A 113,776-nucleotide genomic window follows, 5' to 3' on the forward strand; every position below is an offset into this window, starting at 1 on the left:
CGCCGGATCGGTCGAGACAGATGGAATACGGATCAGGTCGAACAGGCGCGCAAGGCTTGCGTCGATATTGGCGTCGACATTGGCGAGCACCTTGTCGAGATGCGTCGAGGCTTCTGATCGGTTCATTGCTTTGTCCTTCCCTCTACGTCCCGGACGCTCGTCCGGACCTCAGCCCGCAGCGTCGATGCGGGCCATCTCGGCTTTGAAGCTCTGCGCCACCTGCAGCGCGTCGCGCAGCACCTTCTTGCGTTCGAGGCTCAGTCCCTCGCGGCCGCGCATCAGCCAGTCGCCGCCCACCATGACGTCGCACACGTCGGTCGGCAGGGTGGCGAAGACCAGCGTGGAATAGATGTCATAGACCGGCTGCTGGCGCGGCGAGGCCAGGCTGACGCGGATGAGATCGGCTTGCTTGCCCGGCTCGAGCGAGCCGACCTTTGCATCCAGGCCCAGCACCTTGGCGCCATCGCGGGTCGCCATGCGCACGACGTCGACCGAGGCCATCGGCTTGCGGCTGTGGCCGAGCAATTTCTGGAACATCGACACCGGCGCGAACTGCGAGAACAGGTCGAGCGTGTTGCCGCTCATCGCGCCATCGGTCGAAATCCCCACCGGAATGCCGGCCTTTCGCATCGCCTCGACGGGTGCGATGCCGCGCCCGGCCTTGCCGTTGGAGCGGGCATTGTGGGCGACGCAGACTTTTGCATGCGCCATGCGCTCGATGTCGGTCTCATCGACATGCAGGCAGTGCGCGCAGATCAGGCCCCGGCGCAGCAGGCCCGCCTTCTCGACGACCTCGATCGGTCGCATGCCGTGGGTTTTTTCAGCCCACGCCATCTCGGCATCGCTCTCGGCCAGATGCATCTGCACAGGCACGTCGGGATGGTCGTCCGCCCAGCGGGCGATGCGCTCCATCGTCGTCATGCCGGTCGAATAGGGCGCATGCGGGGCAATCGACGGGATGACCCTATAATGTCCGGCGAATTCGGCGACGAGTTGTTCGGTGAGAGCAAAACCTTCGTCGACCGACTTGTGGTCGGGCGGATCGAAGTCGGCGATGGTCTGGCCCAGCACGCCGCGGATGCCGGCATTGGCCACAACCCGCGCGACTTCGGTCTCGAAGTAATACATGTCGGCGACTGTGGTGACGCCACCCTCGATCAGCTCGAGCGCGGCAAGTGCCGTTCCCGCACGCACTGCCTCGGGCCGCACGAACTTGCGTTCCAAGGGCAGGATGTAGCGGTAGAGCCGGTCGTCGACGTCCTCGCCGAGGCCGCGGAACAGCGTCATCGCCATGTGGCAATGCGGGTTGACCATGCCGGGCATGACGACATCGCCGCCGGCGTCAACAATTTCCGCGCCGACAATTGCGGGGGCCTCGCCCACGCCGACGGCCTTGATGACCTCGCCCTCGACATGGACCCAGCCCTTGTCGACGACGGGCATGTCCTCCGTGCAGGGGAGGACGGTGGCGTTGGTGATGAGGATGGACATGGTCGCTCCTCGGGTCACTCCGGTTTCAGCACGCAGCACTGGTCGGGCACCGGCACCAGCTTGGCCCGCGTGCCCGGTTCCAGCGGCGCCGACAGCGAGCCGTTGGCGATCAGTTGGCCGGCAGCAGTGTCCGCCTGGTACTGGTAGGCGCGACCAAGATAGGTGCGCAGGCCAAGCGTTGCGGGAATGCCCTCGGCGTTGGCGTCCGTCGAGACGGCCAGGCCATCCGCGCGTGCGGCCAGCACAAACACGTCTGGGATCGCGCCGAAACGGTCCTGCGACAGCTTGAGCTGCGATCCGTCATCGGTCACGGCCGTCACTTCAGCGCCGTCGCGTGCGGAAACCTTCATCGGCACCAGGTTCTCGAAGCCGACGAAGCGGGCGACAAACGTATTGGCCGGGCGCTGGTACAGCGTCTCGGGCGTGTCGAACTGCATGATGCGGCCGGCATTCATGATGGCGACGCGGTCGGAGATCGAGAACGCCTCTTCCTGGTCGTGGGTGACATAGACCGAGGTGGTGCCATTGGCGCGCTGCAGCTGGCGGATCTCGACGCGCATGTCGACACGCAGCTTGGCATCGAGGTTGGACAGCGGCTCGTCGAACATCAAAAGCGGCGGCTCGATGACGAGTGCACGCGCAAGCGCCACGCGCTGCTTCTGGCCGCCGGAGAGCGCGCCCGGCAGGCGATCGGCGAGCTGCGACAGGCCGACGCGTTCGAGCATTGCCCTGGCGCGCTTCTCGCGATCACCAGGAGCCACGCCGCGCTGCTTCAATCCGAAGCCGACATTGTCGAGCACCGAGAGATGCGGGAACAGCGCGTAGTTCTGGAACACCAGGCCGATGTCACGCTTGTAGGCCGGCAGCCGGGTCAGGTCCTTGTCGCCAAGGCGGATCGAGCCGGAGGTCGGCTCGAGGAAGCCGGCGATGAGGCGCAGCGTCGTCGTCTTGCCGCAGCCCGAGGCGCCGAGCAGCGAGACGAGCTCGCCTTTGCCGACCGAGAGCGACAGGTCCTCCAGCACCTTGGTGGCGCCGTAGTGGGCGGTGAGATTCTGGACTGTAAGTGCCTGGGTCATATGGGTCTACTTCGCAAGGAAGGTGAGGCCGAGCGTGCGCTCGACGATGGCCATGACTGCCACGGTCAGCAGCATCAGCAGCACCGACACCGACGCGATCGTCGGATCGAAGAACTGCTCGACATGGGCGAGGATCTGGATCGGCAGCGTCGAGACGCCGGGTCCGGTGAGGAACAGCGACGTCGACACGTCGTTGATCGAGGTGATGAAGGCCAGGATGAAGGCCGCGATCACGCCAGAGCGGACGTTGGGCAAAACGATGGTGAAGAAGGTCTTCACCGGCGGGCTGCCGAGGCTGACGGCGGCTTCCTCGATCGAGAAATCGAACGAGGCGAGGCTCGCCGAAACGACACGCACGCAATAGGGCAGCACCAAGAGCATGTGGCCGACGAGCAGCGTCAGGAAGATCGGCGTCTGCATGCCCACCGCCACCGATTTCAGCAACGAGAAGCCGAGCACGATCTCGGGCACCAGGATCGGCAGCACAAAGACGGTCGACAGCCAGGACGGCAGCTTGATGCGGTAGCGGTTGAGCGCATAGGCCGCCGGAATGCCGATCAACAGCGCCAGTCCCGTCGCCAGGAAAGCGAGCTGGAGGCTGGTGATGATGGTGCGCTTGAAGGCGCTGATCTCGAAGATGTTCTCGAACCAGCGCAAAGTCAGGCCTTGCGGCGGGAAGGTCAGATAGGTGGTGTCGCTGACCGAGGCGCCAAGCACGATGATCAGCGGCCCCATCAGGAAGATGTAGACCAGGACGGTGAACAGGATGAGCAGGGGATTGATACGGCTGGTCATCATGTCGCCATCGGGTTGAGACGCCGCGCAACGCGGCTCATGGCAAGAACGACGGCGACAGTGATCACCACCATGATTGCCGCGATTGTGGAAGCGCCGACCCAGTCGAACGACACCATGGCACGCTGGTACATCAGCGTGCCCATCACCATCTGGCGCTCGCCGCCGAGCAGCTGGGGCGTGGCGTAGGCAGTGAACGAGCCGGTGAAGACGAGAACGGCGCCGACGATCAGACCGGGCACGGCGAGCGGCAGGATGACCTGCCGGAAGGTCGCCGCCGGCGTGGCGCCAAGCGATGACGAGGCCTGGACGATGTCGTCGGGGATGTTCTCCAGCACGCCAACAAGCGTCAGGATCATCAGCGGCACGAAAAGATAGACCATCGCAACGATGACCGACCCTTGCGTGTAGAGCATCGACAGCGGCTCTGAGATCGCGCCGATGCCGACCAGGAAATTGTTCAGGATGCCATTCTTGCCGAGGATGATCAGCCAGGCGAAGGAGCGGACGACGACACCGGTCAACAGCGGGAAGACGGCCGCGATGATCAGAAGGCTCTTCAGCTTGCCCGGCGACTTCGACACGACATAGGCGGTGAGGAAGCCGACGACGAGCGAAATCGCTGTGGTCGCCAGCGAAATCTCGATGGTGCGCCAGAGCACGGTGCGGCGGAAGCCGCTGTTGAAGAAGGCGATGTAGGGCGCAAAGATGCCGCCATCCTCGCCGAAGGTCGTGGCGATGGTCGCGGCCACCGGCAGTATCAGGAACACCAATACGGCCAGCGTAGCCGGCCCTGCGAGCCACCATCCGGCAAAGCGTTTCAGCATGAAATCTCTTCCAGTTTCCACGGACAGATGGCGTCCGGGAGATCTTGTTGCGGCGTGCTACCCCTCATCGGGCGGCCGCGAAAGGCGCAGAATGCCGCAAGGGCTGTGACAGCGGCAAGAAAACGTCCGGGGCGTTGCCCCCGGCACACAGTGGCGGGCGGGAAAGCCATGCCTTCCCGCCCTGAAAGCAATTACATGCCGAACACTTCATTCCAGCGGTCGACCCATTCGGTCTTGGCCGTGTTCATCTTCTCGTAGTCGACCTGCTTCAGCGAGGCGATCATGTCGGCGCCGTAGGTCCACAGCTTGGCCTGCTCGGGCGTCAGCTCGACGGCCTTGACGACGGGCGCATCGACGCCGTTCTCGGCGGTCTTCTGCTGCACTTCCTTCGACAGCACGAAGTTGATGAACTCATGCGCCAGCTCGACATTGGCGGCGCCCTTCGGGATGTTGATGGTGTTCAGCGTTGCGATCGCGCCATCAGAGAGATTGGCCCATGCAGCGGTGGGCACGGCGGCCTGGATCTGGGCCAGCGTGAAGTCCTGCGCGACAGCCGCCGAGATTTCACCGGTTGAGAACAGGTTCACCAGCTCGGAGCCGGTGTTGTAGTTCTTGACGACGTTCGGCTTCAGCGCCTCGACAGCCTTGAAGGCGGCGTCGGCATCGGCAAAGGCGTCGACGCCGGCGTGGGTGCCGGCCACCATGACGGCCATCGGGCCGGCGGTGGTGGTGATACCGGGCAGCGACAGCGAGGCCTTGAAGTCTTCCTTCCAGAGGTCGTTCCACGAGGTGATCGGCGCCTTGACCTTGGCGCTGTCGTAGATCACGCCGACGCGGCCGATGGTGTAGGCCGGGCCGAATTCGCCCTGCGGTGCCTTGGCAAGATCGTAGAGACCTTCAAGGTTCGGCACCTTGGACTTGTCGATCGGCTGGAACAGGCCTTCCTTGATGCCGATCTGCGAGTAGGCATCCGTGAAGTAGGCGACGTCGACGCCCTCGCCATTGCGGATCTTGATCTTGTTGAGACGGTCGGCGTTGTTGCCGGTCTCGAACACGATCTCGCAACCGCATTTCTCCTTGAACGGCTTGACGATGTACTCGTCAAGCTTGTCGCCGTTGAAGCCCCACCAGGAGATGGTCAGGGTCTTGCCCTGGGCGAACGCCGGCGCAGCGACGAGGGTCGTCGCGAGGCCGGCAACTCCAGCCGCGAGGAGGGTGTGAAATCGTGTCATGGAAAGCCTCTGTTGTTTGACGCCCTGGCACCTGGGGGCGCACGGAGGGACAATTGAGCCTATTTTCGTGACAGCTAAGGTGCAACTCCAAATGTTGTGCAACGCACATCAAAATCTGCTGCATCCTGAGGCGGATAGGCGCTTTTCTGGCGTTGCCGACCATGTTCGGTGGTCAAGTCAACGTTGCCGCGGGCGACAGCATCCTCGCCCAGGATTTTCGTGATCTTGAATTCATCGTCGTCGACCTTACTGGCCAGAAGGAGCTGTTCGACAGAGCCGCCCGCCGCGATCCCCGCATCCCTGGCGATCCATCCGACCAACATCAGCACTGCCGCCATGGCCAACCTCGGCATCGAGGCGCCCCCCACCGACATCATCGTAAGACTCGACGCCAACGCCATTTCCGAGCCGGCTCATGTCGGTCGCCTGGTGGCGGCGCTCGATGAAGATCCCGAGCTCAGGCTGGTCGGTAGCGCCGTGATGTTGACCGCCGACTGTGCGTGGACGATCCCGTTCCATTGTCCGTTCCATCATTGGACCACCATCGCCCTTCGCGCGCTAACGACGCCGAAGACCGGCGCCGGCTCCGCAAGAGCATCGTTGCCCGCATGCTCGCCATTCCTCCGGACGGAGCGTCGGACAAGCTCGCGCCTAATGCGCGATGCTTGCCACTCGCCCCGGGCCGAACAGAGGAGGCTGCGATGAAGCGACTGGCGCGCCCGTTCAGGCGCCGCCGGCCATATGCGTTTCCGCTACACGATGAATCGAATGGCGCGCTGGATCTCGAAGAAATCACTGGCGCGGAAGCGCAATGTGCGCGGCGCCGGATGCTCGACGCCGGGATACCAGCTGGCGCGATAGGCTTCGTGCGGGTTGGTGTATTCGACCACCAGCTCGAAACTGTCGGCGAGTTTCGGCAGGCAGGATTTGAGGTCGCGCGACAGCGCTTCCTCGACGCCGGCGCGGATCGCAGCGACCGAGGCTTTTGGGGTCAGCGATCTTGTGGCCGGGCCAAACCCCTCGCTCGTCGCAACCGTGCCGATGCGCGGCACCAGAAGCTTGGCTTCCGCGCACATGCCGGCATCGCCTGACAGGAACACCGACGGCACCCCATAACGCGCCGCACAAAGCGCATTGAGCGTGTATTCGGATGCCACCTCGCCATTGATCAGGAGCCGCGATACGGTGCCGGTCAGCGTATGCGCCAGCGGATTGGTGTCGGTGCCAGCCTTGTTGTGATAGCCGGTGTAAAGCGCCGCCGAAAAGCTGTCGTCGATGCCGAACATCATCATATCCGGGTGACCGCTCCAATCCCTGACGATCGTGACATAGGCCGGCAGCTTCGACAGGATCAGGTTGCGCCCGGTGGAATGCGCGTCCTTGACCAGCACTTCCTTCGCGCCGGCAGCCTTGGCGCCCTCGCAGGCCGCCACCAGCTCGTCGGTCATGTATTCGCGGAATTCTTCGTAGGCGGCATGTCCCTTGCGGGCCTCGTCCCACACGGTAATGCCGGCGGTGCCTTCGATGTCGGCGCTGATGAACACCTTCATGATCGTAATCCTCGGTTCTAGAGAAGCTCAGCCATCGACCGCAGCAGCCGGTCGATCTGGTCGGGAGAATGCTCGGAAAACACCGCCAGCCGCATGCTCGGCACATCTGACGCGTCGGAATAGCCGCCCGGCTGCTGGACCCTGACGATGATGTCGCGCTCGGCAAGACGATCGCGCAGGAGTTCGAGGTCGGTGACGCCCTTGATGGTGACGATCGGCACCGGCGTGTCGGCGACCTCGAAGCCGAGGCCGCGCAGGCCGCTGCGCATCCGGCTGACATTGCGGGACAGCCTGGAACGCCTGTCCGTCGTCTGCAGGATCCGCAACGACGCTGCGGCGGCGGCAGCCAATCCGGGCGGTGCGGGTGAGGCGCCGCGCATGATCATCGCGTTGCGGGTGATCTTTTCGGCCAATATCGCGTCGCCGGGAACGACCCCGCCCAGCGCACCAAACGCCTTGCTCATCGTGCCGGCGAGGAAGTTGCCCTCGCCTTCGAGCCCGGCATGCTGCAGCGACCCGCGCCCGGTCTCGCCGAGCACGCCGACACCGTGGGAATCGTCGATGCACAGCAACGCGCCGTCGTAAGGTGCCATCGCCTGCCTGAAGTCGTTGAGCGGCGCCAACCGGCCGGAGGACGGAAACACCCCGTCAGTCAGCACGGCCGGCCTCTGCCCGACCCCGACATGCAGCGCCAGTTGCTCTGCCAGGTCATTGGCATCGCCATGGCGGAACTCATGCACCGGCTTGCCCAGCGTCGGGATCGCGTCGCGGGTGCTGTAATGCGTCGCGGCATCGATGAAGACGAGGTCGAAATCCTCACGCAGCCCCTGCAGCAGCACCATCGGGCTGGTGTAGCCCGATATCATGTAGACGACCTCCTCGGTGCCGAACCACTGGCGCAGCCGCTCCTGCAAATCGGCATAGACCTGCATGTGAGCCAGCGTGCCCGGCCCCATGCCATACTGCCTGGTGGCAGCGCAGGCCGCCTCGATCACCTCGGGGTGGCCGTGCAGGCAGAAATAGGAGGTGCCGCAGTAATAGTCGACCTCGCGCCCGGCGATGACCATGCGGGAGCCGATCGGCGACTCCATCTTGAAAGGTGCGGTCATGCTGCTGCTCAGGCCGCCTCCGCCCGGGACAAGGGGCGCCGCTCGAGAAACATCGGCCCGACGCGGATGCCGCGCCTGCCGTGATCGTCGACGGCGTCGAGCTCCAGGATTTCGTCCTCATAAAGCTTGCCATGCATGCGGAAGCGCCCTTCGCCCACCGGCTCGCAGCTGTGGGTGCAGAAATACTCGATCAGGCATTTCAGCCCGCCATGGCTGTAGCTGAGATAGGTGATGTTGAAGTCTGGGCCGTACTCGCCGAGATGCGGCTCGATCTCCTCCGGCACCGTCTCGTCGACGGGCGCTTCGATGCGCGTCCAGCTCGCGTCCTTCCATACCAGCTTGCCCGGTTCGGGAAAGGACAGGTTCATGTGCGCATAGCCGGCGCCACGGCCATAGATACGGCCGTCGATGACGAAATCCTTGCCGGCGACGGGTCGGATCTGCAGCGGCACGCCGTCACCCATCAGATAGAGCTTGCCGTCCTTCGCCTTGACCTCGACGACCTCCTGCGTGGCGTCGTCGCTATAGTGGCCGGGCAGGGTCCTGAACTGCTCCTCGGCGATGACGGGCGGACGCTGCAGGCGCTGCAACGGCTTGCCCATCTTGCGCTCTGCAAGGGCTATGCGCAGACCATCGACGCCGAGGCGTGAGGCGATCTGGTTGGCGAAATCGAGCGTCGCGAACATCAGCACGCCGATGCCGGCACCGGGCAGGATCAGCATGTGCGAGGCATAGCCATAGACCGCGCCGCCATGGCCGACCGACTCCCAGCCGTCGACCTCGCCGGCGCCGTAGCACAGGCCATATCCGGCCATCGACTTGTCAAGGCTGTCGGGGCGTTTGCCGAATGGCGCCCACATCTCGCGCAGCGAGGCCGGCGAGATGATCGAGTTGCCCTCGGCGTTGAAGCCGCCGCGCAGCAGGCACTGGACGTAGCGCGCCATGTCGCCGGTCGTGGAGAAGATGTTGCCTGCCGGCGAGCCGCCGAGGCTGAACACCGGCGCCGGCGTGTCGCCGTCCAAAGTCCACATATCGGCCGGCGCCAAGCGTTCGCGGATGCCTGAAGCCATGCCGCAGGACGACTGGTTCATGCCGAGCGGCTTCATGATGTTTTCTGAGACATAGTCGGAATAGCTCTGGCCGGTCACCACCTCGATGACCCGCCCGACCACGGCGATGCCGGCATTGGAGTAGTGCATGATGCCGATGCTCGGATCCTGCTTCAGCGTCGAGCTGGCGAGCTCATTGACCGTATCCGCGAGCGGCGGCCGGGTGGCGTCGAGATAGTGGCCGCTCTTCGGCTCGCGCACCAGACCGGAGGTGTGCGTCATCAGCTTGCGCAGGCTGATCACCGAACCATGCGGACCACCCTCGGCGCCGGCGAACGGGTTGATCGGATGGAAGCCAGGCAGGTAGGTCGAAACGTCCACATCGATGTCGACGAGCCCCTTCTCGACAAGCTGCATCGTCGCCAGCGAGGTGAAGGTCTTGGTGATCGAACCGATGCGGAAGCAGGTGTCTTCGCGCATGTCGAAATGGCGGTCACTCCGCTGGATGTGCCCCTCAGCCAGCACGCCGTCGCGGTCGACGAGTGCATAGGAGATCGACGGGATCGCCTTGTCCTCGACCTCGTAGCGGATCAGGTCCTCGAACAGCTCGATCGATGCGGCGGACAGGGAAGGCATGGCAAATGCTCCTTGAGCTGAAAAGATGGGGGAAATTTCAGTGGGAATGGCGGGGGTCGAGCATGTCGCGCAACGCGTCGCCGACAAGGTTCCACGACAGCACGAACAGGAAGACGGCAGCACCTGGGAAGGCAAGCGTGTACCAGAACTGGAACGGGTTGCCGGGCTGGCCGACGATCCAGTTGCGCGAATAGGCGATGAACTGGCCCCAGTCGGCATAACCTTCCTCGGTGCCGACACCGAGGAAGCTGAGCGCGGACGCCGACAGCACCATCGAGCCGGTGGCCATGGTCGCCAGCACCAGCACCGGGAACATGGCATTGGGCAGGATGTGCAGCACGATCAGCCTGAGGTCGCTGGCGCCATAGGCGCGCGCCGCGTGGATGTAGTCCATCTCGCGGATTCTGAGGATCTCGCTGCGCACGATGCGGGCGTAGCTCATCCAGCCGAAGGTTGTCAGCGCGATGGTGATCGGCCAGATGCCCTTGCCGAGCAGTGCGGTCAGCACCATTGCGGCGATCAGGAACGGTACAGCCATGAACACGTCGACGATGCGCATCAGCACCTCTTCGACCAGCCCACCATAATAGGCGGCGACAGCACCGATCACCGTGCCGATCAGCACCGAGATGGCAACGACGCCGAGGCCGATCTTGAAGGCGGTGCGGGTGCCCCACACGACGCCGTAGAAGATGTCGTACTGGCCTTGCGTGGTGCCGAACAACGCATCACGCGACGGCGGCATCGGCGTCGCCAGAAAGCCGGCGCGCGGCGTGTCGTAGGGCGACAGCTGGAAGCTCTGCGGCGGCGCCAGCATCGGCGCAAAGATGGCAATCAGCACGAAGGCCAGAAGGATCACGACGCCGAGCAGCGACACCGGATTGCGCGCGAGGTAGCGAAGAAACTTCATTGCGTCTTCACCCTCGGATCGAGCAGCGGATAGATCAGGTCGACGATCAGGTTCATCAGCACCAAGACGACCGCGAAATAGAGGCCGAAGCCGAGAACCGCCGGGAAGTCGAGATTGGCCGCGGTCTTGGCGGCGAACTGGCCGAGCCCGGCATAGTCGAAGATGGTCTCGGTGATGACGACGCCGCCCATCATGACGGCAAGCTCCATGCCGGCGATGGTCGCCACCGGCAAAAGCGCGTTGCGCCGGGCGTGCTTGAGTTCGACCACGCGGCGCGGCAGGCCCTTGGCGCGGGCGGTGCGGACATAATCCTGACGCAGCGTCTCCAGCATCGAGGTACGCATCACCCGCGTCATCGAGGCGACGTTGACATAGGTCAGCGTGATGACAGGGGCTGCCAGGTGGCGCAGCGAATCGACGAAGATCGCCCAGTTGCCGTTCAGGATCGAATCGACGGTGTTGGCGCCGGTGTAGCGGACGAAATCGCCGGAGCTGACGGTCGTCTGTGCCCACTGGCTGAGCCGGCCGGGCGGGAACCAGTCGAGCGCCGAGTAGAACACCAGAAGCATCAGCAGGCCGAAGACATAGACCGGAAACGACCAGCCCAGGATGGTGAAGATGCGGATGACGTGGTCGGGCCAGCGGTTGAGGTGGATGCCGGCGCGGGAACCCAGGAATACCGCGAGCAGCAGGCACGGAATGAACGCCAGCACTACCAGTTCCAGCGTTGCCGGAAAGAGCGACATCAGCGCCGTCGACACCGGCTGGCGGGCCGTTTCCGACCAGCCGAGATTGCCGGTCAGCACGCCGCCGATCCAGCGGCCATACTGGATGTAGAAGGGATCGTTCAACCCGTACTGCTCGATCATCCGGCGGATGCTTTCCTGGCCACCCTTGAGGTAGTCGGGCGACGGCGCATAGGCCGCCAGGCGCTGCGTCGGCGATAGCGACATCTGCAGCGCAAAGATCATCAACGACAGCGCGAACAGGACGATGGGCAGCATCATCAGTCGTCTGAGGGCGTAGGTCAGCACGGGTGCACGGGTTCCGGTTTCGGGGAAAACAAGCCATACGCCGGGCGAAGGGGATCGCCCGGCGTATTGGCCGCCAATCAGTTGTTGGCCTTGGTCACCGGGTAGAAGTCCCAGGCACCGTAGAGGATCATGTTGTCGACATAGCCGTCGATGTTGCTGCGGGTGACGACGTAGCCGAAGTCCTCCCACAGGAACTGCGTGGTGGCGTATTCGTAAGACATGTCCTGCAGCTTGGCGTAGATCGGCTCACGCACGGCCGGGTCGTTCGAGGCCCAGGCCTCATCGAGCAGCGGCTTGAACTTCTCCGCCATCAGGTCGCGGTAGCCCTGGCCGACCATGCCGCCGACGAGGCCGGTGGGCGAGAGGTAATAGGATGCCGCACCGAGCGGGCCGCCCGGATCGGAATAGTCGGGACCCCAGCCCATCACCGTCAGCGGCGCCGCCGGCTTTTCGCGGTTGTTGAGCTTGTCAGAGACGGACGCCCAAGGCAGTGCCTGGATCTGCATCTTGAACTTCGGGTTGATGCGCGACAGGCCCATCTGCAGCGCCGACAGGGCTGCCGTCAGCTGCGGATTGCCCTCGGTCACGTAGGCGGTGAAGGTGAAACCGACGTCCCACAGCTTGCCGCCAAAGGCCTTCTTGAAGTGCTCCTCGGCCTTGGCAGGGTCGTAGCTGTAGATGGGTGAATCCGGGCGGTAGCCCATGATGCCGCGCACCGTCGGCCCACGCGACTGCACCGTCTTGCCGAGCAGCACCTGGTTGATCAGCGCGTCGTAGTTCTGGGCGTAATTGAAGCCCTTGCGGACATCGATGTCGGCGAAGAAGTCAGGCGGGATGCCTTGACCGTCCAGCTTGCCGCTGCCGATCGCCGGGTTGTCGTTGTCGTCGAGCGGCCAGGCGAAAAAGATGCCGCGCGAGAACACCTTCTGCAAGCCGTCAATGACCTTGACGCCTTCGGTCTTGCTGAGCTCGTCGATGAACTCGACGGGAGCCGCGACGAAATCAGCATCGCCCGACAAGAGCTGCAGGCGCCGCGTCGTCCATTCCGGCACTGTGCGCATGACCACGCGCTCCAGCTTGGCCGGGCCCTGGAAGTAGTTGTCGAAGCGCTTCAGCGTGATGCGGCGGTCGGTGCGGTCCCATTCCTCGAGCATGAACGGACCGGTGCCGTTTTCCTCGGCGAACAGCGGATTGGCGCCGAGCTCCGGGCGATAGTGCGCCTTCCAGTTGTCGCCCGAACCGTCCCAGCCGCCGACCGAGGCGACCCATTCCTTGTCCAGGATCGAGGTACCAAAGGGCAACGCGATGACGCCGAGCGTCGCCGGGAACGACTTCGGCAGCTTGAGCGTGACGTTGTCGCCGTCGACGACGATCTGCTCCGACAGCTGGTCATAGACCTTGCGCAGCGTCTCGGGGCTGGCCTCGGCGAAGGTCTTGACCTTGCCTTCCGTCTCCACCCACTTGGCGATGTCGGTGTATTTGCCCGCCGTGATCACCTCGGTAATCGCGTTCGACATCCAGGACTGGCCCTGCAGGATGGCGCGCAGCAGCGAATAGCGCACGTCATCGGGCGTGATCTGGCCGTAGCCCGGCTCGATCGCCGCCTTCTGGGCGTCGGTCAGCTGGTCGTAATACTCCCAGGTGATCTTGCCGTCGGCGCCCTTGACGCCGACCTTGTGGGCAAAGACGCCCTTGCGGATCGGGAAGGTGTAGCTCACCGAACCGTCGTCGCCCTGCTTGATCAGGCCGTTTTCCAGCGACGGCACCTCCGTCGACAGCGACGGTACGAACTCGGAAATCTTCGAACCGTTGAAGTTGAGCAGGCGGCTGTAGATGTTCAGCGCGCCATAGGAGCTTGGCGTGTTGGCAATGTAGGCCGGATCGAACGACTGGATGTCGTCGGTCCACATGAAGACGAATGTGCCGGGGTTCTTTGTCTCGGCCATGACAGGCGCAGCCGTGACGGCAAGCCCCATGCCCATAGCCAACGCTAAGGCTAGTTTCATCATCGTTCCCTTCTGATGGCGGAGGAAGTTTTCTTCTTCTCGTTACGGAAAGGCTAGAAGAGCGCTTGCCGGTCTGTCCAATGTGTAGATAGGATGGACTATGCAAAACACGCATGAGGGCCGGCATGGAACTGCAATGGCTTGAAGATTTCCTGGAAATAGCCGCGACACGCAATTTCTCGACCGCCGCCACTGCGCGCAACATTTCGCAGCCGGCCTTCAGCCGTCGCATCAAATCGCTGGAAAGCTGGATCGGCGCCGACCTCATCGACCGCAGCACCTATCCGGTGCAGCTGACCCGGGCGGGCAACATGTTCCTGCCCGGCTGCCAGCGGCTGGTGCGCGAGGCCTACCGGTTGCGCACCGACTGCCGCAATGTCGCCGGTGAAAGCTCGGCAATGCTGACCTTCACCTCGCTGCACACGCTGGCGATGTACTTTTTTCCGAAGTGGATCAGCTCGCCGCTGATTTCGCGCATGCCGCTGCGCACCAGCATGCACGCGGCCGATTTTCTCGAAAGCGTCGACCATCTGTGCTCGGGGCAGTGCGACTTCTGCATCACCTATGTTCATCCCGACGGCCCGCCCGTTCTTGAAGGCGGACCTTTTGAATCGTTGCAGATCGGCAAGGACAGGCTTGTTCTGGTCTCGGGTACCGACGAAAACGGCCGCGCCCTGTTCGACATCGACGTGCCCGAAAGCACCGAGATTCCTTACCTCGCCTACTCCTGGAGCGACGGCTACATCGGCAAGCTGGCGACGCTGGTACAGTCGCGCTGGCGCCGCCCGCTCAATCTCAGCACCGTCTACCAGTCGGCGCTTGCCGACGGCCTGAAGCACATGGCGGTCGCCGGGCGCGGCGTCGCCTGGCTGCCGCAGATCTGCGTCGCCGAAGCGATGAAGCAGGGCCAGCTCGTCCAGATCGGCGGCCAGCAGATGGCGCTGGAAATGGAGATCCGCATTTTCCGGCGCGCCGGCGCGGGCAGCCATGACGGCGACGCCCTATGGCAGCATCTCAAGGAATGCGCCGAACTGCCCCAGTACCGAAGCAGTCTCGATGCCACGCTGGACGCCGCCTGACCGATCGGGATGCCCCGAATGGCTGGTCAGGCTTGCTATGCGAAGACAGGCGATACGATGCGTGATGCGCATAGTTTCGGCCGACCCAATTGCGGCGCCTTGATTTCACTGGCTTTTGCGCCGGCGCGTCACGTCACCAGCCAGACATGACCGCTCCAGGGCGGGCCACTACCCCCTGCCCGCCTATTGACAGGACGCGGCGCCGTTGCGTTCGATGCCCCGACACGACATCTCGTCGTTGAAACCGGGTCCATGCGCCGATGATCCCTGCCAAGTCCGCCCCACCCGAACTGCCCGACGATGTCGTCCTGTCGGTTGAGGATCTCGAAGTCTCCTTCGCTGTCCGCTCCCGCGCACCGTTCCGCGCCGTGCGCGGCATCTCCTTCACCATCTCGCGCGGCGAGACGGTGGCGCTGGTCGGCGAGTCCGGCTCGGGCAAGTCGGTGACGGCAATGACGATCATGCGGCTGACCGAATATGATGGTGCCGCCATCACCGGCGGACGGGTGCTGATGCGCCTCAAGGACGGCAAGGTCGCCGACCTCGCCAAGCTCTCCGAAAAGCGCGTCGAGGCACTCAGGGGCGCCGAAATTTCGATCGTCTTCCAGGATCCGATGTCGAGCCTGAACCCGGTCTTCACCGTCGGCGACCAGATCGCCGAGGCCGTCGTCCACCATCAGGGCAAGACACCGGAGCAGGCGCGCCAGATCGCGCTCAACACGCTCAAGCTGGTGCGCGTACCCGATGCCGAACGCCGCCTCGACCAGTATCCGCACCAGCTCTCCGGCGGCATGCGCCAGCGCGTGATGATCGCCATCGCGCTCGCGTGCCGGCCGTCGCTGATGATCCTCGACGAGCCGACAACGGCGCTCGACGTGACCATCCAGGCGCAGATCCTCGATCTTGTTCGCGCCTTGCAGCAGGAGATCGGCATGTCGGTATTGTTCATCACCCATGACATGGGCGTCGTCGCCGAGGTCGCCGACCGGGTCTGCATCATGCTGAAGGGAGAGATCGTCGAGACGGGAACCGTCTACGACGTCTTCGCCAAGCCCAGGCACGCCTATACGCGCGCGCTGATCTCGGCAGTGCCGCGCCTCGGCAGCATGGCCGACAAGGACGCGCCCGAAAAGTTCCCGCTCTTGGTGTTCGAACCGGAGCGCCAGCTCGCCGAGGCAGGCAAATGAACGCATCCTCCCCAATGAAAGAGGTTGGCCGGCCGCTGGTCGAAGTGCGCAACCTGGTCACCCGCTTCGACCTCAAGACCGGCCTGTTCGGCCATGTCTCCGGCCGCGTCCATGCCGTTGAAAACGTCTCCTTCGACATCTTCCCGGGCGAGACACTGGCGCTGGTCGGCGAGTCGGGCTGCGGCAAGTCCACCGTCGCGCGCTCGATCATGCAGCTCGACAAGCCACGCTCCGGCTCGATCCGCTTCGACGGCGTCGAACTTGTCGGCGCGCCGCGGCAAGTCGTGGCGAAGTTTCGGCGCCAGGCCCAGATGGTCTTCCAGGACCCGTTCTCCTCGCTCAATCCGCGCATGACCATCGAGCAGTCGCTGATCGATCCGATGCGGGTGCACAAGCTCGGCTCGCTCGAGACCATGCGCGCCCGTGCCGCCGAGCTGATGGCCAAGGTCGAGCTCGCGCCGGAGCTGCTGGAACGTTACCCGCACGCCTTCTCCGGCGGCCAGCGCCAGCGCATCTGCATTGCCCGCGCCCTTGCCCTCCGCCCGCGCCTGATCGTCGCCGACGAGGCGGTCGCCTCGCTTGACGTCACCATCCAGGCACAGGTCATCAACCTTTTGATGGACTTGCAGCGCGACATGCAGATCGCGCTTTTGTTCATCAGCCACGACATGGCCGTGGTCGAGCGCATCGCCCACCGGGTCGCAGTGATGTATCTCGGCGAGATCGTCGAGATCGGCGACCGCCGCTCGATCTTCGGCAACCCACAGCACCCCTACACGCGCAAGCTTTTGTCGACGGTGCCGATCGCCGATCCGACGCGCCGTCCGGAAGGACGAGTGCCAATGTCGGACGAAATCCCGAGCGCCATGCGCGCACCCGACTTCGTGCCCGTCGAGCTGCCGATGCACCAGATCTCATCCACCCACTACGTAAGACAGGTGGCCGCGGGCTGACGACTGCCTTATCAAGCATTCCCTATTTCAAATCAGAGCATTCTCAACATGACCCCTTCGAACGTGTCGTTGGCGGCCGCCCCTGCGTCCGCCAACACAAGCCCCGACATTGCCGCATCCCAGGCGCAGCTGAAGATCGACGGCCTTAGGCGCCCGGCAGCGGCGGAACGGCCGACACCCTATGTCGAGGTCGACGAGACGCGCTTGGCCCGCAATATGCAGGCGATGCAGGCCCGCGCCGATGCTGCAGGGCTCGTCATGTTCCCGCACGTCAAGACGCACAAGAGCATCGACCTGGCGAAGCGGCAGCTGGCGCTTGGCGCCCGTGGCATCACCGCCTCCAAGCCAAGCGAGGCACTGGTCTTCGTCGAGGCCGGCATCCCCTCGATCATCGTCGCCTATCCGATCGTCAATGCCGGTTCGCTCGACCGCCTGCTGCCGACGGTGAAGGCGCACGGCACCGAACTGCGCACGATTGCCGCCAGCGAAATGGGCGTCGACGCGCTCTCCACCGCTGCCGTGCGCCACGGCGTCGACATCGGCGTCTTCCTCAAGGTCGATGTCGGTCTCGGTCGCGTCGGCCTCAAGCCGAACGATCCGGCGGCGATCGCTGTCTGCCAAAAGATCGCCGCAGCACCCGGCCTGCATTTCGCCGGCCTGCTGTCGCATGCCGGCCATTCCTATGCCGCTACCGATCCCGAAAACCTCGCCGCGGTTGCCCGCACCGAGGCTGCAGCACTGACCGGCCTCGCCGCCATGCTGAAGGGCCTGAGCATCGATGTACCCTGCCTGTCGGTCGGGGCGACGCCGACCTGTCTCGGCGCGCCGCTGCAGGCAGTCGACTGCATCCGCCCCGGCAACTACGTCTTCCTCGACGGCACCGCCCTCCGCCTCGGCATCTGCAGTGCCGACGATCTGGCACTTTCGGTGGTGGCTCGTGTCGTTGCCGCCAACGACACACATTTCATCATCGATGCCGGCTCCAAGACGATGAGCTCCGACCGTGGCGCCCATGGCATGGGGGGCAACGGCTTCGGCATCGTCATCGGCGCCGAAGCCGGCAGCGGCGCCGGCGTGTGGACGCTCGAACGCATGTCGGAGGAGCACGGCTTCGTACCCGCGGGAGGTCGCACCCTGCCGCTCGACAGCCGCGTCAGGGTGTTCCCCAATCACTCCTGCGCCACCATCGCCAATTTCGACAGTTTTGTCCTCCGCCGCGACGAGGGCGAAGCGCTGACGCTGCCGGTCAACGCCCGCAGCTGCCAGACCTGAGCGGACGCGCGAGCGCTCACCTGGGCACCTGGTTCCAATCTCCGGCCGGGCTTGTTACTCTTGCCCGATGAAGGCAATTGCTCTTGCTTCAGCGAGGACCGCACTGTTCCTCGCCCTGGCCGCCACGGCCGGCTGCGTATCCGGGCCAGGCTCGGTCGGACCAGTCGATCCGCTGAAATACGACGCCATGGCCTGTGCTGAACTCGATGTCGTCATGGGCACCACGGCTGCAAGCATTTCGCGCACCGCGATCGGCCGCGGCACCGTCGGCCAGTGGAACGTTCCGGCATGGGCGCCGGGCGGCACCAAGGCCATCACTGCCATCCAGGACCGGCAGACGACCAGGATCGACGGCCTGCGCCAGGAGCAGATCGCCATCGACTCGGTCAGGAAACGCAAGTGTCGCTAGGCGCATTCCGCACAACAGGCCGGCACTGACCAAAGCCATCGGCTCGACGGCGTCAGGGGTTGCCTTGGGAAGGCGCACCTGCGTCCGCGCATCGTTCGCCATCCCCGGCGCATCACCTGCGGCATCGAAAAAACGGTATCGCCCACGCCTCTCACATCTGGCTAATGTCAGAAAAATAACACTCTTGATTCAATTTCAGAAAACTGTCAGTCTGATTTGCGGGAGGAGACGTGATGAGCGGAACGGTACGCCAGCGATTGACGGACAGCCTGCAGAACGGCGCGGGGGCGAGCCGCGCCATCGCCACCTACATGTTGGCCAATCTCAGCGAACTGCCGTTCGAAACCGCGATGACCGTCGCCGAAAAAGTCGGCGTCAGCGAACTGACGGTCGGGCGTTTCTGCCGCTCGATCGGCTACCAGCACTTCAAGGACCTCAAGGCCGACCTCAAGGTCGATGTCTCGGACAGCCCGTGGCTGATCGGCGACCGGCTGCGCGAGTTCCAAGCGAGCACCCGCGAAGGTGGCGGCGACCTGGCAAGGAGCCTCGAGCTCGAACTCGCCGCCACCGTTCGGGCCTATGAGCTGGTTCGGACGCCGCAATGGTCGGCCGTGGTCAAGCGCCTTGCGACAGTGAACAACGTCTTCATCGCCGGGTTCCAAAGCGAGCGCGGTATCGCCGCGACAATGGCCCACCTGCTTCAGTATGTCAGGGACGGCGTGCATCTCGTCGACCATTCCTCGGGCATTTTTTCCGAGGTGCTGCTCGCCGACCCGAAAGCCTCGGCGCTCGTCATGTTCGACGCGCGCCGCTATTCCCGCCAGGCTGCGCTCCTGGCGCAAAGGTCCCGCGACGCCGGCATGCCGGTGACACTCGTCACCGACCTGTTCTGCGACTGGGCGCATGACTGCACCACAGAGGTCTTTGCAGTACCTTCGGAGATCAACCTGTTCTGGGACACCAACGGGCCGATGCTGACGCTCGTCCACCTGATGGTCAATGGCATCATCGGCGAGCTCGGGCCCGAGGTCGAGCAACGGCTCGACCGGATGTCCGGTCTCTATGGCGATTTCGTCGGACACGCCGGCCGCAAGACGTAGCACCGACACACGATCCACAACGCAACCTTGGGAGGGGTTCATGAACCGTCGCTGGTTCCTATTTTCTGCAACCGCTATTTCGCTTGGCATCGCTGTCGGGCTGCTTTCGCCCGCGCACGCATTGGCGGAAACCGAGGCGGTGATCGTGATCGGGCGTCAGGAGTCGGGCGCCGCCAGCTATGATCCGATCCGCGCCGTCACCCTCAACATGGCCGCCGGGCTGATCTACGACCGCCTCGTCGAGCAGGCTGCCGACCAGTCCTATCATCCGCATCTCGCCAGCTCCTGGGAAGTCAGCCCCGACGGTATGAGCTGGACCTTCGAATTACGCAAAGACGTGACCTTTACCGACGGCGAGCCGTTCAACGCCCAGACCATCGCCTGGTGGATTCCCAAGTTCAAAGGCACCGAAAACGAATACATGGTCGATGCCATCGAGCGCGTCGAGGTCGTCGCCGACCACACAGTACGCTTCGTCCTGAAGCGTCCCGAGCCGAACCTGATCTTTAACCTCGCCATGACGAACATGGGCGTCCCGAGCCCGAAGGCATATGAGGCGGGCGGCCAGGACTACGGCGTGACCGAGGCCGTCGGCACCGGCCCCTACAAGCTCGAGAGCTTCGTCGTCGGCCAGGAAACCGTGCTCGTCGCCAATGAGGACTACAGCTGGGGCAGCGCGCTGACGGAAAACAAAAGCGCACCGTACATCAAGCGCCTGACCGCGCGCGAAATCCCCGACGCTTCGACCGCCTTCCTCGAACTCAAGACCGGCGGCGTCGACATGCTGCTCGACGTGCCGACCGACTTCCTGCCGCAGCTGAAGGGCGAGGCAGACATCGATCTGAGGGAGCTTCCGGGCTATGGCGTGACCCTCGTTACCATCAACACCCAGGCAGCCCCCTTCACCGACATCCGCGTGCGCCAGGCGACAGCACTTGCCATCGACCAGGCCTCGATCCTGAAGAGCGTCTATGGCGGGGTTGGCAAGGAGGCGCACCAGTTCCTGGTCGCCGCACTGGGCGAGGCACATGTCGATCCGGCACTGCAGATCAGGCATGACCCGGCCAAGGCAGCCAGCCTGCTCGACGAGGCCGGCTGGGCCCGCGGCGCCGACGGTGTTCGTGTCAAGGACGGCAAGCCGCTCACGGTCAAGCTGTGGGCCCGGGCCGACACCGAATACAAGCGCATGGCTGAGATCATCCAGGCACAGCTCAAGGCCGTCGGCGTGAAAGCCGAGATCACCGTGTTCGACGCCGGCACTTACCGCAGCCAGTTCCTCAAGCCCGAGCGCGAGCTGGTGCTTGCGCCTTATTCCTGGACCAACGCCGACATCCTCGACTGGTTCTTCAGCGCCAAGCGCCTGGATTCCTGGAACCTGTCGATGTGGAACGACCCGACGTCGGAGAAGCTGCGCGAACTCGCCATGTATGGCTCGAAGTCGTGGGATGAGCGCGTCGTCAACTTCCGGAACTTCCACGGCCAGCTGCTCGCCAATTTCGTCGGTGTACCGGTGCACGAACCGGCCCAGACGATGGTTTTCAACAAGACGAGGCTTTCGGTACCCCAGCCGTTCCGGGCGCCCTACTCGCTCGTCGACGTCAAACCCGCCGACTGACGGCCAGACGTAACCTGAACCGAAAGACGGCATCGGACCATGATGCGGCGCAAAAGTGCCGCATGCCTGCCACCGCACGCAGCAATGAAAGACACCGCAATGCACAGCACGGAAAAATCCGCCACCAACCTCGCAACCACGCTGGAAGACCACCTGAATGCAGAGATGGAGCGCAGCAAGATCCCTGGGCTTGGCGTGGCCATCGTCCGCGACGGGCAGGTCCTGCATATCGGTGGCTACGGCCTGGCCGATGTCGAGCACAACGTGCCCGCATCATCAGACAGCATCTTCCACTCGGGCTCGACCGGCAAGATGTTCACCGCCGCCGCCGTGCTGCTTCTGGTGCAGCAGGGGCGTCTCAAGCTCGACGATCCGGTCAGGCGCTACCTGATCGAGACGCCGGAGAGCTGGGCCGCGATGACGATCCGCCAGTTGCTGACGATGATGAGTGGCCTCGGCAATTTCAGCGATGCCTTCGCCCCGGCGCCGATCGAAAACGACGTCGTGCCGCTCAACCTCTGGCAGGACCACAGCGACGCGCAGCTGCTGGCACTGGCCAGCCTGTCGCCGTTGGCCTTCGCGCCTGGCGAAAGCTACCGCTATTCGAACACCAGCTACATCGTGGCGTCGCTGATCGTCGCCCGCGTCGGCGGCAAGCCCTATTACGCGCTGCTGCGCGAACTGCTGTTTGGACCTGCAGGCATGGCCAGCGCCCGCGACGCCAGCTGGACCGATATCGTACCGAACCGCGCGCAGGGCTACAGCCGCGACAATGGTGAGCTGCGCAACCGCTGCTGGACTGCACCGACATTGCTGCGCACCGGCGATGGTGGGTTGTTTTTCTCGCCGCGCGACATCGCCCATTGGTTCATCGAGCTCGACCGGCCGCAGGTCTTCCGCCCCGACATCGTTGCCGAGATGTTCGAGCCGGCGCAGATGAACGACGGTCGCCCGGCGATCAATGGCTATGCGCTCGGCTGGCAGAACTCCGAGATCCGCGGGCAGCGCAAGATCCGGCATGGCGGCACCTGGTACGGCTTCCGCGCCGAGCTCGCCCGTTTTCCCGCGCAGAAGCTGTCGGTCGCAGTGCTGGCCAACATCGACGACGCCCAGGTCGCGCGCATCGCCCAGCAAATCGCCGGCATTGTCGACCCTAGCGTGGCCTCATACGAACCTATTGCCGATGGCGTGCCCGATCGCACAAAGGCGGATGACTGTCTGATCAGGGCTATCGCCGCACGCACAGCACCACGCGACGCCTTCACCGCCGAAGCCTGGCAGCTCTGGAGCGATCGCTGGCTCGAACAGGTCCTCGTCGAGAGCGAATCCGACCTCGGCCCGGCGCCGCTCGAACTCATCGACGACGACGGCACCGGCCGGCGCCGCTACCGCCTGCCGACCGGGCGCTATCACATGCACTGGAGCGTCGACCGGCAGGCGGACGGCCGCGTCAGCGCGATGCGCTTTCACATGGAATGATCCCGGGGATCAGCCGGCGTCGCCTCGCGTCCAGTAGGCCGAGGCGATCGTCTGGTCTCGGCCCAGCGACAGATCGCTGCGCCAGTGGTCGCGCACCCGTTTTGCCGCTGCGGCTTCCGCCGCAAACCAGCCGAAGCCTGTTACCTGCTCCGGCCAGGCAACCGACATGACCGCATCGGCGAGGGCGGTGCTCTCGCCGCCTGCTACACCGTTGCGGTACAGCCACTTCACCTCGACCGCGGTCAGATTGTCGATCTGCTGGCGTTCGCCCTCGTCAGCGACTTCGATGAAGGCGATGCCGCGCGTCGTTGCCGGCAGGCTCTCCAGCATCCGCCCGACCGCCGGCAGGCCGGTTTCGTCGGCACCCATGACAAACCAGTCGGCCGGCCTGAGCGGACGTCCGACCGGCCCCAAAATGCCGACTTTGTCACCCTCGCGCGCTGCCGATGCCCAGTTGGAACCGACGCTCTCGCCTTCGTGGATCAGGAAATCGACGTCGAAATGCCCGCCGGCCACTTCCAGCCGGCGGATGGTGTAGACTCGCGACGGTGGGCGCCTGTTTTCGTCGGGCCAAGACACAAGGCCGTTGTTGCCGCGCACCGGCCAGACCGGATTCGGCACACTGGCCGTCGGAAACAGCATGCGAATGTGCAGACCGCCAAACGAGGCGAAGCGTTCGAGATTGGGCGCCTTGAGCCGGATGCGCTTCATATGCGGCGTCAGGTCGATCGCGTTGACGACGGTCGCCAGGCGAAACTGCTCCAGCTCGCCTTGGCCCGATAGGTCGCCCTGCCACACGATCTGCGGCTGGCTCTCTCTGGCGTAGAACTCCACCGACGTCGCCATCAAATCCTTGAGCCGGGCCAGGCCGTCGGGATGCGATGACCTGGCCCGCATGATCAGCGCCCCCTTGGGCATGACCAACGAGGCCTCGCCAAAGAGGAAGCGGAAATTGACGGCATCGCCCTCTGCGCTTGCGCTCGCGTCAAAGCTCTCCAGCCGATCGCGGATCTTCTCCAGTTGATCGGGAGAAAGTTGCAGCTGCAGTTCGGCGCGGGATTGAAGGTCAGTCATGTCAGTTCGCTTCCGGTTCGTGTCGCTTCCACCCCCAGGTCGTCCACCTGGCAAATTGCTGGCTGAATGTGCGGAGCCGCACCGAGCTGGCTCGACGGGTACTGTCCGCGTCATGGGCTTGAATATTTAAACTTGAATATGATAGTCAAGTTAAATCGTTGCCGCAGCCTCCGGACAGGACCGATGACATGGACCGTGTAGAGCCCTTCAGCTTCCTGGCAGACGCGCAGACATTGCTCCGGTCGCGCGCCATTGCTCGCGCGGCCCTGCTTTGCCTGCTGCTCGCTGCACTCACCACGCTGGCGCATGCCGGCACGGTCATCGATTCGACTGGACAGATGGTCAGCGTCACCGGCGGCCGAACGCCAGGATCTCTACTCATCCAGTTGATGAGTGACGGTTTTGGCCGACCGACGGCGGAGCAGGTGTTTCCGTCCCGGCGTTGAGCACCGAGCCTAAGGCAGCGAATCGGGCGCCGGTCGCGCTCGACGGCGCCCTGATGACCGGCTGCGGTCCATGCACGGCGGACGCGCTGCCCACTTGGCCGGCACGCTCGATACGGATGAAATGGCTGCGCCGACAATGCGAGCGGATGCGGCCTCACTCGTGATGTGACGAAGGAAAACTGCTTGGTCAGGACAACGTAGCGGCCTGCAGGCCACTGTCTCTAACGTGCTGATTTGGTGAAGAAATTTGGTGGAGCCAAGCGGGATCGAACCGCTGACCTCCTGCATGCCATGCAGGCGCTCTCCCAGCTGAGCTATGGCCCCACACCGGCCTTGGCCGGGCGCCGTTTCCGGCGAAGGTCGGCGCGAATTTGTCGTCCGCGCCGGTGTTGTTGGGCGGCTTCTAGCGCCGCATTCGACCATTGGCAAGCCTTGATCGAAACCTTTTTTCGGTTTCCCGAAAAGCCGTGTCAGATCTCGTCGTCGTCGTCGCCGACGCCGATCATGTCGGAGACGTCGTCGTCTTCCTCTTCCTCGTCGGCGAGGAACGTGTCGTCGTCATCGTCGCCCAGGTCGACATCATCGTCGTCCAGATCCGGCAGGTCGTCGCCGCCCTTGGCCTCGTCGTCGGCGTCCTCCAGGGACACGACCTCTGCGCCTTCATCCTCGGCGTCGAGCTCCTTGGCGTCGGCTTCCTCTTCCTCTTCCATGATGGCGGCGATCTTGCCATCGTCGAAGTAGGAGCGCGGATAGGCCTTGCCGGTGTAGGGCGAGACGATCGGGTCCTTGTTCAGATCATAGAATTTACGTCCCGTTTCCGGGTCGACACGTTTGGTGCCAAGTTCGGGTTTTGCCACGTCAGGCCTCGTCTTGTCGCTTTTTGGACCCCTTAGCCGCAGTTTGGGGCGCTGTCAAAGCCAAATCCCCCGGCAGGGGCGATGGGGGATGACCGTTGCGGCAATCGATGCTACGACACCGCCGCAATCATTGGGAAAGCCCGGTTTCGCGGGGCGTCCCGCACGAGGAACCACCATGTCGCATCAAGCTGTGCCGCAGCCGGCCGTCGCCCGGAAGTCGAAATCCCTGTCTGGAACCGCCCGCGTTCCTGGCGACAAGTCGATTTCGCACCGCTCCTTCATGTTTGGCGGCCTGGCTTCCGGCGAAACCCGCATCACCGGCCTGCTCGAGGGCGAGGACGTGATGCGCACCGGCGACGCGATGAAGGCGATGGGTGCCCATATCGAGAAGCATGGCGACGAATGGGTCATCAAGGGCACCGGCAACGGCGCGCTCTTGCAGGCCGAGGCGCCGCTCGACTTCGGCAATGCCGGCACCGGCTCGCGCCTGACCATGGGCCTCGTCGGCACCTATGACATGGAAACCACCTTCATTGGCGATGCCTCGCTGTCGGGCCGGCCGATGGGCCGCGTACTCGATCCGCTGCGCCAGATGGGCGTCCAGGTGCTGAACGCTTCGCCCGGCGACCGCATGCCGCTGACGCTGCGCGGCCCGCGTCAGGCAGCGCCGATCAGCTATCGGGTGCCGATGGCCTCGGCCCAGGTCAAGTCGGCCGTGCTGCTTGCCGGCCTCAACACGCCAGGAATCACCACCGTCATCGAGCCGGTGATGACCCGCGACCACACCGAAAAGATGCTCAAGGGCTTCGGCGCCAACATCGAAGTCCAGACCGACGAGCAGGGCGTGCGCCACATCTTCATCGAAGGCCAGGGCAAGCTGACCGGCCAGGTCATCGCAGTGCCGGGCGACCCGTCCTCAGCCGGTTTCCCGTTGGTCGCGGCGCTGATCGTGCCGGGCTCCGACATCACCATTGAGAATGTGCTGATGAACCCGACCCGCACCGGCCTGATCACCACGCTGATCGAGATGGGCGGGTCGATCGAGATCCTCAACCGCCGCAATGCCGGCGGCGAAGACGTCGCCGATTTGCGCGTCCGCGGCTCCGAGCTCAAGGGCGTCAAGGTCCCGGCCGAACGCGCACCGTCGATGATCGACGAATACCCGGTCCTCGCCGTCGCCGCCTGCTTCGCCGAGGGCGAAACGCTGATGCAGGGGCTGGAAGAGCTGCGGGTCAAGGAATCCGACCGCCTGGCAGCGGTTGCCCGCGGCCTCGAAGCCAATGGCGCCGACTGCACCGAAGGCGAGACAACGCTGTCCGTCCGCGGCGTGCCCGGCGGCAAGGGCCTCGGCGGCGGCACCGTCAAGACCCATCTCGACCACCGTATCGCCATGAGCTTCCTGGTCATGGGCCTGGCTGCCGAAAAGCCCGTCACCGTCGACGACCAGGCGATGATCGCAACCAGCTTCCCCGAGTTCATGGGCCTGATGGCAAATCTGGGTGCAGAGATCGAATAAGCCCCTTAAGTTCGGCAGGACCAACGAGGAGCGAGCCTATGTCTGACAAAGTAGCAATGATCGTCGGCGGCGGCAGCGGCATGGGTGCCGCGGCGGCGCGCAAGCTGGCAGCCGACGGCTATTCGGTCGCCGTCCTGTCGTCCTCCGGCAAGGGCGAGGCCTTGGCCAAGGAGCTCGGCGGGCTCGGCTTCACCGGGTCCAACCAGTCGAACGACGACCTCAAGCGCTTCGTCGACCTGACGATGGAAAAGTGGGGCCGCATCGACGTGCTGGTCAACGGCGCAGGCCACGGCCCGCGGGCGCCGCTGCTGGAGATCACCGACGAGCAGTGGCACACCGGCATCGACGTCTATTTCATGAATGTCGTGCGCGCGACGCGCCTCGTTGCGCCTGTCATGGTTGCCCAGAAGGGCGGCGCCATCGTCAACATCTCGACCGCCTGGGTCGGCGAACCGGCGGCGATGTTCCCGACGTCGGCCGTGGCACGCGCCGGTCTTGCAGCCTACACCAAGCTCTTCGCTGACCAGTACGCCCCGCACAATGTCCGCATGAACAATGTGCTGCCGGGCTGGATCGACAGCCTGCCGCAGACCGACGAGCGCCGCGACGGCGTGCCGATGCAGCGCTACGGCACCTCCCAGGAGATCGCCGCGACGATTGCCTTCCTTGCCTCGGAGGGCGCCGCCTACATCACCGGGCAGAGCCTGAAGGTCGATGGCGGCCTGATGCGCGGCGTCTGACCAGGGATCTCGCCAGGACATGCCTGCTTCGATCACCATCGCCATCGACGGCCCGGCTGGCGCCGGCAAGGGTACGCTCGCCCGCCGGCTCGCCGACTACTACCACCTGGCGCTGCTCGACACCGGGCTGACCTATCGCGCCGTCGCCCACATGCTGATCGAAAAGGGCTGGCCGCTCGACGACGTGGCGCATGCCATCGAGGCGGCGAAGCTCGTCGATCTCGGCCATCTCGACCGCAAGGTGCTGTCGGCGCATGCGGTCGGCGAGGCGGCATCAAAGGTCGCCGTCATCCCCGAGGTGCGCAAGATCCTGGTCGACAAGCAGCGTGCATTCGCCAAGGCGCCGCAAGGTGCGGTGCTCGACGGCCGCGACATCGGCACGGTCGTCTGCCCGGATGCCGACGTGAAGCTCTATGTCACGGCCAGCGCCGAGGTCCGCGCCCAGCGCCGGCTGGCCGAGATCGAGGCCAATGGCGGCAGCGCCGATTTCACCGGGATTCTCGCTGATATCGTCCGCCGTGACGAGCGCGACACCGGCCGCGCCGACTCCCCGCTCAGGCCCGCCGACGACGCGCACTTGCTCGATACGTCAGAAATGGATATAGAAGCCGCGTTTTCCGCAGCCAGGGATATCGTTGATCGGGCCCTTGGCAGTTGAAGGCACGGCTGAAGCCTCAGGGCTTCGCTACTTAACCGACCTGTCCGCATTCTTCTTGCGCCGATTTGCCGCTTTGGGCGGCCAAGGGCTTATTGCCCGGGATGTTGGCAGGCCAACGCAACGCTAACCCACGGCGCCGCTCCCGCAAGCCGGGACGCACCAGGAGATCCAATGTCACAAGCTAATCCCTCCCGCGACGATTTCGCGAGCCTGCTCGAAGAGTCCTTCTCGGACGGTCATTCGGGCGAAGGCCAGGTCGTCAAGGGCATCGTCACGGCCATCGAAAAAGACATGGCCATCATCGACGTCGGCCTGAAGGTCGAAGGTCGCGTTCCGCTGAAGGAATTCGGCGCCAAGGCCAAGGACGGCTCGCTCAAGGTCGGCGACACCGTCGAGGTTTATGTCGAGCGCATCGAAAACGCGCTTGGCGAAGCCATGCTGTCGCGCGACAAGGCTCGCCGCGAAGAGAGCTGGGTCAAGCTCGAAGAGAAGTTCACCAAGGGTGAGCGCGTCGAAGGCGTCATCTTCAACCAGGTCAAGGGCGGCTTCACCGTCGATCTGGACGGCGCCGTTGCCTTCCTGCCGCGTTCGCAGGTCGACATCCGTCCGATCCGCGACGTCACCCCGCTCATGCACAACCCGCAGCCCTTCGAGATCCTCAAGATGGATCGCCGTCGTGGCAACATCGTCGTGTCGCGCCGCACCGTTCTCGAAGAGAGCCGTGCAGAGCAGCGCTCCGAAATCGTCCAGAACCTCGAAGAGGGTCAGGTTGTCGAGGGCGTGGTCAAGAACATCACCGACTACGGTGCGTTCGTTGACCTCGGCGGCATCGACGGCCTGCTGCACGTCACCGACATGGCCTGGCGCCGCGTCAACCATCCGACCGAAATCCTCAACATCGGTCAGACGGTCAAGGTGCAGATCATCCGCATCAACCAGGAAACCCACCGCATCTCGCTCGGCATGAAGCAGCTCGAGTCGGATCCGTGGTCGGACATCGGCACCAAGTTCCCGATCGGCAAAAAGATCACCGGCACCGTCACGAACATCACCGACTACGGTGCGTTCGTCGAGCTCGAGCCGGGCATCGAAGGCCTCATCCACGTTTCGGAAATGTCGTGGACCAAGAAGAACGTGCACCCCGGCAAGATCCTGTCGACCACCCAGCAGGTCGACGTGGTCGTGCTCGAAGTGGATCCGGCCAAGCGCCGCATCTCGCTCGGCCTCAAGCAGACGCTCGAGAATCCGTGGGAAGCTTTCGCCCGTAACCACCCGGTCGGCACCGAAGTCGAAGGCGAAGTCAAGAACAAGACCGAATTCGGCCTGTTCATCGGTCTCGACGGCGACGTCGACGGCATGGTGCACCTGTCCGACCTCGACTGGAACCGTCCGGGCGAGCAGGTCATCGAAGAGTACAACCGTGGCGACATGGTCAAGGCTCAGGTTCTCGACGTCGACATCGAGAAGGAGCGCATCTCGCTCGGCATCAAGCAGCTCGGCAAGGACGCCGTCGGTGAAGCTTCGACCTCTGGCGAACTGCGCAAGAACGCCGTCGTCACCTGCGAAGTGATCGCGATCAAGGATGGTGGCCTCGAAGTCCGTCTTGTCGAGAGCGGCATCGAGACCTTCATCAAGCGCGCCGACCTGTCGCGCGACCGTGACGAGCAGCGCCCTGAGCGCTTCGTCGTCGGCCAGAAGGTTGACGCCCGCGTCATCGCTTTCGACAAGAAGACCCGCAAGCTGCAGGTCTCGATCAAGGCGCTGGAAATCGCCGAAGAGAAGGAAGCAGTCGCTCAGTACGGCTCGACCGACTCCGGCGCTTCGCTCGGCGACATCCTCGGCGCAGCCCTGAAGAACCGCAACAACTGAGCCAACAGCTCATTGTCGTGAACTGAATGACCCCGCCGGAGCGATCCGGTGGGGTTTTTCTTTGTCTGATTGTCGTCGCCGGCCAGAAGTGATGCCGGAATGCTTCACGGCTCATCCGAATGCTTCCCGGCCGGGCATGATCGGCTTGTCCAAGGTTGCCGCGACAGGGAATTGCTGCGCATAAATCGCAGACTTGCCGCCCGCGTTCAGAGCCTGCCCATGCCCAGTTTGCGTTTTCTGACCGTCTTTTTCGTGTTGCTGGTCCTCTCAGGCTGCGGCGGCCGGGCCGTGCTTGGGCTCAATGACGGCAAGCAGGGCGAATCCGCTTCCGTCGTCCAGATCTATGTCTCGACAATGCGCGCCCGCTCGAATGACCTGTCGTTGCCCTATTCGGCGGAACGCGCCAAGCAGCTCAACTTCGCAAAGTTCGAGATCGGCATCCCAAGGACCCATGTCGCCGGCGAGGTCGAAAGCACGAGCCGCACGCCGAGCCCGGAACGCAATTTCATCGCCCGCACCTTCCAGCCCTATGACGACAAGACGCAGTTCGTCGCCGCCCTCGACGCCGACCTGATGCGACGTCCCGAGGCCGAGCGCGAAATCTTCATCTTCGTGCACGGCTACAACAACAACTTCGCCGACAGCATCTTCCGCAACGCCCAGATCGTCCACGACTACAAGGTCAAGGCGGTGGCGTTGCATTACGCCTGGCCGTCGGCCGGGTCGCTGCCGCTCTATGTCTACGACCGCGACAGCGCCGCATACAGCCGCGACGGCCTTGCCGACACCATCGAGATCGCCGCCCGCACCAAGGCCAAGCGCATCGTGCTCGTCGGCCACTCGATGGGCAGCTATGTGGTAATGGAGGCGCTGCGCAGCCTGTCGCTGAGCGGCCGCGGCAAATACATCAACCGCATCAACGGCCTGGTGCTTGCGGCACCCGATATCGACATCGACGTCTTCCAGAGCCAGCTGCGCGATATTGACGACCTGCCCGACCCGTTCATGATCCTGGTTTCGAAGCGCGACAAGGCGCTCAACCTGTCAGGCGGGCTAACTGGCGGCCATCCACGCGTCGGCAGCGGCGCCGACGTCGCAGCCCTCCAGGCCGAGAACATAACCGTGCTCGACACCTCCAACCTCGACGGCGGCAGCCATGGCGTCTTCGCCAGTTCGCCGACGCTGATGGCGTTGACGACCTCGGGCGGACTGATGAACGACGTCACCGACAGGGGCGAGGGCGCGCCGGCCGAGACGATCCTGGCCGACGGCGGCCAGGTCATCAAGGGCGCTGCCTCGCTTGTCATCTACCTGCCGGCCAAACTGCTTGGCGTACCCAATGGCGGCCTGCTGACACAGTAGGCGCGGCCACCATTCTGCTCGCGGCCTGACTTCGTTGCAGGCGATTGTGCCTACGCGCGGCCGTAGATCTCTGCCACCGTGCCGCTGGTGACCTGATTGGCCGGCGATGCCAGCTGCGCGATCGCAACAGCAGCCGCTTCGAGGCTGACCCATTTGGCGAAATCCGCCTTGGGCATCGCATCGCGATTGGCCTTGGTGTCGAGCGTCGACGGCGCCACGGCGTTGACCAGGATGTCGGCGCCCTTCAACTCCTCGGCCAGCGCCAGGGTCAGCGCCGCAACAGCTGCCTTGCTCACCGCATAAGCGGCCATGCCGCCGCCCTTGCGCGGCTCGATGCCGGCGCGGGCCGAAACGTTGACGATGCGCCCGCCAGCCTGGCCCGCAATCATTGCGCGCGCCGCCGCACGGCAGCACAGGAAGGCGGTCTTGGCGTTGATGTCCATCATCTGGTCGAACTGGGTCGGATCGACCTTGTCGATGGAGGCCATGTCGAAGCCACCCGCGGAATGGAGCGAAGCCCACAGGCCCGGAATGGCGTCGTAGAAAGCATCCACGGCTTTGGCGTCGGTCAAGTCGACGCTGGTGGCGACATGGACGCGATCATGACCGGCAAACTCGAACCCATCAGGCGCCTTGGCCCGGCTGATCGGCAAGTGGCAGATGGCGCCCTCGGCCAGCAGGTGCCTGGCAACCGCTGCCCCCAGCGCACCGGTCGCGCCGGTAACCACCACATGCCGGCCTTCGAAATTCTTGGTCATGATCAACTCCCGTAGTGGGCCGCGACGCAGCCTATTCTACGGTGACTTCTATCAGACAGGGTTTTCCCGTCGAGCGGGCCTTCTTGAGCGCCACACCCAGCAGGTCGACACTCTGCAATCGCTCCGCCTCAAGCCCATAGGCCTGCGCGATCAGCACGAAATCCGGCGGCACCGGCGACACGCCAACGGGTTCGACCCCAGCGTCGAGCATCGAGGTCTCGATCTCGCGATAACCGCGGTTGTTCCAGACGACGAAGATGACGGGTGCTGCCGCATCGAGCGCAGCACCCAGCTCCGGCAGAGTGAACTGGAATCCGCCATCGCCGCTGAGACAGACGACTGGCGCATCGGGGACGGCAAGGGCTGCGCCGATCGCCGCCGGCGGCCCGAAGCCGAGTGCGCCATAGCCCGTCGCGGCGTTGAACCAACCGCCCGGCCGGTCATGGTCGTAGTAGAGATTGGCGGCATAGACCGGCTGGGTGGAATCGCCGACGATCATCGCGCCCGGCAAGGCGTCGCGGATCACTTCAACGGCCTTGACCTGCGCCTGCATCGCCGGACCGATCTCCGTCCAGGCGCTTTCCCGCGCTGCCCGGGCGCGCGCCGCACCATCGGCCTTGCGCGCGTCGCCGATATCGTCCCCTATCCTCGCCAGCGCTGCCGCCGCATCGGCCTGGATCGAAACCGGTGCCGGGCGCCGTCCCAGCTGCATCTCGTCTATGTCGATGCGGATCAGCTTCTCCGGCATCACGAAGCCGCCGTCGCCATACATGTCGTAGTCGGTCGGGCCGAATTCGGTGCCGACGGCGATCACAAGATCGGCGTCGGCCATCAGCGCGCGCACAGCCTTGAGGCTCGGGCTTGCCGGCACGTTGAGCTCGTGCCCGTGCATCAGCCCGCGTCCATTGGCCGTGGTCACAACAGGCGCATCGAGCCTTGCCGCCAGGGCCGCAAGTTCGGCTCCGGCCCGCCGCGCCCCGCCGCCGGCAAGGATCAGCGGCCGTTTCGCGGCACTGATCAGCGGCCTGGCCTCGGCGATGACGCGTTCGCCCGGAACATGCACGGCGCCACGCTTCGGCAACGGCCGCAAACCGTCCGCCGGCAAGGCCATGACATCGAGCGGAATCTCGATATGCACCGGCCCCGGGCGCCGCGTCGCAAAGATCTCGAAGGCCTTGCCAATCGCACCGGGCAGTTCGGCCGCCTCGGTCACCCGCCGCGACGACAGCGCCACCTTCTCCATCATGCCACGCTGGTCGGGCAGCTCATGCAGGAAGCCCAGCCCCTTGCCGAGAGAGCCAAGCGCGTTGACGCCAGAGATGACCAGCATGGGCACAGAATCAGCGCGTGCCTGGGCCATGGCGGTGATGGTGTTGGTCAGGCCGGGGCCGGTGATGACAAAGGCGACGCCCGGGCGGCCCGAAGCACGGGCATAACCGTCGGCCATGAAACCGGCGCCCTGCTCGTGGCGCGGCGTGACGTGGCGAATGCTTGAGCGCGCCAGCCCGCGATAGAGTTCGATCGTGTGCACACCGGGAATGCCGAACACCGTGTCGACGCCATGCGCCTCCAGAAGCCCGATGAGCGCTTCGCCGATCGTCGTCATGCCACGTCTCCCTGTCGCAAGCTCAATCCCAGCATCGCCTCGACCGAGCCGATGCCGATCTCCGCCAGTTCGCCGCTGGCAAACATGTCGCCGGCGAGACAACCCTCCACCCACAAACCATCGATGATCGCATTGATGGCGATGGCGTGACGGCGCAATTCGCCCTCGCTCGCCTTCCGGCCGACATCGGCCAGCACCTTGGCCACCAGCGCCTCGACCTCGTCACGGAAGCCGAGATAACCGGCCCTGTGCGCCACGCCCAATGCCGGGTCGGAGCCGGCCCGGCCGATGAAGCTCGCCCACAAAGAGAATGTCCTGGCGTCGATGACCGGCGGCACCAGGCTGGCACCGACGAAGGCGGCGAGCCTCAGCCTCGGTTCCTCCTCGACGATCGCAAGCGCTGTCTTGGCGAGTTCGGTCATGCGTCCCATGATCGTCGCATAGGCTGCCTGCAGCAGCTCTTCCTTGCCCGGGAAATAGTGCCTGATCAGGCCTGCGGTGACGCCGGCGCGCAGAGCAATCGCCCTGACGGTGGCACCCTGCAGGCCGTTTTCGGCGACGCAATCCAGCGTCGCCTCGATCAGGTCCTGCCGCCGGCGCTCCTCGCCTTCGCGGCGGAATTTTCTCCGCGCAGCGACTGCCATGTCCACCTTCGCGTCTTGAGAAAAATCGCCGAAGCCGGCTTTTCGCAATATTTATACACTTGCATAACAACGTCGCAAGTGCCGTAATGGGCCGCATAAGAAGCGGGAAATGGCGCCGTTGACGCCGCAAGGCAGAAGGGTCCACTCTCCCCGCCCAGGGGAACATCGCGACGCGACCATGAGCAGCCGATTGCCAGCTGACGGGACAACGTTCATACGCCGGGGCCATCGCTGATGGTTGCGGTCGATGCAGCCAAGCACACTGCCCCGACCAGCGGTCTCGCCGCCGAAGCCATCCATGTCGAGAACCTGCACAAGAAGTTCGGCCAGTTGCATGTGCTGAAGGGCGTGTCGCTGTCGGCCCGCGATGGCGAGGTGGTGGCGATCATCGGCGGCTCGGGCTCCGGCAAGTCGACGCTGCTGCGCTGCATCAACTGCCTGGAAAACCCGACCAGCGGCATCATCCGGGTCAATGGCGAGGAGATCCGCCTCAAGCCCAATGGTTTTGGCGACAGCATCCCCGCCGACCGCCGTCAGATCGAGCGCATCCGCTCGCGCCTCGGCATGGTGTTCCAGAGCTTCAATTTGTGGAGCCACATGACGCTCCTGGAAAACGTCATCGAGGTGCCGGTGCATGTGCTGGGCATCAACCGCATGGACGCCATTGCAGAAGCCGAGCGGCTGCTCGCCCGTGTCGGCCTCGCCGAGAAACGCGACGTCTATCCGGCCTATCTCTCCGGCGGCCAGCAACAACGCGCGGCGATTGCGCGCGCGCTCGCTGTGCAGCCGCGCGTCATGCTTTTCGACGAGCCGACCTCGGCGCTCGATCCCGAGCTGGTCGGCGAAGTGCTCAAGGTCATCGGCGACCTCGCCCGCGAGGGCCGCACCATGGTGCTGGTCACCCACGAGATGAAGTTCGCCCGCGAGGTGGCGACGCATGTGATCTATCTCTTCAACGGGCAGGTCGAGGAGGAAGGGCCGCCCGAACAGATTTTCGGCGCGCCGAAGTCGGAACGCCTAAAGCAATTCATCCGCAGCATCGGCTAGCGCAGTCCCCGATGGAACGGACCATGCGCAAAACCCAGACGAGCGGACGAAATCAAGGGAACGTCAAAAACAAACGATAACGGGAGTGACAGCATGAAATCTCTGCTTGCAACTGTGGCCCTGGCCTTGGTTCTCGGCGCCGGAAGCGCCAGCGCCCAGTCGATCAAGGTCGGCATGGCGCCCGAACCCTACCCGCCCTTCGCCTCGCCCGACGCTTCCGGCAAATGGGGCGGCTGGGAAATGGACATGATCGAGGCGCTCTGCGCCGAAGCCAAGCTCCAGTGCGAGGTCACCATGACCGCCTGGGACGGCCTCATCCCGGCGCTCACCTCAAAGAAGATCGACGCCATCATCAACTCGATGTCGATCACCGACGAGCGCAAGAAGTCGATCGACTTCTCCGACAAATACTACAACACCCCGACCGGCATCATCGGCTCCAAGGACGCCAAGTTCGACGCCACGCCGGAAGGGCTGAAAGGCAAGATCATCGGCGTCCAGGTATCGACCGTGCACGAGGCCTACGCCAAGAAGCACTTCGGTTCCACCGCTGCCGAGATCAAGATCTACCAGACCCAGGACGAGGCCCAGGCCGACCTTGCGGCTGGCCGCATCGATGCAGTGCAGGCGGATTCGCTCTCGCTCAACACCTACCTCGCCACCGATGCCGGCAAGGCCTGCTGCGACATGAAGGGCGACGTCGCCGAAGACCTCGAAGTGCTCGGACCGGGCGTCGGCGTCGGCCTGCGCCAGGGCGACACCGAGCTGAAGGACAAGTTCAACGCCGCCATCAAGGGCATCCGCGACAACGGCAAATACGCCGAGATCACCAAGAAGTATTTCGACTTCGACATCTACGGCAAGTGAGCGGGCCGGCGCAGGGTGCCTTGGTCTGCCGCCATGATGTTTGCGATCCAAGCCCCTCTCCGCCTCGCTTCGCTCGGCACCTCTCCCCCACTTGCTGGGGGCGAGGAACCGAGCGTCTGCAAAGTCGCGCCAAACTTCCTGGACAGGCGCCACCTTTCCCTTACGAAGTGGAAAAAGGTGGCGGGGACGGTGAGGGTGACTTTTGACGACCTCGTGTGCGAAGGACCACTGACATCGAGCATCTGCTGAACCCGCTGCTGCAAACGAGCGCCGTCGAGCTGCTTGCGATCTCGCCGCCCGGCTGGGGCGCCAACCTGTTGCGCGGGCTCACCAATTCGATCCAGATCGCGGTTGGCGCCTTCGGGCTTGGCCTCGCCATCGGCATCGCGGGCGCCTGGGGCAAGCTCTATGGCAGTCCTGTCGTGCGCGACCTGATGGAGATCTACACCACCTTCGTGCGTGCCGTGCCGGAGCTGGTGCTGATCCTGCTGCTCTATTATGCCGGCACCGACCTCATCAACCGGGCGCTCGAACAGTTCGGCTACGCCACCGTCGACATCTCCGGTCTCGCCGCCGGCATCGGCGTGCTCGGCATCGTCCAGGGCGCCTACGCCACAGAGGTCATCCGCGGCGCCATTCTGGCCATACCGCAGGGCCAGATCGAGGCGGCGCGCGCTTATGGCATGTCGCCGGGCAAGATGCTGCGCCGCATCACCCTGCCGGCGATGTTGCCCTTCGCCATTCCCGGCCTCGCCAACCTCTGGCTGATCGCCACCAAGGACACAGCCCTGCTCGCCGTCGTCGGCTTCAACGAGCTGACCCAGGAAACACGCCAAGCCGGCGCCACCACCAAGGCCTATTTCACCTTCTTCGTCGCAGCCGGCGTGCTCTACCTGCTGTTGACCCTGTTCTCCAACGTCATCATCGGCCGCATCGAGCGCTGGGCGCGGCGCGGCATGCCGCCGATCGCCGAGACCGGCCGATGAGCGCAACCACGCCCTTTGCAGCAGTGTCTGTTGCCCGCTCCGAGTGGCTGCAGCCGCACCGCATCGTGCTCATCGCCATCGCTGCAGCACTGGTGCTCTCGGCCGCCATCTTCATGCGCTGGGACTGGCTGCCCAAATATTACGACCTGGCGCTGCTCGGCATCTGGCGCACCATCTGGATCCTCGCCGTCACCGTGACGCTCGGCTTCATGCTTGCCGTGCCGCTCGGGCTCGCCCAGGCCGCAGGTCCGTTCTGGCTGGCCTGGCCGGCTAAGGCGTTCTGCACAGTCATCCGCGGCACGCCGCTGCTGCTGCAGCTCTGGCTGCTCTATTACGGCCTCGGCTCGCTGTTCCCGCAATATCCGTGGATCAGGCAATCCGAACTCTGGCCGATCCTGAGGCAGGCCTGGCCCTACGCCGTCGTTGCGCTGACGCTGTCTTATGCCGCCTATGAAGGCGAGGTGATGCGCGGGGCGTTCGCCGGCGTGCCGAGGGGGCAGCTCGAAGCGGCGCGCGCCTTCGGCATGAGCCCGTGGAAGCGCTTCCGCCGCATCTGGCTGCCGCAGGCGATCCATCGCGCCTTGCCGACGTTGGCCGGCGAAACCGTGCTGCAGCTCAAGGCAACGCCGCTCGTCGCCACAATCACCGTCATCGACATCTACGCGGTCGCCTCGCGCGTCCGCCAGGACACCTTCATCGTCTACGAGCCGCTGTTGCTGCTCGCCCTCATCTATCTGATCATCACCGGCATCCTCGTCTTCGGCTTCCGCAAGCTGGAGGCGAAGATTCCGTCCAGACTGGGATGACGCCCATGCCGCAGACAAAGACAGAGACCGTCACGCTCAACCTCGAAGAAGCCCGTAACTTGTGCATCGCCGCAGCCATCGGCGCCGGCGCCTCCGAGGAAACGGCGATCTCGATCGCGCTTGCCGCCGTTGCCGCAGAGGCCGACGGCCAGGCGAGCGTCGGGCTGTCGCATTATGTCGACTATCTCGAGGCGCTCGAGGCCGGGCGCATCGACGGCAAGGCCGAGCCCGTGGTCAGCCGGCCGGCGCTGGCGATCTACCTGTCCGACGGCCAGGGTGGTGCGGCGCATACCGGCTTCGACCGAAACTTCCAAGAGATCGCCAAGGCAGCCCGGCTGTTCGGCGTCACCGTATTCTCGCAGAAGAATGCCTACACCTGCGGCTCGCTCGGCTATTTCACCGGCCGCCTCGCCGAAGCCGGCCTCGTCGCGCTCGCCGCCACCAACGGACCGGCGCTCGTCGCCGGCTCAGGCTCGACCAAGCCGGTCTACTGCACCAACCCGATCTCGCTTGCAGCACCCGCCGCCGACGGCCCACCCCTTGTCATCGACCAGTCGTCCAGCGCCACCGCCTTCGTCAATGTCCGCAAGGCGGCTGAAACAGGCGAGGCGATCCCCGAGGGCTGGGCCCTCGACGCCAAGGGCAAGCCGACGACAGACGCAAAAAAGGCGATGAAAGGCGTGCTGCTCGCCTTCGGCGGCGCGCGCGGCGCCAATGTCGCACTGATGGTCGAGGTGCTTGCGGCCGGCGTCTCGGGCGCCAACTGGTCGATCGACGCGCCGTCCATATCGGAAGGCCACCAGACGCCAGGCACCGGGCTGTTCATCGTGGCGCTCGACCCGAAATTGTTCGATCCCGGCTTCGAAACCCGCATGCGCGAACAGCTCGACCGGCTGTCCAGCCAGTACCACGTCCACATCCCCGGCCCGGCAAAAGCTGTGGCGCGGGCCCGCTCAGAGGCCGGGGGGATCGCAATCCCTGCGGCCCTGCACGCCCGTATCAGCGAGTTTGCCGCGCGGCAGGCAGAGTGAGCCTAGGCGTTTTCGGCCCCACTTCATAACCTGACCGTTGGGAGCGCGAAGCCTGAACCATAGCGGCGGTTTCACCGTCGCGGCAAGGATCCCCGGGTTTCCGCACTCCTTCGCTCCTGCTCCACCCGAGGATGACGAAGACATGGGCCTCGACGCTCGTCGTCGACGTCGGAGGCTCGCGGAGAGCTTCCAGCTCCTGTTCCTGCGTTGCCCTGCATTGAGAACACCCGCCAAAAAGCCAACCTCCAAGCCTGCCAACCACTGACGTCGGCGATTGGCCGCAAGCCTCAATGCCTTCGTCATCCTCGCGGAGCAGGAGCGAAGCGACGTGCGGAAACCCGGGGCTCCATGCCGTGACGCCTCCACTACTGTGGCGGTTCAGAACCCCAACCCGACGGACCAAAAACCACCCACGAAACCCTCGCGAAAATAATTCGAACTCGCTTTGAACCTTTCCCGCTGACGCTGCGACCCAGTCATGTCCAGGGCGAGGTGAGCTCGCCAGATCAACCGGGGGGAACCCAAACCGAAAGATCGTTCCGACGTGGAAACCAGAGCGTTTCCGCGACCCCGAAACGCAACCTCGAAAAGGGAATAAGACAATGAAGACCAAGATCACCATCCTGACCGCCGTCCTGCTGCTTGCCGGCGCCATCGGCAGCGCCAATGCCGCCAGCTTCTCGGCCGGCCCGGGCGGCGGCGACCGTCCGTCGGGTCCGAGCGACATTTCCGACGCCCCCGGCGGCAACGGCCCTTCGGGCCCCGGCGACATCTCCGACGCCCCCGACAATGACAAGCCGTCCGGCCCGAGCGGCAAGGCTTCGTCGGGCAATGGCGGCGCGACCGAAGACAAGTACTGCAAGAACGGCTCCAGCAAGTTCCCGGACTGCAACACCAAGTTTATCCAGGACTGCAAGGCCGCAGGTGGCAACATGTCGGGTCAGCAGGGTTGGGGTGGCAAGACCTGCCGGGAACCCTCCTGATGCCTCGGGCATGATCGAGAAGTCTGGAACCGGCTTTGGGATCATGCCTCGCGAAGGCTGCGGCCTCGCCAGACATCGGCCACCCGATTGCTGCCATCCGGAGAACCCCGCCTCGCGCGGGGTTTTCTGCATCGGCGCTATCTGCAACGAAAGCCTGCAACGAAAAGCCCCGCTCGACGGCGGGGCTCTGCGCGGGAAGATCGCCCGCGGCGCGTTGCGAAAGACGGTTCAGTGGCGGGAGAGCCAGCTGTCGATGTCCTTTTCGGCCTCTTCCTGGGCCTTGCCATAACGGGCCTGCAGCTTGCCGGCGAGTTCTTTGCGCTTGCCCTTGATGACGTCGAGATCATCGTCGGTCAGCTTGCCCCATTGGCTCTGCACCTTGCCCTTGAACTGCTCCCAATTGCCTTCGATCTGGTTCCAATTCATCGCGATTTCTCCTTCGGGGATTGATCTGGATTGGCACGACAGGTCCGCCGCACTGAGTGGTCAACGCCTCGGTCAGCGCGGGGTTCCGACATTATTTGAAGTTGACTTTGTCAATCATCTTTATATCAAACCTTGTTGACTTGACCGTGACCCGGCCATCGCGGCGTTGGTGCATTGCAATATTTTAATCGTGCATAGCCCCGCAATCGGAGACATGTCCTTGACCCTGACGACCGAAAATTCCGGCCGCCGACTGTTCATCCCCGCGCTCCGCGGCCTTTATTCGAACCTCCACGATTCAGCCGAAACCGTTCTGCGCGTCGTCGCCGGCGCAGCGCTGGTCACCCACGGCCTCGGCAAGATCTCCGATCCGTTCGGCGCTGCCGGCATGGTCGAAGGCCTCGGCTTCTACCCCGGCGCCTTCTGGTCGCTGCTTCTGTCCTGCACCGAGTTCTTCGGCGGCATCCTGATCGCCATCGGCCTGTTCACGCGCCCGGCCTCCTTCGCCGCCATGTTCGTGCTCCTGGTCACCGTCTGGTTCCACTGGGTGACGATGAGCCAGGGCTACCAGGGCGCCGAGAAGTCGATCATCTGGGCGGCGATCTTCCTGTTCTTCGTCATTCGCGGCGGCAACCGCCACTCGGTCGACGCACGCCTCGGCCGCGAGTTCTAGTTTGTGACCCGCATGGTCGTTTCCGGAAAACCGGATTTCGATCCTGCCTCGAAACCCTGCCTCCCAAGGCAAGCCGCATGCCCGCGCCAGATCGGCGCGGGCCGCTCCGTGCAGTCGCTCGATGATTGCCTTTTTCGCGAAACGGGCTAAGAAACGCTACATCTTCTGCCCCTTTTGGCGACCGGAGCCAACGATGACTGAAATTCTGCAGACCCCGCAACTCGTGACCGTTTTCGGCGGGTCCGGCTTCCTCGGCCGCCATGTCGTGCGGGCGCTGGCCAAGCGCGGGTATCTCGTGCGCGTCGCCTGCCGTCGGCCCGACCTCGCCTTCCACCTGCAGCCGCTCGGCAATGTCGGCCAGATCCAGCCGGTGCAGGCCAATCTGCGCGTGCGCTGGTCGGTCGACCGCGCCGTCCAGGGCGCCTCGCACGTCGTCAACCTCGTCGGCATCCTGCATGAAGGCGGACGCCAGCGTTTCTCGACGGTGCAGGAATTCGGCGCCCGCGCCGTCGCCGAGGCGGCGCGCGCCGTCGGCGCCACGCTAACCCATGTCTCGGCCCTTGGCGCCGACGCCAATTCGCCCTCGCTCTACGCCCAGACCAAGGCGCGCGGCGAAAAGGCCGTCCAGGACACGCTGCCAAACGCGGTGATCTACCGCCCGTCGATCGTCTTCGGCCCCGAGGACCAGTTCTTCAACCGTTTCGCCAATATGGCGCGTTTCTCGCCGGTGCTACCGCTTATCGGTGGAGGCGAAACCCGCTTCCAGCCGATCTATGTCGGCGACGTTGCCGAAGCGGTCGCGCGCGCCGTCGACGGCAAGGTCAAGGGCGGCTCGATCTATGAGATCGGCGGCCCGCAGGTGCTAAGCTTCAAGCAGTGCATGGAAGAGATGCTCGAGGTCATCGACCGCAAGCGCACGCTGGTGCCGGTGCCGTGGTCGATCGCCAACCTGCAGGCCTCGATCCTCGGCATGCTGCCCAATCCGCTGCTGACCAAGGATCAAGTCCTTTTGCTGCGCTCCGACAATGTCGTGTCGAAGGCAGCCCTCGACGAAGGCCGCACCATCGCAGCCACGGGCATCGCCCCCAAGTCGACAGCATCGATCCTGCCCAGCTACCTCTGGCGCTACCGCGCCGCCGGCCAGTTCACGCGCCGGACAGAAGCCTGACCGGCTGAGGGCGCATGGACGCCCTCGCCTTGCTCCTGCCTGAGGGACTCGAACCGCTCATCGGGATTGTTCTCATCGTCGCCAGCGCCTTCACCTCGGCGCTGACCGCCGCTTTCGGTGTCGGCGGCGGCATCGCCATGCTGACGCTGATGGGCCTGTTCGTGCCGGTGGCCGCGCTTATCCCCGTCCATGGCGCGGTGCAGCTCGGCTCCAACAGCGGCCGCGCCTGGCACCAACGCGCCAATGTGCGCATGGACGTCGCCGCCCCCTTCATTGCCGGCTCGATCGTCGGTGCCGTCATCGGCGCCTTCGTCGTCATCCAGCTGCCCGACGCCTGGCTCAAGCTGGTGCTCGGCGCCTTCGTCATCGCCATCACCTGGACCAAGGTTCCCGGCATCGACAAACTGACTCGCACCGGGCTTGCGATCGGCAGCGTCATCGTCGCTTTGATCGGCATGCTCGTCGGCGCCACCGGGCCGCTGGTCTCGGTGCTGTTCGCGCAGTTCTTCGCCAATGACCGCAAGGCGCTCGTCGCCACCCATGCCGCCGGCATGGTTGCCCAGCATGGGCTCAAGATCATCGTTTTCGGCCTCGCCGGCTTTGCCTTCGGGGACTGGCTGCCGCTGATCGGCGCAATGATCGTCTCGGGCTATCTCGGTACCGTCTACGGCACCAAGCTGCTCGAACGCATGCCGGAAGAGAGCTTCCGCAAATGGTTCAAGATCGCCATCACCGTGCTGGCGCTGGACCTGCTCAGGCGTGGACTGATGACCCTCGCCTGAGGCCCAACCCGTCCAATCACAGGTTGCAACCTTTTCGAAGCCGCACCGTTATCATTGCAGGCTACCTGAATTTGCCTGGACGCAAGAGCCTGCAGTGGTGTGCGGAGGGTGCCATGGAAGAGGACAATTTCGGCAGGGGTATAGCCTTCGGCGCGGTTGTGAGCGGTGCCGTGTGGGTTGTGGTGATCGTCGTCGTCTTTGCAATTTTCTAACGGCGCAATTTTCTAACGGCGCGATTTCCTGACGGACGGCTCACCCTGAACAGACCGCCTCGGGGCGATCAGCCCCACACCATCAGTGCGATCAGCCCGGCGCCGCCGACCAGCAGGCGCCACCAGCCAAACAGCGCGTAACCGTTGCGGGAGACATAGTCGAGCAGGTGCCGCACCACGATCAGCGCGGTGATGAAGGCGGCAAGAAAGCCGACCGAAATCACCGGCAAGTCAGCTACCGACAGGATGTCCCGGTTCTTGTAGAGGTCGTAGGCAAAGGCGCCGGCCATTGTCGGCATCGCCAGAAAGAACGAGGACTCGGCCGCCGCGCGCTTCTCCACGCCCATCAGCAACGAGCCGACGATGGTGGCGCCAGAGCGCGAGGTGCCGGGGATCATCGCCAGGCACTGGAACAGGCCGATCTTGAGATAGACCGACAGCGGGAAATTGGTGACGTCGCCATAGCGCGGCTTGAGGTCGAGCCTGTCGAGGAACAACAGCACCAGGCCGCCGAGGATCAGCATGACACAGATCAGCTGCGGCGATTCGAACAGCACCGTCTTGACGAAATCATGCGCCAGGGCACCGATCACGGCCGCCGGCAGGAAGGCGATCAGGATGCCTGCGACGAAACGCTGCGTCTTCGGGTCCGACGGCAAGGTGACCAGCATCTGCCACAGCTTGGTAGCGTAAACCGACAGGATCGCCAGGATAGCACCGAGCTGGATCAGGATCTCGAAAGTCTTGCCGGTCGAGTTGAAACCGAGGAAATGGCCGGCAAGCAGGATATGGCCGGTCGAGGACACGGGGATGAATTCCGTCAGGCCCTCGAGCAGCCCGAGCAGCAAAGCATTGATGATTGTTTGGCTATCCATTCCCATCCCCGCGAGGCGTTCATGCGCGATTGCTTGTCATGCGGCGGAACTCACCCTATAGGTCGGGTCGCCCGAGAGCCCGGCGAGCCGGGCCGCAGAAGCTCTAACGACGCCTCAGGCGATTCGCCAGAGCGCCATCGATCACGAATTTCGCAGGACCATGCTGACGCTTTTCCACCACCCGATGTTTGCCACATGCCGTTTCGTCCGTTTGGCGTTCGGCGAGTATGGCGAGGAGCTGGCGCTGATCGAGGAGAAGCCGTGGACGCGGCGCAAGGAGTTCCTGTCGCTCAACCCGGCCGGAACGCTGCCGGTGCTCCTGGCCGAGGGCGACGTGCCGATCGTCGGCGCGATGATCATTTCCGAATATGTCGACGAGACCCGCGGCGTGCTCAAGCGGGAGCGTCGTCTGTTCGCCGAAGACCCGATGGAACGCGCCGAAATCCGCCGCCTGACCGACTGGTACCTGACCAAGACCGAAAGCGAAGTGACCCGGCATCTGGTGCGCGAGCGCGTGCTGAAGCCGCTGATGCCGGAAGCGGCCGGCGGCGGTTCGCCCGATTCGGCGGCCATTCGTGCTGCCCGCGCCAACATTCGCCAGCATATGAAATACACCAACTGGCTCGCCGGCACGCGCCACTGGCTCGCCGGGTCGCGCATCACCTATGCCGACCTTGCCGCCGCCGCATCGCTTTCGGTGCTCGACTATCTCGGCGAGATCGATTGGCGCGAATATTCCTCGGCGCGCGAATGGTACACACGCGTCAAGTCGCGCCCGTCCTTCCGGCCCCTGCTCGCCGACCGGGTGCGCGGGCTGACCCCGGCATCGCATTATGCGGACCTCGATTTCTGAGAGCGCGCTGCGCCAGCTGATCGAGCGCGAAGCCAGCCGCGCCGGCTTCGCTGCCATCGCCGTCACACGCCCCGACGCCATCCCGCTCGCGCCTGCCCGCCTCGCCCAGTTCGTCGGCGAAGGCCTGCACGGCTCGATGGCCTGGATGGCGGAGACGCTGGAACGGCGCAGCGAACCTTCCGTGCTGTGGCCCGAGGTGCGTTCGATCGTCGTGCTCGCCATGAATTATGGGCCGGACAGCGACCCGCGCGCGCTGCAGGCCATGTCCGACCGGGCGGCGATCTCGGTCTACGCTCGCAACCGCGACTATCACGACGTCATGAAGGGCCGGCTGAAGGAGATCGCCGGCAAGATCGTGTCCCGTGCCGGCGGCGACGTGAAGGTGTTCGTCGACACGGCGCCGGTGATGGAAAAGCCGCTCGCCGAAGCCGCCGGCCTCGGCTGGCAAGGCAAGCACACCAATCTGGTCAGCCGCGAATTCGGCTCGTGGCTGTTCCTCGGCACCATCTTCACGACAGCAGAGCTAGCACCTGACGAGGCCGAAATCGACCGCTGCGGCTCCTGCCGCGCTTGCCTCGACGCCTGCCCAACAGAAGCGTTCCCGGCGCCCTACCGCATCGACGCGCGGCGCTGCATCTCCTATCTCACCATCGAGAACAAGGGTCCGATCCCGCTCGAATTCCGCCCAAAGATCGGTAACCGCATCTATGGCTGCGACGACTGCCTTGCGGCCTGCCCGTGGAACAAGTTCGCCCAGGCCGCATCGGAGCAGAAACTCGCCGCCCGCGACGATCTGCGCGAGCCGCGCCTTGCCGAATTGCTTTCCCTCGACGACGCGACGTTCCGGACCTTCTTCTCCGGTTCGCCGGTCAAGCGCATCGGCCGCGACCGCTTCGTCCGCAACGTGTTGATCGCATCAGGAAATTCCGCCGACGCCACGCTGATCGCACCATGCCGGACGTTGCTCTCCGACACCTCGTCTCTGGTGCGCGGTGCCGCCGTCTGGGCATTGTCGCGGCTGCTGCCCGACGCGACGTTTTCGGCTCTTGCAGAACAGATGCTGAAGGTCGAAACCGATAACGACGTGATCGCGGAATGGCAGGCCGGGCTCACCCAAGTCGAACAGTCGCGGACTCAGTCATGACCGAGCAGACCTTTTTCATCTTCGGCGCCGGCTATTCCGGCAAGGCATTTGCGCAGATGCGCCCGCAAGGCCTTAGCGTTGCCGGAACGACGCGTTCTCAGGACAAGTTTCCGGCGCTCGAAGCCGCTGGTATCGAGCCCTTCGTCTTCGACGGCCACCTCACCCCCGAAATCAGGGCGCAACTGGCCAGGACCACGCATCTCGTCGTCTCCGCCGCCCCCGGCGATGATGGCGATCCCGTGCTCAACGCCGCCCGCGAGGCGATCACGCACGACATGCCGCTGCTGCGCTGGATCGGCTATCTCTCGACCGTCGGCGTCTATGGCGACCATGGCGGTGCCTGGATCGACGAAACCGCCACGTGCCGGCCCAAACCGGGGCGATCGACCATGCGCCTTGAGGCCGAACAAGCGTGGCATGCACTTGGCGAACAGATCGCGCGCCCAGTCGCCATCCTGCGCCTGTCCGGCATTTACGGCCCCGGCCGCAATGCCTTCGTCAATCTCGAAAACGGCACCGCCAAGCGGCTGGTCAAGAAGGACCAGGTCTTCAACCGCATCCATGTGCAGGACATTGCCAGTGCGCTGTGGTTCCTCGCCGAGGGCGACTATGGCGGGGTCTTCAACGTCACCGACGACGAGCCGGCGCCGCCGCAGGACGTCGTCGCCTATGCGGCCGAAAAGATGGGCGTTGCACCGCCGCCCGAAATTCCGTTCGAGACCGCCCAACTTTCGCCCATGGCGCGGTCCTTCTATGGCGAAAACAAACGTGTCGCCAACACCGCCATCAAGGCGCTCGGCTTCGCCTTCGGCATGTCCAACTATCGCAAGGCGCTGGACAGCATGTGGGCCGACGGCAGCTGGCGCGGCGAAGGCGAAAGCGATAGGCGCAGCCCGATCAAGCAGGGCTGAGCGGAAGTCGCGCAAAGAATGACCGGGGTGCGGGTGCCGAAATTTACCTCTAGGTAACCGTGGCAGCCCAAGCTGGCTGAGAGGATCGGGTTCCATGACGACAATTTTCAGCGGACTTCTTGGCAAGGCGGGGCGGCTCCTGATGGCGGCGGCAACGCTTGGCCTTGTCGGTACCGACATCCAGGCGGCCAGCGCTGCGGAGCTCGCCAAGGACCTGTTCGGCAACAAGAAGCTGCCGGCAGCGATCGCGCCCGCGTCCTACGGCTTCTACTCCAAGGGTTGTTTCTCCGGCGGCGTGGCGATCGCCACCGACGGCCCGACCTGGCAGGCGATGCGGCTGTCGCGCAACCGGCGTTGGGGCCATCCCAAGATGATCGCGCTGATCGAGAAGCTGTCGCGGGAAGCCACCCAGGACGGCTGGCCCGGCCTTCTGGTCGGCGATATCTCGCAGCCGCGCGGTGGCCCGATGCTATCAGGCCACGCCTCGCACCAGATCGGCCTCGACGCCGACATCTGGCTGACGCCGATGCCCGACCACCGGCTGTCGCCGACCGAGCGCGAGAACATGAGCGCGGTGTCGATGGTCAACGAAAAGACCCATCGTGTCATCGAGAAGCGCTGGACGCCGGCGCATACGCGCCTGCTCGAGCGCGCGGCGAGCTACCCGGAGGTCGAGCGCATCCTGGTCAATCCGGGCATCAAGAAGAAACTCTGCGACACCGTCACCGGCGACCGCTCGTGGCTGCGCAAGGTGCGCCCGTTCTGGGGCCACGACTATCATTTCCACGTCCGCATCGGCTGCCAGCCGGGTTCGCAGGGCTGCAAGGAGCAGGATGCGACGCCGCGCGGCGACGGCTGCGACAAGTCGCTGGCCTGGTGGTTCACCGAAGAGCCGTGGCGTCCGGCCACCGGCCCGGCCAAGCCTCGGGCGCGTGACATCATGACCATGGCGAGCCTGCCCAAGGCATGCCGCGCCGTGCTCGACGCACCCTCGCCGGTCAACGAGGCGGCCGTCACCTATCACGGGCCCGGCGGCAGCGCATATGCGGCAACGCCCGCCCCTGCGGCTCCGGCAGTGGCAGAGACACCAATCATCGCCGAACCCGGCGTGCCGGCCACGGCAAACGCCTTTGCGCCCCGACCTTCAGTCGACATTCCGGTGCCGCGCCCCCGGCCTGCCGGCAAATAGGCCCCGCCAACAAGCAGGTTGGGCGCGTTGGCCGCGCCGGCTGCATTCACGCACCCGGCGCTTCCAAAGCGATCGAAATCGGTCTATGGAATTTCAACCGATTTAGCTTGCCTGGATGAACCCCGAGTGACACCAGCTTTGCGTCTCGCATTGATCGCCCATGACGAAAAGAAGGACGACCTCGTCGCCTTCGCCAGCGATCATGTCGACTTCCTCATGACCTGCCATATCGTCGCCACCGGAACCACCGGTCAGCGCATCCTGGCGGCCTGCCCGAACCTCAACCTGACGCCGCTGAAAAGCGGTCCGCTCGGCGGCGACCAGCAGATCGGCGCGCTGATCAGCGAAGCCAAGATCGACCTTTTGATTTTCTTCGTTGATCCGCTGACGCCGATGCCGCATGACGTCGATGTGAAGGCATTGATGCGGCTTGCCATCGTCTACGACATTCCCATGGCGTTGAACCGGGCGACGGCCGAGATCATGCTGGAAAACCAGGAGAACGGCTGAACGCCGGCACGGGGACGAAACAGGGCATGTCACATCAGAGCGACCAGTCGCAGGCTCTCCCCTTTCCGATCCTGATCGGCGACATCGGCGGCACCAATGCGCGCTTCGCCATCGTCGAGAGCGCCGACAAGGACGCCGGCGAGCCGCGCATCGTCCAGACTGCCAGCTACGCCACCATCGACGACGCCATCTTGGCCGTGCTCGACGGCTCGCCCATCCGCCCACGCTCGGCGGTGCTGGCAGTTGCCGGCCCGGTCGAGGGCGAAGAGATCGCGCTTACCAATTGCCCGTGGGTGGTGCGCCCCCGGCAGATGTTTTCGACGCTCGGCCTCGTCGACATCCTCGTGCTCAACGACTTCGAAGCCCAGGCATTGGCCGTCGTGGCGCTCGGCGACGAACATATGGAAAGGATCGGCGGCGGTGAGCCTGAACCAGGCGCCGGCCGCGTCGTGCTCGGACCCGGCACCGGCCTCGGCGTCGCTGGTCTTGTCCACGCGCTCGGGCGCTGGATTCCCATTCCCGGCGAAGGCGGCCACATGGACATTGGTCCGCGCTCCAAGCGCGACTTCGAGGTGTTCCCACATATCGAAAAGCTGGACGGCCGCATCTCGGGCGAGCAGATCCTGTGCGGCCGCGGTCTGGTCAACACCTACCGCGCCGTCGCCAGGACCGACGGCAAGGCACCTGTGCTGACCCAGCCGGCACAGGTCACCGCGGCAGCGCTCGACGGCAGCGACCCGGTGGCGGTCGAGGCGCTCGAGCTGTTCGTGACCTGCCTTGGCCGCACCGCCGGCGACCTCGCTCTGGTGTTCAAGAGCAAGGGCGGCGTCTTCCTCACCGGCGGCATCGCCCAGAAAATTTTGCCGGCGCTGAAACGGGGCAATTTCCGCGAGGCCTTCGAGGACAAGGCACCACATCGCGAGCTGATGGCCTCGATGCCGGTCTATGTCATCACCCACCCGCTGGCGGCCCTTGCCGGGCTTGCCGCCTATGCCCGCAATCCCGATCTCTTCGGCATCGAGACAGGCGATCGGCGCTGGCGGACCTAGCCATCGCCGCACTGCGGCAAATGGCGGTTTCCCCTCGCGGCATCATGCTTTAAGAGGGGCGCAGTTTTCGCAAGAGCGACAGGACTGCCTGTTTGACCATCGACCCCAACCAGACGCCGAGCTCCAAGCGCAGCGAGATCGTCGGCGTCATCAAGCGCATCGTCGCCGAAAACGGCCGCGACTACGTCTGGCACTACACCTTCGCGGCGATCTTCCTGCTCACCATTTCGGCCACGACAGGCTTCCTTGCCTGGATAATGCGCGACATCATCAACCTGATCTTTTATGAGCGGCGCGCCGACCTGATCCTGTTGATCACCCTGTCGACCTTCGCCGCCTTCGTCATTCGCGGCCTGTCCACCTATGGCCAGGCGGTCGTCCTAGCCAAGGTCGGCAACAACCTCATCGCCCGCTATCAGCGTCGCATCTTCGACCACCTGATGAGCCTCGGCATGGACTTCTTCTCGTCGCAGCGCTCGGCTCAGCTGATTGCCCAGGTCAACCAGAATGTCGCCGGCGTGCGCGACCTGCTCAACATCCTGATCACCTCGATTGCCCGCGATGCGGTGACACTCATCGTGCTCATCGGCGTGATGGTCTACCAGGATCCGGTTCTATCGCTGCTGGCCTTGCTGATCGGGCCCCCGCTGGTCTTTGCCGTCAACTACCTGATGCGCCGGCTGCGTCGCCTCAACCGCGATGCCATCCTCGTCGGGGCCCGTCTGTTCGGCTCGATGCAGGAAACCGTCCAGGGCATGGCCATCGTCAAGGCCTTCACCATGGAGGATCAGCTCGCCAGGCGCATGGACGGGCTGATCGGCGACGTCGAGGCACGCTCGAACAAGATCGCCCGGGTGTCGGAGCGTCTTTCGCCGATCACCGAAATTCTCGGCGGCGCGATCTTTGCCGGCATCATCGGCTACGCCGGCTACCGCTCGGCAGTCGACATGCAACCGCCTGGCAACATCATCTCGTTCATTTTTGCGTTCATCTTCGCTTATGATCCGGCACGCAAGCTCGCGCGCACCCAGGTAGGCCTCGAGAGTGCGTTGGTAAACGCCCGCATGCTCTATGAGATTCTTGACACCCAGCCGCGGCAGGAAGACGCCCCGGACGCCAAGGCGATCGCTGTCGGCAAGGGCGAAATCCGCTTCGACAACGTCTCCTTCGGCTATGGCGACGACCTCCCCGTCCTGCGCGAGCTGAGCTTCACCGCCGTCGGCGGCAAGACCACGGCGATCGTCGGCGCCTCGGGCGCCGGCAAGTCGACGCTGATCGCGCTTTTGCAGCGCTTCTACGATCTCGACGGCGGCCGCATCGTCATCGACGGCCAGGACATATCAGGCGTCACCAAGCGCTCGCTGCGCCAATCCATCGCCTATGTCTCGCAGCATCCCTACCTGTTCGAAGGCACCATCGCCGACAACATCCGCTACGGCCGCCCCGATGCCACCGACGCGGATATCCGCGACGCCGCCAGGCAGGCCTTCGCCGACGACTTCATCCTCGACCAACCTGAGGGCTACGACACGCCGGTCGGCGAAAGCGGCTCGACATTATCCGGCGGCCAGCGCCAGCGTGTCTCCATTGCGCGCGCCCTGGTACGCAATGCGCCTATCCTTTTGCTCGACGAGGCGACCTCGGCGCTCGACAACGAGTCCGAGGCGCGTGTCCAGCAAGCGCTTGCCACCGCCACGCAAGGGCGCACCACCATCGTGATTGCCCATCGCCTCTCGACGGTCATCAATGCCGATCATATCGTCGTGCTGGACGCAGGCCGGCTGATCGAGCAAGGCACCCATGCCGCGCTGATGGCCGACCCCAACGGTGTCTATGCGCGCTTCCACAATCTGCATGACGAAGCCGCACTTGGACTCGTGGACGATACCACCGAGACTGCAATGGTAGAGCGGCAGCACGCGCTGCCTCAGGGAGCCTGATATGAGCGAGATGGGTCTTGTCGTCGTCGGTGCCGCCGGGCGGATGGGTCAGGTGCTGTTGCGTACCGTGCACAGCATGGCAGGCGTGCGTGTCGTCGGTGCCATCGAACGGGCAGGCTCGCCGCATCTCGGCAAGGATGCTGGCGAACTCGCCGGCATCGGCATCATCAACGTGCCGATCTCTGACGATCCACTGTCCGCCTTCGCCAAGGCCGACGGCGTGCTCGACTTCACCGCGCCGGCAGCGACGATCGAATTCGCCGGCTATGCCGCGCAGGCCCGCATCGCCCATGTCATTGGCACGACCGGCTGCTCGCCGGACGACGACGCCAAGATTGCCGCCGCCGCGCGCCATGCCACCATCGTCAAGTCGGGCAATATGAGCCTCGGGGTCAATCTGCTGTCGGTGCTCGTCGAGAAGGCCGCGCAGGCTCTCGGACCCGATGATTTCGACATCGAGATCGTCGAGATGCACCACCGCCACAAGGTCGACGCGCCATCGGGCACGGCACTTCTGCTCGGCGAAGCCGCCGCAGAAGGCCGCAAGATCGCACTTGCCGAGAAGAGCGTACGCGCTCGCGACGGCCACACCGGCGTGCGCGAAACCGGTACGATCGGCTTTGCTGCGTTGCGCGGCGGCTCGGTCGTCGGCGAACATTCGGTTATCCTCGCCGGCACGGGCGAGCGCATCGTCATGTCGCATCTCGCCGAGGATCGCACCATCTTTGCCCGCGGCGCCGTCAAGGCGGCGCTGTGGGCGCATGGACGCAAGCCCGGCCTCTATTCGATGCGCGACGTGCTCGGCCTCTAATCAAACTCCGCCACTACAGTCCTCACCCAAGGGAGCAAAAATGTCCGGTACTCTCGTGCTCGTCCGCCATGGCCAGAGCGAATGGAACCTCAAGAACCTGTTCACCGGCTGGCGCGATCCCGGCCTGACCGAGCAAGGCCACGCCGAGGCCAAGTCGGCCGGCGAGAAGCTCAAGGCGCGCGGGCTCAAATTCGACATCGCCTTCACCTCGGCGCTGTCGCGCGCCCAGACCACCTGCCAGCATATCCTCGACGTTCTCGGCCAGGGCGACCTCAAGACGATCCGCAACGCCGCGCTCAACGAGCGCGACTACGGCGACCTCAACGGTCTCAACAAGGACGACGCCCGCGCCAAGTGGGGCGAGGAGCAGGTCCATATCTGGCGCCGCTCCTACGACACCCCGCCGCCCGGCGGCGAGAGCCTGAAGGACACCGGTGCGCGCGTATGGCCCTACTATTTGCACGACATGCAGAAGCATGTGCTCTCCGGCGGCACCGTGCTGGTCGCAGCCCACGGCAACTCGCTGCGCGCGCTGATCATGGCGCTCGACGGTATTTCGGGGCCTGACATCGTCAAGCTCGAACTCGGAACCGGCGTGCCGATCGTCTACAAGCTCAACGCCGATTCGACCGTCGCTTCCAAAGACGTGCTGGCCTGAGTCGCGATGGCGTCGGCCGTCCAACGGGACGCGCAAAGGACGGCGTAGATTTTTGAACGTATTCGGGAGCCGTGCATACGCGGCTCCCGACCCTTCGCCGGCTTCGAAAGCCAGTCGGCCCCTGCGTCAGCCTCATCACCCGAATGCGACATTTGCGGCCTGCCGCAGCATTCCTCGGCAAAAGCAGAAAAAGCGCGTTGACACAGTCGCTTCGCCCGCTTACATCACCGCCACCAGCCCAGATGGCGGAATTGGTAGACGCGCACGGTTCAGGTCCGTGTGCCGCGAGGCGTGGAGGTTCGAGTCCTCTTCTGGGCACCAGTTTCCTGCTTCAGACAGCTCCAACTGTCTGAAGACACTCAAAAAGCCCGGTTCGCCGGGCTTTTTTGTTGTCCGCATTTTCCAGCCTTTTCTCCCGTTCTCCCCGACAATCTCCATGCATTGCCGAAGCCGGCTCCATCGCCCGAATGGTCAGCTTCCGACTGACCCATCGCAGGTGATAATATCAGGTTGAGCTAATTATTGAGCACAACCCGTCGAGGAGTCCGCCGATGCTGCGTCTGGTCCTTGCTGCTGCACTGGCTCTTGCTGCCGGCACGGCAGCCAGGGCCGAAGACAAACCACAGGCCGCCCCAACGGTTATGGAAGGCATAACCGTCGCGGAGTTCGGGGACATCATGACCAAGGCCGGCTATCAGGCCAAGGTCGGCGTCGACAGCGACAACCTGCCGGTCATCGATTCCAAAGCCTCCGGCATGAATTTCTGGGTCTATTTCTACAATTGCGAGGGCGGCGAACCGCAAAAGTGCCGGCGCGTCCAGTTCCAGAGCAGCTTCAAGACCGACAAGGCGATGCAGGACAAGGCACTCGAATGGAACAACAAGAAGGTCGCCGGCCGCGCCTCGAACGACAAGGACAACACCTATTTCGACTACCTGATCGACTGCGGCGGCGGCGTCTCGTCGACCAACCTGTCACAGAATCTCGAGCGCTTCGACACGCTGATGGCCGAGTTCACGACGTACATAGGCTGGCGCTGAACGACGCGCACAGGACTGCCAGGCAGCATGCACTGGATGCATGCATGTTGCATACTTGCGTGCACGATAAGAAAACTGAGGCAAATATACCACGCGGCATTATTACTTCTCATATCTTGATAAAGTTGTCGTCTGTGCCATTGCTATCGCCCCACCAATACTCATTCAGTCAACGAATATTTGAACCATAAAATTTTCAAGCGAAAATCCGGGGTGGCACAGGGAAATCTAGAAATTATCTTGGCGCAGCCAGCGTCATGGCTCTCCTATGCGTGTCATCGGCTGTGGTCGCGGGCGAACAGGTTTCCGACCAGCAGTCCATCGGCTACCGCATCGGCCTTGCCTTCGCCGGTGTCCACAACACTCTTGGCGGGATGGGGATAGAATCATCAGGCGGCGTCAGAGTTGCCGACACACGTCCAACCGTGATGTTTGATGGAACACTGGGCTACGACTTCGCGCCCAACTGGGGCATCCAGGGCGACCTGCAGGCGGCAGCGCTAGGCAAGCCCGACGTCGCCGATGGCGACAGGACCAACGCCTATGGCCATGGTGCCGTCCGCCTCTACCATCGTACGGACAGCTTTCTCGTCGGCGCCCTGGGCGGCCTTGGCATTCACGACGATGGCGGCGATTCCAACCGGGAGATGAACTATTGGTTCGCCGGCGCCGAAGGCAAGCTGTTGACCGGCTGGGGCTCGGTCTTCGCGCAGGCAGGCTATCTCGATTCTTACGACAGGTACGACGAAGGCACGCGGGAGGCGCCGTTCGCCCGGCTTGGCATCAACTACTTCCTCGACGACAACTGGTCGGTGAAGCTCGACGGCGCTTATGCCGGCGGCAAGAAGTGGACCGACAACCTGCCCAACCGGATCTTCGACTTCAACGTGGAGAGTGAAATCCGCCCGGAAACCTGGCCGGTCTCGTTGTTCACCCGCTACGAATTCACCCAGATTTCCTATCATGCGCTCGATAGCGACCAGTACCGCTATGGCGAGAACTTCCATACCGTCATGGTCGGGCTCAAGTTCCGCTCCGGTACGACCCTGCACGAGGCCGACCGTGCACCCGGCTCGCTCGACTTGCCATCCCTTGGAAAATGGGTCGCCTTCAACGCCAATGAGGTCGAGTAAGCCGGCACGTTTCCTCTGAACTCAAGGAGGGCGCCGCGCGGCGCCCTTTTTCCACCTGCCGATGACCTGTCAAACCAACCGACCGCGCACTGCACCTCAACCTTGCGAGTCGGCCGAACTGAATTCAGACTGCAATGCGACCATCCGGCGCGTCGAATTATATGGCGGGCCGTGAGGTTTGGAGTGGCCGCATGGCCTCCCTGAGACCTTGAGGCGTCCGGAATGAAATGCTGCGTCTGCACAGTGCTTGTCGGTGGCTATGAGCACCTCAACGAGCAGCCGGTCGCTTCGCGCTCCCAGCTACCCTTCATCTGCCTGACCGACGATCCCGCGCTGCGCAGCGAAAGCTGGGACTGCCGCGTTGTCGAACCGCTGTTTCCGCAGGATCCGATACTAGCCAGCGCAACCTGAAAATCCGCCCGCATGTCCATTTGCCTGACTACGACTGCTCCATCTACATCGACAACTCCGTGATCCTGAAACGGCCCCCCCGAACGAATGCTGGAGCTGATCCGGTAATCGGCTTCCTCGTCGCACCGCATTCCTACCGGGAAACGGTACTGGATGAGTTCCTGGAGATGGCGAGAAAAGGTTCTGACGACGCCTCCCGCATTTTCGAGCAGCTCAACCACTGCACGCTGAGCTGCCCCGAAATACTGGAGGAGCGCCCATGATGGACAGGCATGATGATCCGCGACCATCGTTCGGCGCGCGTCACTTCCATGCTTGAAGCCTGGGCCTTCCACGTGATGCGCTACTCGCGCCGGGATCAGCTCTCGATGAACGTGGCGTTTCGGTCGGCCAGCTTCAGCCCAATGGCATGGGCCGTGGACAACAGGGAATCCGACCTGCATCTCTGGCCACATACGGTGGGACGGAATCGCGACCTGGGTTCCCGCAATCCGGCGATCAGCCTGATGCCCGCAGCCGCCCGCGTGCGGCGCATGGAGCTGAAAGAGGCCGCATGGACCGCGCAGGAGCATGCCTATCGCGCCGAGATCGAACGGCTTAACGCGAAAGCCGAGGCGCGCAAACCGCCCAACCGATTGCGCAGGCTGGGCGAAAAGCTCCTTCGGCTGCCCGACAGGCGCACTGGCAGCCGAACGCCAGAAGAAGCCGTCGCGCTGCCGGTCCGTGTCCGCGCGCCTGGCAGCGCGTGGATTCATGTCGACCCGCTGGACCGTCGCGCCCAGAAACTGATCCAGTCCGACGGCAATCTCAATCCGCCCGCCCTGTCTGCCTGGCATCTGCTGCTGCAGCAGCATGCCTGGACGCATGTCATCGATGTCGGCGCCAACTATGGCGAGATGCTCGTCAATGGCGGCCTGCCTTCCGGGGCAAGCATTATCGCGGTCGAACCCAATCCGGCGATCCGCCCCTATCTCGAACGAGGCAGGGCTGCCGGCGATCATCCTGGACGCTGCGTTGTCCGACAAGGAAGGCCAGGCCGCGCTTCACGTCGACCCAAACTGGTCAGGAACGGCTCGTCTCGCCAAGCCCGGCGACAACGGCGCCTTGCCGGTGCGGACGACCACGCTCGACCGGGTCCTTCGCAGCTTCGATGCAGGTCCTTCGATGATGCGCGTGCTGGTCAAGCTGGATGTCGAAGGAGACGAGGCAAACATCCTGCGCGGTGCGCTGGCCATACTGCCAAGCCTCGGCGAATTCGCGGCGCTGGTCGAGATCCTGCACGTTGCGCCGGCCGATCTCGTCTGGCTGGTCGAGCATTTCGAGATCTCGCTGCTCGACATGCAGCCGGGCGGCGGGCTGGTGAGGCCCCCGCCACGGCAGCTCGGTGATATGCTGCGTCCGGGCGCTACCACACGCAGGATGCCGTGTTGCGACGGCGCAGGTGAAGCGCACCAGACAATTCTGTCTGGCAATTCCCCGGTCCGGAATCCCGTACCGTTCCGGCTTCGCAGACCGCCCCCCGAAAAAGGTCCCCTCTCCTGTCTCCCGCTGCTGCTATGCCTCGAGGTTGCGGTTGCGATCCTGCCAGAGTTCAAGGGTCGCCAGCACCGCCACCGCGATGCCGAGGCCGATGTGCCAGCTGCGCAGAGCGCCGCCATATTCGAAGACGAACGGCTGCACCACCATCCAGACGCCGCAGAACAGCGACAGGATTTCTTCCCAGCGCCGCAGGAAGATCTGCTCCAGTCCGGACAGAACGACGATCGCAGCACCGACGAGCGCGGTGACCGCCATCATTGTCGGCATCTCGGTCACGCCGAGCCACATCGGCGAGACGATGATCGCGGCGCCGAGGATCATCGACACGATGTCCTCCCAGCGCCGATGCCGGGTGAGCCCAAGGGGCTCCATTACGTTTAGCGTTGCCATGATGAAAAATCCTCTTTGGCTACGTTCGAGTTAAGCTCGAGCGCCCGTGAGGACTATGTGCGTGCCAGTCGAACTCCTCAGCGGGCGTTCTCGCACTGGGAATATTATCTCAGATATCGGTAAGAAATTCAATGAAGCGCCGGTGTCGCAGGCTACCGCGTCCTATCCGGCCATTGTCGACCTTGGCTGGCTCAGCAATACTGGTCGTGGGGAACTCAGGCTGGAGGGAAAATGCCGCGCGTCATTGCAATCGGGCTAGACGGGATGGACCACGACCTCGTCGAGCGGATGATCGGCGAAGGACGCCTACCCAACCTCGATCGGTTGCGGCGCAACGGCATTGGCCTCAAGCTCGATCATGGCCGCGACAAGCTTTCGGGTCTCGCCTGGGAACACGTCGCCACCGGGCTCGCGCCATCCGATGGCGGCCGCTGGTCGGCGGTCCGTTACGATCCGGCCACCTATGACGTCCTGCAGGAAGAAGTCACTGCCGCTTCCTATCTGCCGGGCATCGGCCGCAAGGTGGTGGCCTTCGACTTGCCCTATTGCCGCCTGGGCGACAGTGGCGATGTCCTCGGCCTCGCCGCCTGGGGTGCGCATGATCCCGGCGTCGAGGCCCATTCCAATCCACCTGGTCTCGCTGCCGAAATTGCCGGCAGGTTCGGCCCATACCCCGCCCCGGAATGGATCTACGGCTTCTGCTGGCCTTCCGCCGCGAAAACCGAAGCGGCCGCCGCCGCCCTGATCGCTGCAGTCGAAAAGCGCCGCGAGATCGCGCAGTGGCTGCTGCGCGAGAGGCTTCCCGACTGGGATCTGGCGATCGTCGTTCCCTCCGAGGCACACTCCGGAAGCGAGCCGTTCTGGCACGGCATCGATACCGAACACCCCCTCCATCATCACGCCTCCGCAGTCCCGGCAAGGCGAGGGATGATCGGCATCTACGAAGCGCTCGACCACCTGGTCGGCGACCTCGCCGACACCTTCCCCGACGCGACGGTGCTGGCCTTTTCCATGCATGGCATGGGCATGAACGAGGGCGACGTGCCCGCGATGGCGCTGCTGCCGGAGCTGCTCTACCGACGCAGCTTCGGCAAAGCCTATATGCGCGACCTCAAGCCTGCGGCGCGCCTTGCCGACGGCACGCCGCTGCTCGGTGAGCATGAGGGTTGGGAGCCGACGCTGCGCAAGCTCGCTCCATGGCCGGACAAGCCTGGCCCCATTGCCCGCGCGCTGGTCAAGGCAGGCATAGGCAGGCGGCGCGACGCCGAATCGCTTCGCCGCCAGCGGGAGCCTCGCGGCATCGGCTGGATGCCCGCGACGCGCTATCGCGGCTTCTGGCCTGATATGGACGCCTTTGCCATTCCAGCCTTTTACGACGGACAGATTCGGCTGAACCTGCGCGGCCGGGAAGCATCGGGAAAGGTGGCGCCCGAACGCTATGATGCACTCCTCGACGAACTTGAATTGCTGCTGTCGCAGTGCCGCGATCCGCTGAGCGGCGACCCGGCGGTGCGCGAAACCTTCCGGGCTGGCAAGCCACCGTTCGAAATCGGGCCACATGAGGCCGATCTCTACGTCCTTTTCCGCAAGGGCCTTCTTGGCATGACGCATGAGCGACTCGGCACCGTCGGTCCGCTGCCCTGGCGCCGCACGGGTGGCCATACCGGCGACTGGGGGTTCATCTTCGGTGCCGGCCCGGGCCTCGAAGCCGGCCGCTCGGGCACCAGCAGTTCCTTTGACGTCGTGCCGACGATCCTGGACCTGTTGGGCGTATCCCCGGATCTGGCCCCCAGCGGAAAGACACTGCTCAGAGATCCGGTCTGACACCGGCCTTTCCTGCCAGCTGCGCCGCCTTGACGAACAGCTTTAGCCATTCCCGGGGCTCCATCCTTGTCCGCGCCCGCCGATAACGGCGAAAGGCCCTACCGGCCTTGAGCCGACCCAGAAGCGACGCCGGGTGCGCGGACATTCGCTGCTGTGCGTCGGCGTGAAAATACCCCCACAGCCAGACCTCGCTCTGCCGCTCCGGTCCGATGAGATGGTCGACGATCGCTTCGGGAACCCAGCACCCGTGGTGACCGGCGGCAATTGCGGCGCGCATCACAGCGATCTCCTCGCCGCCGGCGAACGGGCTGCCTGGCCGCCGGCCAAGCTCGGGATCGAAGCGAAAGCGGCGCTGGGCATCGGTCACCATGCCGTAGTTGGCGCCGAACGGAAGATCGGCGTCGACGTCGGCAAAGACATCGGCTGTGGCTCGCCGCCGGGCCGCATAAGCGCCCTCCACCACATCTAGCCCGGCCAGCAGCCAGGCGGGCGGCTCTCCGTCCAGGCGCGGAACGATCACGCCGCCAAAGATGCTGCATCGTGGCGATGCGGCCATGGCGGCTGCATAGGCACGCAGGAAGCCGGGCCGCACCAGGGCGTCGTCGTCGAGCCAGACGATCAGCCGTCCGCGCGCCTCATCAATGGCCCGGTTGCGGGCGTGGGACAGCCCGCCCCGCGGCTCCGCGACGACGACCATCGGCAGTCGGTCGGCGAAACGCTCCGCCACCGGCACTGTGTCGTCGCTGCAGTCATTGGCCACAACCACGATTTCGAAGCTGGAGCTCGGCTTTTCGGCCGCGGCGAGTGCGGCAAGGCATCGCAAGAGCAGCGGCGCCCGGTTGCGGGTGCATATCGCAATCGTCATGCCGATTTCGGTCAATTGCCCCTCGCACCCAATACCGACCGGACCGGCCACGCCTTAGCGAGCCTATTCTTAGCGGCTCGGCGCCCAGCTGCAATTGTCTGACGTGTTGTCGTCCGGCAGTGCAACCGTTCGTTTCACCTGCCGGGGCGTCTGAGCCACAAAAACGCGACACAACCGGCCAACGCCGTCACGATCCCGATCCAGAACCACTCTGTACGCCCTGTCATGAAGCTGCCGCCGAGCAGGCCGGCGCCTTGCAGAATCCAGACGATGCCTATGACGACCGCGAGTCCCGCCACGATGTTTGGCAATAACTTCATTTCGACACAGCCTCCCTGTTGATTATCTTCACAACGCTCGCTTGATTCTTGATATTTCTTTCCTTCTGAAAGTATCATCAAGAAGTTTTTCGCCAGCGGCGAATCCAGTGATTCAGCGATGAACTCGTCGCCCACTCCGCAATTATGAAGATATTCCTTCCTTGCGTCCCGAACGGGCCTGACAAACTGTTACCTTGAGACTCCAAACGTGTGCGCTCGCCTCGGAACTGCCCGATGCTTGCCGCATTCGCTGCCACATTTCGGGTGAAACCGCTCCGTGTGTTTATCAACAGAGCGTTAACCAGAAGATGAAGAACCGCGCCAAGCCCGCGATCGCGGCGGCCACCCTCGCCGCCGGCATGATGATAGCCCTCACCGGCACCGCTTCCGCCCAGTGCGGCAAGGCGTCCTGGTATGCACTGACCTCGAAGACCGCTTCGGGCGAACGCATGAACCCATCGGCCATGACCGCGGCGCACCGCTCGCTTCCTTTCGGCACCAAAATCCGCGTCACCAACCAGAAGAACGGCAAGAGCGTCGTCGTCCGCATCAACGATCGCGGCCCATTCATCAAGGGCCGCGTGCTCGACCTGTCCAAGGGCGCAGCCCAGCAGATCGGCTTCGTCAGGTCGGGACATACGTCCGTCTGCATGCAGCGCACCTGACGGTTGCGCTGCCAAAGACGCGGCGCGCCTCTAACCGATGCGCCGCGCCGCCGTCTCGGCCATCGCCTCGGCGAGGCTGAGCTGCCACTCCGTCCGGCAATAGGCGCGGAAATCGAAGCAGGGCAGGCCCGGGCAGACCTCGAATTCGATGAGGTGCACGGTGTCGTCGGCCTCGACGCGGAAGTCGAGCGAGAAGACATCGCGCAGGCCGAGGCCCGCCACCAGCCTTGCGGCGATCCGCCGGATGCGCTCGGCCGCGCGCGGCTGCAGCGACGCCACCTGCACCAGTCCCGGCTCGACATACTTCCCCGCTTCCCTGGCTGCCGCGCCGGTGTCGCCATAGAGCGCCATACTGTCGGCCATGGTCTGGAAATCGCCACCTGAATCGACAAAAACGATGCCGAGCGCCTCGGGCCCAACTTCAGGATCGACCGCCAGGAAGCTCGCCCGCACATTGCGGCCCGCGACATAGGGCTGGACGATGACGTCGTCGCGGTAGGCGTCGAACACCCTGCGCCCGAGCGCAAACGCCTCCGTGACGTTGGCGATCCGCGAATCCGCCCAGATGCCGATCTTGGCGCCGAGCCGGTTCGGTTTGACAAAATAGCCCGACGAAGACGCCGGCGGTTCGACCAGCCATTCGCCGCCGCGCACGAGGCCCGCCGCCGGCACCGGCAGGCCGAGAGCCGATAGCACGGAACCGGCACGAAACTTGTCCTGGCACAGCGCAAACAGGCTGTCGTCGGCGCCGATGGTGCGCAAGCCGTTCAGCCGGGCAAGTGCCGGTGCGGCACCGCCACGGAAAAAAGCGATGCCGTCGGTCAGCGTCCACACTAGGCTGGCGCCACGGTCAACTGATGCCAGCACCGCTGCCGCATCGTCCAGTTCGACGGCGCGAAAATCGAGGCCACGCCTGGCGCATGCTTCATCTAGGGCGCTGAACTCCGGCACCATGTCGGTCGACTGCGCCAGATAGGACGAGATCTCCATCGCCGCCTGGGCCGAGAAGCCGTCATCGAGCAATCGCTCCGAACACGCACGCTCCGGCTCATGGACGAGAAAAAGCGTCGGTTTTTGTCCGGCCATCGGCACTGTTCCTGCATACGGGCGGCGCGGAAGCACTTCGCCGGTGCACGACAATGGCATCCCCGTCGTCTCAGGCTTGCCGGAAAACCGACCTGTTGCCATAGTCCGGGCGACAAGGCCCGCCAGTTGAAGGACTGCAGAGCAGGCGCTTGCCGCGCCTCAGATCAGTACGTTCGGCTCATGCCGACCATTGACCTGGATGTCGAGCAGGAAGGTCTTGCCGGCATGCGGATCCGCCCGGCGCGCTTTGGCGCTCATGCCTTCGGCCGCCGAGGTCACCGCCATCCGGTCGGCGGCGTGCCCGACGAAGGCCGGGCACGAGGTCTGCACCGCCGGCACTGGCACGCTGCGCACCAGCTTGCCGTCGGGCGCATAGGCGTCGACGCGGCCGCCGCCCCAGCTGGCGTTCCACAGCACCCCGTCGCGGGCGACGACCGAGCCGTCGATGCCGCCCCTGTCGCCGCGCCGATCAACGAACAGCTTCGGCTCGCCGAGCGGCAGACCGGTGTCGGCATCGCAGTCGAGGCGGTAGAGCAGGTTGACCGCCGTGTCGGTGTAGTAGGCGGTCTTGCCGTCCGGGCTGAAGCAGATCGAATTGGGAATGCTGATCGCCGGAAAAAGCAGCCTGAGCTCGCCACGGAAGAACCAGTAGATGGCGCCGGCACCGGCCTCGGCCTTCTTGCCCATGGTGCCGAACCACAGCGCGCCGCACGGATGCACACGCGCGTCGTTCGAGCGCGTGCCGGCATTGGCGGCTTCGACCGACATATGCAGCTTGAGCTTGCCGGTCGTAGCATCGCGGACATGCAACCCGGTTTCGGTGAGCAGCAGCTGGCGCTCGCCGTCGATCGTGGCGATCGCGCTCGCCATCTCGTCCAGTTGGTGGATGCGCGTCTGCCCGCCGGACAGCTTCTTCTCCAGCATCCGGCTCGCCAGTATGTCGAACCAGTAAAGCGTGTCGGTGGCGGGATCGTAGGTCGGGCCCTCGCCGAGCTCGCAGGCCTCGTCGGACAGGATGCTGGCCGCCATGTCAGGCACCCTTGCCGATGGCGTCCCAGCCGGCCACTGCCGCCCGGGCGCGTTCGCCGACGTCGGCAGCACTCATGCCGGGTTTGTAGAGGCTGGAGCCGAGCCCGAACAATTGCACACCGACCTTGGCGTAAGTGGCGAAATCGACCTCGGACACGCCGCCGACGACACCGACCTGCGTCTCCTTGGGCAGCACGGCACGGATCGCCGAAATGCCGCCTGGCCCGAGCACGCTCGCCGGGAAAAACTTCAGCGCCGAGGCGCCCAGCCGCAGAGCCAGGAACGCGTCGGTCGGCGTCATCACGCCGGGCATCGTCACCATTTTGTGCGCACCCGCGCGGCCCATCACCTCGGCATCGATGTTGGGGCTGACCAGCAGCCGCCCGCCGGCATCGTGAAGCCGATCGACATCCTTGGCCCACACCACGGTGCCGCCGCCAACCAGTGCCGCAGGCAGCGCCCTGGCCAGGATCTCGATCGAGCGGAACGGATCGGGCGAATTGAGCGGCACCTCGATCGCCTCGATACCGGCATCGAACACCGCCTGGCCAACGCCAAGCGCCTCCTCCGGTTTCAGTCCGCGCAGGATGGCAACCAGCCCGCGGCCAAGCTCGGGGAACGGTGCAGTCACGCTCATTCAGCCACTCCTTCAGCCAGCATCCCATTGCGGCGGGCAGCGGCCACCAGGCCGGCCAGCACCGCTTCATCGGCATCGGCGATCGTCACCGCAATGCCGGCGAGGCGCATCGCCTCGGCGTAGAGCCCGCCCAGCGCGCCGGAGACGACAAGCACGACAGGCGTTTCGCGCCGGCCGAAGCGCCTGACCGCCGAGGCAACCTCGGCGCCGATCAGCAGGCCCGAAAGTGCCGCTGCCGCATCCTCCTGGCCGAGTCCGGAGAGCAGGCCGGCGGCGCGGATGCCGAACAATCTCGCGCCGATGTCGCCGTCGGACAGCGCTTCCCCGCACCAGTCGCGGAAGACCTTGCTGTCCGGCGACACCTTTGCCGGCTTGTCGCCGATCGAGTGGCGCAGGATCGAATGCTGAGCCAGCACCGAGAACATCTCGCCGGTCGGCCAGGTGCCGAAACCCTGGATGGCGCCGCCCACGGCGGTCACCCATTTGCAATGCGTGCCGGGCATGCAGACGAGATGGCTGCCCGCTCCGATCAGGGCGGCAATGCCGGCGAGCTGGGTCTCCTCGCCGCGCATGACATCGGGCGCCCGCGGGTCGCGCTGGGCCAGTCCCGGCACGATGCGGACGTCGCGGCCGGCACCCGACACGGGCACGGCGGCGCCCAGAATGTCGCCCAGCGACGACGGCACGTCGACATAAGGCGCCTCGACCCAGCCCTGGCGCGCACCTGCCATGCCGCAGACGATCGCCGGCAGGTCCTTCGCAGCGCCCATGTCCTGCAGCTGCCTGTCGAGAACCGTGGCAAAACCCTTGTGCTGCGCCGTGAGCAAGCCCTCGTCGCTGCGCCGTTCGTCCAGCACCGCGCCCTTGGCGTCGAGCAGCCAGACACGCAGCCTGGTCGTGCCCCAGTCAACGGCCGCTATCGTAGCGGTAGCACTCACAAGATACCTCCATCGACGATCAGCGTCTGTGCCGTCAGCATTTTCGACGCGTCCGAAGCCAGGAAAAGCACCGGCCCGACCATGTCTTCCGGCAGCATCATCCGCTTGATGCACTGGCGCGAGATATGCGCCTTGAGCGACTTCTCGCTGACCCACAATTCGCGCTGCCGCTCGGTGATCACCCAGCCCGGCGCCACCGCATTGACCCTGATGTTGTCGGGGCCGTAGCGCCCGGCAAGCCCCTTGGTCAGGCCAACGATCGCAGCCTTTGCCGCCGTGTAGGCCGGCATGGCGCCGATGTTGAGCATATAGGAGGTCGAGCTGAAATTGATGATCGAGCCGCCGCCGGCCTTGACCATGCCCGGCGCCACCGCCTGGATGGTGAAGAAATGCGGCCTGATGTTCACCGCCTGGTTCTCGTCCCAGCTCTCGGGAGTGACATCTGATACCTCGTGGCGCAGGTCGTTGGCAGCGTTGTTGACCAGAACCGTCACCGGGCCATGCTCTTCCTCGGCCCGGCCGACGGCCCGGCGCAGCTCCGAGATGTCGCGAAGGTCGGCGCGCAGATAGAGCGGCCGGTTGCCGGTCGCCTGCTCGATCTCGTCACACAGCTCCTGGCTCGGCTTCAGCGCGATGTCGATGAAGGCGACCTTCGCGCCCTGCCGGGCAAACGCCTCGGTCAGCGACGCACCGATACCGGTGCCGCCACCAGTGATCAGCACCGACTGGCCCTCGAGATCAGGAAAACGTGCCGATGGCATCATGATCTTTCCCCTCGCCTCGCCCACTTCCCCCAAAGCCGGACATGCCCACCGTCATAGAGCAAGATCGCAAGAAGTGAGAACCGGTTTTCGGAAAAGATCGTGCTCGCTCACGGAAAATTCGGAGCATCCTCCCGGAACCTCGAACGGGAACAGTCTATCACGCCATGCTCCCGGACCGGCGCCCCGACCTTGTGTTCGCGACGGGTGCAGCTCAGCCACCGCGCGACGCGAGAAGTGATGTCAGGACATGGCGGTCAGACCGCCCGGGCGAAGCTCCCGCCGCGATGGGCTTCGCGTAGATAGCCGAGCGTGGCGGCGGCGTCGGCCGGACGGCCGAACAGATAACCCTGCCCGCCGGCACAGCCGAACTGCGTCAGCCGTTCCGCCTGCGCCTCCATCTCGATGCCTTCGGCGACGACATCCATGCCGAGGCCTTCGCACATCGCCAGGATGGCGCGGATGATGTGTTCGGACGGCCGGTCTTCGAGGATCGAGGCAACAAAGGCGCGATCGATCTTGAGCTTGTCGAAGCGGAATTCGCGCAGGCGCCCGAGCGACGATTGGCCGGTGCCGAAATCGTCGAGCGAGACACGGATGCCGACGCGCCTGAGATCCTCGACGATCTTTTCGGCCGAGGCGGGATCGGTCATCAGGCCGGTTTCGGTGATCTCGATCTCGAGGCGGCGCGGGTCGAAGCCGGTGCGCTCGAGGATCGACAGAATGTGCAGGCCGGTGTTCTGGTCGACCAGCTGCGACGGCGACAGATTGAATGACAGGAACATTTCCTTCGGCCAGCTGCGCGCCGCTTCCGCCGCCTTGCGCAGCACCAGCTGCGACAGCGGGCCGATGATGCCGCGCTCCTCGGCGATCGGAATGAAGACTGCCGGCGAAACGAAGCCGAGGTCGCGGTCGGTCCAGCGTGCCAGCGCCTCGAAACCGATGGTGCGGCGGCTGTTGAGATCGACGATCGGCTGGAAATGCGGCGCGACATCGCCGGCGGCAACCGCACGGCGCAGCGCCTGCTCGATGCGGGTGACGCGCTTGGCCGCCTCCTCCATCTCGCGGGTGTAGACGACGACGCGGCCGCGACCCGAGCGCTTGGCGTGGTAAAGTGCTGTCTCGGCCTTGCGCACCAGCGTCTCGGTGGTGTCGTCGCTCGAATGGAACAGCGAGCAGCCGACCGACGCCGACAGGCGCGCCGTGCGCTCGCCGACATCGTAAGGTGCCGACAGGATTTCGATCAGCATGCGCGCTTTCTCGGCCGCCGCATCCTCTGAGAACACCAGCGGGTAGAGGAAGGCGAACTCGTCGGCGCCGATACGCGCCACCGCCGAATAGCCATCGCAGGCGGCGCGCAGCCGCATCGCCACCTGGATCAGGATGTCGTCGCCGGCGCGGTGTCCGAACAGGTCGTTGATCGGCTTGAAGCCGTCGAGATCGAGGATGCCGACGGTGAACGGCGCCGGGTCCTCGGCGCGGTCGCCGATCAGCCTTTCGACCTTGTCGAAGAAACGACGCTGGTTGCCCAGCCCGGTCAAGGCATCGGTGAAGGCCAGATCCGCCGTTTCCCTGTCCGAATGGCTGACGCCGATAGGCATGCTTTGTCTCTGTTCTGCTAATATTTGCAACTGTTGCAGCACAGTGCCAGCAAAGCGTTTAGGAATTGTATTCAATCAGCTTGCCGTCCGGATTTCGACACGGCGTCGAAACCGGTTTCAGCGATGGCAATCCGGCGCTGCCAAAATGCTGGATCCAGGCGCCAGTCAGCCATCAAATTGACGCGCAAGCTAAGCGCCTTGCCCGGCCACGTCGCGCTTGCGGCCACACAATTGGCTCATCAACCGGAGCGCGATCGCGGCAAGGATCAGTGCCATGTAAGGCCAGTACATTCCCGGGTTCAGCACCGCCCGGCGCCCGAAATTGACGACAAAGAAGACAGCCAGGAACCAGGCGCCACCGCCGTGGATGATGCGCCAGGCTTTCGGCCCGATCGCGGCAGCCGTCCGGTCGAACGACGTTGCCGCCATCAGGATGATGGCGAGATAGCCGGCGCCGCCGGCGATGAAGGCGGCGGGCGCCGTGAGCTCGTCGAACAGCACCGGGTCGAGCTGCGACAGGGCGATGATGGCGGCGGCATGGACGCCGTGCGAAAAGGCGAAGGCCAGGCCGAAATGGCGGCGGTTCGCCCTGATCCAGCGCGACATGGCCGATGGCCAGAGCCAAGCCAGGCTCGAGGCGGTGAAGGCGAGCACGAACAGCATGAGTGAGGTGCGTGCGGTGAGCCTGATCACCACGCGCGCGCCGTCGACCGGATCGCCTGCCAGGCCGGCAGCAGCGCCGCACGCCGCCAACACGACCAAGCCAAGCCAGGCTGTCAGCCGCCAGCCGCTGGGCGGCCATCTCGAGGTGCTTTCGGGCCAGACCCGCATGATTTTTCCTCCTATGTAATCACTGCTTACATTCGGTTGCAAAGAACTGTCAAGTCGATGTTTACGCCGCTTACATTTCGGCCCGCCGACCGCTACTAGAAGGCATGACCAACTCTTCCCGCGCGGCGTATCATCACGGCAACCTCGTCGAGGAGCTCATCGCCGCCACCATCGGGATGATCGAGGAGAAGGGCGTCGACGCCGTTTCGGTGCGCGAAGCCGCAAAGCGCGCCGGCGTTTCGCCTGCGGCCCCGTTCCGCCATTTCGCCAACAAGACAGCTTTGATGACGGCGGTGGCCGAGCAGGCGATGGGCCGCTTGACCTTGTCGGTCCAGCATGAGCTGTCGGCGACCGGCGACGCCGACCCGGTCGAGGGCCTGCGCGCCATCGCGCGGGGCTATCTCGCCTGGGCGCTCGCCAATCCGACGCATTTCGACGTTATCGCCTCGCGCACGTTGATCGACTTCCACGGCTCGCCGAAACTGACCGGCGAAACCGAGGCGATCCGCCTGGTCATGCTCGACCTGATCGCCCGCGGACAAGCGTCTGGCCGAATATCTGCAGCCCTTGCCCCCGACGCGTTGATGCTGTCGGCGCGCGCCTTCATCTATGGCCTGTGCCGGATGTGGATCGACGGCCACTTTGCCGAATGGCATGTCGAAAAGCCGGCCGGGCAGGCCATGGCTGAAGCGGTCGAGCTGTTCATCGACATGATCGGCGGGCGCCATGCGACGAACCTCTCCGGGACCTAGCATCGGCCAGCCGATGCATCGGGTGAACTTGTTCGCACCCGCCGCCATTGCATAAGGACGGCAAATTGCTACATCCTCGTCACCGCAGAGCGCGACCGGAGCCCGGCCCGCGCGACAACATTACCGAAAGCCGCGCCGGAGACGTCCATGCCGCTCAAGATCGCCGTCCAGATGGACCACATCTTCACCGTCAACATCGCCGGCGACACGTCGTTCGCGCTGTCGCTGGAAGCCCAGCGACGCGGCCACGAACTCTACCACTACACTCCCGACCGGCTGTCGATGCGCGACGGCAAGGTCTTTGCCCGGATCGAGAAGCTCGGGGTCCGCGACGTCAAGGGTGACCACTTCACCCTCGGCGAGCCCGTCCGCACCGACCTGTCGGAGATGGACGTGATCCTTTTGCGCCAGGATCCGCCCTTCGACATGAACTACATCACCACCACCCACATGCTCGAGCGCATCCACCCCAAGACGCTTGTCGTCAACGACCCGGCATGGGTGCGCAACAGCCCGGAAAAGATCTTCGTCACCGAATTCGCCGACTTGATGCCGGAGACGCTGATCACCAAGGATCCGCAGGAAGTGGCCGCCTTCCGCAAGGAGTTCGGCGACATCATCGTCAAGCCGCTCTACGGCAATGGCGGCGCCGGCATCTTCCACCTGCACGAGGCCGACCGCAATCTGTCGTCTCTGCTCGAGATGTTCGGCCAGCTGTTCCGCGAACCCTACATCGTCCAGCGCTACCTCAAGGACGTGCGCAAGGGTGACAAGCGCATCATCCTGATCGACGGCGAACCCGCCGGCGCCATCAACCGCGTGCCGGCCGAGCACGATGCCCGCTCCAACATGCATGCCGGCGGGCGGGCCGAGAAGACCGAACTCACCGAGCGCGAGCGCGAAATCTGCGCCCGCATCGGCCCGTCGCTGCGGGAACGCGGTTTCATCCTCGTCGGCATCGACGTCATCGGCGACTACATGACCGAGATCAACGTGACCTCGCCGACCGGCATCCGCGAGGTCAAGAAGTTCGGCGGCGCCGACATCGCCGCGCTGTTCTGGGACGCGGTGGAGAAGAAGCGGGCGAAATAGCCCCTTTCGCCTGCGGCGACATCACGACCCACGTCGATGAAGTTGACCAGCATGGAGGCAAGACAATGGAACTGAAGCGCGGTCGTTTGATCGACCATCTGCATTTGCGCACCCGCGACCTCGCGGCAAGCAAGCGGTTCTATACGGCCGTGCTTGGCGTCCTGGGGATTCCGATCATCGATGGCGGCGCGCATTTCTACGCCGACGAGCTGTGGGTCGACGCCGGCGAGCAGTCCAGCCGCGTGCATGTTGCGTTTCAGGCTACCGACCGCAGTGTCGTCGACCGGTTCCACGCCGCAGGTCTTGCTGCGGGCGGCAAAGACAATGGCGCGCCCGGCGAGCGCGCCTATCATCCCGGCTACTACGCAGCCTTCCTGTTCGATCCCGATGGCAACAACATCGAAGCCGTGTTTCACGGCCCCGCCAACCGCTCGGTCGACGCGGTGACGATCACCTGGGCTCCATAACAAGGACAGCGTGATACCGTCGGTGCCTGCCGCCGGCGGAGATGGCTGCAACTCCGCCTTCAAGCGCCGCGCCCCTGACGAGGGGACGCTGCAAAAGGCGGCCTGCAAGGCCCCCTGGAGTCGCAGACTTACCCCACCTGCAACCACCTCAGGCCGCACAGCGTCGCGATTGCCATGACCGCGCAATAGGCGGCGAGCGGCCAGGCTGTGTCGCCGCCGAGCATGACCACCGCCAGCGTGCCCATAAGGCCGACGATCAGGCTCTGAACGCAGAAATAGAGCGCCACCGCGGTGCCTGCGGCATCGCCGAACGCTTCGAGCGCGCCATTCGCCGTCACCGCGCCGGCAAAGACGATACCGATGGCGATCACCCACATCGGCATGATGAAGGTCGCGAAGGAGGGTTGGCCGAAAAGCTGGCCAAGACAGAGCAGCACTGCGCCTGCGAGCAGCATCGCCATGCCGCGCTTCAGGCTGCCGGGTATCCCCCAACGCGCCACGAACAGTTTGGCGAAGCGCGTGGTGACGATCATGGTCACCGCCGCGGTGGCAAAGGCAAGGCTGAAGCCGAGCTGCGAATAGCCGGCGCGATCGATGAGCACGCGTGGCGCCGTCGAAAAGAAGACGAAGAACGCCCCCATCGCGGCGCTGAAGCCGAGCGTATAGACGAGGAAGGCCGGGCTCTTGAGGATCGCCCGGAAGGCGGGGCGCGACTGGGTCGTTTCGGGCCGGGTCTCGTGCCAACGCAGAAGCGCATTGACCATGGCCAACACGGCGAGCAGGCCGAGCGTGGCGAAGATCGCCCGCCAGCCCAGGCCATGAGCAATAAGCGCGCCGGCGATCGGGCCGAACGCCGGTACGCAGGCCAGCATGGCGCTGAACAGGCTGTAGATAACAGCACCTTCCGGCCGCTCGGCATAGGCGTCGCGTACCGTGGCGAAGGTGGCGACGAGTGCCGCGGAGGCGCCCAGAGCCTGGACGACGCGCAGGGCGACGAACAGCGGCGCCGAGCTGGTGACGGCAAGCAGGAACGAGGCGGCAGCAAACAGCAGCACGCCGCCAAGCAGCACCGAGCGGCGGCCGATCCTGTCGGAGATCGGGCCGAAGATCACCTGCCCGAGGCCGAGCACGATCATGTAGAGGCTCAGCGTCAGCTGGACGACGTCGGGCGTGGTGGCGAGGATTGCCGGCATCTCCGGCACCACCGGCAGGTAGATGTCCATGGCCAACGAGGCCAGGATGTCGAAGGGCGCCATCAAAAGCAGCGCCGCGGGCAGGGAATGGCTCCACGTGGGAGAGTTTCGATTGGGCATGACTATTCATCCGCACAAATGAATTTCATCTGGCGGCGATCTGCCACTTCGCTTGTCGATTACATCGGCTGGATGTCAGGAAACGATTTCCAGCAACCGCGCCGGACCGATCAGTGATCAGGAAATGAGGGGGCAGGGCGCCGCAACAACGTCTTGGTGTTGTTGCGGCCTACCTGTCTGCGGACTTGGCTGTACCCATGTTCGTCTCGCGGAGAAGCGCGGTGGCGTCTTGATTGGCTCGCGGCTTCCTAGCAGCCCGCCTGGCCCGGAACAACCCCGGGCCTCGGAAGGACGCGGCTCGGGCGGCCCCGCCGAAAAACCAGCTCGCCAGCAAAGCGCAGTCGCGCCTCAGGCGGCGCGCGGGTTTCTCACCGCGGCGGCCTCGGTCGCCTTGAAGATCCGGAAGGTGTTGCGACCCGCTGATTTGGCGGCATAGAGCGCGGTATCGGCTCGCACCAGCAGATCCGAGGGGCTGCACACTTCATGAATCGCGATGCCGATCGAGGCGCCGAGCTTCAGGGCCCGGCCGCCGTGGTCGACCGGTCTGCCCAGCCTGTCGATGATCTGGCGCGCCAGTTCCGAGATCGCCGCAAGCTCCAACTCCGGCCCCACCAGCACGGCGAACTCGTCGCCGCCGATGCGCGAGACGAGCTCGACGCCGGCGCAGGCGTTTTGCAGACGCCGGGCTACTTCCTTCAGGCACTCGTCGCCGGCGACATGGCCAAAGGTGTCGTTGATCTGCTTGAAGCCGTCGAGGTCGACCAGCAGCAGCGCTCCGAGCGGAGGCCGATCGTCGGCATCGGCCGTCAGCTCCGCCAACTTGGTCTGGAACCGGCTGCGGTTGGCGAGCCCGGTCATGACGTCATATTCGGCGAGATAGCGGGTCTGGTCGGCCAGAATCTTCTCTTCGGTGATGTCCTGCTTCATGCCGAAGATACGCACGGCAACGCCATCCTCGCATTCGACGCTGGCAGTGATGCGGATCCAGCGGCGATTGCCCTTCGCAGTCACGATCTCGGCGTCGAGGCCGAAGCCGGTGCGCTCCGCAATGCCCTTGCTGCGCTTGGCATGCAGATCGATGGCGGAAGCCTCGGTGTAGCATTTGACGATGTCCTCACGGACGAGCGGTGCTCCACGCGGCAGGTCGAACAGATCATAGACCACGTCGGTCCAGTGCAGCGCCTGGTCGGCGAGGTTGCATTGCCAGACGCCGATGCGGGCAGCGGCCGAGGAGCGGTCGAAAATCTTCTGGCTGTGCGCCAGCGAGGCCGCTTGTTCGCGGATCAGCGCCGTCTGCGCCTCAAGCCTTGCCTCGAGCCCCGCGATGATGGCGTCGCTCTGCCTGAGAACGGCCCGCCGCCGTATGTGCCGCGATGACGGACTGCGCATGTGGATAGCCCCTGTTTCGGGCAGAGCTTCGCGCGGCGGCGCTTAATATTCCCTCTCTCTAATGCCGCAATGGCAGATTGCTGCGCACAAGGGTTAACGTATCCCGAACGCACCATGCCGACGTGCATGTTCTTGAATTGTTCTTGCGCACCTTTGCAATCTATGCTTGTCTTTGGCTGAGGCTTACGCAGGCGAGGGGCCGCCTGCCGGAAGCAACGTGCATGAATTCGCCACAGCGCATCCGTGCGGCCCCAAGGAGCGCGGTGCTACAGGGAGGGCAGCATGGTTTCGCGCGTGCGCACTGTCGCGTTCCAGGGCATCGAGGCGGTTCCCGTCGACGTGCAGGTGATGGTCGCGCCCGGCAAGGTCGGCATGCAGATCGTCGGCCTGCCCGACAAGGCGGTGGCCGAAAGCCGCGAGCGGGTGCAGGCGGCGTTGCACGCGTCCGGCCTGTCGATGCCTGCCAAGAAAGTCACCATCAACCTTGCCCCGGCCGACCTGCCCAAGGAAGGCAGCCATTACGACCTGCCGATTGCGCTCGGGCTGATGGCAGCACTCGGCGCCCTGCCGGGCGATGCTCTCGCCGCCTATGTCGTGCTCGGCGAGCTGTCGCTGGACGGCACCATTTCGGCGGTCGCAGGTGCGTTGCCGGCGGCAATCGGCGCCAATGCCGAGGGCAAGGGGCTGATCTGTCCCGCCGCCAGCGGACCGGAAGCCGCCTGGGCCGGCGCCGACATCGACATTCTGGCGCCGCGCAGCCTGATTGCCATCGCCAACCATTTTCGCGGCACCCAGGTACTTTCCCGACCCGAACCCGGCATTCGTGCTGCGGCGCGCGACCTGCCCGACCTCGCCGACATCAAGGGCCAGGAAAGCGCCAAGCGAGCGCTCGAGGTCGCCGCCGCTGGCGGCCACAACCTCTTGATGGTCGGCCCGCCTGGCGCCGGCAAGTCGATGCTGGCGGCGCGGCTACCCTCGATCCTGCCGCCTTTGTCGCCCAAGGAACTTCTCCAAGTGTCGATGATCGCCTCGATCGCCGGCGAACTCGCGGAAGGCAAGCTCACCGACCGGCGCCCGTTCCGGGCACCGCATCATTCCGCCTCGATGGCGGCAATGGTCGGCGGCGGCTTGAAGGCGCGGCCGGGCGAAGTATCGCTCGCCCATCACGGCGTGCTGTTCCTCGACGAGCTCCCCGAATTCACACCACAGGTGCTCGATTCTTTACGCCAACCGCTCGAAACGGGCGAATGCATGATCGCCCGCGCCAATCACCGCATCACCTATCCGGCGCGCATCCAGCTGGTCGCGGCGATGAACCCGTGCCGCTGCGGCATGGCCGGCGAACCCGGCTATCGCTGCCTGCGCGGCACGCGCTGCCAGTCCGACTATCAGGCACGTATCTCCGGGCCGCTGCTCGACCGCATCGACCTGCGCATCGAGGTGCCCGCGGTCTCGGCCTCCGACCTCATCCGCGGCAGCCGCTCGGAAGCCAGCGCCGATGTCGCCTTGCGTGTCGCCCGGGCGCGGACGATCCAGCGCGAGCGCCTCGAACGCCATGGGGTCACAGGTGCCACCACCAATGCGCAGTGCGCCGCAGGCCTGATCGAAGACATCGCCGCGCCCGATGCCGCTGGGCTTTCGCTGTTGCGCGACGCCAGCGAAAAGCTCGGCTTTTCCGCCCGCGCCTATCACCGCGTGCTCAAGGTGGCACGCACGCTGGCGGATCTCGATGGCAGCGAGACTGTCGGCCGCATTCACCTCGCCGAGGCGATTTCATATCGCATGAGCGCCGAGCGCATGGCGCAGGCAGCGTAGGAAGAGGAGGGGCGCCGCAAGCGCAGTTCAGGCTGTCGCAAGGGAGGTGAAGGCGGTAGACGAGCCCAATGAAAGCGAACAGCGGACATGCAGCGTCCGCGGCGCTGGCGGAACTCAACCTCACCGCTCGGTAAGTCTAACGGGACGGTGGCATATGGCCGCCGTTTTGCCTCGCCAGAGGACGCGGCCAGGACCACATGGCCACAAGCCGCCCTGCGAAGCACGAAGGAACAGCGGTTACCGTATCCGCAAGAGACGCTACTTGACCGAGCCGACCAGCATCGGCTGGCCTTCGCGGATCGTCACCCAGCGGCCGGTGTTCTCGCTCGACTGGCGCTTGAGGTAGCTGTAGCCGGTCTCGTCCCACTGGCGCACGGCATCGGTCAGATTGTCGAGGATGAAGTCGCCCTTGGAGGTGCGCACGGTCAGCACCGCATGACCCTCGCCATCGGGCTTGCGCACCACCGTGATCAGCAGGTTGGACAGCTTCAGACCTTCGCGGTTCAAGGTCCGGCGCTTTTCCAGCACATAGTCCTCGCAGTCGCCTTCACTATTGTCGGGGTAGGTCCAGACCTCGTCGCGGCCATAGATGTCGATATCGTTCATTGGTTTGACGGCGGCGTTGACCGACACGTTGACGGCGACGATCTTGCGCCACATCGCGCCTGTCATCTGCTCGGGCCCGGTGTCGCGCGACCGGATCGAGCACTCGGCCGGATTGAGGCGGCAGAAATCGTAATGGCCGATCGGCTGCGACGTCAGCCCACCCGTAATCATCGGCTGGGACGCAGCAAAGGCTGCGCCAGCGGACAAAACCACGCCCGTCATCAGCCCGAAAAACACACCGGCACGCCCCGCCGCGCACCGTACGCCTGCTGCGGAAATCATCTGCCCCGCTCGCCCCATTTACATCGTTAATAAAACGTTAAGAGCGAGGGGCAGGCGGAGTCAATCAAAGCTCGCCGCAGATTGCAGACATGGTTACCGCAGCGGCGGCCAAGCGATAATTGTGCAACAGACGCACGGCACGGCGGCCGGACAACCGGAGCCGGCTTTCGCCAGCCGCGCTGCACGAATTCAACGAGTTAGGGTGCCCTGTACCCGAAAAGGCGCACAGAACGCAGAAAGGCCCGGCGTTTGCACCGGGCCTTGCCTGTGGAAAAGATGAACCTGGCTGGGCGGCGGCCGTCAGGCCTTGCGCACCAGCCGAGGCTTGGCCGCCTTGCGTGCGGATGCGCCATAGCTTGCCATGAAGTCGACGATGCGGGGCACGATCTCGGCGCGGAAGCGTGAGCCGTTGAAGACGCCGTAATGGCCGACAGCCGGCTGCATGTAATGCGCCTTCATGTCCTGGGGAACGTTGACGCACAGATCATGCGCTGCCTGCGTCTGGCCGAGGCCCGAAATGTCGTCGTTCTCGCCTTCGACGGTGAACAGCGCGACGTTGCGGATTGTCGAGGTGTCGACGGGCTGGCCGCGATGGGTCATCTCGCCCTTGGGCAAAGCGTGGCGCACGAACACGGTGTCGACCGTCTGCAGGTAGAATTCGGCGGTCAGGTCCATCACCGCCAGATATTCGTCATAGAAGTCGCGGTGCTTCTCCGCCCCGTCGCCATCGTTCTTCACCAGGTGCATGAAGAAGTCCTTGTGGGCGATGATGTGGCGGTCGAGGTTCATGGTCATGAAACCCGACAACTGCAGGAAGCCCGGATAGACCTCGCGGGCAAAGCCGGGCGCCGGCCACGGCACCTGCATGATGACGTTGTCGCGGAACCAGTCGATGCTCTTCTTCTCGGCCAGTTCGTTGACGGCGGTCGGATTGCGCCGGGTGTCGATCGGGCCGCCCATCAACGTCATCGTCGACGGCGCGAAGCGGTCGCCGCGCGCCTCCATCACGGCGACTGCGGCGAGCACCGGCACCGAAGGCTGGCACACCGCCATCACATGGGTGTCCGGTCCCAGCGCGTGGAACATGTCGATGACATAATCGATGTAGTCGTCGAGATCGAACTTGCCTTCGGTCACCGGCACCATGCGGGCATCGGCCCAATCGGTGATGTAGACGTCGGCATACGGCAGCATTGCCTCGACAGTGCCACGCAGCAGCGTCGCATAGTGGCCCGACATCGGCGCCACGATCAAAAGCTTGGGGTCGGGGCGGCGGCCGGCGGGCAGGTCGCGCTCGAAGCGGATCAGATTGCAGAACGGCCGCGACCACGCGACCTTCTCGGTCACCGCCACCGGCTGGAAGTCGACAACCGTCTTGTCGAGACCGAAGGCGGGCTTGCCGTAGCGGCGCGTCGTGCGCTCGAACAGTTCGGCCATCGCCGCCACCGAGCGGCCGACCGGCATGTGCGAGAACGGGTTGAGCGGGTTGGAGTAGAACAGCTTGACGGCGTCCGCATAGGCGCGGGCCGGCTGCAGCGCAGCATGGGTCGATTCATAAAGCTGGTAAAACATGATGTCCTCATACGGCCATTCGGGGAGGCGAGCCGGCCGGAGGCCCGTCATGCAATGCAGCGAAGTTAACAAACATCTGCTGCGATGCAATATCTCACTTGGTGTGAAACAGGGTCATTCTTTGGTCCAAGCTGTTGAAAATCCGTTTTCAATCGCGCCGCCGGCTCAGCACCTGTCGCCCTTGACGTTGTGCGACGCCGAAAGACCCCGAATCAGCCCGGCGGCCAAACACCATCGCCCCGCCGGGCAAGACTGCACGGCGGAGCAGGACAATTCAGAGTGTTGTGAAGCTGCTAGATGCCTTCGACCAGCATGATTTCGCCATCGGCAAACTGCTGGCGGATCGACTTGGCGTGCTGGTATTCGGGCGAGAAGTAGCAGTTGCGCGCGTCGTCCATCGAGGCGAACTCGATGATCACATTGCGGGCCCGGCCAGGCCCCTCGACCGCCTCATGGGCGCCGCCACGGGCGATGAACTTCGCACCGAAGCGTTCGAAGGCCGGCTTGGCCGCAGCGACATAGCCCTTGTAGCCCTCGGGGTCGCGAACATCGACGCGTGCGATCCAGTAAGCCTTGGTCATTCTTTCCTCCCGGGCTGCCCCATCTTCAAAACGCGCTGTGACGAGCCGACTGGTGTTGTTGTCGAGAACCGGAGCACAGTGGACATTCAGCTCCGTGAGCACCGGAAGCGGAGACAACCGCGGCGGGCGTTCGTCACAGAGGAATCTTAGGCTTTTGCCATTTCCTCAAGGATAGCCTGCGCCGCAGCCTTCCTGTCAACCGCGCCGACGATCGGGCGGGCAACAACGAGGTGGCTCGAGCCGTTGCGCATGGCGTCGGCCGGGGTAACAACCCGCTTCTGGTCGCCATGGTCGCTGCCTGCAGGGCGGATGCCCGGCGTCACCACCGCCATGCCTGGCCCGACGATGCGGCGCACTGCCGAGGCTTCGCTGGCCGAGCAGACGATGCCGCCCATCTTTGCCTGCAGCGCCTGTTCGGCGCGGCGCAGCACCAGCGTGTGCGGGTCGTATTCATAGCCCGCGTCGATCATGTCCTTTTCGTCCATGGAGGTGAGGACCGTTACCGCGAGCAGGCACAGGTCGCTGCCTTTGGCTGCCTCGACCGCCGCCTTCATCGCCTTGGGATAGGCATGCAGCGTCAGCATGGTCATGCCCATCTTGACGATGTTCTCGACGCCCTTGGCCACCGTGTTGTCGATGTCGAGCAGCTTCATGTCGAGGAACACCTTGGTGCCGCCGCTGGCCAGTTCGCGGGCGAAGTCGAGCCCTCCGGCAAAAGCCAGCTGGTAACCGATCTTGTAGAAGCTCGCGGTGCCTTCGAGTTCGCGGACCGCTCTTTCGGCTTCCTTGACGGTGGGCAGGTCAAGGCCGACGATCAGCCGGTCGCGTACAGTGTCTATGCTGCTCATGGTTCTACCCTTCGCGACATCATGGTGGCTCGTTCGACAAGCGTTTGGCACAGCCGCTGCATGCCCTTGCGCAGGCGCTCCTCGCGGAATTCGCCGTTGTCGTCGAAGGCTTCGCTGCCATGCGGCACCGAAACCTGCGGCGAAATCACTTCCATCTGGATGTGCGACAGCACCGCGCGCAGGTGAGTTGCGCTGCGGATGCCGGCGAAATGGCCGTCGGAGGACGAGCAGATCGCCACCAGCTTGCCGGCATAAGGCTGAAGCCGCCTGCCGCCGTCGCTACGCACGCGGCTGACCCAGTCGATGGTGTTCTTGAGCAAGGGCGGCATCGAGCCGTTATATTCGGGCGTCGCGATCAGCACCGCGTCGTGCATGTCGATCAGGCGGGCGAGCCTGACGGCGTTTTCGGGCACGCCGTCGCGTTCCTCGAGGTCTTCGTCCATGATCGGCAGCGGATAGTCGGCGAGCGAGATGCGCGTCACCTCGGCACCCTGCAGCGCCAATTCCTTCTGCGCTATGTCGGCCGTGCGGCCGCTATAGGCGCCGGCCCTGATCGAACCGGCAAAGACGAGAATTCTGGGAACGAGCGGCATCATCCATCCTGTGGCACGCCCGGCAAGACGCACCAAACATCGTGGCGACGGTATAGGGGCGATCAGCCGGCCAAATCAAGGCCGCTGTGCTCAGTGCTTGGCGCGGCGATAGACCCAGAGCTGCGTCGGCGGAATGTTGCGGATGATGAAGTCGAAATGCTCGACGGTGTAGTTGCCGAGGCCCGGAGGAATCGGCGACTTCGGGCCGTAGGTCAGCTGGATCACCGGCCGTCCGGCAGGGATGCGCTTGAGCAGGCCCTCGAGATAGGCAACGCGGCTGGTGACCGGAAAGTTGAGCAGCGGCACGCCCGAGACGACCGAATCGAAGATCAGGTCCTTCTTGTCACCGAGCGTGTTGTCGAGGTCGAAGGCATCGCCCTCGATGACGTTCACGCCTGGGTAGAGGCGGCGCAGGTGCTGGACGAAATCGGCCGAATATTCGACCGTATAGAGATCCTCCGGCTGCACGCCATGGGCGAGGATCGCCTTGGTGATGACGCCGGTGCCGGGCCCGACTTCCAGGACCGGCAGGCCCGAGCGGGTGTTGATGACCGAGGCCATGCGCTTGGCGGTGACCGAGCTGGTCGGCACGATCGAACCGACGGCCTTGGGCTTGTCAATCCAGCCCTTGAAGAACTTCAGTTCGTCGTCGAACCTTGCCGCAAGGGTTTTGCGCAATCCGGAACCGCGTGGCATCGCTTCGATCTCCTCACCGCTGCTGGGGGGAGAAATAACAGCAAAGTGGGCCAGCGCAAGCAGAAAGCTGGCTCAATTTCCGTTACGGCAGAAACATCCTCATTTATCGCCGAAGGACTCGAAAAAGTCCTTCATGCGCGAGAAGAAACCGCTCGACTGCGGCGAGTTCTCGGTCGACGACAGCTTCTCGAATTCCTCGAGCAGCTCACGCTGCCGCCGCGTCAGGTTCTGCGGCGTCTCGACGGCGGTCTGGATGTAGAGATCGCCGACTTGCGGCTGGCGCAGCACCGGCATGCCCTTGCCCTTGAGGCGGAACTGGCGGCCGTTCTGGGTACCTTCGGGCACTTTTACGCGGGTCTGGGTACCGTCGAGCGTCGCCACCTCGAACTGTCCGCCCAGTGCGGCGGTGGTCATCGAGATCGGCACCTTGCAATAGAGATCGGCACCATCACGCTGGAAGAACTCGTGCGGCTTGACCGACAGGAAGATGTAGAGATCGCCTGACGGGCCGCCGCGCAGGCCGGCCTCGCCTTCATTGGCGAGACGGATGCGGGTGCCGTCCTCGATGCCCGAGGGGATGTTGACCGACAGCGAGCGCTCTTCGGTGACGCGGCCCTGGCCGGCGCACTTGCCGCACGGGTCCTTGATCGTCTGGCCGCGGCCCTGGCACTGCGGGCAGGTGCGCTCGATCGAAAAGAAGCCCTGGCTGGCGCGCACCTTGCCGTGGCCCTGGCACATCGAGCAGGTCACCGGCTGGGTACCGGGCTTGGCGCCCGAACCGGCGCATTCGGTGCACAGGATCGAGGTCGGCACGCGGATTTGCGCGGTCTTTCCGGCAAAGGCCTCCTCGAGCGAAATTTCCATGTTGTAGCGCAGGTCGGCACCGCGCTCGCGGCCACCCGAGGAGCGGCGGCGCCCGCCGCCCATCATGTCGCCGAAGATGTCCTCGAAAATGTCGGCGAAGCCGCCGGCACCGAAACCGCCGCCGCTGCCATTGCCCATGCCGCCATTCTCGAAGGCGGCGTGGCCGAAGCGGTCATAGGCGGCGCGCTTCTGCGGGTCCTTCAACGTCTCGTAGGCTTCATTGATTTCCTTGAACTTGTGCTCACACGCGTCGTCGCCCGGATTGCGGTCGGGGTGGAACTGCATGGCAAGCTTGCGGAAGGCCGACTTCAGCTCCTTCTCGTCGGCGCCCTTCTGGACACCCAGCGTTTCGTAGAAATCAGCTTTCATATCTTCCCGTCACTGCCTCGGCGCCAGCCACCGGATTGCGCCATCGGTGGTAATAGGCCCCGATTTAGTAAACCATGCGCCGGTATGCCATAGGCCGGTTGGCCGAAGCGGCAGATTTCGGCAGAAAATCGGCTAAATTTGCAGCCATTGTGGCCTTGGGGCCGCTCAAGCGATACGGCGACGTGCCGCTTTGGGCTTTTCCACCCCCAACCGGGAATTGAGATACTGGCTCACCGGCCCCTCAAAGTAGCGGTCCGAGGCCATCGCAACCACCAGGACGGTCGCCGCCGGCACCAGCCAGAAGGTGTAGAAGCCGATCACCTCGAGCGGTTCGACCAGCTTGCGCCAAACCAGCGCCAAAAGCAGCGTCTCGATGACAGGGTGGATCATGTAGATGCCGAACGAGACGCGGCCGAACGGATGCAACGGCTTGAGATAAAGCGCGCCATCGGGATTGTTGCGCTCGGCAAGGGCGGCGAGGAACATCGCCGCCGCCAGCAAGAGCACGATCACATAGGCGTTCTGCTGGGTCGCCATGGCCGCGATCGCCAGGGCAAAGGTCAGCCAGCCGGGCAGGTGGCTCGACAACTTGAGCCTGGAGTCCCGCATGGCCACCGCCACCATCGCGCCGAGTGCGAAATCGGCAAAGGCGCGATAGGCGCCCCAGGTGTTGGCCTCGAGCCAGCTCGGAAACGGGATCCAGCCCAGCATCACCGCCAACTCCAGCCCAGAGACGGCGGACGCCGCCACCACAGCCAGTCCCAACCTGCCGTGGCGGCGATAAGCCAGGACGATGACGGGCAGGGCGAGATAGCAGAACCACTCTGCCGACAGCGTCCAGCTGACATAGTTGAAGGTCAGATTGTCGGTCAGGCCCCAGGCCTGGACCAGCAGCAGGTTGGCTGGCAGCGCCGCCCAGGCATAACGCTCGGGCTGCTGGGTCTGCACCAGGCCGAAATGCAGGGCCGCGGCAACCACGCAGAAGAACAGCAGCGTCACCAGATAGAGCGGATAGAGCCGGGCCAGACGGCGCACGATGAAGCGGCGGAACGATCCCGGCTCGGCCATAAGCGTGTCGGCATAACGCAGCATGATCAGGAAGCCGGAGATCATGAAGAACATTTCCATCAGCGGCATCAGCCGGTAGAGCGCATTGCTCGCCGCCTCGTGTCCGGGCGGCGCATAGCGCAGGAAATGCCACATCATCACGGTAAGAGCTGCGGCCAGCCGCCAGATTTCGAGCGTCCTGAAGTGCATGCCGCCCTCCACCACCGCACCGCCGAGGTCAATTCTCGGCCGGGTCCAGCCACAGCCTGCCTGTACATTCTTTCCTTAAGCTTAAACGCCGACAGTCTCTGTATTTGACGCAAAAGAAAAGCCCGGCGCAATGGCCGGGCTTTCCGATTAGACTGGATGTCGATCCGATCAGGCCGACTTCTTCTTGTCGTCGTTGTCGTCGATCTCTTCGAAATCGGCGTCGACCACGTCGCTGTCCTTGGCAGCATCGGCGGCGGCGTCGGATTCGGCCGCTTCCTTCTGCGAAGCCTCGTACATGGCCTGGCCGAGCTTCATCGAAGCTTCGGCAAGCGCCTGCGACTTGGCGTTGATCGCTTCGGCGTCGTCGCCTTCGGTCGCGGTCCTCAGGGCTGCGATCGCATCCGAAATCGCAGTGCGGTCTGCTTCGGTGACCTTGTCGCCATATTCCTTGAGCGACTTCTCCGAGGAATTCAGCAGGCTTTCGGCCTGGTTACGTGCCTCGACCAGTGCCTTGCGCTTCTTGTCGGCCTCGGCATTGACCTCGGCGTCCTTGACCATCTTCTCGATGTCGGCGTCGGACAGACCGCCAGATGCCTGGATGCGGATCTGGTGCTCCTTGCCAGTGCCCTTGTCCTTGGCCGAGACGTTGACGATGCCGTTGGCGTCGATGTCGAAGGTCACTTCGATCTGCGGCACGCCGCGCGGTGCGGGCGGAATGCCGACCAGGTCGAACTGGCCGAGCATCTTGTTGTCGGCAGCCATTTCACGCTCACCCTGGAAGACGCGGATGGTCACCGCCGACTGGCTGTCCTCGGCAGTCGAGAAGACCTGGCTCTTCTTGGTCGGGATCGTGGTGTTGCGCTCGATCAGGCGGGTGAACACGCCGCCCAGCGTCTCGATGCCCAGAGACAGCGGGGTCACGTCGAGCAGCAGCACGTCCTTGACGTCGCCCTGCAGCACGCCGGCCTGGATGGCAGCACCGAGAGCAACCACCTCGTCGGGGTTGACGCCCTTGTGCGGCTCCTTGCCGAAGAACTGCTTCACGATCTCCTGGATCTTGGGCATGCGGGTCATGCCGCCGACCAGGACCACTTCGTCGATCTCGCCTGCCTTCAGGCCGGCATCCCTGAGCGCTGCCTTGCACGGCTCGATCGTGCGCTGGACGAGGTCGTCGACCAACTGTTCGAACTTGGCGCGCGACAGCTTCAGCGTCAGGTGCTTCGGGCCGGTCGCGTCAGCGGTGATGAAGGGCAGGTTGATTTCAGTCTGGGTCGTCGACGACAGCTCGATCTTAGCCTTCTCCGCAGCTTCCTTGAGGCGCTGCAGGGCAAGCTTGTCGTTCTTCAGGTCGATGCCCTGTTCCTTCTTGAACTCGGCCGCCAGGTACTCGACCAGGCGCATGTCGAAGTCTTCGCCGCCCAAGAAGGTGTCGCCGTTGGTCGACTTCACCTCGAACACGCCGTCGCCGATCTCAAGAACCGAGATATCGAAGGTGCCGCCGCCAAGGTCATAGACGGCAATCGTCTTGCCTTCGGTCTTGTCGAGGCCATAGGCCAGCGCAGCTGCGGTCGGCTCGTTGATGATGCGCAGCACTTCCAGACCGGCAATCTTGCCGGCGTCCTTGGTGGCCTGGCGCTGGGCGTCGTTGAAATAGGCCGGAACGGTGATGACGGCCTTCTCGACCTTCTCGCCGAGATAGGCTTCCGCCGTTTCCTTCATCTTCTGCAGGATCATCGCCGAGATCTGGCTGGGCGACTGCTTCTTGTCGCCGGCTTCCACCCAGGCGTCTCCATTGTCACCCTTCACGATGTGATAGGGGACCAGCTTCTTGTCCTTTTCGGTGACCGGATCGTCGTAGCGACGGCCGATCAGGCGCTTGACCGCGAAGACGGTGTTTTCAGGGTTGGTGACCGCCTGGCGCTTGGCCGGCTGGCCGACGAGACGCTCGCCGTCGCCGCTGAAGGCGACAATGGAAGGGGTCGTGCGCGCGCCTTCCGCGTTCTCGATGACTTTCGCGTCCTTGCCGTCCATGACGGCGACGCAGGAATTGGTCGTTCCCAGATCGATGCCGATAACTTTTGCCATTTTAGTACTTCTCTCCGCTAAGCAGGCTCTCTGGACCCATGAAGGCGTTCCGACGAAAGCCCCTGTTCACTCGAAATGCCGCTCCAGATACCGGTTTTCCGGGCCGAAGCGGTGTTGCGGCGTATATAAGAACAGGCTCCTGACAGCGCAAGCGTTCTGCAACTTTCCGTGCAGGGGACTCGGCAAAAGCCTGTGACAAGCTCATATTTGGGGCATGAGCGAGCTACAATCCATCAACCTTTTCGAACGCCGACGCAATCGCGCGCTGAACACGGCGCAAACATGGCTGCTCGGCGCCGGCAGCCTGCTCCTGCTCGGGGTCACCGCCTGGGCCTTCGCAGGCAGCACCGGCATCCTCTATGCCCTTGTCTTTGGCGCGCTTTCCATGTGGGCGGTGCGGCGCATCAGCCCGCAGATGGTGCTGTCAATGTACAAGGCGCGGCAGGTCACGCCGGCCGACTTCCCCGCCGGCTTCCGCATCGTCGAAGAGCTCGCCCGCCGCGCCGAGCTGCCTGCGGTGCCAAAACTCTATGTCATCCCGTCGAAGATGATGAACGCGTTTGCCGTCGGCCGTCGCAACGACGCGGCCATCGCCGTGACTGACGCGCTTGCCCGCAACCTGACCCCGCGCGAGTTCGCCGGCGTGATCGCCCATGAGATCAGCCACATCGCCCATGAAGACGTGAAGGTCATGGCCTTCGCCGACATGGTGTCGCGCTTCACCTCGTTCATGTCGACTGTCGGCCTGGTCTCGCTGTTTCTCAATCTGTTCGGTTTTGCCGGCGGTTTCGGCACCCAGGTGCCCTGGCTCGCCGTGCTGGTGCTGCTTGCCGCACCCACCGTCGGCGGCCTGCTGCAGATGGCGCTGTCGCGCACCCGCGAGTTCGACGCCGATCTTGGCGCCGCCATCCTCACCGGCGACCCGGACGGCCTCGCCTCGGCGTTGACCAAGCTCGAACGTGCCCAGGGCAGGGTGTGGGAAAACATCCTCCTGCCCAGCGGCCGCATCCCCGACCCCTCGGTGCTGCGCACCCACCCGCTCACCGCCGACCGCGTCGCCCGGCTCAGGGCGCTGAAAACCACCGGGGCGCCGGAGCCCATCGTTACAGCCGACAGCGCCGCTGTGCCGCATGTTGCCCGACCGTCGATGATCCCCAAGATCCGCGCCCGCCCCGGCACGTATTTGCCGCAAAGCGCGCGCGGCTTCATCAATGCCGCCAACACCGACTTCGCCGACGACAGCCGTCCCGCCTGCGACGCCTCGCTCAACCCACCCGACAAAGGCCGCCCGCGCATCCGGGTGACCCGCGGCGGCGTGTGGTGGTGATTTTTTGCGCCGAAGTGAAGAGATTTTGAACAGGGTGGCTCGTCACCAACGATCCTTCTGACCTGCAGGCGATCTTAGCTGTCATCGGCGCCGCGACCAATCAATAAGGCCGCAAAGCTTATCCCTGCAATACAGCAGGATGAGCACCGCCGGCGACGAGACCAATCTCCCTCCTTGTGTGGGAGATGGCCGGCAGGCCAGAGGGGGGTGCGAAGGATCGCAACTTGGCTTCATGGATGGCCGAACCGATCAATCGCGCCCGGGTGTCGCTTCGCTCACCCGGAGTGAGTGACTTCCCATCAACACTGAAGAAGGGGCGCCGCCCTATCTCCGCCCCTTCACCGCCGTCGCGCCGCGATTGGCCGCCACCCAGACGACATGGCGAGCGCCGCTGCCCTTGGTGCTGGCACGGACCTTGACCTCGTCGGTGACGAAGCCGCTTTCATGCAAGCGCCGCGAAAACGACTTGTCGGGGCCTTGCGACCAGACGATCAGCACGCCGCCCGGCTTCAGCGCGGTCTTCGCCGCATAGAGCCCGGTATAGTTGTAAAGGCTGTCATTGGCGTCGCGCGACAGGCCCTCGGGACCGTTGTCGACGTCGAGCAGAATGGCGTCATAGTCGCCCATGCCATCGCGGATGAGCTTGCCGACATCGCCCTCCACTATTTCGACGCGCGGGTCGTCGAGGCAGCCGGCGAAGAGTTCGGCCATCGGCCCGCGCGCCCAGGCGATGACCTCTGATACCAGTTCGGCGACGACGATGCGGGCATCCTTGCCGAACAGGGCAAGGGCTGCGCGCAAGGTGAAACCCATGCCGAGGCCGCCGATCAGGATGTTGGGCTTGGAACGGCCACCGATGCGCTCATGGGCGAGTTTGGCCAGCGCTTCCTCGGAGCCGCTCAGCCGGCTGTTCATCAGCTCGTTGCTGCCGAGCATGATCGAGAACTCGGTGCCGCGCTGCTTGAGCCGCAGTTCGCCGCCGCCGGGAATCTTCGCCGTGTCGAGCACTACCCAGGGAATCATCGCCGCGCGCCTTCATTGTCCGACTTCATGCGGCGCTCCCTAGCACAGCATGGCGCAAACGACAGCCTTCGCCCGGCCGATGGTGGGCAGGCTCGAAAGCCCGGAGGCCCAATGGCCTAGACCTCCTCCCAGCCGTCACGGTCGCCGGCGCGGAAGATGGCATCGATGACCTTCTGGTTGAGCACCGACTGCTCGAGCGAGAAGACGTGGTCTCCACCCCCTTGCGCTGCACGGACAAAGGTCTCGACCTGCAGCCGGTACTGCTGAGCGCCGGGGAAGCGGAACACCGTCGCCTCGTTGTGGCCGGCATTGTGCAGCTCGACGCGGTGATGGTCGTAGAGCCCGGCATTGAACGGCGCATGGATCTCGATGAAGCCCTTGTCGCCGTGGAAGACCATCAGCTGGCGGTTGGCGAGCTGGGTCGAGAGATAAAAGGAAAGTTCGAAATCGCCGAAATCGGCGCGGACACTGGAGTAGATGTCGGTACCGAATTTCGGGTCGCGTTCGATGCTCGCCTGTACCCGCATCGGCTCCTTGCCGGTCGAAAAGCGCGTCGTGACCGTCGGGTAGACGCCTATATCGGGCAGGGCGCCGCCGCCAAGATCGAGCTGGTTGCGCATGTTGTTGGGGTCGACGTTGAAATAGGAAAACGCGCCCTGGACGTGCTTGAGCTTGCCGATGGCCCCGGCTGCGATCAGGTCGCGCACCTTCAGCCATTGCGGATGATAGGTGACCATGAAGGCTTCGGAGACGATCACCTTGTTGCGGTCGCGGATGGCGATCAGCGGCACGATGTCCTCGGCCTTCAGCGCCAACGGCTTTTCGACCAGCACGTGCTTCCCGGCCTCGGCCGCCTTTGCCGCCCATTCGAGATGTTGCGAGGTCGGCAGCGGAATGTAGACGCCGTCGACGGTGTCGGAGGCAAGCAGCGCGTCATAGGAGCCGAAGGCATGTGCTGCGCCGAAGCGGTCGGCCAGGGCGCGCGCCTTGCCGACGTCGCGGCTGGCGACCGCGGCCAGCACGCCATTGTCGGAATCGGCGATCGCCGGCAACAGCTGGTCACGGCCGATCTTGGCTGTCGAAAGTACGCCCCAACGAAACATCTGGCCTCCGGAAACAAGGAAAAGCTGGCCCACTTGCCCGCTTCGGGAGATTGGCGGAAGCCGCCGCCAAATGCCAGAGCCTATCTGGTTCAGCCGCGGCGGCCACTGAACTCCATGTCGAAAGCAACGATGTTGGAATAGATCGGCGTGCCGACATCCATCTGGTAACGCGAGCGGAACACTTGGCCGCTGACCCGGAAACGGATCTGTCCGCCCTTCAGGCCCTGCAGCTCGGCGGTGAATTTTTCGGTGTTGGTGTGGCCGCGCGCCGTCAGCTGGCCGGTGATGACAGCCGAATTGTCGCCGGTGCGCCGGACACTGGTCGAACGGAAGGTGATCTCACGTGAATTGGCGACGTCGAAGACGGCGTCCGACTTCAGGAAAGCGTCGATACGGCCCTGACCGGTACCGACACTGTCGGGAAAGATGGTGATGTCGACCTTCGAGCGGGCAATGTCGCCGCCGTCGATGCGGATCGTGCCCTTGAACTGGCCGAAAGCGCCGGAGAGCCCGCCGCCGCCGATCTTGCCGATGGCAAAGCGGATGCTCGAACCGTTGTTGGAAACGGCATAGCGCCCGGCCGCATCGGACAGCGCCACCGCCGAGGCAGTGTCGCCGAGCAGACCGACCGCAATGAGGGCTGCAGCGCCCAAAACACGCCCAAAAACATGCACGGACATCTCATCATACTCCCTGATGGCAAGGCCCATCCGGGCCATGCACCGAGACAAACGAACGGATTGCAGCTGCTATTCCGGCTTTCGTGGCGACCTCGCGAAAAATGGCGAGATCATCCGAACCAGCACGACATCACGCAGCCAGAAATGGTGCCGGAGCGCCGCCAGAATGTGCAGCACAACCAGCGCGATGCCGGCATAGGCCAGCCATTTGTGGCCGAAGACCCAGAATGTCTCGGCCGCATCGGAAACCTGCAACGGCAGATGCGGCATGACGAAAAGATTGAACGGCACCGATGGGATTTCGAGTACCGAAACCGACAACAGCGCCCAGCCGGACAGCGGCACGACGAGCTGAGCGGCATAGAGCAGGAGATGCACGATGGGTGCTGCCTTGCGCTCCAGCGGGTCGACTTCGTCGGGCAGCTCGGGGCTCAGGTTGCCGAGCCGCCAGCCGATGCGGAGCAGCACCAGCCCGAGCAGCAGGAAGCCGAAGGATTTGTGCAGCTGGATCAGCTCGAAGGAGGTGCGCTGGCTGGCAATGCGGACCATGACGAGCCCAAGCGCGAACTGGCCGATGAACAGAGCCGCGATCAGCCAGTGCAGGACGATCGCCGCCCAGCCGTAGCGGGTAGTGGTGTTGCGCAGCATCGACGGCACCTCGGTCGCACAACGAATCTGGAGCGGAATTCGTCCCGGAACAGAGGCCTACCAGTCGAACACTGTGACCTCCGGCCACATCTCCCTGGCGCGCCGGCCCTTGGCCTCGTGGGTGGCGCGATTCGAGGCCGAACGGCGCCCAGACCCGCGCAGCGCCGTCGACAAGGGCGAGGCCGACTGCATGGGTGCGCGAAGCGAAATGCTCGAGCGACTCGGCGCTCGACCCGAGCGGAGCGCGCGGCGAGCCGAAATGATCCTCGAACCAGAGATGCACGCGGGCCTGGTTTCGGATCTCGACCGGCAGCGGCAGATGCGCAAAGGCCTCGTTGCCCCGGCGGATATGCACGTCTTCGGCCTCCCAGGAGAGGTCGGCGCCGTCGAAATAGAACAGGTCGAGATCCTTGATGCCGTGCCCGGCCGGGCGGCCGGTCAGATGGTTCCAGACGCTGTTGTAGAGCGCACCCGAAACCAGCATCCACTGTGGCAGAGCGAGTTTCTCGGCCACGGCGAGTGCCGGACGGACGATCGGGTCGGCAAGGAGGATATCGAGCAGGACCTGCCGCTGGTCGTCAAAAGGCAGGCCCTTGTATCGCAGATGCTCCATCCTGCACCCCGAGAACGATCAGCTCCTGAGCGCGCCGCCGGTCTGCTTCTTGACGTTCTCGACGATGCGCGCCGCGAGCGCCTCGAAATCCTGGTCGGTCAGCGTCTTCTCGACCGGCTGGATCGACACCTCGATGGCGATCGACTTCTTGCCTTCGCCGAGCGATGCGCCTTCGAAGACGTCGAAGACCGAGACGCCCGTGATCAGCTTCTTGTCGGCGGCGAGGGCGGCACGCGTCAATGTGCCGGCCTCGACCGCCTTGTCGACGACGAAGGCGAAGTCGCGCTTTACGGCCTGGAAGGCCGACAGTTCGAGCTTCGGCTTGGTCTTGGTCGGCTTGGCCTTGGGTTCGGGGATGGCATCAACATAGACCTCGAAGCCGCAGAGCGGGCCCGACACGTCGAGGCCTTCGAGCGTCCTCGGATGGAACTCGCCGAAGGCGCCGAGCACGACCTTGGGGCCGAGCTTGATCACGCCCGAGCGGCCCGGGTGATACCATGCCGGCGCGCCGGTCTCGATCTGCAGCCGGTCGACGGGTGCGCCGCAGGCTTCGAGTGCGGCGATGGCATCGGCCTTGGCGTCGAATACGCCGACATTGCCCGCATTGCCCGACCAGTTGCGGCCCGAGCCCTCAAGCTTGGCGGTGCCGCGGCGGACACCAGAGGCGACGCGACGCTGGCCTTCGGCCGTGTCGTTCTCATAGGTGCCGGAGACCTCGAACAGGGCGACGTCGCCGAGGCCGCGGTCGGCATTGCGCTGGGCAGCGGCGATCAGGCCGGGCAGCAGCGACGGCCGCATGTCGGACATGTCCGCTGCGATCGGGTTCGACAGCTTGAGGCTGTCCTGGCCGCCGCCGAACAGCTCGGCGTGCCTGGCCGGGATGAACGACCAGGTGACGGCCTCCATCATGCCGCGCACGGCGAGCGCGCGCCGCGCCGAGCGGGTGCGAATCTGCAGCGTGGTCAGGATCTTGCCGTTGACGGCGTCATGCGCGCCCAGCGGCTGCGGCGCGATGTTGTCGACGCCGTGGATGCGCATGACCTCCTCGACCAGGTCGGCCTTGCCGTCGACGTCGGGACGCCAGGACGGCACGGAAACCTCGACGACGTCGCCATCGCCGCTCACGCCAAAGCCGAGGCGGGTGAGGATGTCGAGGCTCTCGGCCTTCGGCACCTCGATACCGGTCAGGCGCTTGACCTCGGACAATGGCAAGGAGACGACCTTGGCCGTGTGACCGGCATAACCTGTCACATCGGTCCTGGTCGGCTGGCCACCGCAGAGTTCCAGCACCAGCTTCGTTGCCAGCTCGACACCCGGAACCATGAATTCGGGGTCGACACCACGCTCGAAGCGGTAGCGCGCATCGGTGATGATGCCGAGCGTGCGGCCGGTACGGGCGACGTTGAGCGGTGCCCACAGCGCCGACTCGATCAGCACGTCCGTCGTGTTCTCGTCGCAGCCCGAATGCTCGCCGCCCATGACGCCGGCGATGGATTCGACGCCATTGTCATCCGCGATGACGCACATCTCCGATGTCAGCGCGTATTCGCGGCCGTCGAGCGCCAGCACCTTGTCGCCTTCGCGGCCACGGCGGACGACGAGATTGCCGGCAACCTTGCTGGCGTCGAAGACGTGCAGCGGACGGCCATGGTCGAAGGTGACGTAATTGGTGATGTCGACCAGCGCGTTGATGGGCCTGAGGCCGATGGCCAGCAGGCGCTGCTGCATCCATTTGGGCGAGGGACCGTTCTTGACGCCGCGCACAAGGCGCAGCGCGAAACCCGGGCAGAGCTCCGGCGCCTCGATCGACACCTTGACCGGGCATTCGCCATCACCGGCGACCGGCTCGACCTTACCGCCCTTGAGCGTGCCGAGGCCGGACGCCGCGAGATCGCGGGCGATGCCATGGACGCTGGTGGCGTCGGGACGGTTCGGCGTCAGGTTGATCTCGATGACCGGGTCGTCGAGATGCGCGTAGGCCGCGAAGGACGTGCCGACCGGCGCATCAGCCGGCAGGTCGATGATGCCATTATGCTCATCCGACAGCTGAAGCTCGCGCTCGGAGCACATCATGCCGTGGCTTTCAACGCCGCGGATCTTGCCGACCGACAGCGTCACGTCGATGCCGGGCACATAGGCGCCGGGAGCGGCGAAGACGCCGATCAGCCCGGCCCGTGCATTGGGCGCGCCGCAGACGACCTGGACGGGCTTGCCGTCACCGGTGTCGACGGTGAGAACCTGCAGCTTGTCGGCGTCGGGATGCCTGTTTGCCGTCAGCACCTCGGCGATGACGAAAGGCTTGAGGGCCGCCTTGTCGTCGACGGACTCAACTTCGAGGCCGATCGACGTCAGGCGCTCGACGATCTGGTCGAGCGAGGCGTCGGTGTCGAGATGATCCTTGAGCCAGGAGAGGGTGAATTTCATGGGTTCACTCGTTTCGTGTCGTTGCGGTCGAGCACTTCCACCACCCGGAACCGCTCACAAACCAAAATCATGTCAGGCGAAAAGCCGCCATTGCGGGCGAAATAGGCCTCGTGGGCCTGACGCCAATATTCATAGGACAGGTCACCCTCGCCTTCCGCGGCGGCAAACTCCGCATCGACCTCGTCGAAGCGGCGCTGGATCGCCTCGACGGTTTCGATGACAGCGGCACGGCGGCCCTGGCCGTCGAGCACGACATCCCTGCGGCCGACCTCGGGCACCGGCTCAGCGCCGCCGTAGTCGCGCAAGGCGCCGCAGGTCGCGGTCTTACGCCCTGACAGCACCAGCGCCAGCAGCTCGTCGGCGAGCTCCGGGCTGTCGCCGAAGGCGAAGGTCACCGCACCGGCATATCGGTCGGCAGCGTCACTCATGCGCTCAGGCCACCGAACAGGGTCGGCATGTCGAGCGGGCGGAAGCCATAGTGCTGGAGCCAGCGGACATCGGCGTCGAAGAAAGCGCGCAGATCGGGCATGCCGTATTTCAGCATGGCGATGCGGTCGATACCCATGCCCCAGGCGAAGCCCTGATACTCGTCGGGATCGAGGCCGCCATGGCGCAGCACGTTCGGGTGCACCATGCCGCAGCCGAGGATCTCCATCCAGTCGTTGCCTTCGCCGAAACGTACTTCGCCGGGACGCGAACGGTCGCATTGGATGTCGACCTCGAGGCTCGGCTCGGTGAACGGGAAGAAGGACGGACGGAAGCGCATCTTGACCGAGGGGACCTCGAAGAACGCCTTGCAGAACTCCTCCAGCACCCACTTCATGTTGGCGATGTTGGCGGTCTTGTCGATCACCAGGCCCTCGACCTGATGGAACATCGGCGAGTGCGTGGCGTCCGAATCCTGGCGATAGGTCTTGCCGGGAATGACGATGCGGATCGGCGGCTTCTGCGTCTCCATGGTGCGGATCTGCACCGGCGAGGTGTGGGTGCGCAAAAGCTTGCGCTCGCCATTCTGGTCGGGCGGGAAGAAGAAAGTGTCGTGCATCTCGCGCGCCGGGTGGCCGACGGGGAAGTTGAGCGCGGTGAAATTGTAGTGGTCGGTCTCGACATCGGGACCTTCGGCGATGGCAAAGCCGAGGTCGCCGAAAATCGCCGCGATCTCGTCGATGACCTGGCTGATCGGATGGATGCGGCCGCGCTCGGCCGGCGACTGACGCACCGGCAAGGTGACATCGATCTTCTCTGCGACGAGGCGGGCGGTAATGGCGACATCGCGCAACTCGCTCTTGCGGGCCGAGAGCGCGTCGGTGACCCGGTTCTTCAGGCCGTTGATCGCCGGCCCCTTGGTCTGGCGCTCTTCGGCGCTCATCGCGCCGAGGGTCTTCAGCATCTCCGAGACCGAGCCCTTCTTGCCGAGGGCGGCGACGCGCACCGCCTCGATCGCCTGCTCGTCGGAGGCCGAAGCGATGTCGCTCAGCAGCGATTGTTCGAGAGTTTCAAGATCGCTCATGGTCCAGTTCCGTTGCGGCCCTGCGGCCGTTCGTTGCGGCAAAAGAAAAACCCGCGCCAGCCGTGCCAGCGCGGGTTCCCCAAATCAAGTCTGTGATGCTTGGGAAGGCGCTGGTTAAGCTACAGCGCTTTCAAAAGCATTCGGGGTGGTGTTCTTGAGGTACTCAAGAGCAACCTTGGCCTTGGCCACGAGTGCGGCGAATGCCTGCGGCTCATGGATAGCCATGTCGGAGAGGATCTTGCGATCGATCTCGATGTTGGCCTTGTTCAGGCCGTCGATGAAGCGGCCATATGTCAGGCCGTGCTCGCGGACCGCGGCGTTGATGCGCTGGACCCACAGGGCGCGGAAGTTGCGCTTGCGGTTCTTGCGGTCGCGGTAAGCGTACTGCTTCGACTTTTCCACCGCCTGCTTGGCAATGCGGATGGTGTTCTTGCGGCGGCCGTAGAAACCCTTGGCCTGCTCGAGAACCTTCTTGTGCTTGGCGTGGGCGGTTACGCCCCTTTTTACGCGTGCCATGTCATGATCTCCTTAAACGTTGTCCAGGCCGGGCTCAGAGGCCGTTCGGCAGAAAATTCTTGATGACCTTCTTGGCATCCGGTTCAGCCAGAACCATCGTGCCGCGAGCATCGCGAATGAACTTGTTGGAACGCTTGATCATGCCATGGCGCTTGCCAGCGGCAGCCGCCAGGACCTTGCCAGTCGCGGTAACCTTGAACCGCTTCTTGGCAGCCGATTTGGTCTTCATCTTGGGCATTTTGCTACTCCGTTCTTCAGGATCCCGCGGCACCCGAAAGTGCTTCGAAATCCCTTCATGTTGTTGTTTTCAGGCCGACCAAAGCCCGAAAAGCAAATGAAACCGCCACGGCATGCCCTGCCGGGCGGTTCTGGGACGCGGCTATATACGCGGAAGTTTGGCGCAGTGCAACACCCTGAAACGGCCGCAACCGCAATGTTTCCGCGGCCTCAGGGGAGGCGGAACAGCACCGGCAGCGCGCCGGTGACCTGGGCGTGGTCGATCAGCTCGAAAACGGGCAGGGCGACGAGAAACACCAGGCCGTCGAGCAAGGTGTTGAGCAAAAGCTTGGGCCGGAAACTGCCGGTGTCGCCTTCCTGATAGAGCGAGAGCTTCGGGAAGAAACGCGGCACCCTTTCGACATAGGCCTTGTAGGCGGCGCCGAAAAGCGCTTCGAGATGCCGCTCCTCACGCAGAATGACCACATGGAAGGCCAGCGCGCACAGTACGGCAAAGCCGATCGTGGCGACGATCGAACCCATCTGCGCGCCGACGCCGGCGGCCGCCAGCGTCGAAAAGACGTAGAGCGGGTTGCGGGTCATCGAATAGGGCCCGCCGGTGACGACCTCACCCGATTTGCGCCCGCCGATATAGAGCGTGCACCACAGGCGGCCGACGATGCCGAGGAAAATCAGAAGGATGCCGACCATCTCGACGACTTCGTGGACGGTGGTGTCGGGCGGAAAGGTCGACTGGCCGAACAGCAAGGCCGCGAACATCGCAACGATCAGCACGGCCAACACGAGGCGGCGCATGCTCTGGTACCGGCCCAGGCCTGATGTGTCGTTGTTGCTCATGCGCCCAAACACTCCAGCCGGCCTGCGCGGGCAGGTCAGCCTTTTGGCACCACTGTCGGGGAAAATAGCCCCGGCGGATGCCGGGGCGTCGGTGCATTGCGCGCCGCTTTGGGCGCGCAAGATGGCATCAGCGTGGCGCCAGCACCATCATCATCTGACGGCCTTCGAGCTTGGGTTCGGCCTCGACCTTGGCGATGGTGGCGACTTCCTCGCGCACCTTGTTGAGAAGCTGCATGCCGAGTTCCATATGCGCCATCTCGCGGCCACGGAAACGTAGCGTCAGCTTGACCTTGTCGCCTTCCTCGAAGAAGCGGCGTACCGCCTTCATCTTGGTCTCGTAGTCATGGCTGTCGATGTTCGGGCGCATCTTGATCTCCTTGATCTCGATGACCTTCTGGTTCTTGCGCGCCTCGGCCGCCTTCTTCTGGTTGGCGTATTTCAGCTTGCCGAGGTCAAGGATCTTGACGACGGGCGGCGTGGCGTTGGGGGAAATTTCTACGAGATCGAGGCCTGCCTCTTCGGCGGCCAGGAGTGCGTCGTTGATGGAAACATCGCCACGGTTCTGTCCGTCGGCGTCGATCAGCTGGACCCGGGGAACCCGGATGTCACGGTTGGAGCGCGGGCCGTCCTTGGTGGGCGCGGCTGCTTTGAAAGGTCTGCGAATTGTCGTGGTCTCCTCGAGCCATTGACGTTGTTGAATGTCTGACGCGCCAATGTGGGTAGCGCGCGGGCGAAGTCAATAACACAGCACTCACAACAAATCACCTGCTTCTGCGCATGCGAACTGTCCCAAAAGAACGATTCTTGGGGCACTTTCCGCATCTGGCCGGCTGTGCCACAAGTCCCAGCCAAGGGGATTTGACATGACTGCAAGCGCACCGGACTTCATCGAGGTCGAAGGCAACCGTATCGCCTTGAGGTACCAGCCGGGCCAGGCGCCAGGCGTGGTCTGGCTCGGCGGCTACAAGTCCGACATGCTCGGCACCAAGGCCGAAACGCTGGCCGCTTGGGCAGCGGGCGAGGGGCGCGCCTTCCTGCGCCACGACTATTCCGGCCACGGCGAGAGCGGCGGCGCCTTTGCCGACGGCACGATCTCCAGGTGGCTGGCCGAAAGCCTTGCGGTGTTCCGCGCGTTCACGACAGGGCCGCAGGTGCTCGTCGGTTCGTCGATGGGCGCCTGGATCGCGCTCAGGATGAACGCCGAGCTCAACAAAGCGGGCGAGGGTGACCGCGTCGCCGGACTGGTGCTGCTGGCGCCGGCGCCGGACTTCACCGCCGAGCTGATCGAGCCCGAACTGACCGAGGCCCAGCGCAGGGACCTGGCCGAGAAAGGCTATTTCGAGGAACCGTCGGACTATTCGCCGGAGCCCTATATCTACACCCGCGCGCTGATCGAGGACGGCCGCAACAACCTCGTCATGACAGGGCCGATCCACACCCATTGCCCCGTCCACATCATCCAGGGCCTTGCCGACCCCGACGTGCCGCACAGCCATGCGCTGAAGCTGATGAGCCTTCTGCCCGCCGACGACGCAACGCTGTCGCTGGTGCCGAACGGCGATCATCGCCTGTCACGGCCGGAGGATCTCGAGCTGCTGACCCGCGCAGTCGGCGAAACCATCGCGCGGGCCGGCTGAGCCGATGCGCGTGTCGATCCCGATCTCGGCCTTCGTCGCAGCCATCGTCGGCTTCGGCAGTACACTCGCCATCATCGTCGCCGCCGCCGATGCGGTCGGCGCGACGCAGGTGCAGACGGCGAGTTGGGTCACCGCCATCTGTCTCGCCATGGCCTTCGAGACGGCCTGGCTGTCTTGGCGGACCAGAATGCCGGTCATCTCGGCCTGGTCGACGCCGGGTGCCGCGCTGATCGCCGCGAGCAGCGGCTTTACCATCAACGAGGCTGTGGGCGCCTTCCTGGTGGCAGGCGTGCTCCTGGTGCTGACCGGGCTGATCAAGCCGCTGACGCAGCTGATCTCGCGCATCCCGGCCTCCGTCGCCTCGGGCATGCTGGCCGGCATCGTCGTCACCTTCGCCATCAATGCCGCCAAGGCCGTGCCCACTGACCCGTGGCTGATCCTGCCGCTGATCGGCGCGTTCTTCCTGGTCCGGCTCTACAATCCGGCATTGTCGGTGCTGGTGGTGCTGGTTGGCGGCGGGCTTGCTGCATTCCTCACCGGCCGCGTCGGCACTCTGCCCGTGCCGGAACTGTCGACACTGACGCTGATCGCGCCCGAATTCACGCTGACCGCGACGATCGGCCTGGCGCTGCCGCTCTATCTCGTCACCATGGCCTCGCAGAACCTGTCCGGCCTCGCCGTGCTGCGCGCCGCCGGCTACAACCCCGAGCCCGGCCCGCTGATTGGGGTGACCGGGCTGTTTTCGGTGCTGTCGGCGCCATTCGGCGCCTCGACCACCAACCTCGCCGCGATCTCGGCTGCGATCTGCACCGGTCCAGACGTGCACCCCGACATGAAGGAGCGCTGGAAGACCGGGCCATTCTATGCGCTCGCCTATCTTGTCTTCGCCGCGTTCGGCGCGTCTCTGGTGGCGGTGTTTGCCGTGCTGCCGCCGAGCTTGATCGTGCTTGTTGCCGGGCTCGGGTTGGTGTCGTCGCTGGCCAATGCACTCGCCATTGCGCTCAAGGACGACCGTCACCGCATGGCGGCGACGATCGCTTTCGTCGTCACCGCATCGGGGCTGACTTTGCTCGGCGTCGGCTCGGCCTTCTGGGGACTGGTCGCAGGGCTTGTCGTGCTGGTGCTCGAGAACTTCAAAAAAGGCTAGCTTTCCCAAAGTCTTGTCCGGTTTTGGCCGGCGTCGTCTTGAATCGCCATTTTTGCTTTCCCATGTCGATGTGAGCAGCATTTTTCCCCTGCTGCCTCGAACAAAGGAACGGCAATCTACTATGAACACGACTGCACTGATCCGTCCGGCTTGGACGCCGGCAACCATCGCGTTGATGGTGATCGGCTTCATGGTGTTCTGGCCGCTCGGCCTCGCCATGCTTGCCTACATCATCTGGGGCGACCGGCTTGACGGTTTCAAGCGCGACGTCAACCGTGCGACCGACGGCATCTTCGCCGGCTGCCGCAAGGCTTCCTACCGCGCCAACACCCAGACCGGCAACGTCGCCTTCGACGACTGGCGTGAGAAGGAACTCGAGCGCCTGAACGAAGAGCGTCGCAAGCTCGACGAGATGCGCGACGAATTCGACGCCTATGCCCGCGAACTGCGCCGGGCCAAGGACCAGGACGACTTCGACCGCTTCATGGCCAACCGCAACAAGCCGACGGCTCCGACCGTCACGCCCAAGAAGGGCGGCAAGTCGGGCCTGCTTGACGACTGAGGCCACCCAAGCCGCTGAATGCCAACGGCGCCGTGATCGCGGCGCCGTTTCTATTGCGCGGCCGTTTCTATTGCGCCGTTGTCACTCGAATCATCTAGTCTCGCACCATGTCCTTTGGCTTCTTCCGCAAGCTGACCAAGCCGGCGCCGACACCCGTCCTGGAACGGGACCATGTCGTGGCCGGCCGCACGCTGCCGCTCAGGATCGTCGAGAACGACCGGGCGCGGCGGCTGACTTTGCGCATCGACGCCGGCGGCCGCGGCCTGCGCATCACCGTGCCGCCCGGCCTGCGCCAGGGCGAGGTCGACCGCTTTCTCGACCGTCATCAGGGTTGGCTGGAACAGCGCCTCGCCAAGGTGCCCGACCGGCCGCAGGTGCGTCCCGGCATCAAGATTCCGATCCGCGGTGTACCGCATCTCATCGTCCATGAGGGCGGGACGCGCGGCACCGTGCGCCAGTCGCAGGACGAAAGCGGGCCGACGCTGGTCGTCCACGGCGACCGGACGCATTTGCCGCGACGCATCGCCGATTTCCTCAAGCGCGAGGCCAAGCGCGACATCGAAGCGATGGTGGCCAGGCACTGCGAGGCCGCCGGCCGCCGCGCCAAGGCGATCCGCTTCCGCGACACGACCAGCCGCTGGGGCTCCTGCACCTCTGATGGGGTTCTGTCGTTCTCGTGGCGCATCATGATGGCGCCGACGCCTGTCATCAACTACCTCGTCGCCCACGAGGTCGCACATCTCCGCGAGATGAACCACGGCCCGAAATTCTGGAAGCTGTGCGAAGAACTCTGCCCCGACACCGAGCGCTGCAAGGCCTGGCTCAAGCGCAATGGCGGAGCACTGCAGGCGATCGTGTTTGAGTGAGCAGGGCTTACCCTCCCGCTTGTGGGGAAGGTCGACGCGAAGCGGCGGGGCGGGGGTTGGAAGCGCCTACCATCCGACGAAGCGCTCGCTGATCGCTACCCCTGCGGTCCGACCCTCCCCACAAGGGGTGACTACGCCTCCAACCACTCTCCCATGAAATCCAGAAACGCCTGAACCCGTGGCGCGCGGAAACGACCCTTGGGCATGACGGCCCAGAGCGAGATCGGGTCCGAGCGGTTGATGTCGGCGAGGATTTCGATCAACCGGCCTTCGCGAACCGCCTGGCCAACGACAAAATCCGCCAGCCGCACGATGCCATGGCCCTGGACGGCGAGGTCGAACAGCATGCCGACATTGTCGCAACCGAAGTTGCCGGAGGGCTGGAAGCGCACGAGATCGTCGCCACTCGCCAGCGGCCATGTCGTCATCGACGACTGACCCGAAAGCGGAATGCAGTTGTGACCGGTAAGTTCGGTTGCCGAACATGGCGTACCGGCACGCGCCAGATAGGACGGTGCTGCGCAGATCACCCGGCGGCTTTCGGCCAGCTGGCGAGCCACCATGTCGGACCCTGATGTCGGGCTGCCGCGCAGGACGACATCGACTTGCTCGGCGACCGGATCGATAAGCTTGTCAGTGAGGCTGAGATCGACAGTCACTTCGGGGTAGCGCCTCAGAAACTCCGGAATGGCGTGCAGCAGTGTCTGGCGCGCGAAGCCGGTGCTGGAATTGACGCGCAGGAGCCCCTTGGGCCTGGCGCGCGCCGACGCGACGTCGGCTTCAGCGAGATCGATGAGTTCGAGCACCTCGCGCGCCCGCTCGAGGAACAGCGTGCCCTCCGAGGTCAGCGCCAGCCGGCGTGTGGTGCGCGTCAGCAATCGGACACCGAGCCGGTCCTCGAGCCGCGACACCAGTTTCGACAGGGCCGACGGCGTGATGCGCAGGTCGTCGGCGGCTTTGGCGAAGGAGCCGAGATCGACGATCCGCACAAAGGCCTTCATGTCTTCGGATGACGCCATATTGCTGATCTCAGTTCATGAATGTACCAACAGGATAGCTGATTATGTACAGTACAGGAAATGATACGTCTCGGGCATGGTTTCACCGAGGACCCAGCCATGACGTCCCGTCAGCACCACCCCGCATCAGTTCCGTCAGCGCACGACACAATCGACTACAACCGCTTCCGGGCGATCGCCGCACATCAGCGTCGCCTGGCGATCGCCCATTTTTCCCGTGCCGCGCGTCGCTTCCTGACCGCGATGTTTCGCAAGCTTTTCTCGACTCGGCCGGCTTTTCGTGCCAATCCCGGCGCATGGCACTCGACATCAAGATCTGCGGCCTCAGCACCGCTGAAACCTTCGACGCCGCGCTAGGCAATGGCGCGAGCCATGTCGGGTTCATCTTCTTTGCCAAAAGCCCGCGCAACGTCTCGCCCGCTCTCGCCGGGCAGCTGCGCCAGGCCGCCACAGGCCGCGCCGAGGCGGTAGCCGTCACGGTCGACGCCGACGACGCCTTTCTCGACGCGATCGTGGCTGCCGTTAAGCCCGACATGCTGCAGCTCCACGGCAAGGAGGCGCCGGAGCGCGTGGCTGACGTAAGGGCCCGTTACGGCCTGCCTGTGATGAAGGCCTTCTCCATTCGCGAAGCCCAGGACTTCGACGCGATCGTGCCTTATGGCGGGGTCGCCGATCGTCTGCTATTCGACGCCAAACCGCCCGCGGGGTCCGAATTGCCCGGCGGCAACGGCGTTTCCTTCGACTGGCGGTTGCTTGCGGGCCTTGACGCCTCCGTCGATTACATGCTTTCCGGTGGCTTGAACGCCGCCAATATCGGCGACGCCCTCAGGCTCGCAAACCCGCCCGGCATCGACATTTCCTCGGGCGTGGAAAGCGCACCCGGCGTCAAGGATGCGGCGCTCATCGACAATTTCTTCAGGGCCGTCCGGGCCGCGCGCGAAGACAGCGCCGCCTGAGTGAGCCTCCAGCCGCAAGGAGATCGGCCTTGAACCAGCCGGCAGAGCCCAATTCCTTCCGCACCGGACCCGACGAGCAGGGCATGTTCGGCATCTTCGGCGGCCGTTTCGTCGCCGAGACGCTGATGCCGCTGATCCTCGACCTGCAGCGCCACTGGGACGAGGCCAAGAACGACCCGGCCTTCAAGGCGGAACTCAACGAGCTGTCGACCTTTTATGCCGGCCGGCCGTCCAAGCTCTACTACGCCGAAGGCCTGACCCGGCATCTTCGTGACGTTTCCTCTGCGAAGGGCCTCGGGGGCGGCGCCAAGATCTATTTCAAGCGCGAGGACCTGAACCACACCGGCTCGCACAAGATCAACAATTGCCTGGGCCAGATCCTGCTCGCCAAGCGCATGGGCAAGACCCGTATCATCGCCGAAACCGGCGCCGGCCAGCATGGTGTTGCTTCCGCAACCGTCGCCGCCCGCTTCGGCTTCCCCTGCTTCGTCTATATGGGCGCCACCGACGTCGAACGGCAGAAGCCAAACGTCTTCCGCATGAAGCTTTTGGGTGCCGAAGTGCGCCCGGTCAGCGCCGGCCACGGCACGCTGAAGGACGCCATGAACGAAGCGTTGCGTGACTGGGTCACCAACGTGCACGACACCTATTACCTGATCGGCACCGCCGCCGGCCCGCACCCCTATCCCGAGCTCGTCCGCGACTTCCAGTCGGTGATCGGCACCGAGGCGCGGGCCCAGATCCTCGAGCAGGAGGGGCGCCTGCCCGACATGATCGTTGCTGCCGTCGGCGGCGGCTCGAACGCCATTGGCCTGTTCCACCCTTTCCTCGACGACCGCAGCGTCAAGATCGTCGGCATCGAAGCCGGCGGACGTGGCCTCGACGGCATCGAGCACTGCGCCTCGATGAGCGCTGGTCGCCCCGGCGTGCTGCACGGCAACCGCACCTACCTGTTGCAGAACAATGACGGCCAGATCCTCGACGGCCACTCGATCTCCGCCGGTCTCGACTATCCCGGCGTTGGCCCCGAACATAGCTGGCTCCGCGACAGCGGCCGCGTCGACTATGTGCCGATCCTCGACGACGAAGCGCTGGAGGCGTTCCAGCTGACCACCAAGGTGGAAGGCATCATCCCGGCGCTCGAATCCGCCCATGCCATCGCGCATGCGGTCAAGGTTGCGCCTACGATGGGCAAGGACAAGGTGATGATCGTCAACCTCTCCGGCCGTGGCGACAAGGACGTGCATACGGTGGCCAAGATGCTAGGCATGGAGATCTGATCATGACGACCACCCGCATCGACCACCGCATGGCAAAGCTGAAGGCCGAGGGACGCCCGGCGCTCGTGACCTATTTCATGGGCGGCGACCCTGACTACGAAACCTCGCTGTCGATCATGAAGGCACTGCCCAAGGCGGGCAGCGACGTCATCGAGCTCGGCATGCCGTTTTCCGACCCGATGGCCGATGGCCCGGCGATCCAGGCCGCCGGCCTGCGCGCGCTGAAGGCCGGTCAGACGCTGGCCAAGACGCTCAAACTGGCGCGCGAGTTCCGCCAGGGCGACAACGACACGCCGATCGTCATGATGGGCTATTACAACCCGATCTACATCTACGGCGTCGACCGCTTCCTGACCGACGCTGTCGCCTCGGGTATAGATGGGCTGATCATCGTCGACCTGCCGCCGGAGATGGACGCCGAACTGTGTATCCCTGCACTCAAGGCCGGCATCAACTTCATCCGCCTGGCAACGCCGACGACCGACGACAAGCGCCTGCCGAAGGTGCTCGAAAACACGTCGGGCTTTGTCTACTACGTCTCGATGACCGGCATCACCGGCTCGGCGCTGGCTGACACGACCAAGGTGGCGGAGGCGGTGAACCGCATCAAGGCGCACACCGATCTCCCCGTCTGTGTCGGCTTCGGCGTCAAGACCGCCGAGCAGGCACGCACCATCGGCGCATCGGCCGACGGCGTGGTCGTCGGCACAGCGATCGTCAATGCCGTGGCCAACGTCCTGGGCCCGAAGGGTGAAAAGACCGCCGACCCGGCCGAAGCCGTGGCGACGCTGGTTACCGGCTTGTCCCAAGGCGTTCGCGCCGCACGCCTTGCTCCCGCCCAATAAATACCCCATGTCCTGGGCTCGAAGAGGACCACTGCCATGAACTGGATTACCAATTACGTCCGCCCCAAGATCAACTCGATGCTTGGCCGCCGGGAAATGCCCGACAATCTCTGGATCAAGGATCCCGAGAGCGGCGAGATGGTGTTCCACAAGGACCTCGAGGAAAACCAGTACGTCATCCCGTCTTCGGGCCATCACATGAAGATTTCGGCGAAGGAGCGGCTGCGCTTCTTCTTCGACGACGGCCGCTACGAGATCATCGAGAACCCAAAGGTCGTGACCGACCCGCTGAAGTTCCGCGATGAGAAGCGCTATGTCGACCGCCTCAAGGACGCCAAGACCAAGACCGGTCTCGAAGACGCGATCCTGTCGGGCACCGGCAAGATCGAGGGCCTGCCCGTCGTCGTCACCGTGCAGGACTTCGCCTTCATGGGCGGTTCGCTCGGCATGGCCGCAGGCGACGCCATCATCCGCGCCTTCGAGGTTGCGCTGGAGAAGAAGCGTCCGCTGATCCTGTTCGCTGCCTCGGGCGGCGCGCGCATGCAGGAAGGCATCTTGTCGCTGATGCAGCTGCCACGCACGACTGTCGCAGTCGACCGGCTCAAGGAAGCCGGCTTGCCCTATATCGTGGTGCTGACCAATCCGACGACCGGCGGCGTCACCGCCTCCTACGCGATGCTGGGCGACGTCCATATTGCCGAGCCCGGTGCGCTGATCGGCTTCGCCGGCCCGCGCGTCATCGAGCAGACCATCCGCGAGAAGCTGCCTGAGGGCTTCCAGCGCTCGGAGTACCTGATGGACCACGGCATGGTCGACATGGTGGTGTCGCGGCTCGAGATGAAATCGACGGTTGCCAACCTGCTCAAGATCCTGACCAAGGCACCGGTGGCAGCCAAGGCTGTCGAAGCCGAGATTCTGCCACCCGTCGTGCCGGTGCCGGAACGCCGCCCGCAGGCCTGATACGACCGCAGCAGCGTAGCGCCCGAGGAAATGCCATGACCACGCTCGAAGCCGATCTCGAAATCGAGCGCCTGTTGGCGCTCCATCCGAAGGGCTTCGACCTTTCGCTCGACCGCATCACCCGGCTGCTCGAAAGGCTGGGCAATCCGCAGGACCACATGCCGCCGGTGATCCACATCGCCGGCACCAATGGCAAGGGCTCGTGCGCGGCGTTCTCGCGCGCGCTGCTCGAAGCCCAGGGTCTGCTGGTCCATGTCCACACCTCGCCGCATCTGGTGAACTGGCACGAACGCTACCGCCTGGCAGCGCCGGGCGGCGGCAAGCTTGTCGCCGACGACGTGCTGACGGATGCCGTACGCCGCGTCGGCGAAGCCAATCGCGGCGAGAAGATCACCGTCTTCGAGATCCTCACGGCCGTCACGTTCGTTCTGTTCTCGGAGCATCCGGCCGACGCCTGCATCATAGAGGTCGGGCTTGGCGGGCGCTTCGACGCCACCAATGTCATCAAGCGCTCGGCGGTGTCGGTGATCATGCCGGTGTCGATGGACCACGAGGCCTATCTTGGCGACAAGGTCGAGCTGATCGCCGCCGAGAAAGCCGGCATCATCAAGCGCGGTTGCCCGGTCGTCGTCGGCGCGCAGGAGACCGAGGCGGCACAGCAGGTGCTGATCGACACTGCCGAGCGGCTCAATTGCCCACTTGAGGTTTATGGCCAGGATTTCGTCGCCTTCGAGGAAAACGGCCGCATGATCTACCAGGACCAGACCGGCCTGCTGGACCTGTCACCGCCACGCCTGCCCGGACGTCACCAGTTCGCCAATGCAGCCGCCGCGATCGCCGCGGTGAAGGCCGCCGGCTTCCCGGTCGACGAACGCACCGCCGACAAGGCGATGGCGTCGGTGACCTGGCCCGGTCGCATGCAGCGCCTGCCGCAGGGCGCACTCAGCGAGCTGGCGCCGAAGGGCGCCGAGGTCTGGGTCGACGGCGGCCACAATCCCGGCGCCGGGACCGTCATTGCCGAGGCCCTGACCGAGCAGGAGGAGAAGTTCCCGCGCCCGCTGTTCCTGATCTCCGGCATGATCAACACCAAAGACCAGACCGGCTATTTCAAGCCGTTCCACGGCATGGCGCGCCATGTCTACACCGTGCCGGTGACGATGAGCGACGCCGGCGTTCCCAACGAGGAACTGGCTGTGCGCGCCACCGAGGCCGGGCTGTCGGCCGAGCCGGTGAGCTCGGTTGCCAATGCACTGATGCTTTTGCGCGATACCTGGGACGAGAAAGAGCCGGCGCCGCGCATCCTGATCGGCGGCTCGCTCTATCTGGTGGGCGAGGTGCTGGCGGCCAACGGCACGCCGCCGACCTGAGGGCCTGTCCAGCGGCCATTCGAGATACAAAAAAGCCCGACCAAAGCCGGGCTTTTCATTTGCTTGATACGGGCGATCAAACGTTGCCGCTGATCCAGTGCGACAGCGCGGTCTTGGGCAGCGCGCCGACCTTGATGTCGGCAACTTCGCCGTCCTTGAAGATCATCAGCGTCGGAATCGAACGCACGCCGAACTGGGCGGCAATCTCGGGGTTCTCGTCGATGTTGACCTTGGTGATCTTGACCTTGCCGGCGAGCTCGTTGGAAATCTCTTCGAGCGACGGGCCGATCATCTTGCAGGGGCCGCACCATTCAGCCCAGAAATCGACGACGACGGGCTCTTTGGCCTCGAGCACGCCGGACTTGAAATTGCTGTTGTCGATCTTGACGGTGGCCATGATACGATCCTCTTGGAGTTGTCTGTCGCGCCATATGTGGTAGTGCGCGGACCCTTGGTCAAGCATCCGTTGTGTCACGCTTGGGTGAGTCGAACAAGGGCGGCATCCATCGCCTCGGCCGGTACGGCGATCAGCCGCGGCGCCTCTGTGAACAGCAGGGCCGCGGCAACCGTCTTGCCGGGATAGAGCGGCCGGAGCAGCGCGCGGTAGAGCGCAAGCTGCACGACATAGGCGTTTGGCACCTGCTCGAACGAGGCGGGTGGCGGCCGGTTGGTCTTGTAGTCGACGATCAACACCTCGCTGTCGGTGACCGCCAGGCGGTCGATCTTGCCCGACACCGAGCGCGGCTTTCCCCTGACCACGAGGCTGCCCATAACAGACACTTCGGCGCGCGAGGAGGGCGAAAACAGCGGCGAAAACCTGGGGTCGTCGAGCACTGCAAGCACGGATGCGAGCGCGCTGGCACGCTCCGCCTCCGGCCAGTCCTGGCCGACACGGACGAGGTAGCGCTCGGCGGCGGACTGGCGTATCTCGGCGTCGAGCCGCGGCAGCATCTGTAACAGCCGGTGCAAGGCCGAGCCGCGGGCGATGGCAAAGCCCGGCTCGCCCTCGGCGTCGAGCACCGGCGAGCGGCCCGAGATCACGGCCTCCTGCGTCTCCTCGATCAGCGCCGAAGCGCCCGACGGGGACAGCGGCTGCGGCAAATCCTCGAAGGCCGGCGGCGCGCCAAAAAGGCTTTCCGGCAAGGGCTCGATGCGGGCTCTCTCGCTGGCCGCCGGTTCCGGCGCCGACAAAGGCGTTGCGGGCAATGGCGTGACGCGGAAGCGGTGGACAGGCCTGTCCGTGATGACGGGATGGCCGCGCTCTGCGCTTTCGGGCGCCACCGACAACGCACGGCTGACAATCGAATGCCAGGTGTTGAGGCCGGGCTGGCGCTTGCCGTGATAACCGCAGATGATCAGCCGGTCCTCGGCGCGGGTCATGCCGACATAAAGCAGGCGCCGGTATTCGTCGTCGGCGAGATCGCGGGCCAACGCGCTGGCACCCTTCGAGAAGGCGTTGGCGACATCGGCGCCAGCGCGCCAGAGATAACCCTTGCCCTGCCAGTGTCGGCCTTGCGGGACGAAAGGCATCAGGCGCGGCAAATGCTGATCGCTGAACGGGGCCGAGCCGCTGTCGACGAGGAACACCACCGGCGCCTCCAGACCCTTGGCGGCGTGTACGGTCATGATGCGGACCTCGTCACGCGTCTGATCCATCTCGCGCTTGATCTCGGGGCCGGCACTTTCGAGCGTCGACAGGAACGATTCGAGACCGGGCAGGCCGGTGCGCTCCTCGGCCAGGCAGAAATTCAGGAACTCGTCGAGAATGTCGCCGGCCTCCTGGCCAAGGCGCGAGATCATCTTCTTGCGCACGCCGTCGCGGCTGGTTCCGCCCGACAGTACGCCCGAATAGAACTCGAAGATCGGCCGGAAGGCAGCCTCCGTCGCCCAGGCCTCAAGGACGGCGGCCGCCTCGGCGAAAACAGCATCTCTCGCCGCATGATCGCGCAGCGAGGCGATCAGCGACCTTCCTTTGCCCCGATTGGCCGAGAGCACAAACAGCGCATCTTCCGACATGCCGAAGATCGGGCTACGCAGCACGGCGGCCAGCGACAGGTCGTCCTCCGGCTGGATCAGGAAACGCCCAAGCGCGATCAGGTCCTTGACCGCGATATGGCCGGGCAGGCTCAGCCGGTCGGCGCCGGCTACCGGGATGTCGCGGCGCTTCAGCGCCCGCGACAGCGCATGAACGAAGCGGTCGCGCTTGCGCACCAGCACCATGACGTCGCCCGCGCGCAGGCACTTGCCGGTGCCTTCGATGACCTCACGCTCGTCGAGCCATTTGCGGATGGTGGCGGCGACCTGTTCAGCAACCACCACGGCAGGCGCATGAGCATGGTCGATAGGCTTGCGCCAGTCGTCGGGCTCGTCGACGGCATCGGCGCCGACCGAGGGCCAGACCTCGACGTAACCTGCCGCCCCGGCGCGGATCGCCTTATGGCTCGGCGGCTCGGGCGCGCGGGTGACGCCGCGACGAACGCTGGTGTCCTCGAAGACACGGTCGACGGCCGACAGCACGTCGTCTGTCGAGCGGAACGACCAGGTCAGTGTGACGTCCTCGAAACGGGCATCGGCATCACGGATGCGGCCGGCGAATTCGTGCTTGGAGTTGTCGAAGGATTCGGGCGCGGCACCCTGGAACGAATAGATCGACTGCTTCTCGTCGCCGACGGCGAAGACCGTGCGGTGAACGTTGTCGCGGGCGCTGAAGCCGGAGAAGAACTCTTCCGCCAGCCGCTTCACCACTTCCCATTGGTCGGGGCTGGTGTCCTGGGCTTCGTCGAGCAGTATGTGGTCGATGCCCTTGTCGAGCTTGTACTGCACCCACGGCCCGGCGTCGGGACGCGCGAGCAGGTTGACGGTGCGGGTGATCAGGTCGTTGAAATCGAGGAAGCCGCGGCCGGTCTTCAGCCGCTCGTAGCGGGCAATCAGCCAGTCGGCGATCGTCAGTGCCGCCTGCGTTGCCTCCAGCATGCGAAAATGGGCGAGCCGGTCGGCTGCCTCGATGATGGCCGCTGCCGTCGCCGCATAACGCTCGGGCAAATCTGGCAGCCGGTCGAGCAAAGCCTTCTTGAACGCGCTGGACGGATTGTACGGATCGCCGTCGGCCTTGAGGAAGGCATTGCACAGAAGCGACAGCCGGCGCATGGGGTCGGCCTCGGCATAGGCGAGCCGGGCGTTAGGCAGGATATTGTTCAGCACGCTGCGCGCGTCTGTGGCTTCGGCTGCTATGGCGAATTCGGTGAAGAAGGTCGGCTCGAAGCCCGGCAGCGGCCAGATCGAAGCGGCGATGGCCTCGGCACTGTCCCTGGACGAAAAACCGAACTCCTCGTAGAGCGCTTCGAAATTGAAGTCTTGAACCTGGGCGATGAAGGCGCGCAGCCCATCGCGCTTGCGCACGATCTCGGCGAGCAGCGCATCGAGCCCGGCCTCGCCGCCACGCTCCAGCACCTTGGCGAAGGCCTCGGCGAGTTCGGGATTGTGCTCGCCGGCGCCGGTGACCATGTCGCGCCGCGCGGTGGCGAACAAAGTCGCCTCCATCTGGCTGTCGAGCATCTCGAAATGGGCGGCGATGTTGGCCTCGAGCGGGAACTGGTGCAGCACCGACTCGCAGAAGGCGTGGATGGTCTGGATCTTCAGCCCGCCCGGCGTTTCCAGCGCCTCGGCGAACAATCGGCGCGCGCGGCGCAGCTTGGCAGCGTCAGGGCGGACACCGTCGAGTGCCGTGATGCGTGCGGCCAACTCGGCGTCGGCCAACATCGTCCATTCCGACAGGTTGGCGAAGACGCGATTCGACATGTTGGCGGCGGCGGCGCGGGTATAAGTCAGGCACAGGATCTTCGATGGATCGGTGCCACGCAGCAAAAGCCGCATCACGCGCTGCGACAGCACGTGCGTCTTGCCGGAGCCGGCATTGGCCGACACCCAGACCGAATTGCCCGGATCGGAGGCGCGCGCCTGGCGCTCTGCCGTCTCGGTGGGGACGAAGAACGCCTTCTTCATTCATCGCCCTCCGCACTGCCATCACCGCCGGCCGACCATTCGAGCACGCGGGCGAGATGGTCGTAGTCGCCGTCGGTCTCGCCTTCGCGGAAGGGCAGGGCGCGCGAGAGATAACCCGTGGTCGGATCGTTGTAGTGCAGCAAAAGCTGCTCCAAGCGCTCCCAGGCCTCTTCGGACAGTTCGACGGCTGATTTTGGCTTGCGGTTGTGCTCGAGGATCGATTCTTCGAACACCTCGCCATTCGGCTTCAGGCGGACGAACGCCAGCTGCGAGGGCTCGCGCTTACCAAGCTCGCGGAAGGCGCCACGCCGCAGAAGCGCGCCTTCGAGCGCCAGCTGGGGCGAGATCAGCGTGTGCGCCTGCGCCTTGGATGGCGACGAGCCGGTCTTGTAGTCGAGGATGTCTGCCATGCCGCCGGCAAGCACGTCGACACGGTCGGCGCGACCGGACAGCGTCGCGCCGCTGAGCCCGACTTCGATGGCCGAGGCGCCTTCCTCGGCGTGGCGGGAAACCACGGCGTCGGCGCGGCTGCGCTCCCACTCCAGGATGTTGACCGCCAGTCGCTCGAAGCGTGGCCACCAGACGGCCTCGACGTCGGCGGGCAGGGCCGCCTCGGCGAAGCAATGGCGGCCGGCGGCGATCAGTGCGCCGAATGCGGTGGGATCACGCGGATCGACGATGGTCGCCGAAAACAGGTGCAGGATATCGTGGAACAACGTGCCCCGCTCGGCGGCACCGGGATCGCGCACCAGCGGGTCGAGCGCCGACAGGCCGAGGATACGCCTGGCATAGACGGCATAGGGATCGCGGCGCAGCGTCTCGATCTCGGTGATGCTGAAGCGGCGCGGCCTGACCTCCACCGGCGGCCTGGGCTCCGGACGGGTAGCGAAATCGGACTTTTGGCCGGCATCGAGCTGGCGCGCCCAGTGAAGCAGGTTTTCGCCGCGCTTGCGCAAGACGGCCGCGTGGTCGGGGCCGAGATAGGTGAGCAGGCGCTGCAGCCAGCGCGACGGCACGGCGGGCGCATCGCCCGAGCGGGCGGAACGCGACAGGACGACGTTTTTCGCCCCCATCGCCATCTGGAAATCATGGGCGGCGAGGCCGATGCGGCGTTCCGGCGGTTCGAGGTCGATGCCCGTCTTCATGACGCGCGACATGAAGCGGTCGGCCTCTGCCTTGCGCGGCCAGGTGCCCTCGTTCAGCGCGCCGATGACCAGCGTATCGACCGTCTGCAGGCGGGCTTCGAGCGCACCCCAGATGGCGATGGCGCGGTCGGCACCTTGCGCCGGCTTGACCGCCTCGGGCGCCACCAGCGCGTCCATGACGTCGGGCCACTCGTCGGCAACGAAACTGAACGAGGCCTGTGCTGCGACCAGCGAGCGCAGCGCCTCGGCGAGCTTGGCACCGGCATCGCCGTCATAGAGTGTGCCCAGGCCGCCATGCTCGTCGCGTCCGAGATTTTCCAGCGCCTCGACGGTGGCACGGACGATCGCCGCGAGGTCGACCTCTGAATCGCCACGAAAGGCGAACAATGGCGCCAGGCGAGAGACGAGCCTGCCTGCTATATCCCGGGCTTCCTCGATGCGGCGCACGCTGATGCGGTCGAACCAGAACGGCCTGCGCGACGCGCCACCCATGCTTGTCAATCTGGCCTCGAATTCCTCGGCGAGCCCGGCAATGTCAGGCCGGCCGACGCCACCGCGCAGCACGACGAGCTCGATGGTCTCGGCAGCACGCCGGACGGCTGAACGCTCTTGGCCAAGGCGCAGCAAGGGATGCTTGAGCAGCGACAGCACCGCCACCGGATCACCCGGACGGAAGGCGGCAGCGAGCATGGTACGCAGAAGGGCTGCCGGCGGCGTGTTGGCCAGCGGCACGCCACCGGAATCGTCGGCCTGGATGCCGAAGCGGCGAAGCTCCGCAGCGACACGGCGGGCAAGGTTGCGGTCGCTGGTGACCAGGGCAGCGCGATGGCCCGATTGGGCGACCGCCTGGCGAAGCGCGATGGCGATAGCCGCCGCCTCGTCGCGCTCATGCGCGGCTTCGAGAAGTGTTACGCCGGCGAAGGCATCGGCGATCTCGGGGTCGTCGGCGTCGCTGCGCTTCTCGGCCCAGGCGTCGGTGGTCTCGGCCGGCCGCAGCGCTTCACCGACGACGGCCGCGCGGCGGGCCATGGCACAGGTCGGCGCGCCCAGTTCGTCGACGTCGTCGCGCCGGATGCCGATCTTGCCGATCAGCTTGGCAAGGCCATACTGGGGATGGCCAAGCACCGAGGCCCTGGCGCCGATCTCGGTGATCGTCTCATAGGCGCGCTGGTCGAGCGTGGCGTCCAGTCCGGGAAGCACGACTGCACCACGCGGCAAGCGCGAAATGGCCGCGAGCAGCTCGGCGGTAGCAGGGATCGAGCCGGTGGAACCCGCCGCGATGACCGGTCCGGCGGGCGGGTTGCGCTTCAGCCGCTCGGCTTCGAGGCGGATCAGGGCGCTGCGATGGGCGGCAGGATTGGACTGGCCGCGCTCCTTCAGCATTTCCGGCCAGGCGCCGGTGACGATGGAGAGGAAGTCGAGCGTCACCTGCCACCAGCCGGACAGCTCACCGGTCACCAGGTCGGCTAGCCGCGACCAGTCGGAGCCTTCGGTCTCGATCTCGTCCATCAGCCCGGCGAGATCGCGGGCCAGCCAGATGGCGTCGGCAGCCGAGGCCGGCACGACGATCTCCTCCTCGAACAGCGCCGCGACATGGGCGGGAAGACGGCGCTTCCAGGCACGCACCAAGGGTGCGAGCAGGAGCAGGCGGTCGGTGGCGGAAACCGGCGGGGCAAGGTCGAGCGCACCGGCGCCTTCGGTCTCGAAGGCCGCCTCGTCCTCGTCGAACTCGCCGAGCGGCTTGATAACAGGCAGGATCGCCGAGCTGCCGCCGCCGGCATCGACGAAGACACCGCGCAGCGCACGCGCAGCGCGGCGCGTCGGCACGTAGATTGTGACGTCGGCCAGCGCCAGCGGATCGCCGTCGAAGCGGAAGTCGGAGATCAGGCTGCCGTCGAGCAGGGACGCCGCCAGCGTCGGCAGGAAGGGGGTGCCGGGCGGGATGGAAAAGACGCGTGGCGACGCGCGGCCGCTCATTGCGCCTCCGCCAATGCCCTCTTCACCGCGGCCTCGGCAGGTGCGATGGCATCGGGCGTGCCGACGGTGATCCAGCTGCCCGACATGCGCATGCCGTGAAGCCGACCGCTGGCAATCGCCTCGTCGAAATAGCGGTTGAGCGAATGCGGCGTCTCGGGTGCAGCGGCGAACAGGCGTGGGTGGA

108 protein-coding genes, 2 tRNA genes and 2 pseudogenes (2 of these 112 only partly in view) are annotated in these 113,776 nt (G+C 64.7%); 51 read left to right on the top strand and 61 right to left on the bottom strand.

All coding sequences use genetic code 11. From position 1 onward, the window contains the following. The 7 genes from IG197_RS13980 to IG197_RS14010 form a co-directional block, all read right to left on the bottom strand. Positions 1–126, bottom strand: partial view of a M20/M25/M40 family metallo-hydrolase gene (locus IG197_RS13980; RefSeq protein WP_192312653.1) — the 5' end (the start) only. The gene continues 1,284 nt to the left of window position 1, outside the view; only the first 126 of its 1,410 coding nucleotides appear in the window; its start codon is at positions 124–126; the stop codon falls past the left edge of the window. A 42-nt stretch (positions 127–168) separates the two neighbouring features. After that, positions 169–1,491 (bottom strand): amidohydrolase family protein, encoded by a 1,323-nt coding sequence (locus IG197_RS13985; RefSeq protein WP_192312655.1) that lies wholly within the window; start codon positions 1,489–1,491, stop codon positions 169–171. Positions 1,492–1,505: 14 nt separating this feature from the next. Continuing rightward, a complete protein-coding gene (locus IG197_RS13990) occupies positions 1,506–2,567 on the bottom strand; it encodes an ABC transporter ATP-binding protein (RefSeq protein WP_192312657.1) in 1,062 nt (353 codons plus the stop codon). A gap of 6 nt (positions 2,568–2,573) precedes the next feature. Further along, positions 2,574–3,365, bottom strand: a complete 792-nt coding sequence (locus IG197_RS13995; protein ID WP_210346867.1) for an ABC transporter permease — start codon at positions 3,363–3,365, stop codon at positions 2,574–2,576. Further along, a complete protein-coding gene (locus tag IG197_RS14000) occupies positions 3,362–4,186 on the bottom strand; it encodes an ABC transporter permease (protein WP_192319753.1) in 825 nt (274 codons plus the stop codon). Before IG197_RS14000 ends, IG197_RS13995 begins: the two co-directional genes overlap by 4 nt. 194 nt (positions 4,187–4,380) lie before the next feature. Then, positions 4,381–5,421, bottom strand: a complete 1,041-nt coding sequence (locus IG197_RS14005) for a PotD/PotF family extracellular solute-binding protein (RefSeq protein ID WP_067955562.1) — start codon at positions 5,419–5,421, stop codon at positions 4,381–4,383. A 74-nt stretch (positions 5,422–5,495) separates the two neighbouring features. After that, positions 5,496–5,759, bottom strand: coding sequence for a hypothetical protein (locus IG197_RS14010; RefSeq protein WP_192312659.1), 264 nt, complete (start codon positions 5,757–5,759; stop codon positions 5,496–5,498). Here IG197_RS14010 and IG197_RS14015 point away from each other — a divergent pair. Then, entirely contained in the window at positions 5,758–6,126 is a 369-nt protein-coding gene (locus IG197_RS14015; protein ID WP_192312661.1) for a hypothetical protein, read from the top strand. The genes IG197_RS14010 and IG197_RS14015 overlap by 2 nt on opposite strands. Before the next feature lie 47 nt (positions 6,127–6,173). Here IG197_RS14015 and IG197_RS14020 read toward each other — a convergent pair whose 3' ends face one another. From IG197_RS14020 to IG197_RS14045, 6 genes are all read right to left on the bottom strand, one after another. After that, positions 6,174–6,971 (bottom strand): M55 family metallopeptidase, encoded by a 798-nt coding sequence (locus tag IG197_RS14020; RefSeq protein WP_192312663.1) that lies wholly within the window; start codon positions 6,969–6,971, stop codon positions 6,174–6,176. Between the two features lie 17 nt (positions 6,972–6,988). Next, positions 6,989–8,080 (bottom strand): pyridoxal phosphate-dependent aminotransferase family protein, encoded by a 1,092-nt coding sequence (locus IG197_RS14025; protein ID WP_192312664.1) that lies wholly within the window; start codon positions 8,078–8,080, stop codon positions 6,989–6,991. Between the two features lie 8 nt (positions 8,081–8,088). Then, on the bottom strand, positions 8,089–9,765 hold the full coding sequence (locus IG197_RS14030; RefSeq protein ID WP_192312667.1) for a serine hydrolase: 1,677 nt from the start codon (positions 9,763–9,765) through the stop codon (positions 8,089–8,091). Positions 9,766–9,802: 37 nt separating this feature from the next. After that, entirely contained in the window at positions 9,803–10,675 is an 873-nt protein-coding gene (locus tag IG197_RS14035) for an ABC transporter permease (protein ID WP_067955573.1), read from the bottom strand. Further along, positions 10,672–11,709, bottom strand: a complete 1,038-nt coding sequence (locus tag IG197_RS14040; protein WP_246765150.1) for an ABC transporter permease — start codon at positions 11,707–11,709, stop codon at positions 10,672–10,674. The genes IG197_RS14035 and IG197_RS14040 overlap by 4 nt, the downstream gene beginning before the upstream one ends. A gap of 77 nt (positions 11,710–11,786) precedes the next feature. Next, positions 11,787–13,718, bottom strand: coding sequence for an ABC transporter substrate-binding protein (locus tag IG197_RS14045; protein WP_246765151.1), 1,932 nt, complete (start codon positions 13,716–13,718; stop codon positions 11,787–11,789). A gap of 122 nt (positions 13,719–13,840) precedes the next feature. Between IG197_RS14045 and IG197_RS14050 the strand changes: the two genes are divergently transcribed. The 7 genes and pseudogenes from IG197_RS14050 (at position 13,841) to IG197_RS14085 (ending at position 22,809) form a co-directional block, all read left to right on the top strand. Then, a complete protein-coding gene (locus tag IG197_RS14050) occupies positions 13,841–14,794 on the top strand; it encodes a LysR family transcriptional regulator (protein WP_067965860.1) in 954 nt (317 codons plus the stop codon). A gap of 260 nt (positions 14,795–15,054) precedes the next feature. Continuing rightward, positions 15,055–16,934, top strand: a pseudogene (locus IG197_RS36815) (ABC transporter ATP-binding protein). Positions 16,935–16,982: 48 nt separating this feature from the next. Beyond that, the gene (locus tag IG197_RS14065; protein WP_192312669.1) at positions 16,983–18,206 is read left to right on the top strand and encodes an alanine racemase; all 1,224 of its coding nucleotides are present in this window, start codon (positions 16,983–16,985) and stop codon (positions 18,204–18,206) included. A 67-nt stretch (positions 18,207–18,273) separates the two neighbouring features. Then, entirely contained in the window at positions 18,274–18,615 is a 342-nt protein-coding gene (locus tag IG197_RS14070; protein ID WP_192312670.1) for a hypothetical protein, read from the top strand. Between the two features lie 233 nt (positions 18,616–18,848). Continuing rightward, positions 18,849–19,715: a MurR/RpiR family transcriptional regulator gene (locus tag IG197_RS14075; protein WP_192312671.1), complete on the top strand. Its 867-nt coding sequence runs from the start codon at positions 18,849–18,851 to the stop codon at positions 19,713–19,715. Between the two features lie 40 nt (positions 19,716–19,755). Next, a complete protein-coding gene (locus IG197_RS14080; RefSeq protein ID WP_192312672.1) occupies positions 19,756–21,330 on the top strand; it encodes an ABC transporter substrate-binding protein in 1,575 nt (524 codons plus the stop codon). 99 nt (positions 21,331–21,429) lie between these two features. After that, complete coding sequence (locus IG197_RS14085; RefSeq protein WP_192312673.1) at positions 21,430–22,809, top strand: serine hydrolase; 1,380 nt, start codon at positions 21,430–21,432, stop codon at positions 22,807–22,809. Positions 22,810–22,818: 9 nt separating this feature from the next. On the opposite strand, the gene IG197_RS14090 is transcribed toward IG197_RS14085, so the two are convergent. Next, positions 22,819–23,883 carry a siderophore-interacting protein gene (locus IG197_RS14090; protein WP_192312674.1) on the bottom strand — a complete coding sequence of 355 codons (1,065 nt, stop codon included), beginning with the start codon at positions 23,881–23,883 and terminating at the stop codon, positions 22,819–22,821. Positions 23,884–24,071: 188 nt separating this feature from the next. On the opposite strand from IG197_RS14090, the gene IG197_RS14095 reads away from it, so the two are divergent. Further along, complete coding sequence (locus IG197_RS14095; protein ID WP_192312675.1) at positions 24,072–24,329, top strand: hypothetical protein; 258 nt, start codon at positions 24,072–24,074, stop codon at positions 24,327–24,329. A gap of 248 nt (positions 24,330–24,577) precedes the next feature. Here IG197_RS14095 and IG197_RS14100 read toward each other — a convergent pair. Together IG197_RS14100 and IG197_RS14105 are read right to left on the bottom strand one after the other, a co-directional pair. Further along, positions 24,578–24,653, bottom strand: a tRNA-Ala gene (locus tag IG197_RS14100). Positions 24,654–24,799: 146 nt separating this feature from the next. Beyond that, positions 24,800–25,186, bottom strand: a complete 387-nt coding sequence (locus IG197_RS14105; protein WP_067955590.1) for a TIGR02300 family protein — start codon at positions 25,184–25,186, stop codon at positions 24,800–24,802. A gap of 175 nt (positions 25,187–25,361) precedes the next feature. On the opposite strand from IG197_RS14105, the gene aroA reads away from it, so the two are divergent. From aroA to IG197_RS14130, 5 genes are all read left to right on the top strand, one after another. Beyond that, complete coding sequence (gene aroA, locus IG197_RS14110; RefSeq protein ID WP_192312676.1) at positions 25,362–26,702, top strand: 3-phosphoshikimate 1-carboxyvinyltransferase; 1,341 nt, start codon at positions 25,362–25,364, stop codon at positions 26,700–26,702. Positions 26,703–26,740: 38 nt separating this feature from the next. After that, positions 26,741–27,442, top strand: coding sequence for an SDR family oxidoreductase (locus IG197_RS14115; protein WP_067955594.1), 702 nt, complete (start codon positions 26,741–26,743; stop codon positions 27,440–27,442). A 19-nt stretch (positions 27,443–27,461) separates the two neighbouring features. Further along, positions 27,462–28,100, top strand: a complete 639-nt coding sequence (gene cmk, locus IG197_RS14120) for a (d)CMP kinase (RefSeq protein WP_067955596.1) — start codon at positions 27,462–27,464, stop codon at positions 28,098–28,100. Positions 28,101–28,271: 171 nt separating this feature from the next. Further along, positions 28,272–29,969, top strand: a complete 1,698-nt coding sequence (gene rpsA / locus IG197_RS14125; protein WP_067955598.1) for a 30S ribosomal protein S1 — start codon at positions 28,272–28,274, stop codon at positions 29,967–29,969. Positions 29,970–30,188: 219 nt separating this feature from the next. Continuing rightward, complete coding sequence (locus IG197_RS14130; protein ID WP_192312678.1) at positions 30,189–31,331, top strand: alpha/beta hydrolase; 1,143 nt, start codon at positions 30,189–30,191, stop codon at positions 31,329–31,331. A gap of 50 nt (positions 31,332–31,381) precedes the next feature. Here IG197_RS14130 and IG197_RS14135 read toward each other — a convergent pair whose 3' ends face one another. From IG197_RS14135 to IG197_RS14145, 3 genes are read right to left on the bottom strand one after another with little or no spacing between them, the layout of a single operon-like run. Further along, positions 31,382–32,089 carry an SDR family NAD(P)-dependent oxidoreductase gene (locus tag IG197_RS14135; protein WP_192312680.1) on the bottom strand — a complete coding sequence of 236 codons (708 nt, stop codon included), beginning with the start codon at positions 32,087–32,089 and terminating at the stop codon, positions 31,382–31,384. 31 nt (positions 32,090–32,120) lie between these two features. Then, a complete protein-coding gene (locus tag IG197_RS14140; protein WP_192312683.1) occupies positions 32,121–33,695 on the bottom strand; it encodes a 5-guanidino-2-oxopentanoate decarboxylase in 1,575 nt (524 codons plus the stop codon). Beyond that, complete coding sequence (locus IG197_RS14145; protein WP_192312686.1) at positions 33,692–34,339, bottom strand: TetR family transcriptional regulator C-terminal domain-containing protein; 648 nt, start codon at positions 34,337–34,339, stop codon at positions 33,692–33,694. Before IG197_RS14145 ends, IG197_RS14140 begins: the two co-directional genes overlap by 4 nt. Positions 34,340–34,573: 234 nt before the next feature. On the opposite strand from IG197_RS14145, the gene IG197_RS14150 reads away from it, so the two are divergent. The 6 genes from IG197_RS14150 to IG197_RS14175 all read left to right on the top strand — a co-directional run bounded on the left by IG197_RS14150 (position 34,574) and on the right by IG197_RS14175 (position 40,059). Beyond that, a complete protein-coding gene (locus IG197_RS14150) occupies positions 34,574–35,386 on the top strand; it encodes an ABC transporter ATP-binding protein (protein ID WP_192312689.1) in 813 nt (270 codons plus the stop codon). 93 nt (positions 35,387–35,479) lie between these two features. Continuing rightward, a complete protein-coding gene (locus IG197_RS14155) occupies positions 35,480–36,253 on the top strand; it encodes a transporter substrate-binding domain-containing protein (RefSeq protein ID WP_192312691.1) in 774 nt (257 codons plus the stop codon). 257 nt (positions 36,254–36,510) lie between these two features. Beyond that, entirely contained in the window at positions 36,511–37,239 is a 729-nt protein-coding gene (locus tag IG197_RS14160) for an ABC transporter permease (RefSeq protein WP_192319759.1), read from the top strand. Next, positions 37,236–38,045 (top strand): ABC transporter permease, encoded by an 810-nt coding sequence (locus IG197_RS14165; RefSeq protein WP_192312694.1) that lies wholly within the window; start codon positions 37,236–37,238, stop codon positions 38,043–38,045. The genes IG197_RS14160 and IG197_RS14165 overlap by 4 nt, the downstream gene beginning before the upstream one ends. A 5-nt stretch (positions 38,046–38,050) precedes the next feature. Continuing rightward, a complete protein-coding gene (locus IG197_RS14170) occupies positions 38,051–39,076 on the top strand; it encodes an Ldh family oxidoreductase (RefSeq protein WP_192312697.1) in 1,026 nt (341 codons plus the stop codon). A 602-nt stretch (positions 39,077–39,678) separates the two neighbouring features. Beyond that, positions 39,679–40,059 (top strand): hypothetical protein, encoded by a 381-nt coding sequence (locus tag IG197_RS14175; RefSeq protein ID WP_067955616.1) that lies wholly within the window; start codon positions 39,679–39,681, stop codon positions 40,057–40,059. Between the two features lie 228 nt (positions 40,060–40,287). On the opposite strand, the gene IG197_RS14180 is transcribed toward IG197_RS14175, so the two are convergent. After that, on the bottom strand, positions 40,288–40,485 hold the full coding sequence (locus IG197_RS14180; protein WP_067955618.1) for a CsbD family protein: 198 nt from the start codon (positions 40,483–40,485) through the stop codon (positions 40,288–40,290). Between the two features lie 214 nt (positions 40,486–40,699). On the opposite strand from IG197_RS14180, the gene IG197_RS14185 reads away from it, so the two are divergent. From IG197_RS14185 to IG197_RS14195, 3 genes are all read left to right on the top strand, one after another. Continuing rightward, positions 40,700–41,158 carry a DoxX family protein gene (locus IG197_RS14185; protein ID WP_182574488.1) on the top strand — a complete coding sequence of 153 codons (459 nt, stop codon included), beginning with the start codon at positions 40,700–40,702 and terminating at the stop codon, positions 41,156–41,158. Between the two features lie 193 nt (positions 41,159–41,351). Beyond that, positions 41,352–42,326: a complex I NDUFA9 subunit family protein gene (locus IG197_RS14190; RefSeq protein ID WP_067955620.1), complete on the top strand. Its 975-nt coding sequence runs from the start codon at positions 41,352–41,354 to the stop codon at positions 42,324–42,326. Between the two features lie 14 nt (positions 42,327–42,340). Continuing rightward, the gene (locus IG197_RS14195; protein ID WP_192312700.1) at positions 42,341–43,108 is read left to right on the top strand and encodes a sulfite exporter TauE/SafE family protein; all 768 of its coding nucleotides are present in this window, start codon (positions 42,341–42,343) and stop codon (positions 43,106–43,108) included. Positions 43,109–43,388: 280 nt separating this feature from the next. Here IG197_RS14195 and IG197_RS14200 read toward each other — a convergent pair whose 3' ends face one another. Next, a complete protein-coding gene (locus IG197_RS14200) occupies positions 43,389–44,195 on the bottom strand; it encodes an undecaprenyl-diphosphate phosphatase (protein WP_192312703.1) in 807 nt (268 codons plus the stop codon). A 160-nt stretch (positions 44,196–44,355) separates the two neighbouring features. On the opposite strand from IG197_RS14200, the gene IG197_RS14205 reads away from it, so the two are divergent. The 12 genes from IG197_RS14205 to IG197_RS14260 all read left to right on the top strand — a co-directional run bounded on the left by IG197_RS14205 (position 44,356) and on the right by IG197_RS14260 (position 55,433). After that, complete coding sequence (locus tag IG197_RS14205) at positions 44,356–45,048, top strand: glutathione S-transferase family protein (protein WP_067955626.1); 693 nt, start codon at positions 44,356–44,358, stop codon at positions 45,046–45,048. Continuing rightward, complete coding sequence (queG, locus tag IG197_RS14210; protein WP_192312705.1) at positions 45,029–46,192, top strand: tRNA epoxyqueuosine(34) reductase QueG; 1,164 nt, start codon at positions 45,029–45,031, stop codon at positions 46,190–46,192. Before IG197_RS14205 ends, queG begins: the two co-directional genes overlap by 20 nt. Next, positions 46,189–47,103: an SDR family oxidoreductase gene (locus IG197_RS14215; RefSeq protein WP_192312708.1), complete on the top strand. Its 915-nt coding sequence runs from the start codon at positions 46,189–46,191 to the stop codon at positions 47,101–47,103. The genes queG and IG197_RS14215 overlap by 4 nt, the downstream gene beginning before the upstream one ends. Before the next feature lie 94 nt (positions 47,104–47,197). Then, entirely contained in the window at positions 47,198–48,292 is a 1,095-nt protein-coding gene (mepA, locus tag IG197_RS14220; RefSeq protein WP_192312711.1) for a penicillin-insensitive murein endopeptidase, read from the top strand. Positions 48,293–48,418: 126 nt separating this feature from the next. Next, positions 48,419–48,802 carry a methylglyoxal synthase gene (locus tag IG197_RS14225; RefSeq protein WP_182574484.1) on the top strand — a complete coding sequence of 128 codons (384 nt, stop codon included), beginning with the start codon at positions 48,419–48,421 and terminating at the stop codon, positions 48,800–48,802. 26 nt (positions 48,803–48,828) lie between these two features. Next, positions 48,829–49,851 carry a glucokinase gene (locus IG197_RS14230; RefSeq protein WP_067955636.1) on the top strand — a complete coding sequence of 341 codons (1,023 nt, stop codon included), beginning with the start codon at positions 48,829–48,831 and terminating at the stop codon, positions 49,849–49,851. Positions 49,852–49,943: 92 nt separating this feature from the next. Beyond that, complete coding sequence (locus tag IG197_RS14235; RefSeq protein WP_192312714.1) at positions 49,944–51,791, top strand: ABC transporter ATP-binding protein; 1,848 nt, start codon at positions 49,944–49,946, stop codon at positions 51,789–51,791. A 1-nt stretch (position 51,792) separates the two neighbouring features. Beyond that, the gene (dapB, locus tag IG197_RS14240) at positions 51,793–52,602 is read left to right on the top strand and encodes a 4-hydroxy-tetrahydrodipicolinate reductase (RefSeq protein ID WP_192312717.1); all 810 of its coding nucleotides are present in this window, start codon (positions 51,793–51,795) and stop codon (positions 52,600–52,602) included. A gap of 40 nt (positions 52,603–52,642) precedes the next feature. Continuing rightward, the gene (locus tag IG197_RS14245) at positions 52,643–53,260 is read left to right on the top strand and encodes a 2,3-bisphosphoglycerate-dependent phosphoglycerate mutase (protein WP_067955640.1); all 618 of its coding nucleotides are present in this window, start codon (positions 52,643–52,645) and stop codon (positions 53,258–53,260) included. A gap of 236 nt (positions 53,261–53,496) precedes the next feature. After that, a tRNA-Leu gene (locus IG197_RS14250) sits at positions 53,497–53,581 on the top strand. 230 nt (positions 53,582–53,811) lie between these two features. Next, entirely contained in the window at positions 53,812–54,300 is a 489-nt protein-coding gene (locus IG197_RS14255; protein ID WP_067955642.1) for a YbjN domain-containing protein, read from the top strand. A 257-nt stretch (positions 54,301–54,557) separates the two neighbouring features. Further along, positions 54,558–55,433 (top strand): outer membrane beta-barrel protein, encoded by an 876-nt coding sequence (locus IG197_RS14260; protein WP_192312719.1) that lies wholly within the window; start codon positions 54,558–54,560, stop codon positions 55,431–55,433. Positions 55,434–55,690: 257 nt separating this feature from the next. Here the strand turns inward: IG197_RS14260 and IG197_RS14265 are convergent, their stop codons facing one another. The 3 genes from IG197_RS14265 to IG197_RS14275 all read right to left on the bottom strand — a co-directional run bounded on the left by IG197_RS14265 (position 55,691) and on the right by IG197_RS14275 (position 57,773). Further along, on the bottom strand, positions 55,691–56,845 hold the full coding sequence (locus IG197_RS14265) for a hypothetical protein (protein ID WP_192312722.1): 1,155 nt from the start codon (positions 56,843–56,845) through the stop codon (positions 55,691–55,693). Positions 56,846–56,906: 61 nt separating this feature from the next. Beyond that, positions 56,907–57,161, bottom strand: a complete 255-nt coding sequence (locus tag IG197_RS14270) for a hypothetical protein (protein WP_192312725.1) — start codon at positions 57,159–57,161, stop codon at positions 56,907–56,909. Positions 57,162–57,398: 237 nt separating this feature from the next. Continuing rightward, complete coding sequence (locus tag IG197_RS14275; protein WP_067955652.1) at positions 57,399–57,773, bottom strand: hypothetical protein; 375 nt, start codon at positions 57,771–57,773, stop codon at positions 57,399–57,401. A gap of 231 nt (positions 57,774–58,004) precedes the next feature. Here IG197_RS14275 and IG197_RS14280 point away from each other — a divergent pair, with 231 nt between their 5' ends. After that, positions 58,005–59,597 carry an alkaline phosphatase family protein gene (locus IG197_RS14280; RefSeq protein ID WP_192312728.1) on the top strand — a complete coding sequence of 531 codons (1,593 nt, stop codon included), beginning with the start codon at positions 58,005–58,007 and terminating at the stop codon, positions 59,595–59,597. On the opposite strand, the gene IG197_RS14285 is transcribed toward IG197_RS14280, so the two are convergent. Further along, positions 59,581–60,477, bottom strand: coding sequence for a glycosyltransferase family A protein (locus tag IG197_RS14285; RefSeq protein WP_067955656.1), 897 nt, complete (start codon positions 60,475–60,477; stop codon positions 59,581–59,583). The two genes, IG197_RS14280 and IG197_RS14285, sit on opposite strands and share 17 nt — an antisense overlap. A gap of 119 nt (positions 60,478–60,596) precedes the next feature. Next, positions 60,597–60,917, bottom strand: coding sequence for a hypothetical protein (locus IG197_RS36210; protein WP_246765152.1), 321 nt, complete (start codon positions 60,915–60,917; stop codon positions 60,597–60,599). A gap of 173 nt (positions 60,918–61,090) precedes the next feature. Between IG197_RS36210 and IG197_RS14295 the strand changes: the two genes are divergently transcribed. After that, entirely contained in the window at positions 61,091–61,447 is a 357-nt protein-coding gene (locus IG197_RS14295; protein ID WP_067955657.1) for a septal ring lytic transglycosylase RlpA family protein, read from the top strand. A 30-nt stretch (positions 61,448–61,477) separates the two neighbouring features. Here the strand turns inward: IG197_RS14295 and IG197_RS14300 are convergent, their stop codons facing one another. The 7 genes from IG197_RS14300 to IG197_RS14330 form a co-directional block, all read right to left on the bottom strand. After that, the gene (locus IG197_RS14300) at positions 61,478–62,533 is read right to left on the bottom strand and encodes a D-alanine:D-lactate ligase-like protein (protein WP_192312731.1); all 1,056 of its coding nucleotides are present in this window, start codon (positions 62,531–62,533) and stop codon (positions 61,478–61,480) included. Between the two features lie 159 nt (positions 62,534–62,692). Further along, entirely contained in the window at positions 62,693–63,562 is an 870-nt protein-coding gene (locus tag IG197_RS14305) for an SMP-30/gluconolactonase/LRE family protein (protein ID WP_192312733.1), read from the bottom strand. A gap of 1 nt (position 63,563) precedes the next feature. Then, on the bottom strand, positions 63,564–64,199 hold the full coding sequence (locus IG197_RS14310) for a 2-dehydro-3-deoxy-6-phosphogalactonate aldolase (protein WP_192312735.1): 636 nt from the start codon (positions 64,197–64,199) through the stop codon (positions 63,564–63,566). Next, positions 64,196–65,137 carry a 2-dehydro-3-deoxygalactonokinase gene (locus tag IG197_RS14315; RefSeq protein ID WP_192312738.1) on the bottom strand — a complete coding sequence of 314 codons (942 nt, stop codon included), beginning with the start codon at positions 65,135–65,137 and terminating at the stop codon, positions 64,196–64,198. Before IG197_RS14315 ends, IG197_RS14310 begins: the two co-directional genes overlap by 4 nt. After that, positions 65,134–65,901, bottom strand: coding sequence for an SDR family NAD(P)-dependent oxidoreductase (locus IG197_RS14320; RefSeq protein WP_192312741.1), 768 nt, complete (start codon positions 65,899–65,901; stop codon positions 65,134–65,136). Before IG197_RS14320 ends, IG197_RS14315 begins: the two co-directional genes overlap by 4 nt. A gap of 254 nt (positions 65,902–66,155) precedes the next feature. Next, positions 66,156–67,499 carry a bifunctional diguanylate cyclase/phosphodiesterase gene (locus tag IG197_RS14325; protein ID WP_067955669.1) on the bottom strand — a complete coding sequence of 448 codons (1,344 nt, stop codon included), beginning with the start codon at positions 67,497–67,499 and terminating at the stop codon, positions 66,156–66,158. A 189-nt stretch (positions 67,500–67,688) separates the two neighbouring features. After that, entirely contained in the window at positions 67,689–68,330 is a 642-nt protein-coding gene (locus tag IG197_RS14330; protein ID WP_192312744.1) for a ferric reductase-like transmembrane domain-containing protein, read from the bottom strand. Between the two features lie 104 nt (positions 68,331–68,434). On the opposite strand from IG197_RS14330, the gene IG197_RS14335 reads away from it, so the two are divergent. From IG197_RS14335 to IG197_RS14345, 3 genes are all read left to right on the top strand, one after another. After that, positions 68,435–69,082, top strand: a complete 648-nt coding sequence (locus IG197_RS14335) for a TetR/AcrR family transcriptional regulator (RefSeq protein WP_192312747.1) — start codon at positions 68,435–68,437, stop codon at positions 69,080–69,082. Positions 69,083–69,229: 147 nt separating this feature from the next. Then, on the top strand, positions 69,230–70,174 hold the full coding sequence (gshB, locus tag IG197_RS14340) for a glutathione synthase (protein WP_192312750.1): 945 nt from the start codon (positions 69,230–69,232) through the stop codon (positions 70,172–70,174). Between the two features lie 65 nt (positions 70,175–70,239). Then, on the top strand, positions 70,240–70,641 hold the full coding sequence (locus IG197_RS14345) for a VOC family protein (RefSeq protein WP_182574473.1): 402 nt from the start codon (positions 70,240–70,242) through the stop codon (positions 70,639–70,641). Positions 70,642–70,769: 128 nt separating this feature from the next. On the opposite strand, the gene cml is transcribed toward IG197_RS14345, so the two are convergent. Further along, positions 70,770–71,954: a CmlA/FloR family chloramphenicol efflux MFS transporter gene (gene cml / locus IG197_RS14350; RefSeq protein WP_192312753.1), complete on the bottom strand. Its 1,185-nt coding sequence runs from the start codon at positions 71,952–71,954 to the stop codon at positions 70,770–70,772. A 348-nt stretch (positions 71,955–72,302) separates the two neighbouring features. Next, complete coding sequence (locus tag IG197_RS14355; RefSeq protein ID WP_192312756.1) at positions 72,303–73,343, bottom strand: sensor domain-containing diguanylate cyclase; 1,041 nt, start codon at positions 73,341–73,343, stop codon at positions 72,303–72,305. A gap of 282 nt (positions 73,344–73,625) precedes the next feature. Here IG197_RS14355 and IG197_RS14360 point away from each other — a divergent pair, with 282 nt between their 5' ends. Then, a complete protein-coding gene (locus IG197_RS14360) occupies positions 73,626–75,158 on the top strand; it encodes a YifB family Mg chelatase-like AAA ATPase (RefSeq protein ID WP_192312758.1) in 1,533 nt (510 codons plus the stop codon). Positions 75,159–75,416: 258 nt separating this feature from the next. Here the strand turns inward: IG197_RS14360 and IG197_RS14365 are convergent, their stop codons facing one another. The 9 genes from IG197_RS14365 to dnaK all read right to left on the bottom strand — a co-directional run bounded on the left by IG197_RS14365 (position 75,417) and on the right by dnaK (position 84,911). Further along, on the bottom strand, positions 75,417–76,046 hold the full coding sequence (locus tag IG197_RS14365; RefSeq protein WP_371746457.1) for a transglutaminase-like cysteine peptidase: 630 nt from the start codon (positions 76,044–76,046) through the stop codon (positions 75,417–75,419). 300 nt (positions 76,047–76,346) lie between these two features. Next, positions 76,347–77,618 carry a polyhydroxyalkanoate depolymerase gene (locus tag IG197_RS14370; RefSeq protein ID WP_192312760.1) on the bottom strand — a complete coding sequence of 424 codons (1,272 nt, stop codon included), beginning with the start codon at positions 77,616–77,618 and terminating at the stop codon, positions 76,347–76,349. A 293-nt stretch (positions 77,619–77,911) separates the two neighbouring features. Continuing rightward, positions 77,912–78,199, bottom strand: coding sequence for a DUF1330 domain-containing protein (locus tag IG197_RS14375; RefSeq protein ID WP_055982026.1), 288 nt, complete (start codon positions 78,197–78,199; stop codon positions 77,912–77,914). Between the two features lie 146 nt (positions 78,200–78,345). After that, on the bottom strand, positions 78,346–79,047 hold the full coding sequence (gene pyrF / locus IG197_RS14380; protein WP_192312762.1) for an orotidine-5'-phosphate decarboxylase: 702 nt from the start codon (positions 79,045–79,047) through the stop codon (positions 78,346–78,348). Next, on the bottom strand, positions 79,044–79,640 hold the full coding sequence (locus IG197_RS14385; RefSeq protein WP_067965870.1) for an NADPH-dependent FMN reductase: 597 nt from the start codon (positions 79,638–79,640) through the stop codon (positions 79,044–79,046). Before IG197_RS14385 ends, pyrF begins: the two co-directional genes overlap by 4 nt. 90 nt (positions 79,641–79,730) lie before the next feature. Then, on the bottom strand, positions 79,731–80,336 hold the full coding sequence (gene pmtA / locus IG197_RS14390) for a phospholipid N-methyltransferase PmtA (RefSeq protein ID WP_192312764.1): 606 nt from the start codon (positions 80,334–80,336) through the stop codon (positions 79,731–79,733). A 99-nt stretch (positions 80,337–80,435) separates the two neighbouring features. Beyond that, entirely contained in the window at positions 80,436–81,569 is a 1,134-nt protein-coding gene (gene dnaJ, locus IG197_RS14395) for a molecular chaperone DnaJ (protein ID WP_192312766.1), read from the bottom strand. A gap of 165 nt (positions 81,570–81,734) precedes the next feature. Next, complete coding sequence (locus tag IG197_RS14400; protein WP_192312768.1) at positions 81,735–82,826, bottom strand: acyltransferase; 1,092 nt, start codon at positions 82,824–82,826, stop codon at positions 81,735–81,737. A gap of 168 nt (positions 82,827–82,994) precedes the next feature. Then, positions 82,995–84,911 (bottom strand): molecular chaperone DnaK, encoded by a 1,917-nt coding sequence (gene dnaK / locus IG197_RS14405; protein WP_067955694.1) that lies wholly within the window; start codon positions 84,909–84,911, stop codon positions 82,995–82,997. Between the two features lie 214 nt (positions 84,912–85,125). Between dnaK and IG197_RS14410 the strand changes: the two genes are divergently transcribed. Next, positions 85,126–86,238 (top strand): zinc metalloprotease HtpX, encoded by a 1,113-nt coding sequence (locus IG197_RS14410; protein WP_192312770.1) that lies wholly within the window; start codon positions 85,126–85,128, stop codon positions 86,236–86,238. A 324-nt stretch (positions 86,239–86,562) separates the two neighbouring features. Here IG197_RS14410 and IG197_RS14415 read toward each other — a convergent pair whose 3' ends face one another. From IG197_RS14415 to infC, 12 genes and pseudogenes are all read right to left on the bottom strand, one after another. Then, positions 86,563–87,261, bottom strand: a complete 699-nt coding sequence (locus tag IG197_RS14415) for a spermidine synthase (RefSeq protein ID WP_192312772.1) — start codon at positions 87,259–87,261, stop codon at positions 86,563–86,565. Between the two features lie 116 nt (positions 87,262–87,377). Continuing rightward, complete coding sequence (locus IG197_RS14420) at positions 87,378–88,364, bottom strand: Gfo/Idh/MocA family protein (RefSeq protein WP_192312775.1); 987 nt, start codon at positions 88,362–88,364, stop codon at positions 87,378–87,380. A gap of 89 nt (positions 88,365–88,453) precedes the next feature. Then, a complete protein-coding gene (locus IG197_RS14425) occupies positions 88,454–89,044 on the bottom strand; it encodes a YceI family protein (protein ID WP_192312777.1) in 591 nt (196 codons plus the stop codon). 69 nt (positions 89,045–89,113) lie between these two features. Next, positions 89,114–89,692, bottom strand: a complete 579-nt coding sequence (locus IG197_RS14430; RefSeq protein WP_371746459.1) for a cytochrome b — start codon at positions 89,690–89,692, stop codon at positions 89,114–89,116. Positions 89,693–89,749: 57 nt separating this feature from the next. After that, positions 89,750–90,305: pseudogene (locus IG197_RS14435) on the bottom strand (nucleotidyltransferase family protein). A gap of 18 nt (positions 90,306–90,323) precedes the next feature. After that, positions 90,324–92,729 carry a phenylalanine--tRNA ligase subunit beta gene (gene pheT / locus IG197_RS14440; RefSeq protein WP_192312783.1) on the bottom strand — a complete coding sequence of 802 codons (2,406 nt, stop codon included), beginning with the start codon at positions 92,727–92,729 and terminating at the stop codon, positions 90,324–90,326. After that, positions 92,726–93,157 (bottom strand): ASCH domain-containing protein, encoded by a 432-nt coding sequence (locus IG197_RS14445; protein ID WP_067955708.1) that lies wholly within the window; start codon positions 93,155–93,157, stop codon positions 92,726–92,728. The genes pheT and IG197_RS14445 overlap by 4 nt, the downstream gene beginning before the upstream one ends. Continuing rightward, entirely contained in the window at positions 93,154–94,239 is a 1,086-nt protein-coding gene (gene pheS, locus IG197_RS14450; protein ID WP_192312786.1) for a phenylalanine--tRNA ligase subunit alpha, read from the bottom strand. The genes IG197_RS14445 and pheS overlap by 4 nt, the downstream gene beginning before the upstream one ends. 114 nt (positions 94,240–94,353) lie before the next feature. Beyond that, positions 94,354–94,755 carry a 50S ribosomal protein L20 gene (rplT, locus tag IG197_RS14455; RefSeq protein ID WP_067955711.1) on the bottom strand — a complete coding sequence of 134 codons (402 nt, stop codon included), beginning with the start codon at positions 94,753–94,755 and terminating at the stop codon, positions 94,354–94,356. A 34-nt stretch (positions 94,756–94,789) separates the two neighbouring features. Beyond that, entirely contained in the window at positions 94,790–94,993 is a 204-nt protein-coding gene (gene rpmI, locus IG197_RS14460) for a 50S ribosomal protein L35 (protein WP_018430570.1), read from the bottom strand. 209 nt (positions 94,994–95,202) lie between these two features. Continuing rightward, complete coding sequence (locus tag IG197_RS14465) at positions 95,203–95,829, bottom strand: isoprenylcysteine carboxylmethyltransferase family protein (RefSeq protein WP_192312789.1); 627 nt, start codon at positions 95,827–95,829, stop codon at positions 95,203–95,205. 127 nt (positions 95,830–95,956) lie between these two features. Beyond that, positions 95,957–96,493, bottom strand: a complete 537-nt coding sequence (gene infC / locus IG197_RS14470; protein ID WP_192319763.1) for a translation initiation factor IF-3 — start codon at positions 96,491–96,493, stop codon at positions 95,957–95,959. 199 nt (positions 96,494–96,692) lie between these two features. Here infC and IG197_RS14475 point away from each other — a divergent pair, with 199 nt between their 5' ends. The 4 genes from IG197_RS14475 (at position 96,693) to IG197_RS14490 (ending at position 100,041) form a co-directional block, all read left to right on the top strand. Further along, positions 96,693–97,466, top strand: coding sequence for a carboxylesterase (locus IG197_RS14475; protein WP_192312792.1), 774 nt, complete (start codon positions 96,693–96,695; stop codon positions 97,464–97,466). Between the two features lie 4 nt (positions 97,467–97,470). Further along, a complete protein-coding gene (locus tag IG197_RS14480) occupies positions 97,471–98,613 on the top strand; it encodes a benzoate/H(+) symporter BenE family transporter (RefSeq protein WP_192312795.1) in 1,143 nt (380 codons plus the stop codon). Positions 98,614–98,734: 121 nt separating this feature from the next. Continuing rightward, positions 98,735–99,175, top strand: coding sequence for a DUF2852 domain-containing protein (locus IG197_RS14485; protein WP_067955719.1), 441 nt, complete (start codon positions 98,735–98,737; stop codon positions 99,173–99,175). Positions 99,176–99,282: 107 nt separating this feature from the next. Further along, positions 99,283–100,041 carry a M48 family metallopeptidase gene (locus IG197_RS14490; protein WP_192312798.1) on the top strand — a complete coding sequence of 253 codons (759 nt, stop codon included), beginning with the start codon at positions 99,283–99,285 and terminating at the stop codon, positions 100,039–100,041. A 131-nt stretch (positions 100,042–100,172) separates the two neighbouring features. Here IG197_RS14490 and IG197_RS14495 read toward each other — a convergent pair whose 3' ends face one another. Further along, the gene (locus IG197_RS14495; protein WP_246340766.1) at positions 100,173–101,060 is read right to left on the bottom strand and encodes a LysR family transcriptional regulator; all 888 of its coding nucleotides are present in this window, start codon (positions 101,058–101,060) and stop codon (positions 100,173–100,175) included. Positions 101,061–101,356: 296 nt separating this feature from the next. On the opposite strand from IG197_RS14495, the gene IG197_RS14500 reads away from it, so the two are divergent. Genes IG197_RS14500 through IG197_RS14520 form a run of 5 tightly spaced genes read left to right on the top strand, consistent with a single transcriptional unit; the run spans position 101,357 to position 106,468 of the window. After that, complete coding sequence (locus tag IG197_RS14500; RefSeq protein ID WP_192312801.1) at positions 101,357–102,016, top strand: phosphoribosylanthranilate isomerase; 660 nt, start codon at positions 101,357–101,359, stop codon at positions 102,014–102,016. 29 nt (positions 102,017–102,045) lie between these two features. Next, the gene (trpB, locus tag IG197_RS14505) at positions 102,046–103,296 is read left to right on the top strand and encodes a tryptophan synthase subunit beta (RefSeq protein ID WP_067955725.1); all 1,251 of its coding nucleotides are present in this window, start codon (positions 102,046–102,048) and stop codon (positions 103,294–103,296) included. Between the two features lie 2 nt (positions 103,297–103,298). Beyond that, complete coding sequence (trpA, locus tag IG197_RS14510) at positions 103,299–104,141, top strand: tryptophan synthase subunit alpha (RefSeq protein WP_192312804.1); 843 nt, start codon at positions 103,299–103,301, stop codon at positions 104,139–104,141. A gap of 36 nt (positions 104,142–104,177) precedes the next feature. Continuing rightward, complete coding sequence (gene accD / locus IG197_RS14515; RefSeq protein WP_182574466.1) at positions 104,178–105,101, top strand: acetyl-CoA carboxylase, carboxyltransferase subunit beta; 924 nt, start codon at positions 104,178–104,180, stop codon at positions 105,099–105,101. Between the two features lie 35 nt (positions 105,102–105,136). Beyond that, the gene (locus tag IG197_RS14520) at positions 105,137–106,468 is read left to right on the top strand and encodes a folylpolyglutamate synthase/dihydrofolate synthase family protein (RefSeq protein WP_192312807.1); all 1,332 of its coding nucleotides are present in this window, start codon (positions 105,137–105,139) and stop codon (positions 106,466–106,468) included. Positions 106,469–106,544: 76 nt separating this feature from the next. On the opposite strand, the gene trxA is transcribed toward IG197_RS14520, so the two are convergent. The 4 genes from trxA to IG197_RS14540 all read right to left on the bottom strand — a co-directional run. Then, the gene (trxA, locus tag IG197_RS14525) at positions 106,545–106,865 is read right to left on the bottom strand and encodes a thioredoxin (protein WP_067955731.1); all 321 of its coding nucleotides are present in this window, start codon (positions 106,863–106,865) and stop codon (positions 106,545–106,547) included. A gap of 74 nt (positions 106,866–106,939) precedes the next feature. Continuing rightward, complete coding sequence (gene addA, locus IG197_RS14530) at positions 106,940–110,470, bottom strand: double-strand break repair helicase AddA (RefSeq protein WP_192312810.1); 3,531 nt, start codon at positions 110,468–110,470, stop codon at positions 106,940–106,942. Beyond that, a complete protein-coding gene (gene addB, locus IG197_RS14535; RefSeq protein WP_192312813.1) occupies positions 110,467–113,592 on the bottom strand; it encodes a double-strand break repair protein AddB in 3,126 nt (1,041 codons plus the stop codon). The genes addA and addB overlap by 4 nt, the downstream gene beginning before the upstream one ends. Continuing rightward, positions 113,589–113,776, bottom strand: partial view of a nucleotidyltransferase family protein gene (locus tag IG197_RS14540; RefSeq protein ID WP_192319765.1) — the end only. 517 nt of this gene lie beyond the right edge of the window; the window shows 188 of its 705 coding nt (coding positions 518–705); its start codon lies beyond the right edge, outside the window — the gene reads right to left on this strand; it ends in the stop codon at positions 113,589–113,591. Before IG197_RS14540 ends, addB begins: the two co-directional genes overlap by 4 nt.

Origin of the sequence: Aminobacter sp. SR38 (assembly GCF_014843375.1) — a bacterium.
Lineage (GTDB): Bacteria > Pseudomonadota > Alphaproteobacteria > Rhizobiales > Rhizobiaceae > Aminobacter > Aminobacter ciceronei.

Coding starts and splice junctions, on each gene's coding strand:
- IG197_RS14175 (WP_067955616.1), top strand. CDS start 39,679: ATGAAGACCAAGATCACCATCCTGACCGCCGTCCTGCTGCTTGCCGGC.
- IG197_RS14255 (WP_067955642.1), top strand. CDS start 53,812: ATGCTGCGTCTGGTCCTTGCTGCTGCACTGGCTCTTGCTGCCGGCACG.
- IG197_RS14195 (WP_192312700.1), top strand. CDS start 42,341: ATGGACGCCCTCGCCTTGCTCCTGCCTGAGGGACTCGAACCGCTCATC.
- rplT (WP_067955711.1), bottom strand. CDS start 94,755: ATGGCACGCGTAAAAAGGGGCGTAACCGCCCACGCCAAGCACAAGAAG.
- IG197_RS14410 (WP_192312770.1), top strand. CDS start 85,126: ATGAGCGAGCTACAATCCATCAACCTTTTCGAACGCCGACGCAATCGC.
- IG197_RS14045 (WP_246765151.1), bottom strand. CDS start 13,718: ATGATGAAACTAGCCTTAGCGTTGGCTATGGGCATGGGGCTTGCCGTC.
- IG197_RS13995 (WP_210346867.1), bottom strand. CDS start 3,365: ATGATGACCAGCCGTATCAATCCCCTGCTCATCCTGTTCACCGTCCTG.
- rpmI (WP_018430570.1), bottom strand. CDS start 94,993: ATGCCCAAGATGAAGACCAAATCGGCTGCCAAGAAGCGGTTCAAGGTT.
- mepA (WP_192312711.1), top strand. CDS start 47,198: ATGACGACAATTTTCAGCGGACTTCTTGGCAAGGCGGGGCGGCTCCTG.
- IG197_RS14080 (WP_192312672.1), top strand. CDS start 19,756: ATGAACCGTCGCTGGTTCCTATTTTCTGCAACCGCTATTTCGCTTGGC.
- IG197_RS14190 (WP_067955620.1), top strand. CDS start 41,352: ATGACTGAAATTCTGCAGACCCCGCAACTCGTGACCGTTTTCGGCGGG.
- IG197_RS14335 (WP_192312747.1), top strand. CDS start 68,435: ATGACCAACTCTTCCCGCGCGGCGTATCATCACGGCAACCTCGTCGAG.
- trpA (WP_192312804.1), top strand. CDS start 103,299: ATGACGACCACCCGCATCGACCACCGCATGGCAAAGCTGAAGGCCGAG.
- IG197_RS13985 (WP_192312655.1), bottom strand. CDS start 1,491: ATGTCCATCCTCATCACCAACGCCACCGTCCTCCCCTGCACGGAGGAC.
- addB (WP_192312813.1), bottom strand. CDS start 113,592: ATGAGCGGCCGCGCGTCGCCACGCGTCTTTTCCATCCCGCCCGGCACC.
- IG197_RS14425 (WP_192312777.1), bottom strand. CDS start 89,044: ATGTCCGTGCATGTTTTTGGGCGTGTTTTGGGCGCTGCAGCCCTCATT.
- IG197_RS14500 (WP_192312801.1), top strand. CDS start 101,357: ATGGCACTCGACATCAAGATCTGCGGCCTCAGCACCGCTGAAACCTTC.
- IG197_RS14015 (WP_192312661.1), top strand. CDS start 5,758: ATGGCCAACCTCGGCATCGAGGCGCCCCCCACCGACATCATCGTAAGA.
- pmtA (WP_192312764.1), bottom strand. CDS start 80,336: ATGCCACGCGGTTCCGGATTGCGCAAAACCCTTGCGGCAAGGTTCGAC.
- IG197_RS14095 (WP_192312675.1), top strand. CDS start 24,072: ATGGACCGTGTAGAGCCCTTCAGCTTCCTGGCAGACGCGCAGACATTG.
- IG197_RS14400 (WP_192312768.1), bottom strand. CDS start 82,826: ATGCACTTCAGGACGCTCGAAATCTGGCGGCTGGCCGCAGCTCTTACC.
- IG197_RS14245 (WP_067955640.1), top strand. CDS start 52,643: ATGTCCGGTACTCTCGTGCTCGTCCGCCATGGCCAGAGCGAATGGAAC.
- IG197_RS14465 (WP_192312789.1), bottom strand. CDS start 95,829: ATGAGCAACAACGACACATCAGGCCTGGGCCGGTACCAGAGCATGCGC.
- IG197_RS14490 (WP_192312798.1), top strand. CDS start 99,283: ATGTCCTTTGGCTTCTTCCGCAAGCTGACCAAGCCGGCGCCGACACCC.
- IG197_RS14385 (WP_067965870.1), bottom strand. CDS start 79,640: ATGCCGCTCGTTCCCAGAATTCTCGTCTTTGCCGGTTCGATCAGGGCC.
- IG197_RS14375 (WP_055982026.1), bottom strand. CDS start 78,199: ATGACCAAGGCTTACTGGATCGCACGCGTCGATGTTCGCGACCCCGAG.
- IG197_RS14360 (WP_192312758.1), top strand. CDS start 73,626: ATGGTTTCGCGCGTGCGCACTGTCGCGTTCCAGGGCATCGAGGCGGTT.
- IG197_RS14150 (WP_192312689.1), top strand. CDS start 34,574: ATGGTTGCGGTCGATGCAGCCAAGCACACTGCCCCGACCAGCGGTCTC.
- IG197_RS14180 (WP_067955618.1), bottom strand. CDS start 40,485: ATGAATTGGAACCAGATCGAAGGCAATTGGGAGCAGTTCAAGGGCAAG.
- IG197_RS14050 (WP_067965860.1), top strand. CDS start 13,841: ATGGAACTGCAATGGCTTGAAGATTTCCTGGAAATAGCCGCGACACGC.
- dnaJ (WP_192312766.1), bottom strand. CDS start 81,569: ATGAAAGCTGATTTCTACGAAACGCTGGGTGTCCAGAAGGGCGCCGAC.
- IG197_RS14415 (WP_192312772.1), bottom strand. CDS start 87,261: ATGATTCCCTGGGTAGTGCTCGACACGGCGAAGATTCCCGGCGGCGGC.
- IG197_RS14130 (WP_192312678.1), top strand. CDS start 30,189: ATGCCCAGTTTGCGTTTTCTGACCGTCTTTTTCGTGTTGCTGGTCCTC.
- IG197_RS14070 (WP_192312670.1), top strand. CDS start 18,274: ATGAAGGCAATTGCTCTTGCTTCAGCGAGGACCGCACTGTTCCTCGCC.
- addA (WP_192312810.1), bottom strand. CDS start 110,470: ATGAAGAAGGCGTTCTTCGTCCCCACCGAGACGGCAGAGCGCCAGGCG.
- IG197_RS14330 (WP_192312744.1), bottom strand. CDS start 68,330: ATGCGGGTCTGGCCCGAAAGCACCTCGAGATGGCCGCCCAGCGGCTGG.
- dapB (WP_192312717.1), top strand. CDS start 51,793: ATGAGCGAGATGGGTCTTGTCGTCGTCGGTGCCGCCGGGCGGATGGGT.
- IG197_RS14270 (WP_192312725.1), bottom strand. CDS start 57,161: ATGCTCGACCAGCCAGACGAGATCGGCCGGCGCAACGTGCAGGATCTC.
- accD (WP_182574466.1), top strand. CDS start 104,178: ATGAACTGGATTACCAATTACGTCCGCCCCAAGATCAACTCGATGCTT.
- IG197_RS13990 (WP_192312657.1), bottom strand. CDS start 2,567: ATGACCCAGGCACTTACAGTCCAGAATCTCACCGCCCACTACGGCGCC.
- IG197_RS14005 (WP_067955562.1), bottom strand. CDS start 5,421: ATGACACGATTTCACACCCTCCTCGCGGCTGGAGTTGCCGGCCTCGCG.
- IG197_RS14025 (WP_192312664.1), bottom strand. CDS start 8,080: ATGACCGCACCTTTCAAGATGGAGTCGCCGATCGGCTCCCGCATGGTC.
- IG197_RS14260 (WP_192312719.1), top strand. CDS start 54,558: ATGGCTCTCCTATGCGTGTCATCGGCTGTGGTCGCGGGCGAACAGGTT.
- IG197_RS14265 (WP_192312722.1), bottom strand. CDS start 56,845: ATGATCGCCGGCAGCCCTGCCTCGTTCGAGATAGGGGCGGATCGCCGG.
- IG197_RS14495 (WP_246340766.1), bottom strand. CDS start 101,060: ATGGCGTCATCCGAAGACATGAAGGCCTTTGTGCGGATCGTCGATCTC.
- IG197_RS14430 (WP_371746459.1), bottom strand. CDS start 89,692: ATGCTGCGCAACACCACTACCCGCTACGGCTGGGCGGCGATCGTCCTG.
- IG197_RS14280 (WP_192312728.1), top strand. CDS start 58,005: ATGCCGCGCGTCATTGCAATCGGGCTAGACGGGATGGACCACGACCTC.
- IG197_RS14170 (WP_192312697.1), top strand. CDS start 38,051: ATGCCGCAGACAAAGACAGAGACCGTCACGCTCAACCTCGAAGAAGCC.
- IG197_RS14185 (WP_182574488.1), top strand. CDS start 40,700: ATGTCCTTGACCCTGACGACCGAAAATTCCGGCCGCCGACTGTTCATC.
- IG197_RS14355 (WP_192312756.1), bottom strand. CDS start 73,343: ATGCGCAGTCCGTCATCGCGGCACATACGGCGGCGGGCCGTTCTCAGG.
- IG197_RS14085 (WP_192312673.1), top strand. CDS start 21,430: ATGCACAGCACGGAAAAATCCGCCACCAACCTCGCAACCACGCTGGAA.
- pheS (WP_192312786.1), bottom strand. CDS start 94,239: ATGAGCGATCTTGAAACTCTCGAACAATCGCTGCTGAGCGACATCGCT.
- rpsA (WP_067955598.1), top strand. CDS start 28,272: ATGTCACAAGCTAATCCCTCCCGCGACGATTTCGCGAGCCTGCTCGAA.
- queG (WP_192312705.1), top strand. CDS start 45,029: ATGCGGACCTCGATTTCTGAGAGCGCGCTGCGCCAGCTGATCGAGCGC.
- IG197_RS14010 (WP_192312659.1), bottom strand. CDS start 5,759: ATGGCGGCAGTGCTGATGTTGGTCGGATGGATCGCCAGGGATGCGGGG.
- IG197_RS14035 (WP_067955573.1), bottom strand. CDS start 10,675: ATGAAGTTTCTTCGCTACCTCGCGCGCAATCCGGTGTCGCTGCTCGGC.
- IG197_RS14200 (WP_192312703.1), bottom strand. CDS start 44,195: ATGGATAGCCAAACAATCATCAATGCTTTGCTGCTCGGGCTGCTCGAG.
- IG197_RS14320 (WP_192312741.1), bottom strand. CDS start 65,901: ATGATGCCATCGGCACGTTTTCCTGATCTCGAGGGCCAGTCGGTGCTG.
- dnaK (WP_067955694.1), bottom strand. CDS start 84,911: ATGGCAAAAGTTATCGGCATCGATCTGGGAACGACCAATTCCTGCGTC.
- IG197_RS14135 (WP_192312680.1), bottom strand. CDS start 32,089: ATGACCAAGAATTTCGAAGGCCGGCATGTGGTGGTTACCGGCGCGACC.
- IG197_RS14030 (WP_192312667.1), bottom strand. CDS start 9,765: ATGCCTTCCCTGTCCGCCGCATCGATCGAGCTGTTCGAGGACCTGATC.
- IG197_RS14475 (WP_192312792.1), top strand. CDS start 96,693: ATGACTGCAAGCGCACCGGACTTCATCGAGGTCGAAGGCAACCGTATC.
- IG197_RS14305 (WP_192312733.1), bottom strand. CDS start 63,562: ATGGCGGCCAGCATCCTGTCCGACGAGGCCTGCGAGCTCGGCGAGGGC.
- IG197_RS14140 (WP_192312683.1), bottom strand. CDS start 33,695: ATGACGACGATCGGCGAAGCGCTCATCGGGCTTCTGGAGGCGCATGGC.
- IG197_RS14205 (WP_067955626.1), top strand. CDS start 44,356: ATGCTGACGCTTTTCCACCACCCGATGTTTGCCACATGCCGTTTCGTC.
- IG197_RS14075 (WP_192312671.1), top strand. CDS start 18,849: ATGAGCGGAACGGTACGCCAGCGATTGACGGACAGCCTGCAGAACGGC.
- IG197_RS14300 (WP_192312731.1), bottom strand. CDS start 62,533: ATGGCCGGACAAAAACCGACGCTTTTTCTCGTCCATGAGCCGGAGCGT.
- IG197_RS14065 (WP_192312669.1), top strand. CDS start 16,983: ATGACCCCTTCGAACGTGTCGTTGGCGGCCGCCCCTGCGTCCGCCAAC.
- IG197_RS14325 (WP_067955669.1), bottom strand. CDS start 67,499: ATGCCTATCGGCGTCAGCCATTCGGACAGGGAAACGGCGGATCTGGCC.
- pheT (WP_192312783.1), bottom strand. CDS start 92,729: ATGAAATTCACCCTCTCCTGGCTCAAGGATCATCTCGACACCGACGCC.
- IG197_RS14155 (WP_192312691.1), top strand. CDS start 35,480: ATGAAATCTCTGCTTGCAACTGTGGCCCTGGCCTTGGTTCTCGGCGCC.
- IG197_RS14145 (WP_192312686.1), bottom strand. CDS start 34,339: ATGGCAGTCGCTGCGCGGAGAAAATTCCGCCGCGAAGGCGAGGAGCGC.
- IG197_RS14165 (WP_192312694.1), top strand. CDS start 37,236: ATGAGCGCAACCACGCCCTTTGCAGCAGTGTCTGTTGCCCGCTCCGAG.
- IG197_RS14275 (WP_067955652.1), bottom strand. CDS start 57,773: ATGGCAACGCTAAACGTAATGGAGCCCCTTGGGCTCACCCGGCATCGG.
- IG197_RS14520 (WP_192312807.1), top strand. CDS start 105,137: ATGACCACGCTCGAAGCCGATCTCGAAATCGAGCGCCTGTTGGCGCTC.
- aroA (WP_192312676.1), top strand. CDS start 25,362: ATGTCGCATCAAGCTGTGCCGCAGCCGGCCGTCGCCCGGAAGTCGAAA.
- IG197_RS14480 (WP_192312795.1), top strand. CDS start 97,471: ATGCGCGTGTCGATCCCGATCTCGGCCTTCGTCGCAGCCATCGTCGGC.
- IG197_RS14115 (WP_067955594.1), top strand. CDS start 26,741: ATGTCTGACAAAGTAGCAATGATCGTCGGCGGCGGCAGCGGCATGGGT.
- IG197_RS14295 (WP_067955657.1), top strand. CDS start 61,091: ATGAAGAACCGCGCCAAGCCCGCGATCGCGGCGGCCACCCTCGCCGCC.
- IG197_RS14365 (WP_371746457.1), bottom strand. CDS start 76,046: ATGATTTCCGCAGCAGGCGTACGGTGCGCGGCGGGGCGTGCCGGTGTG.
- IG197_RS14310 (WP_192312735.1), bottom strand. CDS start 64,199: ATGAGCGTGACTGCACCGTTCCCCGAGCTTGGCCGCGGGCTGGTTGCC.
- IG197_RS14445 (WP_067955708.1), bottom strand. CDS start 93,157: ATGAGTGACGCTGCCGACCGATATGCCGGTGCGGTGACCTTCGCCTTC.
- trxA (WP_067955731.1), bottom strand. CDS start 106,865: ATGGCCACCGTCAAGATCGACAACAGCAATTTCAAGTCCGGCGTGCTC.
- IG197_RS14345 (WP_182574473.1), top strand. CDS start 70,240: ATGGAACTGAAGCGCGGTCGTTTGATCGACCATCTGCATTTGCGCACC.
- gshB (WP_192312750.1), top strand. CDS start 69,230: ATGCCGCTCAAGATCGCCGTCCAGATGGACCACATCTTCACCGTCAAC.
- IG197_RS14420 (WP_192312775.1), bottom strand. CDS start 88,364: ATGTTTCGTTGGGGCGTACTTTCGACAGCCAAGATCGGCCGTGACCAG.
- IG197_RS14090 (WP_192312674.1), bottom strand. CDS start 23,883: ATGACTGACCTTCAATCCCGCGCCGAACTGCAGCTGCAACTTTCTCCC.
- IG197_RS14020 (WP_192312663.1), bottom strand. CDS start 6,971: ATGAAGGTGTTCATCAGCGCCGACATCGAAGGCACCGCCGGCATTACC.
- cml (WP_192312753.1), bottom strand. CDS start 71,954: ATGCCCAATCGAAACTCTCCCACGTGGAGCCATTCCCTGCCCGCGGCG.
- cmk (WP_067955596.1), top strand. CDS start 27,462: ATGCCTGCTTCGATCACCATCGCCATCGACGGCCCGGCTGGCGCCGGC.
- IG197_RS14485 (WP_067955719.1), top strand. CDS start 98,735: ATGAACACGACTGCACTGATCCGTCCGGCTTGGACGCCGGCAACCATC.
- IG197_RS14370 (WP_192312760.1), bottom strand. CDS start 77,618: ATGTTTTACCAGCTTTATGAATCGACCCATGCTGCGCTGCAGCCGGCC.
- IG197_RS14215 (WP_192312708.1), top strand. CDS start 46,189: ATGACCGAGCAGACCTTTTTCATCTTCGGCGCCGGCTATTCCGGCAAG.
- IG197_RS14230 (WP_067955636.1), top strand. CDS start 48,829: ATGTCACATCAGAGCGACCAGTCGCAGGCTCTCCCCTTTCCGATCCTG.
- pyrF (WP_192312762.1), bottom strand. CDS start 79,047: ATGAGCAGCATAGACACTGTACGCGACCGGCTGATCGTCGGCCTTGAC.